Origin of the sequence: Nocardia sputorum (genome assembly GCF_027924405.1) — a bacterium.
In the GTDB taxonomy this organism is placed as follows: Bacteria; Actinomycetota; Actinomycetes; order Mycobacteriales; family Mycobacteriaceae; genus Nocardia; species Nocardia sputorum.
In genome coordinates, this window is record NZ_AP026978.1 from 2,963,533 (window position 1) to 3,078,875 (window position 115,343).

Here is a 115,343-nt window from a genome sequence, read left to right on the forward strand (position 1 = left end):
CGGCCGCTACCGGCCGCCGATGCGGATTCCGCTCGAACGATTCAGCAGATCGGAGCGATACGGTGCGCCGGCGCGGGCCAGGCCTCCGTACGCAGCCGGATGTAATACGCGCCGGCCGCGCACGCTCCGTTCATGCCAGGATTGCCACCCATGTCCGGCACCGTACGACAGGCGCGCAGCCGGGTGCCAGTTCTTTTCGGGCTCAGCGGGACGTCGGCTGATCCACCACGTCCGGATCCTGCAGCTCGGCGGCGAAGGTCCGCCAGGACTTGGCCTCCGCGTGCTTGCCGAGCTGGTCGAGCAGATCGGCGAGTTCGGCGATGGCGCGCGGCTCGCGGCGGTCGGCGGCGGTGCGCCACCAGGATTCGGCTCCGACCGGATCGCCGCGGCGCAGGCGCACCATGCCCAGCTCGTAGGCGGCGCCGGCGTGTCCGGCCTCGGAAGCCTGGGCCCACAATCCGCACGCCTGTTCTTCCTCGCCCCGGCGGTACATCGCGACACCCAGGTCGTAGAGCGCACCGCGAAACCCGGGATCGCCCGACTGACTGGACTTGCTCGGGCGCGGGGCATCGACCGTCGCGGATCGTTGGGCGCGCTGCGGAAAGCCGTCGGGAGCCGGTGCGGTGGAAACGTCGAGACTCGGCGGTGTCATCGGTGTACTCGCCGCGGGGCGGGTGTTCGCGACGGCCGGACCGGGTTCACGCGCGGGTGCGTCCGCTGCGGGTGGGTGCGAAACCTGTCCGCCGAGGGCGGACGCCGCAGGGGCGAGGTGCTGCTCCACCGGCGCGGCACGGGAATCGGGAGGCGAAGTCTCGGCTCGGGGTTGCGGGTGTGTGCCGGTGGGGTCGAATGCGTGATACGCGTCGGCCGCGGTCCAGGAATCCGTGACCAGCGGACTGGAATCGGTGCCCGGCTGCTCTGCCGGGGGTGGGGTAGCGGCAGACCCCGGGATAGCTTGCATGCCGTGCGGGTCTGCCGGTCCAGGCCTGGAATGCGAGGGCGAAGTCTCCGCCTGGGGTTGCGGGTGTCTGCCGGTGGGGTCGAGTGCGTGATACGCGTCCGCTGCGGTCCAGGGGTTTGCTGATAGCGGGTTGGATTCGGTGCGACCGGCATTCGGCACGGGCCGAGGCGGTGGCGAAAAGTCGGGGCCAGGCGGTGCGTCGCTGATCGATAGGGCGGTGATGGAGCGTGCTGGGTCTTCGGGCGGATGCGTGTGCGCGACCGGCGGTCCGAACGTGCCGTACGAGTCCGCCGTCGATCTCTCGTGCGCGGTCCGGGGATGGTGATCGAATCTTCGGGAAGGTACTTCGGCCTGTGCGGACGGGACAAGCGGGGCCGGCGGAGGCGCGACGCGCTCCGCTTCGACCGGGGCGCCGGTGGCGAATGGGTCGGGCACATCGTGCGCGGCGTCCGTTGCGGAGTGTCCGGCGAACGGGCTCGGCGCTGCGAGTGTGTCGTTCGGAGCCCGGTCTCCGAGAACTGTGCGCGGAGTTTCCGGAACGGGCCGTGCTGCCCGAGACGACTGCACGTTCACGAAAAGGTTGCCGGAGTGTCGAGGCTGCGGGCTCTGGCTCAGTCGGCCGTTCACCGCACCCGCGGACGCGGACGGTTCGGCGGCAGGCCGCTCCGTCGGTGCCGCGGATGCGGTCACAGGCGAGCCGGCGTCGATTCGCGGAACCGGCATGGTCGGCGCGGTGGGTGGACCCGCGGAAGCGGAGGAACGCGGGCCGAGCGGGCTCATGCCGATCGGAGCCCTCGCGGGCGCGGCGGGGGCCGGCGCCTCCGGCGGAAGGGGTGTGGGAGCGGTGGACAGCTCCACGACCAAGTTCGCGAAGTTCGGCGGTCCCTCGCCGATGCTGCACCACAGCACGACGCGACCGTTGGGCTGGTGCTCGACGACGATGCCGTAGTTGCCCGCCCAGGACTTCTGTGTGCCGAATTCGTCCACCCAGACCGGGGTCAGGGTCACCAGGGTCACCGGCGCGGTGGGCGTGACGGCGAAGCTGACGCCCGCGGCCAGCGCGTCGCTCCACGCGTCGACTCCGGCGAGCGAACGTCCGTGCAGGTCGAGATAGCCGTCGACGACCGACAGCCCCATCCCGAGCCCGCGCAGCCCGGCAGGCGGCGCCGCCGAGATCATCGTCAAGGCGACGGTGGTGGGGGCTGGGCCGACCTGCTCGGTGTACATCGGGTAGACCATGCTGCCGTGCCAGAGAATCGGATCCGCGCTCTGGTAACGCGCGGCCAGCGGCAGCTCTTCGGGCGTATTCCGGGCAGCCCACGACGAATACCGCTCGTTCACTGTCGCGCGCCTGCCTTTCCACCCGATCCCTGCCGCCGCCCCCGCGCCGGGCAGCGGGGTATACCGTACTCGCCGCGAACCGGAACTGCGCCGCAATCCCCTGGCGGTAGGTAACGCCCCGAGCGCCAACGCTACCGGGGGGTTCGTCCCATTTCCCAATGCTGCACAGTGGCGTGTCCGGCCGCGCGGCCGGTACGTCAGCGACCGGCGCCGCTCCGGGCTACCGATGTCCGGCGGCGAGGCGTCCCAGTGCGGCCAAATCCTTTTCCAGCGTCCGGAACAGCCAGTACACGCCGACGAACGCCGCCGCGCTACCGGCGCAGAGCACGCGCAGCGGCACGATGACGGCGGGGATGTCCTCCGGTGGGATGAACGTCGCCCCCACGACGCCCAGCAGCGGCACAGCGGCCGCGACGGCGAGGAAGTACGTGCTGTCGGCGTCGAGCTGCCGCAGGCGACGCGCGTCCTCGGCGCCGAGCCCGCCATGGGGAAGGAACATCGGGTACAGCGACCGCAACGCGTAGAAGGTCACCAAGAAATAGGGATACGCCATCGCGATGGCGCCGCAGACGATCTGGGTGAGGAAGAAGTGCACGTAGGACGCCGCGGTGATCTGATTGCCGGACACCCGCACCGACACCGGGACAGCCACGCCCGCGATGGCCCAGAGCGCGAAGCACGTGAGGACGTTGCGTCTGCCCAGCCGCAGGGTGTCGGCCCTGGCCCGCGCCAGGGTCGCCGAGTCGTACGAGCGCCCCTCGCGCAGCCCGCGCGCGATCGACCAGAGCCCCGCCAGAAGCAGGTTGGTCGCCACGAAGCCGATCAGGAAGCACACGGCGTAGGTCGCCAGCGCGATCTGGTCGAAACGGTGCTGGGCCTGCGCGTCGAGTTTGTCGATGATCAGGGTGCGATTGTGGTTGTAGCTGTAGAGGATCGCGAGCGCATTGGGCACGCCGACGGCCAGGGCCATGATCGGGTGTCTCAGCGTGCGAGCGCGCAACCGCCAGCTGCCGGGCGGCGGATCGACGAGGTCGCGGGCGCGGGCGTCGAGACAGACCGCCAGCTGCTGGGCCATGTCGGCGCCGGACGACCACCGTTCGGCGGGGTTCGGATGGAGCGCACGGACGAGGGCACGCTGCAACGCCTCGGGGCAGTCCGGGGGCAGATCCGAGTAGGGCAGGGCGCGGGGGCTGTGGGATCGGCGCCGGAGCATGGCGTCCAGGGCGGTGCGGTCGCCCCCGGCGGCCGCGTCGTCGTCGAACGGTTTGCGGCCGGTGAGCAGTTCCCAGAGCACGACCGCGAGGGCGAAAAGATCGCTGCGAGTGTCCAGATCCTCGGCGGTGGCGGGCAAATCCGGATGCACCGCGGCGAGCTGCTCGGGCGACATGTACGCCAGCGAGCCGCCGAAGTAGGCCAGCGGGCTGTCCCCGGCGACGTTGCCGCTGAAACTGATATTGAAATCGGCCAGCTTGGGCACGCCGTCGGCGGTGAGCAGCACGTTGGCGGGCTTGACGTCGCGGTGCAGCACACCGGCCCGCCCCGCGTAATCGAGCGCTTCGGCCAAGCGCCGCCCCAGCCATGCCACGGTCTCCGGCCACGTCAGCCCGGCCAGCTCGGCCCGCTGCGGCGATTCACTGGGTTGGATCTCACCTTTCGCGGCGAGTACGCCGTCGATGACGTCGAGCAGCATGGCTCCGCCGCGCTGGGCCTGCGGTGTCGCGCGGACGCGTTCGAGCACCGTGAACAGCGTCCCTCCCGGCACGTACTGCATGTACAGCAGGCGCAGTTTCCGGTCCGCCAGCACGCGCTGGTCGAACACCCGCACGATGTAGTCGTGGTCGAGCTGAGCCAGGGTCTGGGGCTCGGCGCCTTTGTCGCGCGAGATCTTCACCGCGACCAACCGCTGCATCGACCGCTGCCGCGCCAGGAAGACCCGGGCGAACGCGCCGCGGCCGAGGCCGGTCATCAGGTCGAAGTCGTCGATCCGCTGGCCGGCCGCGAGGTCGTCCAGGTTCGCCGGTTCGGGGGCGACCGTCATCAGCGTGCTGTGGTAGTCGTCGGTCGCGAGCATTTCCGACAGCTGGTCGGCCTGGTCGGGGTAGGCGGCGGTGTACTCGGCGACGTCGACCGTGCCGCCCGCCTGCCTGCGGACGTGGAACTCCTCGTAGATCAGATCCGGCGGGAGCGGCCAGGTGCGCAGTTCCGGCAGTTCGGCGGCGTAGTCGGCCAGCCGTTTGGGAGCGGCTCCACGGCCCCACCGGTTGGCCAGATCGACCTTGATCAGTTCGATCAGCGACACTCGGCGGATGGCGGGGGAGTCCGGAAGATAGTCGGCCAGATCCGGGGGAGTCGCCGCCGTCCGCCAGGCGTCGGCGAAGCGCTCGACCACGTCGGCGATTCCGGTGCCCCGCGCTTCGATCGGCGATCGGTCCGCTGCGACCGTCGCCCCCGGAACCGGCGGGGCGGGGTGCGCCATGGGGGCATCGTATCGACCGGAGGCCCTTCCGCGGAACGGCGCCCAGTCGACCAAGCGCTTGCTACGCTCGATCGATGATCTCCACGGTGGTCTGGGGCACCGGCAATGTCGGCCGGGCGGCCATCCGGGCCGTCGACGCCCACCCGGCGCTGCGTTTGGCCGGGGTGCTCGTGCACGATCCGGCGAAGGTCGGCCGTGACGCGGGTGAACTCGCCGGGCTCGACCGCGAACTCGGCGTCGCCGCCACCGACGACGTAGGCGGGATTCTCGACGCCCGCCCGGAAGCGATCGTCTACGCGGCCTCCGGTGATATCCGGCCCGACGACGCCCTCGCCGACATCGTGCGGGCGCTACGCGCGGGCGCGGTGGTCGTCACGCCGGCGCTCTACGCGCTCTACGACCCGCGCAACGCACCGCCCGAGATCCGCGACCCGGTGCTGGCCGCGATCGCCGAGGGCGGCGGCTCGTTGTTCGTCTCCGGCATCGACCCCGGATGGGGCAACGACGTGCTGCCCCTCCTGATCAGCGGGCTCGGCAGCACGGTGGAGTCGATCCGCTGCCAGGAGATCTTCGACTACTCCACCTACGACCAGCCGGACTCGGTGCGCTACCTGGTCGGCATGGGGCAGCCGATGGACTATCCGCCGCCGATGCTCGCGCCGTCGGTGCCGACCATGGTGTGGGGCGGGCAGATCCGGCTCATGGCGCGGGCGCTCGGTGTGGAACTCGACGAGATCCGCGAGACGCTGGACCGGCGCGCCTTGGAGGTCGCCGTCACCACGACGTCCATGGGCGAGTTCGCGGCGGGTACCCAGGGCGCCGTGCGCTTCGAAGTCCAGGGCATCGTCGACGGACAACCGCGTCTGGTCATCGAGCACGTCACGCGCATCCATCCGTCGTGCGCACCTGATTGGCCCGCGCCGGCCGACGGCGGCGCGGGCGCGCACCGCGTGATCATCGAAGGTCACCCGCGCATCGAGGTGACCGTCGAGGCGACCGACGAACACGGCAACCGCTCCGCGGGCGGCAACGCCACGGCCGTCGGCCGCCTGGTCGGCGCCATCGACTGGCTGGTAGCGGCGAAACCCGGACTCTACGACGCACTGGACGTCCCGCTGCGTCCCGCGGTCGGCAAACTCGGAAGGAAGCACCCATGATCATCGACGTTCCCGAGGGCAAGGATCCGATCGGCTACGTCTGGGGCGAAATGGTGCCCGGCATCGGCGTCGCCGCCTCGAACTTCTCACTGTCGGTCTACTCGCACAGCACGCTCGGCCTGCGCGAGTTCGAGGCGGCCCGGCTGCGCATCGCGCAGATCAACGGTTGCCTGTTCTGCATGGACTGGCGCACCGAACGTGACGGGGCGAAGGTCGAACCGGAATTCGCCGAGGCAGTCACCGAGTGGCGCACCACCGACGCCTTCGATGAACGCACCCGGCTCGCCGCCGAATACGCCGAACGCTACGCCACCGACCACCACAATCTCGACGACGAATTCTGGAGCCGGATGTTCGCCCACTACAGCCAGGCGGAAGTGGTCGAACTGAGCATGAGCATCGGCTCCTGGCTGGCGTTCGGCCGACTGAATCACGTCCTCGGATTGGATTCGGTCTGCGTGCTGCCCGGCCATTCCGCCGGTTGACGAATCGCGGGAGTTACCTCGGAATTCTCGAAACCCACGCGGGCTGCCCGTCGACCAAGCCCAGTTCGAACTCGTCGGGAGCGTCGAGCACGGCGCCGAGTTGGCGAAGCGCTCGATCGGCGGAGATCTCCGCGGGGAAACGGATGTATTCGAGGGTGGCGCCGGATATCCGAGCCCGGAATCGGTACCGGAATTCGCCCTGCCCCGCGTAGGTCAGCGCGATGCGGCCCTGCCAGTCGATGTCGTGCCTGCCGTCGGGGCGGCGGGTGAAGAACACTTCCTGGTCGGCGACCGAGTCGTGCCCGAGCAGATAGATGTTGAACGCCAGGCATTCGACGTCGTCGGCGTGCGCGAGGGGCAGCGGATCGACCGTGAGACGTTGCGGTTGTTCGGATTTCAGCAGGAAGGGACGGCCGGGTGCGGCGGCGCGCAGCCCGGTGGCGTCGTCCTCACCCCAGTACGTGGACGACAGCGTGCAGCTGTGATAGTTCTGCCAGACGATCGGCGACAGCCAGTCCTCGCAGGTCTCCTCGCCGCCGGCGGGATCGCGTTCGGCGTCGTACGCCGCGGAACGCAGGTGCAGATCGAACCACAGGCCGCCGGCCTGGTCCATGCGGCCGGTCCACGCGAACTCTTCGATCGCGTGCCCTTCCGGCCACGGATTGCCCGGGAACACAATTCTCCCGGCGGGCGAGAAACGCACCAGGTCGGTCCTTTCCATCCGACACACCCTAGCGACCGAGGCCGACAAACTCGACATGCCAGAACCGGGAAGCCGCGCCCGGCCGCGTTCGCGCTTCAGGCTTCGGCCGGTGCCTGTTCTTCCGGCTGGTCGGCGGGTGGCTCGTCCACCGTCCGCTTCGGCCCGGTGAACCAGGTCCGGGCCGAGACCAGCCACCAGATGCCGATCGCGCCCACCACGCCGACCAGCGTGATCGGCGCGTAATTCACGGTGGTCCAGGTGAATTCGCTGTGCCACGGGTATCCGCGGGCGTCGGTGGGCAGAATGAACAGCACGCTGATCAGCGCGATCCACAGGAGCGCGATGACCCCGATCGGGCGGTACCACGCACCCAGTCGCCACGGGCCGGTGCGGAAGCGAGCCCCGTGCCGCTGCCGCAGCAGAATCGGAATGCCATAGGCGATATAGAGCCCGATGGTCGCGATCGAGGTGGCCGCGGCGTAGGCGGTCGGTGCGTTCGCCGGGGGCACCAGCATCGACGGAATCAGCAACACGAACGCGAAGAACGAGATGAACAGCACGGCGTGCACCGGCACCTTCCGCGCGGAAAGCCGCGACCAGAATCTCGATCCGGGCACCGCGCCGTCGCGCGCGAAGGCGAACAGCATCCGCGAGGCGGAGGTCACCGAGGCATACCCGCAGAACAATTGCGCGACCGCCGCGATGATCAGCAGCAGCCCCGACCAGAACCCGTTCAACGAGTTCTCCAGGATATAGATCACGGGGTAACCGCTGTTCTTGCCGGGATCCAGCGCGTCGTCCAGATCCGGAATGGCGAACGTCACCGCCATGATGAGCAGATAACCGGCGATCGCCGACACGACGATCGTGTTGATGATGCCTTTGGCCGCCATCCGCGATGCGTCGTGCGTTTCCTCCGACATGTGCGCGGACGCGTCGTAGCCGGTGAACGTGTATTGCGCGTGCAGCAGGCCGAGCAGGAAACTGAACGCGACCCCGCCGAATCCGATCGCGCTGTTGTCGACCGTCTCGGTGAAGACGAATTCGGCACTCTGGTGGTGTCGCGCGCCGAACCCGAGGACCAGCACGAAGATCGCCACGCCGCCGACGTGCCACCACGCGGAAACGTTGTTGATCACCGCCGACAGATGGGGACCGAGCACGTTCAGGACGGCGTGCAGCACGAGTACGGCGGCGAAGACCAGGAAGATCGCGGTGCGGTCGGTGCCGATGTCGATCCCGACGACGTTCAGCACGACGGTGGTGAAGATGGCCGCGCCGTAATCGATCGCCGCGGTGACGGCGATCTGTCCGATCAAGTTGAACCATCCGGTGAACCAGCCCCACACCGGACCGCCCAGCTCGGCGGCCCACCAGTACAGCCCGCCGGAGGTCGGATAAGCGGAGGCCAACTCGGCCATGGCGAGTCCCACGAACAGCACCATGACCGAGACCAGCGGCCACCCCCAGGCCATCGTGATCGGGCCGCCATTGGCCAAACCTATGCCGTAACTGGCCAATCCGCCGGTCAAGATGGACACGATGGTGAAACTGATGGCGAAATTGGAGAAACCCGACCAGGACCTGGCCAGTTCTTGTTTGTAGCCCAGTTCGGCGAGCCGACGTTCGTCGTCGGAAGGGGTTCGGGTGTCGGTCATGTCGTGCTCCCGGGTGAAAACGCTGCCCTCATACCGCGTTTGCCAGAAGATCAGTGTGAAGTACCGATCGGTCAACCGCAGCCCAACCAGCAAATCCATGGAACGACGGGTCCCGCCCCCGGGCAGGGGACGCCGAACGTAGCGTGGGGACCATGAGCGAGCGACTGGTGGTCATCGGCGGTGACGCGACGGGCATGTCGGCGGCGTCGCAGGCGCGCCGGATGAAGGACGCGAGCGCGCTGGAGATCGTCGTGTTCGAGCGCGGCGGGTTCGCCTCCTACTCGGCCTGCGGCATCCCGTACTGGGTCGGCGGCCATGTCGACGAGCGGGACGCCCTGATCGCCCGCACCCCGGCAGAACACCGCTCCCGCGACATCGACCTGCGACTGCACACCGAGGTGACCGCGATCGACGTCGACGGCGCCCGCGTGCGGCACCGCGACCAGGAAACCGGCGCGTCGGCCTGGCTGCCCTACGACCACCTGGTGATCGCCACCGGCGCCCGCCCGGTGCGGCCACCGCTGCCCGGCATCGACGCCGATGGCGTGCACGGCGTGCAGACCCTCGACGACGGGCAAGCCTTGCTCCAGACGCTGGAGCGGGCCCGCGGCAACCGCGCCGTCGTGGTCGGCGCAGGCTACATCGGCGTGGAGATGGCGGAGGCGCTCATCCGGCGCGGCTACGACGTCACGATGGTCAACCGCGGCCCGGAACCGATGTCCACGCTCGACCCCGATATGGGCGCCCTGGTGCGCGACGCCATGTGCGGCATGGGCATCAAGGTGGTCGGCGACGCGGAGGTGGCCGAGCTGCGGACCGGCGCCGACGGCCGGGTGTCCGCGGTCGTCACCGACACCGCGGAGTACCCGGCGGACGTCGTGGTGCTCGGCATCGGCGTGCGCCCGGAGACCGAACTCGCCCGCGCCGCCGGGCTGCCGCTGGGGCAGTACGGCGGGCTGCGGACCGACCTCGCCATGCGGGTGCGCGGTTACGAGAACATCTGGGCGGGCGGTGATTGCGTCGAGGTGCTGGATCTGGTCTCCGGCCGCGCACGCCACATTCCGCTGGGCACCCATGCCAACAAGCACGGTCAGATCATCGGCGCGAACATCGGCGGGGGATACGCGGTCTTTCCCGGCGTCGTGGGCACCGCGGTCAGCAAGGTATGCGAGCTGGAGGTAGCCCGGACGGGACTCCGCGAGAAGGACGCTCACGCGGCGGGCCTGCAATACGTGAGTGTCACGGTGGAATCCACCAACCGCGCCGGCTACTACCCGGACGCCCAGACGATGACGGTGAAGATGCTCGCCGAACGTTTCACCGGCCGCTTGCTCGGCGCACAGATCGTGGGCCGCGAGGGCGCGGGCAAACGCGTGGACATCGCGGCGGTCGCACTGACCGCCCGGATGACGGTGGAGCAGATGACGATGCTCGACCTCGGCTACGCCCCGCCGTTCTCCCCGGTGTGGGACCCGGTTCTGGTCGCCGCGCGCAAGGCCGTCACCGCCGTTCGCCGACGTGGGTAGGGCGCTCAGGCGCCGAACAGTTCGAGCAACTCGCTCTTGCCGAACATGACCGCGGCGTCGCGGGCAGACGGGGTGCCCGCGTCGGGGTCGGCTCCCGCCGCGGCGAGCAGGCGCACGATCTCGGTCTCGCCCTTGAACACCGCTCCGGCCAGGGGAGTCCGGCCCTTGTCGTTCGCCCGGTTCGGATCGGCGGACCGCTGCAGCAGCGCTGCCACGGCGTCGGGGTGCCCGTGGTAGGCGGCGAGCATGAGCAGCGTGTCACCGGCATCGTTGGTGAGATCGACCGGCACGCCGGCGTCCACGTAGGCGGCCAACCTCGCGGCATCTCCGTGCCGGGCGAAGTCGAACACCTTGGTGGCCAGTTCGAGCAGTTCCGGGTCGATTTCGCCGGCGTTCATCCGCTCACTCCTGTCGTGGGCCGCGCGCGAGTCAGCGCGTCGCCGCGGATTTTCCCAGTTGCTCCCGCACGATGCGTAGATCGGCGACGAACCCGTCATAGGCGGCGGTCCGATCGGGCGCGCGCAGTACCGACGACGGGTGCACCGTCGCGATCGCGCGGAAGTCCGCGGTCTCGACGACCTCACCGCGGCGTTCGCTGACCTTGAACGAAGGGCCGAGCAGCGCCTGCGCGGCGATCGCGCCGAGGCACACCACCAACCGTGGGCGCAGGAGGTCGAGCTCGGCGTCGAGCCACGCCGAACAGGCGACCACCTCGGTGCGGCCGGGCTGCTTGTGAATCCGGCGCTTGCCGCGCTCCACGAACTTGAAATGCTTCACCGCGTTGGTCACATAGACGGCGTCGCGATCGATGCCGACGTCCGCCAGCGCCCGGTCCAGCAGCCGCCCCGCCGGGCCGACGAACGGCTGCCCCGTCACGTCCTCCTGATCGCCGGGTTGCTCGCCGATCAGCACCACGTCCGCGTCCGGAGGACCGGCGCCGAAGACCGTCTGCGTGGCGTGGCGGTAGAGATCGCACCCGCGACAGTCGCAGGCCGCTTGCCGCAGCCCCGTCAGATCCGCGTTCTCGGGTACGAACATCGCGGCGCCGGGCGCCTTCGTCACTGTCCGCCTCCTGCCTTCGGCGGGGCCGCGACGGCCGTCGCCGAACTCCGCTGCCGCTCGTGCTGGTGGCGGCTTACCCGTTTCGGCGGCCCTCACGCGCGCGTCGCGAATCTCCCTCCCACGTGCTGAACGAGGTGACATGGGTCGGTATAGTCGCCGCGGATGAGTAGTGTCACCGCCACCGCCGGAACGCCGATGTCCCAGAACCGTCGACTCGGGCGTGTGCTGCGGGCGGCGCCGGTCCTGTCGCTCGCGTTCTCCGCGTTCTGTCTCCTGACACCGGTCTGGCCGTTCCACAAGATCACCGGCGGGTTCATCGACCTGCAGGTGTATCGACTGGGCGTGGATGCCATGCGGCACGGCGCCGACATGTACGGGCAACTACCGCAGACCACCATCGGGGCGGGCCTGCCGTTCATCTATCCGCCGTTCGCCGCGCTCGCGCTGGGTCCCTTCGCGATGCTGCCGTGGGATGTCGCCGCCCTGAGCTTCTTCGTCTCCTCGGTGGCCGCATTGGCTCTCACGCTCTATCTGGTGGCACGGCGGGTCTGGCCGGACGAGTCGCAGCGGCGGCTGGCGGCGTGGGCCACCGCGTGCGCGACTCCGTTGGGGCTGCTGCTGGAGCCGATCCACTCCACGCTGGATTTCGGTCAGGTCAATCTACTGCTGATGGCTCTGGTCGCCGCCGACTGTCTCACGCACAAGCCGCGCTGGCCCCGGGGCATGCTGATCGGCATCGCGGCCGCGATCAAGCTGACGCCCGCGGCGTTCGTGCTCTATTTCCTGGTCCGCCGGGACTACCGCGCGGCCGCGACCGCCGCCGTCACCGGTGCGGCGGCGACGGCGCTCGGTTTCGCGATTCTCCCCAAGGAATCCGTCAAGTATTGGTTCGGTGGTCTCGGCAACGTGTCCGGACTGAGCGGCTCGGCCTTCCACACCAATCAGTCGATTCAGGCGGTGTTCTCGCGGTTCGAAGTGCCGGAGCCCGCGTTCACCGTGATCTGGCTGGTCCTCGGCGCGCTGCTGCTCGCCCTGGTCGTCGCCGCCATGCGCCGGGCCGCCGACCTGCCCGCGCTCGCGCTGGCCCTCAATGCCGTCTTCACACTGCTCGTCTCGCCGATCTCCTGGTCGCACCACTGGGTGTGGATCGCACCCGCCCTGTTCGCCGTGGTCGGCTATGCGAGCCGACTGCCTGTCCGGCGCGCGATCGGGTGGTGGGTGACGTTCGTGGTCACCGCGGCGGTGTTCGTCATCGGACCGCACAACTGGCTGCCCGACGGCGAACACCGGGAAACCGCGTGGACGCCCTGGCAGCACTTCATCGGCAACACCTACGTCTGGTTCAGTGTGGTGCTGGTCGTGCTGTTCCTGCTCGCCGGGAAGCGCTCCGTCACCCGGGGCGGGAACCCGTCATCCGGCGAGCCGGTCCGGACGTCCGACGACACGCCCTCGGCGCTGACCACACGCTGAGGGGCGGCCGGGCGGCGACCCGCCGCCACGTCACCCCATGCCGGGTGCGGAGGGCGCGACGAAGAGGAAGCTCTTCTCTTCGACGCGCTGCTTGATCCGCCAACGTCCGTCTACGCGGACGAACGTGTCGAGGTACCAGAGCCCGCACAGCATCATCGTCGGCGGCCCGTCACCGCCGGACACCACCATCGGGTTGTGGCACATCGTCCGCCCGGTGGCCGTGTCGCCGTCGACTTCGATGGACGAGTTGCTGATCAGGTGCTGGAAGGCGGGAAAGTTCGGCAGAACGGAGGCGAGGAACTCCTTCGTCGCCGCCAGATCGCCCACCGAGCCGCCCATGGCGGAGTAATCGATGTGGGCGTCGGGTGTGAACACGTCGTCCAGCAGGTCCCACTGCCGGGTGTCGACCGCGTGCGAATATCGCACCATCAGGTCTTCGATCTCGAGTCGATCCGAAATCTCCTGCAACGACAGCATGCCCGCCTCCGATTGACGTCGATACCCCGGCTATGCCACCAGGATTCGGCGGGTGAGGCAAGGTCCGTGCGGTTACGCCTTGTGCGGCAGGATGTTCAGTACCAGCGTGAGCCCCGCCACAATGCTCACGCACGCCACCAGGGTGGCGAACGCCGATTGGGTAAGCGTCGCGATGCCGATCGAAAAGGCAAGGCACGTGGTCAAAGCGAGCGCGCCGGTTCCCGGTTCCACACCGGCGATCCGGGTTGGTCGGTGATCCGTCATAGCTATGTAATACCCACGCTGCCTCGTTACGAAACCGTGATAGACAGTCGGCCTTCCGCCTCGGCCTCGATCGCAGGTCGGTGACCCCGCGGACACAGCTCTGGATGCACGGCAGGCGTACAGTACGTACGTACGGTTTGGTAGAGCCTCTCGGAGTGGCCTGTGTGGAATCCTCAGCAATACCTCGCGTTCGACGACCATCGCTCCCGCCCCTTCTTCGACCTGCTGTCCCGGGTGACGGCGGACGAACCGCGGGTGGTGGTGGACCTGGGCTGCGGCCCTGGGCACCTCACGGCGGTCCTCGCCCAGCGCTGGCCCGGCGCGATCGTGCGAGCGCTCGACTCGTCGCCGGAAATGGTCGCGGCCGCGCGTGCGCGCGGGATCGACGCCGCGCTCGGGGCGGTGCAGGACTGGCAGCCGAGTCCGGAGACCGATGTCGTCGTCTGTAATGCCGTCCTCCACTGGGTGCCCGGACACCCCGATCTGCTGGCCCGATGGATGCGTCAGCTCCCCTCGGGTGCATTTCTGGCGGTTCAAGTACCCGCGAACTTCGACGCCGCCACGCATCGGGCGATCCGCCAGGTGGCCGCCCGCGACGAGTGGCGCGACAGCCTCGACCGAGCGGGCATCCTCGAGCCGCGGGCGGTACTCGATCCTGGCGCGTACGCCGACCTGCTCGACCTGGCCGGCGGGGCGGTCGACGCCTGGGAAACGACCTACTTGCAGCGCTTGACCGGTGACGATCCCGTGCTCGCGTGGGTGACCGGCACGGCGCTGCGACCGGTGCGCGGCGCGCTCGACGACGCGCAGTGGCAGGAGTTCACCGCACAACTCGCGCCGCTGCTGCGTAGCGCCTACCCTCGGCGAGCCGACGGCACGACCTGGCTGCCGTTCCGGCGCGTCTTCGCGGTTGCCCAGAGGCGGTAGCGCGGGGGCAGGCGAGCGCGGACAAGACCCGGACAATCGTATGTCCGCACACGGTGTTCGGCCGGGGCGCCGTGGTGACCCCGCACCTGGCGGCGGCGGTGTCTCGATTCGGTGCGCGGCTGGTCACCGAGCCTGCTCGTGTGCCGTCGACAGCAGCCGGTCGACCCGGCTGCGCAGTTCGCCGGTCACGGCGGGCAGGCCGATCGACGGAAGCTCGGCCACCACGTTGGCCGCGAGAACCCGCAGCTTGGTGTTGGTTTCCTGGGATCGGACGCGCAGGATGGCGAACGCCTGCTCGGCGTCGAGGCCGTAGACGAGCATCACCGCGCCCTTGGCTTGTTCGATCACCGCCCGCGCGGCTACCGGATCGATGTCACCGGCCGCTGTGCCGTCAGCGTCATAACTCACACGCACGCACTACCCGTCCGAGGCCGTCTGACACCGGCTCGCGGCGGAGAAACGATGGCGCGGCGGATGTCCTCGGCCACAGGGGAGGGTTGACGCGAGCCCCGCGGATCGCGATACTTCGAACGTCATAGCGATTGCGTATAACTCGTCCTGTGGAAACGCTACGGAGACAGATCAATGATGATCCATACGGCAGTCGAAACATTTCTTCTGGCTCAGGTGGACGACCCGGTCCCCGAGGCTCCCCCGAACTCGGAGAAAATCCTCCAGCTCTTCCGATATTTCACGTGGTTCGTGATTCTCTCGGGAGTCGCCGGAATCACCTATGCCGGGGGCAAATTCGCTTGGGAGAAGTGGAACGGTGGTCCACTGGCTTCCGCGAAAATGGTCGCCGGCGGCATGCTCGGCGGGGTCATCGCCACCAGTGCGGGGACGATTATGAACGCGCTGATCGGCTGAGGCGGTCGTCCGCGTGCCGTGCCTCCCACCGCCGTCAGTCGTCGACCTCCAGTTCGACCAATTGCGCTGGTGTGAAAGATTTCTCGCGCCGGTTGGTTTCCACGCCGAAAACGGCGACCACGAGGTCGCCGCCCGGCTGGACCACTCCCGCCTGTGTGAGGGTGCCGTACCCGACGACGGATTCGCCCACGTGATCGGCGAGTTCCGCGGCGGGCACACGAATTGTCCTGCTCATGGGGCACCTCTATCGGGTCGAAGTGTCACTGGTTGCGGTGTCACTGTTCGCAAGAATCGATCCTAATCCGCGGTGACATCCGCCGAACCCCCCTGTTTCCGTCGAATCGCATCGCGGCGCGCGGACCGCGGCAAACTCCGCCGTCAAGACGGAATTCCCTGTGCCGTAACGATTCACCCTCGCGATCTTGACCGGTTCGTGACCAGTGCGAGCGCGTCGGCGACCTTCGCCTGGAAGTGCGGGCACTCGCGGAAGTCCTCGGCCGCGCAGTCGAGAGCGTGTGAGATGGTCTCCAGCGCGGCGGTGGCCTGCGCGATCCGATGAACGAGCTGATCTCGGTGCGCACGCAGCAGGTCGCGGCGCGCGGTCCGGTCGGACGCCGCGGCGAATAGTGCGACGAGTTCGTCCAGCGCCAGACCCGACCGCTTCCCGAGCAATATCATCGCGACGGTCTCCGCGTCGTCGTCGTGATACCGGCGCCGACCGGCGCCGTCCCGCCGCGGCGCGAGCAATCCGACGTCCTCCCAGTGTCGCAGCACATGGGTGGCCAGGCCGAAACGCGCTGCCAGCTCACCGATCGAGATGTCGCCGCCCGCCATAGCCGCACTCTAGGCGACGCGAGCGGTGAGCCGCGCGTACAGCCCGATCGGATGACGCCGCGGACGCACCGTCTCCCGCCGTACCGTCGCCGCGTCGAAAAAGCGCCGTAATGCGCTGAGCCCAGCCGCCGCCCGCACGAATCGGAAGTCGTAGATGGCCACGGCGCCGCCGGGGCGCAGTACCCGTGCCAGCTCCGCGACCGCGCGGTCCAGATCCGGCCACTCGTGCATGCTCAAACTCGAGACGACCAGGTCGAAGCTGTCGTCGGGATAGGGCAGCGCGGCCACGTCACCGACCGCCAACTCGGTCGCGCTGCCGGAGAGCGTCGTCTCGGCGAGATCGATCATGTGCGGGGACAGGTCCACGCCGTGCAGCCGCAGGTCCGGCCGACGAGAACGCAGCCGTGCCAGCATTTTTCCCGGACCTGTCCCCACGTCCAGCACCCACGCGCCGGGCCGCGCGGACGCGTCGATGTCGGCGGCGATCCGGCGGTAGAGGCCCCCGAGCAGGCGAGATGCCCGCTGGTCGTATCCCCGGCTCTGTTTTTCTCCGAACGTTGTCATGATCAACCTCTCCTCGTGGTGCGCTCAGCTTGCGAGTTGAGGTCGACCTGAAGTCAAGAGAAGTACGGTGTGGGTCGAGCGGTCACGGCTGTGCCGGGTACTTCCGCGTGAGCCATTGCTGGAAGGTCGGCCCGGCGAGGATGGCGCCCGGTCCGGGCAAAAGGGCACCGTCGGCCTGCAGTTCGTGATCCGGGTCGTCGAGGTCGACGATCTCCTCGACTCGCGCCGGTTCACCTCGTCGAGCCGCGACGTCGGCCGCGGCCGCGGCGAGGTTCAGCTCCTCCGGTCCGGCGATTTCGACCGATTCGGGTGCCGTCTCGGCGACGGCGAGATGCGCCAACTGCTCTGCGACGGTGCGGGCGGCCACGAGCTGGGCGCGATACTTCGGGACGTAGGCGGTGTCGCCGCGAGTAGTCCAGTCGAGCATCATCTCGGTGAATTCGTGGAACTGGGCCGCGCGCAGGATCCGCACCGGCACGGGACCTTCCCGGTAGGCGTTCTCCTGGGCGAGTTTCCCGGCGTAGTGGCCCGCGGTGAACCGATCGATCCCGATGATCGAGACCAGCACGATCCGCCGCACACCGGCTGCGGCCGCGGCACGCTGGATATTCCGGGCGACGGTGCGGAAGAACTCGGTCACCGCCTCGGTTTCGGTGGTCGCCGCGTTGATCGCGTCCACCACCACGTCCACCCCGGCCAAGGCATCCGCCAAGCCGGCTCCGGTTCGGACATCCACCCCCACTGTTCGGCTGATCTCCACGACCTCGTGGCCCTGGGTCCGCAGCACGTCGGTCACATCCCGGCCGATCCGCCCGCTTGCGCCGGCAACCGCTACTCGCATCGCAATCTCCTTCGACTCACGTTCGGTGAGTGGACGAAACGACGACGGCGGGTGTGACATGACGAAGGCAGTCGTGACAGTGCCGCCGCGACGGTCGATCCACGTGCGGCGGCAACTACTGTCGCGCTGCCTCCTTGCGTCTGTTCGCGCGAGACTCGGCGGGATGCCCCCGCACACCGCCGAGTACCTGGACTGAAACTATTTCCGACCGAAAAGTGCGACGCACCTCGCCTAGGCGCGGCCGCACAGCTTCCGCATCAGATGCAGAAGACAACGCTGCCGAGCGGAACGCAGAGTACAACCGAGCCCCATACCGGCGTCGCGACGTCCGATGGCGTCGTTTCGGCAGAAGCGGCGGGAGCCGCGATGACGCCCAAGGAGACGGCCATTGTGGTCGCGGCCAGGATCTTCGTGATTTTGGTGGACATTGTGCATCCTTCGACTCGAGTGAAACTTATCTCTGACTCACGATTTTCATGCTTCACCTATAGAGCAGTGAACACCAGGCAAAGAAATGTCAAGTTCCCCGCCGGCGCGTAACGGGAAGATCACCGAGGGTGCTTTTTCCGGGGTGGCGGCTCCGTTGTCGCGGCGAAAACAAACCTGGAGACTCTTTACTCCCCGCACCTTGCCCGAATTGTGCTCTTCCAAAGGAATCGGAAATATTCGGCCGCGGGGGACCAACTCTATACGGCGACGGCGCTGCGTCGCGGTATACGACTCGCCGCCGCTATCGCGGCTCCACCGGCGAATTGATTCGGGCGTTGAAGGTAGCGCCGGTCGGTAACGGTGATCGTTACGTCGCTGCCGCGATCGCGCACGGGCCGTAGAGGTTACGCCGGCCTGCGCTCGAAGACCCGGTGGCATAGTGCACCGTGCACTTCCCACCGGCGGTGAGTCCGCTCCGAATTCGGACACCGACACGACCTTAAACTGAGGCAATGGTGCAGCCAACGCCGTGGCAGTCGGACGAAGCTCGAGACGGCCGATCCGACCAGCCCGACGAGGCGAAGAGCGGCGCCGTACCGGCAAAGGCGATTCTGGCCGCGCTGCGCGGGCATTGGGGTTACGTGTGGGCCGCGGTCGGCAGCCTGGTGACGCTGGTGCTGCTGTTCCAGCCGTGGCTCACCGCCGCCGGCGCCGACGGCAAGGTCAGCACCAACGCGTTCGGCCGGATGGAGATCACGACGCGATTCCTCAACGTCTGGTCGCGGTCGGCCCCGCCCGGTGCGCGGGTCACCGGCTTCTGGGCACTGCTCGCCAGCGCCGCGATCATCGTCGTCGTTTTCTCGGTCGTGGTGAACCTGCGTCTGCGCATCGAGGCGCTCGATCGGCTGGCCACGCTGGCGACGTTGGCGGGGGCGGTGCTCGTGGTGATCACCGTGCTCTACATCAACAGCAAGGGCCCCGAGCTGAAGGCGATGGTCGGACGCAAGTCGGATCTCGGCGGACAGATCGGGTCGTTGATGAACTGGGCGTTCGGCAACGGCAGACTCGTCGTGCCCGGCATCGGTCAGGTCGCGTACACGTCCGCGACGCTCACGCCGTGGTCGCTGCTGGCGGGCGTGACATCGCTGGGCTCCGCGGTTGCCGCCCTCACCCAGTGGATCCGCAACCGATCCAGCGGTCTGTTCCGTCTACCGGGGGGCATCCGGATCGTGACGACGAAACGGTCTGGCGAATCCGAAGACGCCGACTGACCGTTCGGCGATGCCCGGTGTCCGCTGCTGCCGCCCGGCATGCGGGCCGGGCCGTCGTGCGAACCCCCTTGCGCATGACCGGTCTGATCGGGTACCCCGGATATCAGGAGGTGTTCGATGCCGTCCGCACACCGGTCCCCGACGCGGACAGAAGAGGTCATCGTGCCGTCGGAATACGCCCGGCTGGCCGGGGTACTGGCTGTCCCACCGGACCGCACCGCGCTGATCGCCTTCGCACACGGCAGTGGTAGCGGCAGGCACAGTCCACGCAACCGGTTCGTCGCCGAGGTCCTCAATCGGGCGGGGTTCGCGACGATGCTGGTCGACCTGCTGACCGCCGAGGAGGAGGGCGACCGCGCTCGCGTGTTCGACATTCCGCTGCTCGCTCATCGCCTTGTGGAGGTCACCCACTGGCTGCGGACGCGACCGGAGCTCGACGGCGTGCCGACCGGATATTTCGGGGCGAGCACCGGCGCGGGCGCCGCGCTGTGGGCGGCGACCGAACCCGGCACCGAGATCGCTGCGGTCGTCTCCCGGGGCGGGCGGCCGGACCTGGCCGGTGCGCGATTGGGTTCGGTGCGCGCCCCGACGCTGCTCATCGTGGGTGGGAACGACCGATGGGTGCTGGAGGTCAACCGTCAGGCCCAGCTACGGATGCCATGTCCGAGCGAATTGGACATCGTCCCTGGAGCGACCCATCTGTTCGAGGAAGCCGGTGCGCTCGAGCAGGTCGCCGACCTGGCGGTCCAATGGTTCCACCGCCATCTCACCGTCGTGCTGCACTGAATACCACCGGCAGATCGCCGGGCCGAGGCGCGACGAGAGTGCCGAAGCCGCGGCTGATGTCCTGGATCTTCTCGCACAGCCAGCGGGATTCGCTGCGCGGAGCCCATTCCAGCCGCATGTGCCGCACGCGCAGCGGGATCAGCCGGACCTCCGCCGAGCCGGGCTCCAGCGAGACCAGGTACAGCGGATGCAGGTCGGCGTGGTACCGCTCGTGGCCGCGGATGCCTTCGTAGTCGTCGATGACGTCGCCGCATCCGTACAGGATCGGTTTTCCGCGGTAGATCTCGATCGGACGCGGATGATGCGCGGAATGCCCGTGCACCACGTCGACGCCGGCCTCGATCAATCGATGCGCGAACCGCGTTTCGGTTCGTGCGACCTCATAGCCCCAGTTGGGCCCCCAATGCACGGAAACGATGCCGATGTCGTTGTCGCGTTTGTGCGCGGCCACCTCCGCCGCGACGTCCTCGGCCGCCGCCGCGTCGGGGGAGTAACCCACTCGCCACAGTCCGGGCCGTTTGCGCCGGGCCGACCAGGATTCCGGAACGCCGCTCGAGCCCGCGGCGACCGAGACGATCACCACCCGGCGCCCGTCGGCGAGTTCTACGGTGGCGGGAGCGCGGGCAGCCGCCAGATCGCTCCCGGCGCCGGCGCGATCGATGTGTGCGGCGTCGAGCGCCGCGAGCGTGTCCGCCAAACCGGCGATCCCGAAATCGAGGACGTGATTGTTGGCCAGTGCGCAGACGACCGGCGCTATCGCGGTCAACGCGGGCACGTTGTCCGGATGCATCCGGTAATGGATGCCTTTCGCGGGAGCGAATACACCGCCTGCGGTGATCGACGTCTCCAAGTTGAGCAACCGCACCTCGGGGGCGATCTGGGCCAGGATCGGCAGGACGTCACCCCACAGGTGCCGGTAGCCGACCGGATGGGTGAACTCGCCGTACGTCCGTTCGGCCAGCTCGACGTAGGTTCGCGCGTCGTTGACATATCGTTCGCGCAGCCTCGGATCGCCGGGGTGCGGCAAAATCTGGTCCACACCCCGCCCCAGCATGACGTCGCCGCCCAGCAGCACCGTCGGCATACCACCATTGTCGGCCATCGCGGGGCCGATGGGAACGCGCTGTTCGTCGAGTTCTACGGCCGGGCGCGGGCGCACGGTCGGTCGGTCGGCGAGGACCCGCGGGCCCGTCCCGCTCACCTGCTGGACATCGAAAGCAGCTGTTGCGGGTCGTCGGCGTAGACGGTGGCGATGATGTTCGCCCGTGCGGCCAGATCCTTCGCGAGGTCGCGGATCTCGTCCGACGCGGTCGGGTCGGCGTCGATCCCGGCCAGCAGATCGCGGGTGTGGATCGCCGTTGCCTGCGCACAGCGCCGTAGGCGGGCTTTCGCCACGGTATCGAGCGCGGCGGGACTGAGGTAGCGCTGAATGTGCTCGCCGCGATCGGTGACCCGGTTGACGATCGATTCGGTCGCCGCATCGGTGAGCCAGCGTTCCGCGTCGGCCGTGATCTCGAAGACGAGATCGTGGTCTCGGATATCGGTGGGATTCGCGGAAGTGGTCAGCAGGGCCATGCTGGCCCGCCCGATCGCGAGGAACCCGCTCATCGCGTGGGCGAGCAGAACGTTCGGGTTTGCTGTGGGCAACTGGTGAAGCCGTTGCCCGACGACGGTGACCCAGCAGGCGAGGTGTTCGGCTCCGGTATCGATCGACGTCGCTGTCGTCATAGCGCGACCATACGCCGTTATCCGGGTGAGACATACGAAGAAACGCTGAAAGTTCGCCAGATGTCGTGGAGCACAGTCGTGCGAGCGTTCGGGATCCGGCTGCACCGCCGCCGCCGGGGTCCGGAGTGAGAGTCTGGATCGTCCCCTTCGTTCGGTACCCGGACGACGGTCCAGCAGCTTCCCTGGTGTGGAAGCTCTTTCCGGAGTTCGCCAGCTCGGCAGCAGCGTCGCACCAGAATCGCCACAGTGCCGCACCGGCGGCGTTAGCTGCGGTTGTGCCCGCATCCTCCTGCTGAAAAAGTCTGCGGCGGTGCCGAAAACACGTGTGCATGTGCACTCGAAAACGAGAACGAGTGTCGCCCTATGGCAGTCGGGGAGGGGCCTGTGGCGGCGACCGTGCCGCTATTCATTCGGCGTGCGGCGCGGCGCTCCGGCGGCCAGACGGGCCTGGTAGACGTTCGCGAGGTCACGCAGGGCCGTGGCGCCGTCGCCCACGAAGCTCGAGCCGTGCATGATCGCCAACGTGGTGGGCGCCAGTCCGGCGAGCCGATTCAGGGCAGCCGGTACGGCGGGGCCCAGTGACGTGGGATGGAAGACATCCTCCGCGACTTCCGCCTGCTCCACCAGATCCGCGGAGGTGAGCGCCGGACCATTGCCGAGCTGGGTCATCAGATCGCCGCAGAACAGGACGCCGGTCGTCTCCTCGTAGAGCACCCGCGCCTCCCAGTTGTGTGGCGCGTGCGGCGTGTCCAGGTGCCGCACCCGGCGGCCGCCGAGGTCCATCACCTCGCCATCGGTCAACCGGCGTGGCAGCCGGTCGGCCAGATCATCGATCGAGACCAGGCATCCGACCAGACCGTGGGCGACCTGCGCCTGCGGTGCGGCGGCGAGGAAGAGGTTCATCGCGCCGCACTCGTCCGCTTCCACATGCCCGAACGTGATCCACCGCAACCGCTCGACCGGCATGATCCGCGCGATCTCCGCGGATACGACAGGGAAGAGCGCGCGCATGCCGGCGTGGAAGAGCAACGGCTCCTCGGCGTCGACGAGGAACTGGTTGAACGTGAAGCCGGTTGGTCCCACCTCCGGAACGAATGTGGAGATGCGGTAGATCTTCTCAGCTATCTCGTCGGTGTGGGTTTCCATGAGAAGTCCCTGACAGATGCGGTTTTCCCTATTGTCGCCAATCGCTCGCGCACCGGCAGCGAATTCGCAGTTATCCAGCGTCGATCCTGTCCAGCGCGCTGGTTTCGTCGCGGACCGCGCGGGTCGCGGGCGAGACGTCATGGGCGGCCGCGTTGCGCATCCTCTCCTGCCGGTGCGCTGAGGGCATCGGCGCACCGGGGGTGCGAGAGGGAAGCCAGCTGCTAGCTGTTGACGCGCGACACTTCCGAAGACGGTCGCGCCGACCGAAGGGCGTGCGTTTCACTTCAGGGACAGCGCATTTCCCGCTACTCGAGACTCATCCTATGATTTTAAACAGGATAGTAGTACTCTAAATTATCTACCTGCAGTTTCACTATGTGAGATTCGGTCGCCGTCCGATCGACACGCCGAATCTATCCAGCGAGGGAGTGTCGCGTGCTGGAAATCGACCATTTCAGCCACGGGTGGCTCACACCCATCGTCGCCTATGTCATGTCGTTCACCGGTTCATTGCTAGGACTGCGGTGCATGGCCAGATCCCGTACCGGTTCCGCGCGCGACGGGTGGCTGCTGGCCGCGGCGGTCGCGATCGGCGGCACCGGCATCTGGGTCATGCACTTCATAGCGATGCTCGGGTTCGCGATCGAGGGCGCATCGATCCGCTACGACGTTCCGCTCACCCTGATCAGCGCGCTGATCGCCATCGCGGTGGTGTGGGTCGGACTGCGGATCGCCCACCAGCGGGCGCTGGGTCCGGTGGGCCTCTTCGCGGGGGGCGGGATCACCGGTCTCGGCGTCGGTGCCATGCACTACGCGGGCATGTACGCCATGAAATCCGATGCGTCGATCAGCTACGACGGACGGATCGTCGCGCTGTCCATGGCGATCGCCGTCGTGGCGGCGACCGCCGCGTTGTGGTTCACGCTGCACGTCCGCGGCACGCTCGTCACCGTCGCGGCGGCGCTGGTCATGGGCGTCGCGGTGTCGGGCATGCACTACACGGGCATGTTCGCGATGCGCGTGCACGAAGCCGAGCACATGCACGCACCCTCCGGGGCCGGCGCGACGCAGTTGCTGACTCCGCTGATCGTGAGCATCAGCCTGGTGACCGTGATGCTCTTGCTCCACCTCGGCGTCACGGAGGTCGATGACGAGAACACCTATGTTCCGCAGGGCCGCCACGCCGCCAGCTATTGGCCGACTCGCGAGTGAAGCGACTACGCGGCACCTGGTCCGCGGCGCGCGTCCGGTCGACCCGCCGCGCCGGGGCAGCTGTGCCGCGGTCGACGCGGAGTTTTCGCCGCCGGATGCCGGGTACGCGCGCCAAGAGCCGGTTCGCGAGGTGACCGGCCCTCCAGCCGAACCAGGAGGTGGCGATGCGCATCGGGTACAAACTGGCGGCCGAGGCATTCGGTCCGAACGAGCTTGTCCGTCAAGCGATTCGAGCGGAGGAGGCCGGATTCGACTTCGTCGAGATCAGCGATCACTTCCATCCCTGGCTGGACAATCAGGGCCATTCGCCGTTCGCCTGGACCGTGCTCGGAGCCATCGCGGCGAAGACCGATCGGATCGCACTCGCGACCGGAGTGACCTGCCCTATCCTGCGCTACCACCCCGCGATCATCGCGCAGGCGGCGGCGACGCTCGCGATCTTGTCCGGCAATCGTTTCACCCTGGGTGTCGGTTCGGGCGAGCGTCTCAACGAGCATGTCGTCGGCCGCGAATTCCCGCCGGTGCGGATCCGGCAACGGATGCTGCGTGAAGCGCTCGAGATCATCCGCTTGCTCTGGAGCGGCGGCTACCACTCCTACGACGGTGAGTTCCTGACCATCTCCGAGGCGCGCGTTTTCGATCTGCCCGAGCGGCTCCCGCCGATCGCCGTCGCCGGGGGTGGGCCGGAGGCGGCCCGCATCGCCGCCGAGCTCGGTGACGGCCTGTTCGCCACCGAACCGAACTCCGAGATCGTCGAGCGCTACCGCGTGGCGGGCGGCACGGGCCCGCGCTATGCGGAGGTCGGGATGGCGTGGGCGCCGGACGAGGAGACGGCCGCGAAGGCGGTGCTCGATACGACGCGCTGGGCCGTCACGGGATGGAAGGTGATGAGCGAGTTGCCGAATCCGGTCAATTTCGCCGCGGCGACCACCACCGTCCGCCTGGAGGACATCCTCGACAATTTCGCTTGCGGTCCGGACCCGGCCCGCTACCTCGACGCCGCCAAGCAGTACGCCGACGCGGGCTTCGATCATCTCGTGATGCAGAACGCGGGCCCGGACCCGGACGGCTTCATCGACTTCTACCGGCGGGAACTCGACGAGCCATTGCGCGCTCTGGCGCCGAGCGCATAAGCGAGGACGGCCCGCGGCGGACGGCCCTTCGCGAGAACGCGGGGGCAACCGGTGACTGTCGAGGCGACGCTCAGCTCACGGTGAGGAGTTTGCCGAGCAATGCCGTGAGCTGTCGGCGTTCGTCCGGCTCGAGCGCGGTGAACGCGCGGTCGAGGAATTCGGGGACCGCCTGTTCGGCGTTCGACAGCGCCCGGTTCCCCTTTTCGGTGATCGTCACGGCGTAGGCCCGGCGGTCGGCGGGGTCACGTTCACGCCGGACGTAGCCCGAGCCCTCGAGATCGTCGGCGATGCCGACCATCACGCTGCGGTCGATGCGCAGTTCCTCGCTGAGCACGCGCTGCGAGCACGGACCGATATCGGCCAGCATTTTCAGCACCAGATGCTGACCCACGCCCAAGCCCTGCTGCTGAGCATGGGCCTCTGCCGCGCGGGCGATCGCGGACGACACGCGGCACAAGGCGATATCCGGGCGCTGCGCGGCGAGCCGCGAAAGGTATTCCACTCGCGCTCGGTCGGTCGTGGTCGGCATCGATGCAGTGTATCAGACCATCTGTGCGCAGATCATTTGACGTCAGATGATTATGAACCGTACTGTCACAGATGATCTGTTCACCAATAATCTGTAGAGAGATGGATCCGGCGCCATGTCGTTGAACTTGTCCGCGGACGAAGTCCTGTCCACCACGCGAGCCGTGCGCAAACGGCTCGACTTCACCAGGCCCGTACCGCGCGGGCTGATCGAGGAATGCGTCGACCTGGCAACGCAAGCGCCGACCGGACGCAACCGGCAACGGTGGCACTTCGTGGTCGTCACGGACCGGGCGCGGCGTGCAGTCGTCGCCGACATCTTCCGACGCGCGGTGCACAGTGCGGGCGGACAACCACTCACGCCCGCCGACGTACGTCGCATGTCCGCTCATCCGGCGTCTCTGCGCCGGATCGGCGAGGGGTTCCAGCACCTCTACGACAACATCCACCGGGTGCCGGCGTTCGTGATCCCAGCCATCGAAGGCCGCACCGACCACGCGGGCGTTCTCGAGCAATCCATGGCCTGGGGCTCGATCCTCCCCGCGGTCTGGAGTTTCATGCTCGCCGCCCGCGCGCGGGGGCTCGGCACGGTCTGGACCACGGCGCACGCACCACTAGAGCGGGAACTCTCCACCGTGCTCGGCGTGCCTTACGAGAAGGTCATGCTGGCGGCGTTCATCCCGCTCGCGTTCACCCTCGGCACCGACTTCCGGCCCGCCGAACGCATCGATCGAGCCGAGGTTATGCACTGGGACACGTGGTGATCACCGCTCGGCGTGTCAGACGGTCGTCGCGCGGATCGTGGTGAACAGCCGCAGGCAGCGTGCGGTCATCTGGTCGGGTGTATGGCCGGGATGGTCGCTCCACCAGGAAATGGTGGTGGACACGATGCTGAACCACAGCGCCAGCAACAAGGAGTGATCGTCGTCGTCGGAGATGCCGGCATCGGCCAGCACCTGCGACACGCCTGCCGAGCCCATGCCGTTGAGGGCATCCTGATACTCCCGGGCCACCGAGTAGGCCGCACTCGGCCGTGGCAGAGTGGCGTCGTAGATGATCTTCCAGTTCTGCGTGCGCCCGTCGAGTGCGTGGAAGATTCCGGTCAGTGTCTTCAGCGCCCGGTCGTGCGCGCCCTGCGCGAACTGAGCCGCTGCCACCGCAGCGATCAGACTCTTCCCGGCGCGGTGCACGCAAGCCGCGTGCAGTCCGTCGCGGGAACCGAAGTAGGCGTACACGAGCGGCTTGGAAACGCCTGCGGCCGTGGCGATCTCGGCTACGGAAGCCTTGGCGTAGCCGCGCTCGCCGAACTCGGTGGTGGCGATGTCGAGAATTTGTTCCTCGCGCCGCTCCCGCGGCACACCCTTGGTGCCGGGTCTGCTCATCGGGCGTCCTGCGCGGGCGGCTGGACGATCGGGTCGAGCAGCACCCCGGGATTGAGGACTCCGGCCGGATCGAGCGCCGCTTTGGCCGCCCGCAGCGCCGTGGCGAACGGTTCGGGTCGCTGGCGGTCGTACCAGGGGCGGTGGTCGCGGCCGACGGCATGATGGTGCGTGATGGTCGCGCCGTTGCCGTGCAGCGCCTCGGATACGGCGGTCTTGATCTCGTCCCACTGCTCGACCGTTCGTCCCCAGCGGCCCGCGGCGTAGATGCCGAAGTAGGGCGCGGGACCGTCCGGATAGACATGGGTGAACCGGCAGGTCAGCACCCCGGTGACACCGGCGGATCGGAACGCGGCCGTGGTCGCCGCCCGCACGGCCGCGCGCAGGGCGTCGAAACGATCCCAGGTGCAGGCGGTTTCGAAGGTTTCCACGATCATGGACTGGGCCGCGAGCGCGTCCCGTTGATACGGCATACGCAGGAACGACGAGCGCCACGTGTCCGCCGCGCCCGCGCGCGCCGGGTCTTCCGCCGAGTCGGTGGTGCGAATGCCGTCCGGGATCGTGCCGCCGTGCTCGCGGCAGATCTGCGCCGCCCGGCGCATCGGCTCGTCCACGGGATGGTCCGCGGACTCGAATCCGAGGACCAGCACTCCGCCCGGCGCGCTCGTGCCCGCGTTGAGGAACGCCTCCACCGGATCGAGCAACCGGCAGTTGGCCGGAAACAAGGCCGACTGGGCGACGGCGCGGGTGGCGGCGACCGCCGCGTCGTAGTCGTCGAACAGCACCGATGCGCCGGCCCGCCAGCGCGGCCGGTCCTGCAAGCGCATCCACGCCTCGGTGATGACGCCGAGTATGCCTTCCGACCCGAGGAACATCCGATCCGGCGAGGGTCCCGCGCCCGACGCGGGCAGCCTGCGGGATTCGCTGAGGCCGGCGGGAGTGACCACTCGTAGCGATTCGGCCATGTCGTCGATATGGGTGTAGACGGTCGCGTAGTGGCCGCCCGCCCGGGTGGCCAGCCAGCCACCGAGCGTCGAGAATTCGAACGACTGCGGAAAGTGCCGCAGTGTCAAGCCCTCCGGCCGCAACGCGGCTTCCAGTGCCGGGCCGAGGATGCCCGCTTGAATTCGTGCCGCCCGGCTGGTGCGGTCGAGTTCGAGAATCCGGTTCAGGCGGCTCGTGTCCAGCGACACGGCTCCGGCGTAGGCGTCGGCGCACCGCGGTTCCACCCCACCCACCACCGACGTTCCGCCGCCGAACGGCACCGCGGCGACCCCCGCGCTCGCGCACCAGTCCAGGATGTCGACCACATCTTGCTCGGTACGCGGCCGCAGCACGTGGTCGGGAATGTGGTCGAGACGTCCCAGCAGCGCCCTCGCCACGTCGCGGAAAGCCTGCCCGTGGCCGTGTGCGACGCGGTCGCCGAGGTCGTCGGAGGCCAGTTCAGCCAGCGCATCGGGTACCTGGACGCGCGGCGGGGGCACGCGCAACGAGGTCAGGTCCGGCGCTTCGTGCACCGTCAACTCGGCGTCCGGGAGCAGGGCCGCTACGCGTTTCGTCAGGGCGGCTCGCTCGTGGCCGGTCACCGCGTCTTCCCGGTTGCCCCATCCCCACCAGGACCTCGTCGCCATCACACGGCTCCATTCCCACGATCTAATTGACTTGCGAGTAAATTACCTCATGTTCAATTGGGGGTGCAGGGGAGGTCGATGCTGCTGGCGCGATCGGGGGCATGCACTGTTTCCTCGTGGCGATCAATGGTTGGGCCGTCCACGCTGGGGCGGTTGGCGAGTTGTCCGGTCGTATCGGTAAGGGTCGGAGCGCCGCCGTCGACGGGCGGCTCCCGACTTCCGACGTCCATCGGCTTTGCCGCGCCCGGGTCGGCGTCGGTGCGGTTGATCTTCGCTCGCGCGCAGAGGATCGGCTGGTCGATCACCTCGATCTCAGTGCACTACGCCCGCCCGAGAACCGGTTTGCGGAAGCGTCATACGAGGGGAGATGGAGTGATTTTAATCACATCGATTCCTGTGACGAGATGACTGTTCTTCACATCACACCATGTCGTAGCCCAATCCTGGCCGGGGTACTCCTATGAACTCTCCTAGCCTCGCCGCGCCGATCGATGCGGCGTTCGCTAAGGTCCGTCTGCACGCTCGGGTCATGGTTCACGCATTTGAGGCACTGCTTCTGGCTCCATCGCCAGGGCGGACGATGATCGACCAGAGAGTGAACCCGCCGCCGCATGACCCCGACACGCCGTTCCGCACGTCGCACCCAGCATTCACGGGCACGCAATCTCCTGTTCCCTCAACTGCTCACGGCCGCGGTCGACGCGGCGTTCGACTCCACGGCGGTCCGGTATAATCCCACCGGCGATCCAGCGGATCAGCGGGAGCTCAGCTACCGGGAACTGGACGAGGCGTCCTCGCGGTGGGCGCGCTATCTGATCGGGTTCGGGGTGGGGCCGGGGGACTACGTCGCGGTGGCCATCACCCGTTCGATCGAGTCGGTGCTGGCGGTGTGGGCGGTCGCGAAGACCGGCGCCGTCTACGTGCCCGTCGATCCTTCCTATCCGGCAGATCGAATCGCGCACATGATCGCGGATACCGGCGCGGTCGTCGGGCTCACCACCTCGGCGCACGTGGGCGCGCTCGCCCCGCTCGGAGTGCGGTGGATCGAACTCGACGCCGCGGCACACCGGGAGAAGGTCGCCGCCGAGCCGGGCCATGCGGTCTGCTATCTGGACCGGCTACGTCCGCTCACCGAACAGCACCTCGCCTACGTGATCTACACGTCCGGCTCGACGGGCAAGCCGAAAGGCGTCGCGGTGACGCACGCCGGTCTCGCGAGCTTGGTGGAGCACGAGATCGCCGCCCGGGCGGTGCGGCGGGAGTCGCGCGTCTCGCATCTGTGCACACCGAGCTTCGACTTCTCGGTGATCGAGATGCTGCTCGCCTTCTCGGCGGGCGCGACGCTGGTCGTCGCGCCGCCCACGGTGTTCGGCGGCGTCGAACTCGCCGATCTGCTGCGCCGTGAGCGGGTGACGCATCTGTGCATCACACCCGGGGCGCTGGAATCGCTCGAGCCGGCCGGTCTCGGCGAACTGCGGGCCATCCTGTGCGGCGGTGAACGGGTGGGCCGCGAACTGGCCGCACGATGGGCGACCGGCGACCGCAGCTTCTACATCGTCTACGGCCCCACCGAGACCACCATCTTCGCCACCGGCACCGAGGCGTTGTGCGCGGGCGGCGCGACCCATATCGGCACCCCGGTACCGGCGCTGGGCGTCCACGTGCTCGATGCCCGGTTGCGGATGGTGCCCACGGGCGTGATCGGGGAGCTGTATCTGTCCGGACCGGCGCTGGCTCAGGGCTACCTCGGGCGCCCCGGGGCGACCGCGGACAGGTTCGTGGCCAATCCCTTCGCGGCGGTGCCCGGCGCCCGCATGTACCGCACCGGAGACCTGGTACGGCGCACCTCGGCAGGCGTGCTCGAACACCACGGGCGGGTGGACTTCCAGGTCAAGATCCGCGGGCTGCGGATCGAGCTCGGCGAGATCGACAACGCGCTGACCAGCCACCCCGACGTCGACTACGCCGCGACCCTCGGCACGACACTGCCCTCCGGTGGCGCCGCGCTGGTCTCCTATGTGCTGCCACGAACGGCATCCACCACCGGCGGCCGCGTCCGGGTGGCGCTGGACACCGCGGAGCTCACCGATTTTCTCGCGAAATCTCTTCCGGCATACATGATTCCGGCCGCGATCACGGTGCTCGACAATCTGCCGCTGACGCCGGTCGGCAAGCTGGATCGCGCCGCGTTACCGGAGCCGGTGCTCACCACCCGGCAGTTCCGGCCCCCCGCCACACCGACCGAGCAGGTGGTCGCCGACATCTTCGCCGCGCTGCTCCTGCCGCCGGGCGGCGCGGGCCGGGTGGGTGCGAACGACGACTTCTTCGAGCTCGGCGGCAATTCGCTGATAGCGACGCGGGCGGCCGCGCGGCTGGGCGCCGCCCTGGGCGTGCGGGTTCCGGTCGCGCTGCTGTTCGAGGCGTCGGTGGTGGCGAAACTGGCCGAACGCTTGCACGAGCAGGCACGCCTCGGCCATCCCGCACCGCGACCGATGGCGCGACCGGAGCGGGTGCCGCTGTCGTTCGCGCAGCGGCGGATGTGGTTCTTGAACCGATTCGATCCGGCCGGAGCGAGCAACAACATCCCGCTGGCGGTGCGGCTGAGCGGACAGCTGGACATGGACGCGCTGCGGGCCGCGATCCGGGATCTCGTCGAGCGGCACGAGGTGCTGCGGACCAGCTATCCGGAGCACGAGGGGTCAGGCAGCCAGCGGGTGCACGCCCTGTCGGAGCCCGGGGCGGTCCCGGAACTGCCGGTGCTCGACGTCACCGAAGCCGAAATCCTCGAGCGCACGGTGGCCACTGTGGTCGAGGGTTTCGACGTTACGGCGGCGCCGCCGGTCCGGTTGCGTCTGCTGCGCTCGAGCGAGACCGAGCACGTGCTGGTGGGCGTGGTCCAGCACATCGCCGCGGACGGCTCCTCCATGGGCCCGCTGACCGCAGACCTGATGACGGCATACGCGGCCAGGGTCGCAGGCCGCGCGCCCGCCTGGAAACCCCTGCCCTTCCAGTACGCGGACTACACGCTGTGGCAGCGCGACATGCTCGGAGCGGAGGACGATCCGGACTCGATCTTCGGGCGACAACTCGAATTCTGGCGCGAGCGGCTGGCCGACCTGCCGGAGAGACTGGATCTACCGGCCGACCGGCCGCGCCCCGCGGTGTTCTCCGGTCGCGGCGCCGTCCACGAGTTCAAGATCGACGCGACGGTGCACGCGGCGCTGAACCGGCTGGCGCACCGAACCGACGCGACGCTGTTCATGGTCGCGCACGCCGCGTACGCCGTCTTGCTGGCGCGGTTGTCCAACACCCGCGACATCACCGTGGGCGCACCGGTGGCCCGACGTGGCGAGGCCGCGGTGGACGGCCTGATCGGCATGTTCGTCAACACCCTCGCGCTGCGGACCGACGTCGACCCCGCCCACAGTTTCGCCGAACTGCTCGCGCAGGTGCGCGGCCGGGACATCGAAGCGTTCGGTCATGCCGACGTGCCGTTCGAACGTCTGGTGGAACTACTGGACCCGGTGCGTTCGAGTGCGCATCACCCGCTGTTCCAGACCATGCTGACGTTCCAGAACTTCGCGCCCGCGATACTGGAATTGCCCGCGCTGCGCGTCTCCGCGCTGGATTTCGCCCTGCCGCTGGCGAAATTCGATCTCGAGCTGACCATGGTGCCGCACGAGGACGAGCGGACGCCGCTGGGCATCTCGGCGGCGTTCACCTACTCCACCGACCTGTTCGACGAGGCCACGGTGGCGGGTTTCGCCCGGCGGCTGTGCGGGATCCTCGCGACCGTCGCCGATGCGGCGGATCGCGCGGTAGGGGAGATCGACCTGTTGGACGCCGCGGAGCGCACCGCGATCCTGGTTCATTGGAACGACACCCGGCGCCCGGTCCCGGCGGGTCTGGTGCTCGACGGATACCGGCGTGCGGTGGCGCGTCATCCGGACGATGTCGCGGTCGTCTTCCTGGACCGGCAGCTGACCTACCGTGAGTTCGACGAGCGGGTCAACCGGCTCGCCCGGGTGCTCATCGATCACGGCGTCGGCGCGGAAACGCTGGTGGGACTGGCGATCCGGCGTTCGCTGGATCTGGTGGTCGGCATGTACGCGATTCTCGCCGCCGGTGGCGCGTACGTACCGCTGGACCCCGAACATCCCGCCGAACGAATCGCGCACGTGCTCGCCGCCGCCCGGCCCCTCTGCGTGCTCACCACCTCCGCCGACGAAGTACCGGTGCCCGACGACGTCACCGTCCTGCACGTGGAGGCGCTCGGTGCCGATCGGCGCTCGGGCGCGCCGATCCGCACGGAAGAACTGTTGCGGACGGTGCGCCCCGAACACCCGGCGTATGTGATCTTCACGTCGGGTTCGACCGGACGCCCGAAGGGCGTGATGGTCTCGCACAAGGCGATCGACAACCAGATCGGGTGGATGCTCGCCCGGTACCCCATGGGGCCGGGGGATGCCTACCTGCAGAAGACCGCGACCACCTTCGACGTCTCGTTGTGGGGCTATCTGATGCCGCTGCGGGCGGGTGCGAAACTGGTCGTCGCCGAACCCGACGGGCATCGTGACGCGGGCTACCTCGCGTCGGCCATCGCCGCGCACGGTGTCACGGTCACCGATTTCGTGCCCTCGATGTTGACGGCGTTCGCCGCGCACGCGCCGGCCGAAAGCCTTGCGACACTGCGCGATCTGTTCGTCATCGGGGAGGCGCTGCCACCGGAGACCGTGCGCGCGGTCCGTGCGGTCACCGGCGCACACGTGCACAACCTCTACGGACCCACCGAAGCCGCGGTATCGGTCACCTACTGGCCCGCTGGAACAGGTGACGGGATGACGGTGCCCATCGGTCAGCCGCAATGGAACACCCAGGTCTACGTCCTGGATTCGCGGCTGCAACCGGTCGCGGCCGGCGTGCCAGGCGAGTTGTATCTGGCCGGAGACCAACTCGCCCGTGGATACGTGCGGCAGGCCGCATCGACCGCCGGTCGTTTCGTCGCCAACCCGTTCGACAGCGGCGCAAGGATGTACCGCACCGGCGACCTGGCCATGTGGCGCGCGCCCGGCGGCGGCCGGCCCCAACGACTGGAATATCTCGGGCGCACCGATTTCCAGGTGAAGTTCCGTGGCCAGCGCATCGAACCAGGGGAGATCGAGACCGCGCTGCTCGCGCAGTCCTCGGTGAGCCAAGCGGTCGCCGCGGTGGTGCCCTCGCCATCGGGAGATCGGCTGGTGGCCTATGTGGTCCCGCAGCCCGGCCAGGCCGTCGACCGCGCGGAACTCATGGCCGGGATCTCGGCGGTGCTGCCCCCCTACATGATCCCGTCCGCCCTGGTGGAGCTCCCGGAGCTGCCGTTGAACGCGAGCGGCAAACTCGATCGCAGAGCACTGCCCGAGCCGGCGATCGAGGCCAGGACGTTCCGGGCTGCTCGCAACCCCGTCGAACAGGCCGTCGCGCAGGTGTTCGCCGAGCTGCTCGGCGCCGAGCGAGTCGGGATCGATGACGATTTCTTCGCCCTCGGCGGCAATTCGCTGCTCGCCACCCGAACCGTCGCGCGGGTGAACGAGGCGCTGGGATCTCAGGTCGGCGTGCGCGACCTCTTCGAGGCGCCGCTCGTCTCCGCGCTCGCCACGCGGGTTGCCGCCGGTGGGGCGGGTACCACTCGTCCGCCGTTGACGCGGACGCGACGGCCGGACCGCATTCCGCTATCGCTCGCACAGCAGCGCATGTGGTTGCTCAACCGCATCGAGCCGGACTCACCTGCCTACAACATGCCTTTCGCCATCCGGCTGACCGGTGTCCTGGACCTGCCCGCGCTGCGCCACGCGGTCGCCGACGTGATCGAACGCCACGAGGTGCTGCGCACCCGGTACCCGGTCGACGCCGAGGGACAGCCCTATCAGGAGATCCTTCCGGCGGACGCGGTTCTTCCCGACGGCATCGCGGTCGAGCACCGCGTCGCCGACGTCGCGCACATGGTCGACGGGCTGATGTCCGCGGGCTTCGACGTGACCGCGGCCGCGCCCATCCGGGTCCGGCTGTTCACCTCGGATCGCGATCATCTGCTCGTCATCGTGACCCACCACATCGCGGCGGACGGATCGTCGCTCGCGCCGCTGGCGCGCGACCTGGTGACCGCCTACACGGCGCGTCTCGGCGGTGGCGCGCCGGACCGGGCGCCGCTGCCGGTGCAGTACGCCGACTTCGCCCTCTGGCAGCACGCCGCCATCGGACTCGGTGATAATTCCGATTCGATTGCGGCGCAACAGCTTGCATACTGGCGCAACCAGCTGGCCGGGCTGCCGGGACCATTGGAACTGCCGACCGATCGACCGCGACCGTCGGCCGTCTCCTCCCGTGGCGCGTCGATCGGCCATTCGATCCCGGCGCGGATCCACGAGCGGCTGAGCCGGATCGCGCGCGACCACAACGCGACGCTGTTCATGGTCGTGCACGCGGCGCTCGCGACACTGATCGGGCGCCTGTGCGGCGCGACGGATGTCGTGATCGGCACCCCGGTCGCCGGGCGCGGCGAACGCGCGCTGGACGACCTGGTCGGGATGTTCGTCAACACGTTGGCTCTGCGCGTCGAGGTGGACCCCTCCGCTACGTTCCGCGACCTCGTCGGCCGGACCAGGGAAGCGGCCCTCTCGGCGTTCGGCAACGGCGACGTGCCGTTCGAGCGGGTGGTCGAGGAGGCCGCCCCCGCACGCACCGGGGCGCGCAACCCGCTCTTCCCGGTGCTGCTGTCGTTCCAGAACATCGAGCAGCCCACCCTGGAACTGCCCGACCTGACGGTCACCGCGGTCGACAACGGCTCGACCGCGGCCAAATTCGATCTGCAAGTGGTCGTCGAGCCCCGGCTCGGTGACGACGGCCGGACCGAGATGGCAGTGACCTTCACCTACGCCACCGAACTCTTCGACGAATCGACCGTCCGCGCCTTCGCTCGCCGGTTCGAGCGCGTCGTGTCCGCGGTCGCGGAGGATCCCTCGGTGCGGGTCTGGGACATTGATGTCCTCGACGAAGGCGAAAGCTGCCCGGCGGTCACGCGATCGTGCGAGGCACCGGACGTGATCGCGCCGACGCTACCCGAGCTGATCGGCGAGCAGGCGCGCCGCAGGCCCGAGGCGACGGCCGTGCGGTCCGGCGCCGCCACCCTGAGCTTCGGCGCGTTGCAGCGGCGCGCGAATCGCATCGCCCGCGCTCTGATCGCGGCCGGGGCGGGGCCGGAAACCGTTGTGGCCGTCGCGGTGCCACGCACCGAAGAACTGCCCGCCGCGCTGCTCGGCGTGCTCACGGCCGGCGCCGCGTACTTGCCGATCGACCTCACCTATCCGGCGCAGCGGCTGGCCTTCGTTCTCGCCGACGCGGCACCGGTGTGTGTGCTGACCACAACCGACGAACAGTCCGCTCTCCCGGACTCGGGCCTGACCGCCGTTTTGCTGGAGCAGACGGCGGAATACACCGACGATCCGCTCACCGATGCCGACCGCGTGACGCCTCTGCACCCGGACAACCTCGCCTATGTCATCTACACCTCTGGCTCCACCGGCGTGCCCAAGGGTGTCGGCGTCACGCACCGCAATGCGGTGGAGTTGTTCACCAGGGCGCAGCCGCTGTTCGAATTCGGCGAGCGGGACGTCTGGACGTTGTTCCACTCCTTCGCCTTCGACTTCTCGGTGTGGGAGCTGTGGTGCGCGCTCGTGACCGGCGGTGCCGTCGTCGTGGTCGACTACGAGACCTCGCGATCACCGGAGCAGTTCCGCCAGTTGCTGATTCGCGAGCGGGTGACGGTGCTGAACCAGACGCCGTCGGCGTTCTGCCAACTCGTCGACGCCGACCGGGACGCTTCGGCCGCGCCCGGGGAGCTCGCGCTCCGGTACGTGATATTCGGCGGTGAGGCGCTGGATCTGCGGCACCTGCGACGCTGGTACGAGCGTCATCCGGCGCACACGCCACGCCTGGTCAACATGTACGGCATCACGGAGACCACCGTGCACGTGTCCTTCCTGGAGGTCGGCGCGGATCTGGCGGACAGTCCGCTCAGCCTGATCGGCCGTGCGCTGCCCGGGCTGGACACGCACGTGCTGGACATCCGCCTGCGACCGGCGCCGTTCGGTACCCCCGGGGAGATCTATGTCGCGGGTGGTCAGCTGTCGCGCGGCTACGCGGGACGCCCCGGGCTCACCGCGACGCGGTTCGTCGCGAATCCTTTCGGGCCGCCCGGGTCCCGGATGTACCGTTCGGGTGACCTCGCGCGCTGGAGCCGCTTCGGCGGTGACGCCGGTCTCGCCTATACGGGTCGCGGCGACCAGCAGGTGCAGCTGCGGGGCTTCCGGATCGAGCTGGGGGAGATCGAATCGGCGCTGGTGCGTTGTCCGGGCGTGCGCCAGGCAGTCGCGCTGGTGCGGACCGATGCCGCTCTCGGCGATCAGCTCGTGGGTTACGTGCTACCGGAGCCCGGTGCGCGGCCCGACCCGGCCGGATTGCGCGAGCAGGTTGCCGCGTATCTGACCGGCTACATGGTTCCCGCCGCGATCGTCGTGCTCGACGCCTTCCCGTTGACGCCCAACGGCAAACTCGACCGTCGGGCGTTGCCCGCGCCGGCATTCGGCACACGGGAATTCCGCGCGCCCGCCACGCCCGTCGAGGCCACCGTCGCCGACGCATTCGCCGCGGTGCTCGGCGCCGAGCGCTTCGGCATGGACGACAACTTCTTCGAACACGGCGGGAACTCGCTGCTCGCCGCCAAGCTGACGCTCCGGCTGTCGTCCGCGCTCGGCACTCGTATCCCGGTGATGCGGGTGTTCACCGCGTCCACACCCGCGGAGCTGGTCGCCGACCTGGCCCGTCGTGCGAGCGGCGCGGTCGAGACCGAGGCGGCCTTCGACATGCTGTTGCCGCTGCGCCCCTCGGGTTCGGCCGCACCGCTGTTCTGCGTTCACCCGGTCTCGGGGATCTCCTGGTCGTACGCCGGCCTCGCCGCTTACCTCGACCCGGAGCGCCCGCTCTACGGTCTGCAAACGCCGGTACTGGCAACCGACGAAGTGATGCCGGGCTCGATCGAGGAATGGGCGCACCGTTACGTCGAGCTGATCCGTTCGAAGCAACCGGCCGGCCCCTATCATCTGCTCGGCTGGTCCTTCGGTGGCGTCATCGCGCACGAGATAGCCGTCCAACTGCAACGTCGAGGCGAGCGAGTCGCGTTGCTCGCGGTGATGGACAGTTACATGGCGGATCCGCCGGGCACACCGCCCGGCGACGCGGGCCAGGTGCCGGTGGCCGAACTCATGGGTGGTCTGCTCGGTGAGCAAGCCGGCGACCTCGGCAACGTCGCGGAAGTGGACTGGGCCGCGCTGCCCCAGAGGATGACCGAATTCCCCGAGCCTTTCGCTTCGTTCGGATCCGACCGCGTCACTCGCATCCTCGACGCGGCAGTGCACTCGGTCGCGCTGCGCGGAGCCTACGACCCGCCCGTGTACCGCGGCGACGTCGTCTATTTCACCGCCGCTCTCGACGACCCGACCGGCTGTGTGGGCGCGTCGCTGTGGCGTGAGGTCGTCGAGGGCCGCGTGCACAACCACGCCGTGTCCACCACGCATTGGCGGATGACCACGGCGGCCGGCCTGGCGGAGATAGCCGACGTGCTCACCCGAGCGTGGCGTGCGGGCGAGACGGGCGAGGAGCGGCCGGTCAGCCGGTGAACCAGCGCCGCAGCCTGGCCTCGGCGGCCGCGGCCTTCTCCCGGGCCAGTTCCGCCGACGGCGGGGAGAACGGCGCGGCCGGCGCGGGACCGGAGAGGAAATCGGCCTCCACCTTGCCGACCAGCCCGTCGCCGAACTCGATATGGCAGGTGCCCCGGCCGCGGTACCGCTCCGACGGGGCCGCTCCGCGCAGCTCGGCCTCGATACACGCGGCGACGGTGCGGGCGGCGTCCTCGGCGAAGACGCCCGCACGCGGGACCGGAGCATCGGCGCAGTCGCCGAGGGCGTAGACGCCGGGATACGGCGTTGCGAGGGTCTGCGGGTCGACGGCGACCCAGCCGTCGGTCCCGCCTTCGGTGAGCCCCGATGCCTCGACGACCGCGGGGACGCGGTGCTTCGGGATTCCGATGAACAGGTCGTAGGACAGATCGCCGCCGCGGGTGACCGCCACATGACGGCTCGGGTCGAGCGCCTGGACCGGCAGCCCGGGGGAGTAGTCGATCCCACGCCGGGCCAGCGCTTCGACGATCGCGGCGGAGGTCTCCGGGGACACCGGGATCGGTGACTCCATCGGGCTGGCGAACCGGATCTCGGCGCGGTCGCGGACCCCACGCCGATCCAGCTGCTCGTGCAGGAGCATCGTGCCTTCATACGGCGCGGGCGGGCATTTGAACGGGACGCCCAGCACCGCGATGAGCACCGAACCGCCGTCGAAGCCGGTCAGGCGTTCGCGCAATCGGCGGGCGCCGTCGATGGAGTAGTACTCGTACCCGTCTTCGAGGAATCCGGGGGTGGCGCCGGGGTCGTAATCGGCGCCGAGTGCGATGACGAGAATGTCCGGGTCGTACACGTCGTGATCGGTGCGGACCCGTCGGGCGCTCGGGTCGATCTCGGTGACCTCCTCCTGCCGGAATTCGACGCGCGGATGTGCGAAACGGGTGTACGGCACGCGCACGGCCTCCGGCGGCACGTCTCGGAACAGGATGTCCAGCTTGGCGAAGCCGAAGGTGAAAGAGTCGTTTCGGTCGATGACGACGACACGGAGATCACCGGCGAGCGAACCCGACAGACGGGTGGCCAGCTCCAGTCCTCCGAACCCCGCACCGAGAATGAGTACGGTTCGCATACGGTGATTCTTCACCCTGCGGCGCCGACGAGTCGAGCACGTCTTCACCTCCGTCCGCAGGCGTGACGAAGGCCCCCCGTGCCTGCCGGTGCCGATGCTCGTGCCGCGTGGCCGGAGGGCCCTGCAATCGGTGACCTTCGGCCATCAACTCCGGCGACACTTCGCGCGATGCTGGAAAGACGAACCGAGGAGTCCCTGTCCCAGCCGCGCGCGCCGGTCGTCGAGGACGCACTGGAACGGCGGGTTCCGACGAACAAGTGATCGAGGTGCCGCGATGTATCTCGCCGGGCCGTGTGGCCGGAGCGCTGGGCATCGACCACCGGAATGAGCGTGCCCATGACAGAACTACGGCCCCTCGATTCGGGCTTCATGGAACTGGAGGACGCTGACCGGCACATCAGCCTCGGGATCGGCGCGGTGGCGATCATCGCCGGCGCTCCGCCGGGCAGGCCCGAGTTCAGCGACATGGTCGCCAGGAGCGCGGAGCGGAACCCACGCCTGCGCCAGAAGGTGCGGCGCGCGCCGCTGGACCTGGCTACGCCGGTCTGGGAGGACGACTCGGATTTCGATGTCACGCACCACATTCGGTGGACCGCGCTGCCCACGCCGGGTGACGACCCCGCATTGTGCGAACTGGTGGCGGCGGAACTGGAGGAGCGGCTCGATCGCGACCATCCGCTGTGGCAGTGCGTCGTCGTCGAACATCTCGCGGGAGACCGGTGGGCACTGTTCGTCAAAGCGCATCACAGCTTGGTGGACGGCGTGTCCGGGATATCCGTGTTCCGGAGTTTCTGCGATCCCGTGCCGGGGGAGCCGGATCACCCCAGGTCCGACACGCAGGGCCGCCGCGCCGGGATGCGGTGGCTCGATGCGGTCCGCGGAGTGACGCGGCTCCCCGTCGTCGCGCCACGGTCGGTGCTCGCGGTGACGCGCGGTCTGGCTCCGGTGGTGTCCGCCGTAGTGTCGCCGGCCGCCGAGTCCTCGCTCAACGGCCCCATCGGACGGCAACGCCGGTACGCGATGGCACGGGCCGCCCTGTCGGACGTGCACGACATCGGTGCCGCGTTCGGCGTCACGGTGAACGATGTCGTCCTGGCATCCGTCGCCGGCGCTTATCGCGACCTGCTGGCCGGCCGGAACGAGCGGACAGCTCCGGACAAACTGCGTATCCTCGTCCCGATCTCCATGCGGTCCGACAAGGCGAAATACCTGATGGACAATCGGGTTACGGCGGTGCTGCCGTTCCTGCCGATCGATATGGCCGATCCGGTGGAGCGGCTGAACACGATCGGTGAGCGGATGTCCAGGCACAAGTCGGGCGGTGCGGCGCAAGCCGAGAACTCGGTGCTCGCACTGGCCGGCCTGCTGCCGTTCGCGCCCCTGGCGTGGAGTCTCCGTCTGCTGGCGCGGTTCCCGCAACGAACCGTCGGCGCGCTGGTGACGAACGTGCCCGGCCCGCGTGACCAGCTGACCATCCGGGGGCGCACGGTATCGGAGATCCTGCCCGCCGTGCCGATCGCCATGCGAGTGCGCACCGCCGTCGCGGTGCTCAGCTACGCGGACCAGTTGACGTTCGGCATCACGGGAGATTACGACAGCGCCCCCGATATCGCGGTGCTCGCGGAGGGTATCGAGCGGGATTTCCGGCGGCTACGGGAGCGTGCCGGCCTCCGGCGACCGTCCCGGCCGGAGGTGAGCGGACCATGACGATCACTCGGCCGGGAGTCCCGGCTCCGCAGGTGGCAGGGACCGATCGGGGACTTTCTGCTCTGTCCAGCAGGAGAACTCGGTGATGGTATGGGAAGCCGTGGTATCGAGTGCAGACCGGAAAGCGAGGTCGTCCCCAGTGGATGCGCGCGTGATGTGCCGCGGTGCGAGATCATGATCGCATCGAACGGCCGTGTCGCGGACAACGGCGTCCCGGCCCGCACGATGGTCGAGATCGACCGCGAGGAGGCGTTGCGTCTGCTGGCCGGCGTCGCCTACGGCCGCGTCGTCTTCACCCGGGACGCATTGCCCGCGATCCGTCCGGTCAACCATTTCGTGGACGCCGGGCTGGTCATCGTGCGTACCCGGGTCACCTCGCGGCTCACCGGCACCGTCCGCGCCGATCCCTCCGTCGTCGTCGCCTACGAGGCCGACGACATCGATGCGGTGACCCACGTGGGCTGGTCGGTCGTGGTGACCGGCCTCGCCCGTACGGTCACCGACCCCGAACGGGTGGAGCGCTATACCCGACTGCTGCGGCCGTGGGCCGATGCGGTCATGGACACGGTCATCGCCATCGAACCCACGATCGTGACCGGTGTCCGGCTGCTCGGCGAGCAGGATCAGGCGGCGCGCTGACCCCGGCAGGCCCGAAGGATCCGATGGACCCCGAAGGATCCCATGGACACGGAAAGCATCTCGCGCGTAGCAGATCTGGACTCTCGAATCCTGGCCGCGGTCGACGGCTCGGCCGGCTCGTGTCAGGTGGACGCCTGAGCGGCAGTCGAAGCCGCGCTGCCTGGCTGTGCGTTGCACATCGTCACTTCGATGGCGATCCGGACCGGCTCCGGGCCCGGGATCTCGCTGGGCGAGGCCGATCTGGAGTGGTTGCGCAGCGACGGCGAGCGTATCGGTTCAGCGGCGGTAGGTGTGAGATATCGGAGAATCGAGGACTTTCGGGTGCGGAAAGCGACCGGTGGACCTCTCCGCATCCCCTCGACCGGGAGATTTGTCCCCCCGGTACGCCGCGTGAGCCATCGACCGAATTTGCCGAACCATCGTCCCGAGAATTCTTTGCGACGCTTCCGGTGCGATCGTTCGCGTGTCCGTTAGACGTGCGAGATCCGCTGCGGAATAACACACTCCATGGTGACTCGAGCATGCTCGAGGAGGGTCGGCGCCGGTCTCCGGCGAACCGGTTGGCGGGGCGGATCCGTGGTTTGACCGGCCGGACGCCATTCGCCGGGCTCGTCTCGACGGCTGCGCGCCTTCGGCTGACCGGCGAATCGGGATGATGGCGAGCGCGGAAAGGTGCGCGGCCCGGCGGAATCGTTCTGGATAAGACAACGGCGCCCGACGGGAAAGCGAGACATACGTGCATGATTCCGCCCGGAAGTGTATACCGGAGAATTCGGATGACACATAAATATGTGTATGCCGGTGGTGTTGCGTCGAAATCTGACTTCAAGCCGAGCTGAGGCAATTGGTTAGATGCGAGAAGGTTGGACACAATGCAATTGCCAATGTATTGCCCTGTTGTCAATCAATTTCTTCTAGGGGAATAGCAGATTCGGAGCATCGGCGGTCGAGGTTTGCTTCCTGCTCGCTTCCGCGGCGTTGGCCATCCCGGCTTGATTCCGGCCGCGACCCGGCATGTACGATGCCCGATCGCGGGTGTCTCCTAGCGGGGCGACCCCTCGGAACCAGGCACTTCGGTGTCGGATACCTGCGCACTGCGGTCGCATCGCCCGGGCTGTGTCACGGCCCGCATTGCGCGCACCGAGATTCGAAACGCCCGGCTTCCGTGCGGAGCTGGGAGCTTTGATATGACTAGACTGAGCCGAGCTGCTGTCAGATAGCTTGTCCCGCCAGAGTGTCGATGCTTCACCACAGGTTCAAAAGTTCTGTTTTCAGATTTTGAGACGACTGGAATGCCGACAAACAGGAGGTGTGGGAGTCGCCGTAGGCAGGCCGATCGGAGGTCGGGCACCGGCGGATCGAGCTACACGCGGAACCTGAACGGAGCGGCGAAGCGCAGGGGTAGCGCCGCTTCCCAGTACACGAAGTGCATATACAAGCCAGATTTCGGACGCGGAGAGCGGGCGTGCTTCCGTCATGCCTTCGCGCGTCCGGGTATGAATAAGGGGACATGCGATGAATCTGAAGTCAGACGGAACCGCCGACGGCGATCTGGGGCTGATCCCGCTCTCGAGTGCGCAGTACGGCATGTGGCTCGCGGACCATGTGCCCGGCGGACCGGCTGTGAACATCGCACATTGTGTCGAGATCGAGGGCCCGGTGGATTACGACGCGTTCACCCAGGCGGTGAACGACGGCGGTCACGAAACCGAGTCATTGGTGGTGCGCGTGGTCGAATCCGACGGCCGCCCCTATCAATTCGTCGACCGCGGCATCATCTATGACGAGCCGGTGCTGGATTTCAGCGATGCGGAGGATCCGGTCGCGACGGCGATGGAGTGGATGCGCCGCGACTACAACACGAAGGCGGTCGATCTGAGCCGCGACCGGCTCACCGAGACGAGGCTCATCCGGGTCGGCGAAGACCACTACTTCTGGTACGGCCGCGCGCACCATTTGGTGATCGATGGGTACGGCGCCTTCAACAGCTTGACCCGGATGGCCGAGCATTACAACGCCCTGCTGGAGGGCAGGCCGCCGACGCGACTGGACGCGGCGAGCCTGCACGACATCGTCGAGGCGGAGCACGCCTATCGCGCCAGCTCGCGATACGAGGCGGACAAAGCGTATTGGATGAACAAGGTTTCCGACCTGCCGAAGCCGGTCAGTCTGTCCGGCCGCACAGCCCGTTCCGGCAAGGTCGACCGCGTGGCCGGGTTGCAGCTGCCCGCACGCCTGTCCGACCGGCTCGACCGCTACGCCGAGGAGGTGAACGCGTCCGCCGCGCAGGTGGTCATCGCGGCGTTCGCCGCGTTCCTCGCCAGGATGACCGGCACCGAGGATGTCGTGCTGTCGCTGCCGGTGACCGCCCGGGTGACCAAGCGCCTGCGCAATGCCGCCGCGATGCTGGCGAACATGGTGCCGATCCGCTTCGCCGTACACCACTCGACCACCGTGGAGGAGCTGGTCCGCGCGTCGGTGTCCGAACTGGTCGCGGCCATGCGTCACCAGCTGTACCGGTTCGAGGATCTGCGCCGCGAGTCGGCCGCGATCGACTCCTCCGCGAATTCGTACGGCCCGATCGTGAACATCCTGTTCTTCGATTCGGAGATTCGGCTCGGCTCGGCCGTCGGCCGCTATCGCGCCCTGACCTCCGGCGCGCTCGACGATCTGCAGCTGAACCTGTACCGCTCGGGCGCGGACGCGCCGCTGCTCATCGAACTGCACGGCAACCCGAACCTCTACGGGCAGGACGAACTCGAGTCGCACGCCGACCGGTTCCTCGATTTCCTGCACCGGATGATGGATGCGCCCCTGGACGCCCGCATCGGCGACATCCCGCTCGTCGCCCCCGCCGAGGAACTGCGCATCGTCCAGGAACTCGCGGGCCGCGACGGCGAATCGCCCTCGGCCACACTGGTGGATCTGCTGACCCGACAGGCGGCCGCCACGCCGTCCGCAGTCGCCGTGACATTCGACGACACCACTCTCACCTACCGCGAACTCGACGAACGCTCCAACCGGTTCGCGCGCAGGCTCATCGCGCTCGGCGCGGGGCCGGAAGCGCTGGTGGCCATAGCACTGCCACGGGATGCCGATCTGATCGTCGCGGTACTCGGCGTACTGAAATCAGGCGCCGGGTACCTTCCGCTGGACACGGCCCATCCGGCCGAGCGGCTCGAATACGTGCTGAGTGACGCGAACCCGATCGCGGTGGTGACCAAGCGGGACATGCGTGAGCACGTGCCGGGTGATCCCGGCCGCGTCGTGCTGTTCGAGGACGTCCTCGCCGCCGAGGAAGCCGCGGACCCGATCACCGATGCCGATCGGCTCGGCTTGCTGCGTCCCGACCACCTCGCCTATGTCATCTACACGTCCGGATCGACCGGCCGGCCGAAAGGCGTCTCGATCAGCCACCGCGCCGTGGCCACCTATCTGGTGAACTCGTGCGCCGAGATCGGCATCCGATCCGGCGACGTCTGGACGTTGTTCCACTCCTTCGCCTTCGACTACTCGGTCTGGGAGATTTTCGGTGCGCTGGTCAGCGGCGGCCGGATCGTCGTGGTGGACGGCCTCACCAGCCGCTCGCCGGACGACATGGTGCGGCTCGCGGCACGCGAGCGGGTCACGGTCTTCAGCCAGACCCCTTCGGCGTTCTACCAGTTCGCGGCCGCCCGACAGCGGTACACGCACGCCGGTGAGCCGGAAGGCGAGCTGTCGCTGCGTCTGGTCGTCCTGTCGGGTGAGGCCCTCGATCCCGCCGGGCTGTCCGACTGGTACGAGCACAACCCGGATCTGCCGGTGCTGGCCAACAGCTACGGGATCACCGAAACCACCGTCTTCGTCACCTACACCGGTCTCACCGCGGACGTCGCCGTTCCAGGCGCACCGAGCACGGTGGGCCCGGCCTTGCCGGGCTTGCGCACGTATGTCCTCGACGAGCGCTTGCGCCCGTGCCCGCTCGGCGCCTGGGGCGAAATCTACGTCGCCGGAACACAACTCGCTCGTGGCTACCTCAACCGGCCCGCGCTGAGCGCCGCACGTTTCGTCGCCGATCCGTTCGGGCGGCCGGGGGAGCGCCTCTACCGCAGCGGTGACGTGGCGCGCTGGAACCACCGAGGCGAGTTGGAATATCGCGGCCGCGCCGACCAGCAGGTGCAGTTGCGCGGGTTCCGGATCGAGCTGGACGAGATCCGCAACGCGCTGCTGTCGCACGGTGCCGTCGCCGCGGCGGTCGTCGTCGTGCACCTGCCCGGCACGGAGGCCGCCCGGCTGGTCGGATACGTCGTGCCCGCCGTCGGCGCCGACGTGGATCCGGACGCCTTGCGCGCCCACGTCGGCGGGCGACTGCCGGAGTACATGGTGCCGTCGAGCGTCGTCGTGATCGACGCCGTGCCGCTGACCGTGAACGGCAAAGTGGACTACCGCGCACTTCCCGAACCGGTCTTCGATTCGGCCGCGGCATACGTCGCGCCCCGCACGGTCGTCGAGGAGTCGATCGCGGATGTCTTCGCGGAAGTCCTCGGCATCGACCGGGTGGGCGTTTTCGACAGCTTCTTCGAACTCGGCGGCAACTCGATCACCGCGACCAGCGCTGCCGTGCGCATCGCGGAGGTGACCCGGTGCGATATGTCGGTGCGCGACCTGTTCGTCAAGCAGACCGTCGCGGAACTGGCCGCGCATCTCGAGGCCGGACGCAGTTCCGGCAGGCCCGTGCTGCGGGCCGCGGCGCCCCGGCCCGAGCCCATTCCGCTGGCGCCGGCGCAGAACAGGATGTGGCTGGTCAACCAGACCGACCCCACCTCGGCCGCCTACAACATTCCGCTGATCGTGCAGCTGACCGGGCGTCTCGACGCCGCGGCGCTGCGTGCCGCGCTCACCGACGTGATCGATCGGCACGAATCGCTGCGCACCGTCTACCCCGCCGTGAACGGCGAGGGCACCCAGGTCGTTCTGCCTGCCGACGAGGTCGTCGCCGGTCTCGACCTGACTCCGCGACCGACCGACCCGGACGAGATCGAACATCGAATTCGCGAGCTGGCTTCCGTCGGAACGGATTTGCGCGAACGCGCCCCGATCCGGGTGGCGCTGCTGGCGACCGCGGACCGCGGCCGGCATGTGCTGGCCGTCATCCTGCACCACATCTGCTGCGACGGGTCCTCGCTCCGGCCGCTCGCGGCCGACGTCGCGGTCGCCTACGAGGCCCGAGTGCAGGGGAAGACCCCCGATTGGGAGCCGTTGAGCGTTCAGTACGCGGACTACAGCGTCTGGCATCGCAGTCTGCTCGGCGACCTGGACGACCCGGATTCGCGCGCCGCCCGCCAATTGCGCTACTGGTCGCAGCGACTGGCGGGCATGCCGCCGGTCCTCGAGCTGCCCGCGGACCGGCCGCGTCCGGCCCGCCAATCCATGCGCGGCGACGTCGCGGACACGGTGATCCCGGCCGAGACCTTCGCCGGGATCGAGCGGCTGGCACGCGCGGCCAACGTCACGACGTTCATGGTCGTCCACGCGGCGCTGGCCGTGCTGCTGGCGCGGATGTCGGGTTCGGCGGACATCACCATCGGCACGCCGGTCGCCGGTCGCGGCGAACGGGCGCTGGAGCCGCTCATCGGCATGTTCGTCAACACCGTGCCGCTGCGTACCGAGGTGTCCGCCGAGGAGTCGTTCACCGAGTTCCTGACGCGCGTCAAGGGCATCGATGTCGACGCCTTCGCCAACAGTGACCTGCCCTACGAGCGCGTCGTGGACGAACTGCATCCGAAGCGGTCCCTGGCGTACGCGCCGCTGTGCCAGGTATATCTCGCGTTCGAGAACATGGGCCGGGCGAGCTTGGAGCTGTCCGAACTCACCGTCGAGCTGCTGGATCCCGGCGCCGAGCCGGCGAAGGTGGACATCATCGTCACCGTCGCCGAGAACACCGCCGCGGGTGGCGATGTGGCGCTGCGGATCAACTACGCGACGGATCTGTTCGACCGGGAGACCGTCGAAGAGCTCGCCGATCGGCTGAACCGCACGCTCGACGCGTTCGTGGCGAATCCGCGGGCGCGCGTCGGCGACGTGGACCTGTTGTCCGGAGTCGAGCGCCTGGAATTGGTCCCGGCATCCGGCGGTCGTGCCGAGCAGCCCCGCGTGCTCGCGGATGTGCTGCTGGTCGGTGAGCGCACCGCGCCGGCCGTGGTGGCGGGGGATCGTGTGCTCACCTACGGGGAGCTCGACGAGTGGTCGAATCGTCTTGCCCGCGTGTTGATCGACTGGGGCGTGGGGCCGGGCGACCAGGTCGCGCTGGCCATGGGGCGGTCGGTGGAGTTCGTGGTCGGCGTGTGGGCGGTGGCGCGGGCGGGTGCCGCGTTCGTGCCGGTCGACCCGCGCTACCCCGCCGAGCGGGTGGCGCACATGATCGCGGACTCGAATGTGGAGGTCGCGCTCAGTGTCGAGGCGTCGCATGCCCTGCTTCCCGGCCACGTGCGGCAGCTGGTCCTGGACCACCCGGCCACCGAGGCGTTCCTCGCTGCGCAATCGTCCGCGGCGGTGACCGACGCGGAGCGCCTGCGCGCCTGCCGGGTGGCCGACGCGGCCTACGTGGTGTACACCTCGGGCTCCACCGGCAAGCCGAAGGGCGTGGCGGTGACCCACGAGGGCTTGGCGAATTTCGCGATCGAGCAGCGGGAGCGCTATCGCGTCGATCGCCGGTCGCGCGTGCTGCAGGTGGCGGCGCCTGGCTTCGACGCGGTGATGTTGGAGTTGCTGATGGCACACGCGAACGGCGCGGTGCTGGTGGTGTCGCCGCCGGAGGTGTTCGCCGGTGCGCAGCTGGCGGAATTGATTCGCGCACAAGAGGTCTCGCACGCGTTCGTGACGCCGAGCGTGCTGGCGACGATGTCGCCCGCCGGACTCGATTCGCTGCAGGTGCTGGTGGCGGGCGGGGAAGCGGTGTCGGCCGAGACGGTGGCCGTGTGGGCGCCGGGACGACGGCTGCACAACGGGTACGGGCCCACCGAGACCACGATCATGGTCGCGATCAGCGACCCGCTGTGCGTCGGCGACCCGGTGACCATCGGCGGCCCGATCCGCGGCGTCGACGCGGTGGTCCTCGACGAGCGGTTGCGGCCCGTCCCGGTCGGCGTGACCGGGCAGCTGTACGTCTCGGGTGTGCAGCTTTCCCGCGGGTACCTCAACCGGCCCGCCTCCACGGCGGTGACGTTCGTCGCCAACCCCTACGGCCCTGCGGGCACCCGCATGTACGGCACCGGTGACCTGGCGCGCTGGACCGCCGAACACACGCTGGAATACCTGGGGCGCACGGATTTCCAGGTCAAGATCCGCGGGCAGCGCATCGAACTCGGCGAGATCGAAGCCGTGCTCGCCGGACATCCCGCCGTCGCGGCGGCAGTAGTGGTCGGCGTGCACGCCGAGAGCGGCTCGCGGCTGGCGGCGTACGTGGTGCCCGCCGACGGCGCGGTCGACACCGCCGAGCTGACCAAGTACGCGGCCCAACGCCTGCCGTCGCATATGGTGCCGGACACGGTCATGGTGCTCGACACCTTGCCGCTGTCGGCGGTGGGCAAGGTCGACCGCGCCGCGCTGCCGGAACCGGAGTTCGCTCCCGGCGTGGAGTTCGTCGCGCCACGCAATGCCACCGAGCAGATCGTCGCCGACATCTGCGCGGGCGTGCTGGGCATCGACCGCGTCGGCGTCCTCGACAGCTTCTTCGACCTCGGCGGCAACTCGCTGTCGGCCACGCGCGCCGCGGCGCAGCTCAGCGGCGCGTTCGGCGTCGAGGTGCCGTTGCGCGCGATTTTCGAGACGCCGACCATCGGTGCGCTGGCCGAGCGGCTGCGCAGCGCCGACGCGGCGACCCGGGCGCCGCTGGTCCCGCAGGAGCGCCCGGATCGGATCCCGCTGTCACCGGCGCAGGCCCGCATGTGGTTCCTCAACCAGTTCGACACGAGCTCACCGGTGTACAACATCCCGCTGGTCGTGCGGATGTCCGGAGACCTCGACGTGACCGCGATGCACGCGGCGATCGCGGACGTGCTCGAACGGCACGAAGCGCTGCGGACTGTCTACCCCGACAGCGACAGCGGACCGCACCAGGTGATCGTGCCGGTGGAGACGGCGCTGCGCCCGCTGACTCCGGTGACCGTCGCGGCCGAGGAAATCGAGGCGCGTGTCGCCGCCGAGGTAACGGTGGGCTTCGACGTCACCGCCGAGGTTCCGTTCCGGGTCGCGCTGCTGCGCAGCGCACCCGACGACCACTCCCTGGTGCTCGTCGTCCATCACATCAGCTTCGACGGGTCCTCGCTCGCGCCGATGGCCGCGGACCTGATGACCGCCTACCGGGCCCGGGTCCGGCGCGAAGCGCCGCAGTGGGCGCCGCTGCCGGTGCAGTACGCGGATTACGCGCTGTGGCAGCGGAAGCTGCTCGGCAGCGAGGACGATCCGCACAGCCCGACCGTCGCGCAGACCCGCTATTGGCTCGCGGCCCTCGCCGGCCTGCCCGAAGTGCTGGACCTGCCCACCGACCGTCCGCGGCCGGCGAAGCAGTCGTTCCGCGGCGCGACGGTCTCGGCCACCCTGCCCGCGGATCTGCACCGGGAAGTGGTCGCGCTGGCCCGCCGCCACGACGCGACGGTCTTCATGGTGATGCACGCGGCCTACGCGGCGTTGCTGGCGCGGCTGTCCGGCACCGGGGACATCGCGGTCGGCACCCCGATCGCCGGTCGCGGCGAGCCGGGGCTGGACGGCTTGGTCGGCATGTTCGTCAACACGCTGGTGTTGCGCACGCACATCGCGCCCGGAGCGTCCTTCGTCCGGATCCTGGATCAGGTCCGGGCCACCGACCTGGCCGCTTTCGAGAACGCCGACATCCCGTTCGAGCGTCTGGTGGAGGTGCTGAACCCGCCGCGCTCGACGGCACACGCCCCGCTGACGCAGGTCGGCTTCTCGTTCCAGAACATCGAGATCCCGACGGTGCGATTCGAGGGCTTGACGGTCTCGGCGCAGATGGCCGATCCGAGCGTGGCGAAATACGACCTGCACCTGAATCTGGTCGACGCCTTGGCGCCGGACGGCGAGCCGGGCGACATGGCCGTCGAGTTCGGCTACGCCACAGACCTTTTCGACGAGTCGACGATCACGGCGATGTTCGATCGCTACCTGCTGTTGCTGCGCGCGATCGTCCTCGACCCCACCCGCGCGATCGGCGACATCGATCTGCTGACCGATCAGGAAGCGCGGCGGATCGCGCAGCGGTCCAGCGGTGTGATCACACAGGCGCCGGCGGCGACGATCGCGGACCTGTTCGCCGTGCAGGCCGAGGCGACGCCGGAGCGCACGGCGGTGGTGGACGCCGACGGCGGCGCCCGGCTCGACTACCGGGAATTCGCGGCCCGGGTGAACGCGCTGGCGCGTGCGCTGATCCAGCGCGGAATCGGCCCGGAGACCGTCGTGGCGGTGGCGATGCGCCGCTCGGTGGACCTGCTGACCACGCTGTACGCCATCCACGCGGCAGGTGCGGCCTACCTGCCGCTGGATCCGGATCACCCCGTCGACCGGGTGCGGGCCGTTCTGTCCGACGCACGGCCCACCGCGATCCTCACCCGTCCGGACGATCGGGCGAGTCTGCCCGGCGACGTGCCGGTCTGGGCGCTCGGGGACCTCGCCGCCGAGCGGCTGGACGCCTCCGCGGTGACCGATGCCGACCGGACGCGCCCGCTGCGCCCGGACGACCTGGCCTACGTCATCTACACCTCCGGCTCGACGGGTGTGCCCAAGGGCGTGGCGGTTCCGCACGCCGCGGTGGTGAACCAGTTGCGCTGGATGCGCGAGCACTACCGGCTCGGCGGCAGCGACGTCATGCTGCTGCGCACGCCGGTGACCTTCGACCTCTCGGTCTGGGAGTTGTTCTCCGCGTTGACCTGCGGTGCGGCCCTGGTCGTCGCCGGTCCCGACGCGCAGAGCGATCCGCGGGAAGTGGCCCGGCTGATCGCCGAGTATCGGGTGACCACGGTGGACTTCGTGCCGTCACTGCTCTCGGCGTTCCTCGAGGTGGCCACTCCGCGCGAGTTCCCCGACCTGCGGCGGGTGCTGTGCATCGGTGAGGCGCTGTCTGCCGAGATCGTGCGCCGCTTCCGGGATTTCAGCGACGCGCGGATCGACAATCTGTACGGCCCGACGGAAGCGGCGGTCAGCGTCACCGCGCACCGGATCGATTCGGTCGAGGGCGTGGCGGTGCCGATCGGCGTGCCCGAGGCGAACGTGACCGTGCATGTACTGGACGCGCGGTTGCATCCGGTGCCGGTCGGGGTGACCGGTGAGCTGTACCTCGGTGGCGTCCAGCTGGCTCGCGGCTACCAGGACCGCCGGGGGCTGACGGCGGCGACGTTCGTCGCCGATCCGTTCGCCGGCGCGCCCGGCGCTCGGCTCTACCGCACCGGCGACCTGGTGCGCTGGGACGAGGACGGCAACCTGCGTTACGTCGGCCGCGCCGATACCCAGGTGAAGCTGCGCGGCCTGCGGATCGAACTCGGCGACATCGAAGCGGCGCTGATCGCGCACGAGCAGGTGCATGCGGCCGTCGCGCAGGTACGGGTCGACGGCGGCGAGCAGCGGCTGGTCGCCTACGTGGTCGCGGACGCGGCGCTCGACGTCCGGCAGGTCCGGGCCGTGCTGCTGGACCGGCTGCCTGCCTACATGGTGCCCTCCTCGGTGACCCGGATCGACTCGATTCCGCTCAACGCCAACGGCAAGGTGGACTATCGGGCGCTGCCCGAACCGGACCCGAGCGTCCAGGAGTCCGAGTTCCGGCCGCCACGTGGCCTGGTCGAACAGGCGATCGCCGCGGTCTTCGCGGAACTGTTCGACCGGCCCGAGGTCGGCGCGGACGATGACTTCTTCGAACTCGGCGGCAACTCGCTTGTCGCGACGCGCGCGCTGAGCCGGATCGGCGACGTCGTCGACGTGACCATCCCGGTGCGCGCGATCTTCGAGGCTCCGACCGTGTCCGCTCTGGCCGAGCGTATCGCCCAGTTGCGCGCGATTCCCGGTCTTCCCGCGCCGACCCCGATCCCGCGGCCGGACCGCATTCCGCTGTCGCACGCGCAGACCCGGATGTGGTTCCTGAATCAGTTCGACCCGGCGGCGCCCGGATACGTGGTGCCACTGGCGATCCGGCTGGAGGGCGAGCTCGATCTGGCGGCGCTGACCGCCGCCGTGGGCGATGTCGTCGAGCGGCACGAGAGCCTGCGCACGATGTACCCGGCGGTCGACGGCACGCCCACCCAGGTGGTGCTGAACGCCGAGGACGTGCTGGCGACGTGCGATCTGACCCCGCAGGCGGTCGGCGAGCGGGAGCTGCCGCACCGGCTGGCCGAATTCTGCGGCACCGGATTCGACGTCGCCGCGGGCGTGCCGCTGCGCGTGGCGCTGTACCAGTTGTCGGACGAGGCGTGGACGCTCGCGCTGGCCGCGCACCACATCAGTTGCGACGGCTTCTCGGTGGCTCCGCTCGCCGCCGATCTGGTGACGGCGTATCGGGCGCGTTCCGGCGGCGCCGCGCCGGACTGGGCGCCGCTGGCGGTGCAATTCGCCGACTACGCCCTGTGGCAACGAGCGGTCCTCGGTTCCGTCGACGACCCGGATTCCTTCGTAGGCCGCGACATCGCCTACTGGCGAACGCAACTCGCGGGCGTGCCCGACCTGCTCGAGTTGCCGACCGACCGTCCGAGGCCGGTGGAACAGTCCCAGCGTGGCGCGGTGATCCAGGTGACCATCCCCGGTGAGTTGCAAGGCCGGGTGGAATCGCTGGCGCGGCGAGCCGGGGCCACGACGTTCATGGTGGTGCACGCGGCTCTGGCGGTGCTGCTGTCGCGGCTGTCCGGCAGCGACGACGTCACGGTCGGCGTTCCGCACGCGGGACGGGGCGACCGGTCGCTGGACCACCTGGTCGGAATGTTCGTCAACACCTTGGTGATGCGGACGCGGATCTCCCTGGATCAGACCTTCGCGAGCCTGCTCGACGACGTGCGGCGCACCGACATCGAGGCGTTCGATCACGCCACGGTGCCGTTCGAGCAGTTGGTCGACGCGCTGAACCCGGTGCGCTCGACGGCGCACACGCCGTTGTTCCAGGTACTGCTCGCCTACCAGAACATGACCCGCGCTCGCGTCGAGCTTCCTGGCCTCACCGTCGAGAACGTGGACCCGGGCGACAGCGCGGCGATCTACGACCTGCTGCTCATGATCAGCGAGGGCCACGGCACGCACAACGAGCCCACCGGCATGACGCTGCGCCTGACCTACGCCACGGACCTCTTCGACGAGGACACGGTGCGGCGCTTCGCCGACCGATTCGTTCGCGTTCTCGATGCCGCGGCCCGCGACGCCGAGGCCACTGTCGGGGCGCTCGGGTTGCTCGACGAGGCGGAGCGGTCGCAGGTGCTGGAGCAGTGGAACGACACCGGTGGCTCCGCCGCGGCGGGCCGGACACTGGTCGACGTCTTCGACGAACAGGTCGCCCGCACCCCCGACGGTACGGCGCTTCGCCTGCCGGACGGCAGCACCTCGACCTACCGGGACTTCGATGCGAGCGTGAACCGGCTGGCCCGGTGGCTCATCGCGCGCGGTGCAGGCCCGGAGACGGTGGTGGCGGTGGCGATCCGTCGATCGGCCGAGCTCGTCACGGCTCTCTACGCGGTGGTGAAGGCAGGCGCGGCGTTCCTGCCGATCGACCCGGACCACCCGAGCGCGCGGATCGCGCACGTGCTGGGCGCGGCCGGACCGCTGCTGGTGCTCACGACCGAGAACGACGGCGACGGTCTGCCGGACGGATTCGAGTACGCGCCGATCGACCGGCTGGACGTGAGCGGCCTGTCCGGCGCCCGGATCACGGACACCGAGCGGCGCACACCGCTGCGGCCGAACCACCTGGCCTACGTGCTGTTCACCTCCGGGTCGACCGGCGTCCCCAAGGGCGTGGCCCTGACCCATGCCGCCACCGTGAGCCAGTTGGCCTGGGCCCAGCAGCAGTGGCCGCACGGCGCCTCCGACGCGGTGCTGCACAAGACGCCGATCACCTTCGACATCGCCGTGTGGGAGTTGTTCTGGCCGTTGCAGACCGGCGCGCACATCGTGGTCGCCGAACCCGGCGGTCATCGCGACCCGGCCTATCTCGCGGAGATCATCGCGCGCGACGAGATCACGACCGTGCACTTCGTGCCGTCGATGCTCGACGTCCTGCTGGAATCCGCCGGTGTCGCGGCACTGCCGTCGATCCGGAGGGTGTTCGTCGCGGGCGAGGCGTTGGCACAACGCACGGTCGACGCGGCGGAGCGCGTCTTCGCGCACGCGGAACTGGTGAACTGGTACGGGCCTGCGGAAGCGGAGGTGGTGACCGCGCAACGGTGCGCACCGCACGCGACGACCGCCGCGACGGTGCCGATCGGGGCGCCCGCCGCGGGCATGAAGGTCTACGTGCTGGATGCGCGGTTGCGGCCGGTGCCGGTCGGCGTCGTCGGTGAGCTGTACGTCTCCGGTGTCCAGTTGGCGCGCGGCTACCACGCGCGCGCCGACCTCACCTGCGGCGCGTTCGTCGCGAACCCGTTCGGTGCGGCGGGGGAGCGGCTGTACCGGACCGGTGACCTGGTCCGCTGGCGCAAGACCGGGGAGCTCGAGTACCTGGGCCGCAGCGACTTCCAGGTGAAGGTGCGCGGCCAGCGGGTGGAGCCGGGTGACATCGAGTCCGCCCTGCGCGCTGTCGCGCAGGTGGCGCGTGCGGTGGCCGTCGTGACGACCGAACGCATCATCGGATACGTCACCCTGGCACCGGGCGCGGTGACCGACGGCCGTGCGATCCGCGAGCAGCTGACCCGCACCCTGCCGTCCTACCTGGTGCCGGACGCCGTGCAGGTGCTCGACGCGATGCCGCTCACCGCGAACGGCAAACTCGACCGATCGGCGCTGCCCCGGCCGGTGTTCGACGCCGGCGACGCCTTCGTCTCGCCGCGCACCGACGCCGAGGCGATGCTGGCGCGGCTGGTCGCCGACCTGACCGGCGCGGACCGGGTGAGCGTGACGGCGAACGTCTTCGAGATCGGGATCAACTCGCTGTCGGCTGCCCAGCTCGCCGCGCGGGCGCAGGCGGCCGTGGGTGTCGACGTCGGTATCCGGGACGTGTTCGACGCGCCGACGATCGCCGCTCTGGCCGAACGGATTTCGGCGCGGACCCGGTCCACCGCGATTCCGCTGACCGCACGGCAACGCGCGGGTGCGGTCCCGTTGGCGGCGGCGCAACGGCGCATCTGGTTCCTCAACCAGTTCGACACCGCCTCCTCTGCCTACAACATCTGCTTCGCGGCCCGCCTGACCGGCGCGCTGGACGTAGATGCGCTGCGGGCGGCGTTCTTGGACGTGGTGACCAGGCATGAGCCGTTGCGGACGGTGTATCCGCTGATCGACGGTGAGCCCCGCCAAGTGGTGCGCGACGTCGCGGCGATCGACGCGGAAGTGACACTCGCAGCGGAGCCGGTCAGCGGCGAAACGGAACTGGCCGAGCGGATCCGGGACGCGGTCGAGGCGGGATTCGACGTCGCGGAATCGGCGCCCGTGCGGGCGCGGCTGTATCGCACCGCGCCGGATACGCATGTGCTGGTGGTCGTGGTCCATCACATCGCGGCCGACGGAGCGTCGATGGCTCCGCTCGCGCGCGACGTGTTCGCCGCGTACCGGGCGCGGGTGAACGGCCACACGCCGCAGTGGGAACCGCTGGCCGTCCAATACGCCGACTACGCGATGTGGCAGCAGGAGTCGCTCGGCGCCGAGGACGATCCGAGCTCACCGATCGCCCGGCAGATCGAGTACTGGACCGACGTTCTCGACGGTTCCCCGGAGTTGCTGGCCTTGCCGACAGACCGGCCGCGGCCCGCCACTTTGTCCACAGACGGAGGCAACGTCCGGTTCCGGATGCCGGCAACGCTGCACGACGCCGTGGTGCGGCTGGCCCACCGGGAGGGCGTCACCGTGTTCGTCGTCCTGCACGCGGCGCTGGCGATCCTGCTGGCGCGCACCGCACACAGCGACGACATCACCGTCGGCACGCCGGTCGCCGGTCGCGGCAGGCCGGAACTCGACGATCTGGTCGGCATGTTCGTGAACACGGTGGTGCTGCGCACGCGGATCGACGAGGCCCGCTCTTTCCGCGACCTGCTCACCGAGGTGCGCGACGTCGACCTCGAAGCGCTCGCCAACGCCGACCTGCCCTACGAACGGCTCGTCGATGTCATCGGACGTCCGCGCTCGACGGCGTATTCGCCCCTGTTCCAGGTGATGTTCGGGTTGCAGAACACCCGAGCGGCCCGATTCGAGCTGCCCGGCATCGGCGTCGAAGTCCTCGACCCCGGCCTCGCGCAGGCCAAGGCCGACCTCACGGTGCTGGTCACCGAACGCCGCGAGGGCGATCAGCCCGCCGGGATCGACGGCGAGATCATCTACGCCACCGATCTTTTCGTCGAGTCGACCGCCCAAGCGCTGTGCGAGAGATTCGTTCGTGTCCTCGAGGCGGTCGTCAGCGATCCCGCGCGGCCGATCGGCCGCATCGGCCTGCTGAGCGCGGCCGAGTTCGAACGGTTGGTGCCCGTGCGGGGCATCGAGGGCACCCAGCCGTGCCTGCTTCCGGATGTGCTGGCCACCGCCGTGGCCGTGGCCCCGGCGGCGACGGCGCTGATCGGGAACACCGAAACCCTCACCTACGCCGAACTCGACAGCAGGGCCAACCGCCTCGCCCGTGTGCTGCTCGCCCGCGGCGCCGGGCCGGGCATGTTCGTCGCGCTGGCCGTACCACGGTCGGTCGACTATCACGTCGCCATGTGGGCGATCGCGAAGACCGGCGCCACGTTCGTCCCGGTGGATCTGCGCTACCCCGTCGAGCGGATCGCCCACATGCTGAGCGATTCCGGCGCCGCGATCGGCATCACGCTCGCGACCACCCACGCGGCGCTGCCGGACAGTGTGGATTCGCTGATGCTCGACGAGGCACGGACGGCGGCCGAGATCGCCGCGCAGTCGGACCGGCCGGTGACGGACACCGAACGCGGACGTGTCCTGCGGGTGGAGGACGCCGCCTACCTGATCTACACGTCCGGTTCGACGGGAACGCCCAAGGGCGTCGTGGTCACCCATGCCGGATTGGCCAATTTCGCCGCGGAGCAGCGCGATCGGTACCTGGTCGACGGCACGTCCCGCGTGCTGCAAGTGGCGGCGCCCGCGTTCGACGCGGTGCTGCTGGAAGCGTTGATGGCGCACGCGGCCTGCGCGGCGCTGGTCGTGTCGCCGCCGGAGGTGTTCGGCGGCCCGGATCTGGCCGCGCTGATCCGGACGCATCAGGTGTCGCACGCCTTCCTGACGCCGAGCGTGCTGGCCACCATGTCGCCCGCCGGCCTCGAGTCGGTACGGATGCTCGCGGTCGGCGGTGAGATGGTGCCCGCGGAACTGATCGCCACCTGGGCGCCCGGCCGCCGGTTGCACAACATCTACGGCCCGACCGAGACGACGATCGTGATCACGATGAGCGCCCCGGTGCGCCCGGGCGATCCGATCGCCATCGGCGGCCCGATTCGTGGCGCGGAGGCAGTGGTGCTGGACGCGCGTTTGCGTCCGGTCCCGGTCGGTGTCGCGGGGGAGCTGTACCTCGCGGGAGCCCAGCTGGCGCGCGGTTACCTCAACCGGCGCGCGGTGACGGCCGGTGCGTTCGTCGCGAATCCCTACGGCGGAGCGGGTGCGCGGATGTACCGCACCGGCGACATCGTCCGCTGGACCGCGCAGCGCACGTTGGAATACGTCGGCCGCAGCGATTTCCAGATCAAGATCCGCGGCCAGCGCATCGAGCTCGGGGAGATCGACGCGGCGCTGCTCACGCACCCGAAGGTGGCCGCCGCGGTGACCGTCAGCCGCACCGGGCCGGGAGGACAGCCGCTGCTGGCCGCGTACATCGTGACCGACGCCGGTGCGGACGTGGACCCGGACACCGTGCTCGAGCACGTCGCATCGGCGTTGCCCGCGCACATGGTGCCGTCGGTCGTCACCGTGCTCGACCGCATGCCGATCACCTCGACCGGCAAGGTGGACCGGAAAGCGTTGCCGGAACCCGTGTTCCGAGTCACCGACGACGACGGGCAGACAGCGGCGACTGAGCTGGAGCGGACCGTCGCGGCGGCGTTCGCGGACGTGCTCGGCATCGAGTCGGTGGGTGTCGCCACCTCCTTCTTCTCTCTCGGTGGCGATTCCATCCTGTCGATCCAGCTGGCTTCCCGGTTGAAGTCGGCCGGTGTCGTCGTGACGGCGCGCGACATCTTCGAGCAGAAGACCGTCCGGGGCCTGGCGCGGGTCGCCGCGGCCGCCGAACGGGTCTCGCTCGCGGAGTTGCCCGGTGGTGGCGTGGGCCGGGTCCCGTTCACCCCGGTGGTCTCCTGGTTCACCGAGCGCCTCGGCGCCGCCCCCCGGTTCGCTCAATCGATGCTGGTGCGCTTGCCGCGCGACGCGCGGGTCGAGGACGTCACCGCGACCGTGCGGGCGGTGCTCCAGCAGCACGACATGCTGCGTGCGCGGCTGCGCGAACAGTGGCTGGAGGTGCCGCCGGACAGCGCCGCCGACGTCGCGGACGTGGTGTTCACCCGCACTTTCCGCGCACACGAGACGCCGGGGAGCGAAGGGTTCACCGCGGTGGTGGAAGCGGCGTTGGCCGAGGCCTCCGACCGTCTCGACCCGGCGGCGGGCCGGATGGTGCAGGTCATGTGCCTGCTGCCGGAATCGGGTGTCGAGGCCGAAGCCCGCGCTCTCGTGGTCGTTCATCACCTGGCGGTCGACGGTGTGTCGTGGCGGATCCTGATCCCCGACTTCGCGACGGCATGGCAGCAGATCACCCAGGGGCGCGCGGTGGAACTGCCCGCACAGGGCACGTCCATGCGCCGGTGGGCGCACGCGGTGGCCGACGCCGCCGCGGCCCGCGCCGGAGAGTTCGAGCTGTGGCACCGGATGGGCGCTGCCCCCGACCCACTGCTCGGCAGCGCGGTGCTGGATCCCGCCGTCGACATCCAGTCGACCGTCCGGCATCTGACGGTGTCCCTCCCTGCCGATGTCACGTCGACGTTGCTCGACGCGGTCCCGAAGGCCGCGCACGGCAGCGTGGACGACGCGTTGCTGGCCGCTCTGGCCGTGGCGACAACACGCTGGCGCCACCGGCGCGGCGTCGCGCACGCGGGTGTCAAGGTCCTGCTGGAGGGGCATGGCCGGGCGGAGCAGATCGCCGAGGGCGCGGATGTCTCCCGCACGGTGGGGTGGTTCACCAACACCTATCCGGTGGCGCTCGACCTGAACGGTGTGGAGACGGACGATCCGCGTGCCGCGGTGAAGGCCGTCAAGGAGCAGTTGCGCGGCATTCCGGACAAGGGAATCGGCTACGGCCTGCTGCGCTACCTGCACGCGGGCACGGCCGACCGGCTCGCCGCGCTGCCGGAGCCGCAGATCAGTTTCAACAATCTCGGCCGCGTCGGCGTCGACCTCACCGCACTGTCGGACCTCGCGTGGATTCCGACCGACGAGACGTTCGACCGGCGTGGCGCCTTCGACCCGGACATGCCCGCGGCCGCGGCCCTCACCATCGACGTCAACATCGTGGACACCGAGGCGGGACCGCGTTTGTCGGCGCATGTCGGATACGCGTCGCGGTTGCTCGAGCACGACGACGTGACCGAACTCGTCGACGCGTGGGTCGAGGCGCTGACCGCGATCGCGGCGGCGGCCAGGGCCGACGCGGACTGGGGCTTCTCACCCACCGACGTTCCGCTCGTCGCGGTCACGCAGTCCGACCTGGACGCGTTCGCGGACCGCTACGGTGCCCTCGGGGATGTCTGGTCGCTGGCGCCGCTGCAGGCCGGCCTGCTGTTCCACGCCGAACTCGCGGCGGGTGATCTCGACGTCTACACGGCGCAATCGACCCTCGCCCTCGCCGGTGTGCTCGACGAGGATCGGCTCGAGCGGTCCGCGGCGGCCTTGCTGCAGCGTCATCCCAACCTGCGCGCGGCGTTCGTCCGCACCGTCGAAGGCGTTCCGGCGCAGGTGATTCCGGCGTCCGCGGTCGTGCGCTGGCGGCGAGTCGATCTGCGCGGCAGCACGACGACGCCGGAGGAGCTGATCGCGGCCGAGCGGGCGATCCCGTTCGATCCGGCCGATCCTCCACTGCTGCGTTTCCTGCTCATCGAGGTGGGGCCGCAGGACTACCGGCTGGTGCTGACGGCTCACCACCTGCTGCTGGACGGCTGGTCGCTGCCTTTGCTGTGGCGCGAGCTGATCGGCCTGTACGCGGTGAGCGCACGCGCCGAGCTGTTGCCCGCCGCGGCGTCCTACCGCGGCTACCTGGAATGGCTGGATCGGCGCGAGCCGTCCACCGGCCTCGAGGTGTGGCGCGACACCCTGCGCGACTTCACCGAACCCACGGTGGTCGCCGACGCGCGGACGCACACCACGGTCGGCATCCCGGTCGACCTCGCGGTCGAGCTGGATCGCGCCGTCACCGCCGAGCTCGTGGAATTCGCTCGGGCACGGGCGGTCACCATGGCGACGATCGTGCAGTTCGCCTGGGCGGTGGTCCTGGGCAACCTGCTCGGCGTCGAGCGCGTCGTGTTCGGCGGCACGGTCTCGGGACGTCCCGCCGACCTGCCGGGCGTGGAATCGATGATCGGCTTGTTCATCAACACGATCCCGGTGGCCGTGCACGTCCCGCGGGACGCGACCGTGGCGGACGCGCTGCGGCGGTTGCAGGCCGACAACACCCGCTTGCTCGATCACCACGACGTCGAACTGTCCCGGATCCTGTCCGAGGCGGACGCCGGCCCGCTGTTCGACACGCTGGTCGTCTTCGAGTCCTACCCGGTCGACAGCAGTGGCCTGGGCGACGCGGACATCGACGGCATGCGGGTGGTCGCGGCGGACGGAAGCGACGCCGCGCACTACCCGATCACGGTGCAGGCCCACCAGACCGACCGACTGCACGTGCGGATCCGCTACCAGCAGGCCCGCGTGGACGACCGGACGGCCGCCGGTCTGGCCGCTCGGATGGAGACCGTGCTGCGGGGTATCACGACCGATCCGGAAGCGCGGCTGGGCGCGGTCGACCTGTTGACCGCGGCGGAGCGCCGTGCGCTGGTACCCGCCACCGGCGGACCGGCCGAAGCGCCCCGTGTGCTGGCGGAGTTGCTGGCGGCCGGTGCCGCGATGAATTCGGATGCGGCAGCGGTGGTTTCGGCTGAGCGCGCGCTGTCGTACGCCGAGTTGGACGCCTGGTCGAACCGTGTGGCGCGCGAACTGATCGATTGGGGCGTCGGCCCGGGCGACCAGGTGGCGTTGGCGATGGCGCGGTCGGTGGAACTCGTGGTCGGCATGTGGGCGGTGGCCAAGACCGGCGCCGCGTTCCTGCCGGTGGATCCGCGGAATCCGGCAGAGCGCGTCGCGCATATGGTCGCCGACTCCGAGGTTCGCGTCGCGGTCACGGTCGCGGCGTCGCGAGGGCTGGTTCCCGACGCTGTCCGGCGGCTGGTGCTCGACGATCCGGAAATCGGCAAGGCGATCGAGGCGCGGTCCTCGGCCGCGGTGACCGACCGGGATCGACGGCGGACGCCACACGTTCGCGACGCGGCCTATGTGCTGTACACCTCGGGCTCGACCGGAACGCCGAAGGGCGTTGCCGTCACGCACGAGGGACTGGCGAATTTCGCCGCCGTGCAACGGGTTCGCTTCGGCGTGGACGACCGGTCGCGGGTGCTGAACGCGTCCGCTCCCGGTTTCGACGTGGTGGTCCTCGAGCTGCTGCTGGCCCACACCAACGGCGCGGTGCTCGTGGTGCCGCCGCCGGAGGTGTTCGGCGGGCCCGACTTGGCGGAGTTCATTCGCGCGCAGCGGGTGTCGCACTCGTTCATGACGCCGAGCGTGCTGTCGACGATGTCGCCAGAAGGCCTGGATTCGCTGCGGGTGCTGATGGCCGGTGGCGAGGCGGTGACACCGGAGATCGTGACGCAGTGGGCGCCGGGCCGGCGGCTGTTGAACGGATACGGTCCGACCGAGACGACGATTCTGGCCGGCATCAGCGATCCGCTGCATCCCGGCGAGACCGTCACGATCGGTGGTCCGATCGGCGGTGTCGAGGCCGTCGTGCTGGACGCGTGGCTGCGACCGGTGCCGGTCGGCGTGGTCGGCGAGTTGTATCTCGCCGGTGTGCAACTGGCCCGCGGATACGTCAACCGGCCGGTGGCGACGTCGGGTGCGTTCGTGGCGAATCCGTTCGGCGCGCCGGGGTCGCGCATGTACCGCACCGGTGACCTGGCTCGCTGGACGCCCGAACACACCGTGGAATACCTCGGCCGCAGCGATTTCCAGGTCAAGATCCGCGGCCAGCGTATCGAGCTCGGTGAGATCGAGGCCGTGCTCGCCGCACAGCCCGGCGTGGAGCACGCGGTGGTCGTGCTGCGCAAGGACGAGCGCGGCATCGGCAGGCTCGCCGGCTATCTGGTCGGCTCCGATGGCTTGGATCCGGAGGAGGTCAGGGCCGCCGCGCGGCTGCGGCTGCCCGCGCACATGGTGCCCGATGTGTGCACGGTGCTCCCCGAATTCCCGCTCACCAGAACCGGCAAGCTCGACCGCTTGGCGCTTCCCGCACCGGAATTCACGGCGGCACGGGCCTGGACGGCTCCACGTACGGAGACCGAACGCCACGTCGCGGAAGTCTTCGCACACGTCCTGGGCGTCGACCGGGTCGGGGCCACCGACAGCTTCTTCGACCTCGGCGGCAATTCGCTGTCGGCGACGCGGGTGACCGCCCAGTTGAGCACCGCGCTCGGCGTGCGCGTCGGTGTTCGCGACCTGTTCGAAGCGCCGACGGTCGCCGAGCTCGCCGCCCGGCTGGACACCTCCGAGCTGGCAGTCCGGGTGCCCCTGGTAGCGCGCACCCGCCCCGCACTCGTCCCGCTGTCGCTGGCCCAGCAACGAATGTGGTTCCTCAATCAGCTCGACACCTCGATGGGTGCCTACAACATCCCGCTGGTGCTCCGGCTGAAGGGCGAACTCGACCTCGACGCACTGCGACGCGCGTGCGCGCTGGTCATCGATCGGCACGAGTCGCTGCGCACCAAATTCCCGATAACCGACGGAACACCGCATCAGGTCGTCGTGCCCGTCGAGGAGGTCCCGACCGGACTCGACGCGGTCGAGGTCGACGCGGAACGGCTGATGGAGCTCGTGCTCGCCACGGTTTCGGCGAGCTTCGACGTGACGCAGGCGCCCCCGGTGCGCGCGGAGTTGTTCCGGCTCGGTGCGGACGAGCACGTCCTGGTCATCGCAGTTCACCACATCTGCGCCGACGGGCAGTCCATGCTGCCGCTCGCCCGGGACGTGGCGATGGCCTACCAGGCGAGCAAGCAAGGGACGCCGCCGCCGTGGCCCGCGCTCGCGGTCCAGTACGCGGACTACACCCTGTGGCAGCGCGACGTGCTCGGCGACGAGCACGACCCGGGCTCGGTCATGTCCCAGCAGTTGCGTTTCTGGAAGGACACCCTCGGCGGGCTGCCCGAGCTGCTCGAATTGCCGACCGATCTGCCGCGCCCGCCGGTGGCGTCCATGCGCGGCCGCACGGTGGACTTCGCGATCTCCGCCGCGTTGCAGGAACGGATCGGCGCGGTCGCACGTGCGGCGAACGCGACGGTGTTCATGGTCATGCACGCCGCGCTGGCAGTCCTGCTCTCGCGGCTGGCCGGGATCGGCGACGTCGCGGTGGGCACCCCGGTGGCCGGCCGCGGCGAGCGCGAGCTGGACGATCTGATCGGCATGTTCGTCAACACCCTCGTGCTGCGGTCACGGGTGTCGTCGCGCCAGTCGTTCGCCGAGCTGCTCGCGGCGACCCGGGAAACGGACCTGGCCGCGTTCGCGCATGCCGACGTGCCGTTCGAGCAAGTGGTGGAGGCGCTGAACCCGCCGCGGTCCACCGCGCATCTGCCGCTGTACCAGGTCACGCTCGATGTCCAGAACCTGAGCAAGGCCGCGCTGGAACTGCCCGGACTGATCGTCGAGCCGGTCGAGAACGGATTCGAACCGGCGCAGGCCGACCTGAACCTGAACCTGGTCGAACGGTCGGGCGCCCAGGGGGAGCCGGATGGCATCCGGGGACGCCTGACCTACGCCACCGATCTCTTCGTCGAGGAGACGATGACCCGGTTCGCGCAGGCATATGTGCGGATTCTGGAAGAGGTGACCGCCGACCCGGCGGTCGCGGTCGGCGACATCGACCTCGTGGGCGCGGGGGAACGTCGTGCGGTGCTCGACGCGGCCGGTGACGCGGGGGTCGCGGTGCCCGAGACCACCCTCGCCGAGCTGTTCGCCGCTCAGGCCGCCGCACGGCCGGACGCGGTCGCGGTGACCGACGGCCAGGCGCGGCTGACCTACGCGGAGCTGGACCGCCGCGCCGCCGCGGTGGCGGCACGGCTGACCGAACTCGGCGTGGGACCGGAATCGCTGGTCGCCGTGGCGTTGCCGCGCTCGACCGACCTGGTGGTTGGCCTGCTCGGCGTCGTGCGCGCGGGTGCGGGATATCTGCCGCTGGACGTGGCGTATCCCGCGGAGCGGTTGCGCTTCATGCTCGACGACGCGGGTCCGTCCGCGGTGCTGACCACGGCGGGCATGTCCGCGGCGGTGCCGGAGTGCGCCGCGCCGGTCCTGCTCCTCGAGGATTGCGATGACGCGTCCGATCCGGTGGTTTCCGCTGCGCGACCGGGCAACGTCGCCTATGTGATCTACACGTCGGGATCGACGGGCCGTCCCAAGGGCGTGACGGTCGGCCACCGCGAAGCGGTCACCCTGTTCACCAACGCGGCCGAGCGCTTCGACCTCGGACCCGACGACGTGTGGACGATGTTCCATTCCTACGCCTTCGATTTCGCGGTGTGGGAAATCTGGGGTGCGTTGCTGTCCGGCGGCAAGGTCGTCGTGGTCGACTACGACACCTCCAGGTCGCCGGAGACCTTCGTCGAGGTCGTGGCCCGCGAAGGGGTGACGGTGTTGAGCCAGACACCCTCGGCGTTCTACGGCTTCGCCGACGCCGAGCGCCGCTACCGGGAAGCGGGCTGCCCCGCAGGCGATCTGGCGCTTCGTTATGTCGTCTTCGGTGGTGAGGCGCTGGACGCGTCCCGGTTGGACGGCTGGTTCGCCGCGCACGCGCCGGGATCGCCGCGGCTGGTCAACATGTACGGCATCACCGAGACGACCGTGCACGTGACGTTCTCCGAGGTCACGCCGGCTCAGACAGGTGCGGCCGGGATCGGTGCGCCGCTCCCCGGATTGCGGGTGTACGTCCTCGACGACCGCTTGCGGCCGGTGCCGATCGGCGTCGCCGGTGAGATCTACGTGGCCGGTGGCCAGCTCTCGCGAGGGTATCTGGGAGCCCCGGCACTGACCGCGGGCCGATTCGTGGCCAACCCGTTCGACCGCGACGGCTCCCGGCTGTACCGATCCGGGGACGTGGGCCGCTGGCGGAGGTCGGCGAGCGGGCTGGAGTTGGCCTACGCGGGCCGGGCCGACGCGCAGGTGCAGTTGCGTGGTTTCCGCATCGAACTCGGCGAGGTGGAGTCGGCGCTGCTGCGGCACCCGCTGGTCACCCAGGCCGCGGCGGCGGTGCACCGGCACGATCGCGGGGTGGACCAGTTGATCGGCTACGTCGTCGGCGTCGGCGGGGAGCGGATCGATCCGGCGGAGGTCCGCGAGACCGCCGCCGAGGTCCTGACGAGTTACATGGTGCCCGCCACGATCATGGTGCTGCCCGCACTGCCGTTGACGGTCAACGGCAAGCTCGATCGAAAAGCGCTGCCTGCGCCCGAGTTCGAGGAATCGACGGCCGCGTTCGCGGAGCCGCGGACGCACACGGAGAAAGTGATCAGCGACGTCTACGCGCAGGTTCTGGGTGTCCGGCGCGTCGGGGCGACGGACGGGTTCTTCGATCTCGGCGGCAACTCGCTGCTGGCCACGATGGTGGTGACCGAATTGCGCGGTCGCGGTGTGACCATCCAGTTGCCGTGGATGTTCGACGACGCGACGCCGCGAGCGCTGGCGGCCAGGGCCGACGGCGCGGAGGGCGGCTCGGGCCTGCAAGTGTTGCTGCCGCTGCGGGCGCAGGGCGCGAAACCCGCGGTGTTCGCGGTGCACCCCGCGGGCGGTCTGGCGTGGTTCTACGGCGGCGTGGTCGAGCATCTGCACAAGGACCGGCCGGTCTACGGCTTGCAGGATCCCCACGTCGTGGCGGGCGAACCGGGTGCGCGTTCCGTCGACGAACTGGCCGAACGCTATGCGGCCGAGATTCGCCGACTGCAGCCCAGCGGCCCGTACCACCTGCTCGGGTGGTCGCTCGGCGGTGCGATCGCCCATGCCGTCGCCGTCCGGCTTCAGCGGGAAGGGCAGCACGTCGGCATGCTGGCGATGATGGACAGCGCCGTCGGCGACTCCCAGGCGCTGGCCGCGTCGATGGGATCCACCGCCGGCGAGCCCGCGCCCGGCGAACTGATGGCCGATCTGCTCGGCGGCTGGCGTGAACTGTTCGATCTGGGCGCGGAGGTGACCGCGGATACCCACGAACAGGCATGGGCGGTGATCCGCGCGCAGGTGACCGCCAGCGGCATGTTCACCGCCGAACAGGTCGACCGGGTGATGGAGAGCTTCCAGACCGCCACCGCCATCGCCGAGGAGTACCAGCCGGGCGTCTTCGACGGCGACCTGGTCTTCTTCACCGCGGGGAAAGACCGCGCGGACGGCGACGCCGTCCTGCGGACGTGGCGGCCCTTCATCACCGGCGACCTGCACAACACGGTCGTCGACGCACGGCATCTCGAATTGACCCACCCGCACGCATTGGCCGTCATCGGCCCGATCCTCGAAAGGTTCTTGAACGAATGCTGAAGACTCTCGATCAACTCCAGCAACTCCGGCTCGAGGACGGCAGGACGGTCGCCTGCACCAGTCCGGCCGAGGCGCGGATGTTGTGGGGCGAGATGTCGACCGACGGTTTCTACCGGCTAGCCGCCGCGCTCCTGCGACCGGGGGACATCGCACTCGATATCGGCGCGAACATCGGGCTGAGCGCGATGATGTTCGCCGACACCTGCCCCGGGGTGCGAGTGATCGCCGCCGAGCCGGCCCCGGCGACCTTCGACTGTCTACAGCGCAACATGGGCATGCACGTGCCGGACGGGGTGGCACTGCAAGTCGCGGTCGGCGCCGCGCCCGGCAGTGCGCCGTTCACCTGGTACCCGCGAGCCTCCGCGAATTCCGGGCTCTACGCCGACCGCGCGGCGGACGACGAAGCCACCGAGATCTATCTGCGCAACAGCGGCCTCGACGACGAGGCGATCGCGCTCATCACCGCCGGGCTGCACGAGGGTGAGCGCATGGACGTCGAGGTCACCACCGTTTCGGCGATCCTGCGCGAGCACGGTCCGAACGCGGAGGTCGGCTTGCTCAAGGTCGATGTCGAGCGAGCGGAACTCGACGTACTGCTCGGGGTGGCCGACACGGACTGGCCGCGCATCCGCGCCGTGGTGGCCGAGGTGCACGACCGGGACGATCGTTTGGCGCAGTGCTGCGAGTTACTGCGCAGGCACGGCCTGCTCGCGCGAACCCGCCAGGACCCGAGCCTGACGGGGACCGAACTGCACGAGATCTACGGCGTGCGGCCGGAGACCGTCTGACAGACTCCGTCGTACAACGTCCCACCGGTACGGGAACAGCCCGAGTAGTCGAGGCTGTTCCCGTACCGGATTGCTTCCGGTCGACGCATCACTCTGTGCGTAGGCAGGTCCGGTCAGAACGCGGCTTCGTCGAGATCCATGACGCTGATGTCGACATCGGAGATCACCGACCATTCCGCGCTGAGGTGCGGCAGGACCGTCTTGGCGAAGAACGACGCGACGGCGACCTTGCCTTGGTAGAAGGCGCGGTCCTGGTCGCCGGGATCGGCATCCAATGCCGTGATGGCGATTTCGGCGGCGACGATCAGCCGCCAGGCGACGAGGAGGTCGCCGACGGCGAGCAGGAACCGGACGGAGTTCAGTCCGATCTTGTACAACTCGGCAGGTTGCTGCTGGGCCGCGAGCAGATGCTGGGTGAACCGGCCCGTCATGTCCTGGACATCCTCGAGCGCGGTCGCGAGCAGAACCTTCTCGGCCTTGAGCCGGCCGTTGCCCGTGGCGGAGTGCGCCGTGTCCCGGATCCGGCTCGCGAGGTGGGCCAGCGCGACGCCGCGGTCACGGGCGATCTTGCGGAAGAAGAAGTCCTGCGCCTGGATGGCGGTGGTGCCCTCGTAGAGCGAGTCGATCTTCGCGTCGCGGATGTACTGCTCGATCGGGTAGTCCTGCAGGAAGCCGGAACCGCCCAGGGTCTGCAGCGACTCGGTCAGGTACTGGTAGGCCCGCTCGGAGCCGACGCCCTTGACGATCGGCAGGAGCAGGTCGTTGACCCGCGCGGCGAGTTCCGCGTCCGCGCCCGAGATGTGCTGTGCCACCACGTCGTTCTGGTGCCCGGCGGTGTAGAGGTAGATAGCGCGAAGACCTTCGGCGTAGGCCTTCTGCATCATCAGCGACCGGCGCACGTCGGCGTGCCGGGTGATCGGTACCTTCGGCGCGGTCTTGTCGGCCATGCGGGTCAGATCGCTGCCCTGCACGCGGTTCTTCGCGTATTCGAGGGCGTTGAGGTAACCGGTGGACAAGGTGGCGATGGCCTTGGTGCCCACCATCATGCGGGCTTCCTCGATGACCTGGAACATCTGCGCGATGCCGTTGTGCACCTCGCCGACCAGCCAGCCCTTGGCCGGGATGCCGTGGCCGCCGAAGGTCAGCTCGCAGGTGGCGGAGGCTTTCAGGCCCATCTTGTGCTCGACGTTGGTGACGAAGACGCCGTTGCGCTCGCCCAGCTCACCGGTCTCGTGGTCGAAGTGGAACTTCGGCACGAAGAACAGCGACAGGCCCTTGGTGCCCGGCCCGGCGCCCTCGGGGCGGGCCAGCACCAGGTGCATGATGTTCGGGAACAGGTCGTCGGAATCGGCGGAGGTGATGAACCGCTTGACGCCCTCGATGTGCCAGGAACCGTCTTCCTGCTCGATCGCCTTGGTGCGGCCGGCGCCCACATCGGAACCGGCGTCGGGCTCGGTCAGCACCATCGTGGCACCCCAGTTGCGCTCGGTGATGAACTGTGCCCAGCGCTGCTGCTGCTCGGTGCCGACGCCGTGCATGATGTGGGCCATCATCGGCCCCGTCAGGTACATGTAGGCCGCGGGCTGCGCCCCCAGAACGAATTCGCTGATGGCCCAGCTGACCATCGAGGGAGCGGGCACCCCGCCGACCGCCTCCGCCTTGCCGACGCGCCACCAGTCGGCGTCGTACCAGGCGCGCACCGCCTTCTTGAACGGCTCGGGCAGGCTGACGGAGTGCGTGGCCGGATCGAAAACGGGCGGGGTGCGGTCGGTTTCGGCGTACGGTTCGGCGACCGGTCCCTCGGCCAGGCGCGCCGCCTCCGCCAGCATCGATCGCACGGTGTCTCCGTCCAGATCCCCGAACGCTCCGGTCCGCAGGATGTCGTCGAGTCCGTACACCTCGAAAAGGTTGAACTCGAGGTCGCGCACGTTGCTCTTGTAATGGCTCACGGGCCAGTGCCTTTCGAGAAACGGGCCGGTGTACCGGCGAGGATTCGGCGGGCGCACGGAGAGGTGATCACCCACGGCACACTGTGCGGCACCGACAACTCGAAAGCAATCTCATGTTAATGACTGCTAAGTAAAGTCTCAGAGGAGCGGCAATATTCAATCCGCTGCTAGCGCATAATCGGCGCGCATAAGTTAATAGCCACTAAGTGGCACAAATCACTGCCGACCAACTCGGCCATGGCTACCGGCCGCTCCGATGCCCTCCCCGATGGCGACGAGAATCTCGACGAGATCGGCGCGCCGCCGGAAGCGGGGATTGCGTACGGCATCGATGACGACAGTGGTGACGGCGCGGCTGAGCACCCGTGCGCTGGGCGCGGACAGGTCCGGTCGCACGGCCTGCAGCATGCGAGCCCACTGGGCGATGCCGTCGAGGCGCACCCGTCGGTAGCGCCGCACCCCGTCGCCCGGCAGATGCCGGATCTCGCTGACGGTGATCGCCAAGAGATCGGGCTCGTCGACGCCCAGTTGGGCGAAGCTGCGCATGAGCGAGCGCATGGACTCCTCGGCGCTGCGGCCCTCGGCGATGGCCCGGGCGAGCAGCAGCCGGAGCCACTCGTCCTGGCGCCGGACGATCTGGTCCAGCAGATCCGCCTTGCTCGAGAAGTGGTGGTAGAGCGCGGGTCCGGTGACGCCGACCGCCGCACCGATGTCCTCGATGCCCACGGCGGCATAACCGCGGGCGCTGAACAGGCGCGCCGCCTCGGCGAGCATCCGCTCCGACCGCAGCGCTCGATCGAGCGCGGCGTTGCCGGTCTCCATGCGCGGTGGCCGGTGCGGCGCGTAGCCTGCCGGACACGCGGGCATCCGGGTCGTGATCACGGCCGCGACGGCGGCGTCGAGCACCTGCGCGGCGGCCGGTGCGGGCAACTCGGCGCGATGATAGGAGGGGCTGACCGCGATCGAGAGCACGCACCAGCTGAGCAGTTCGACGTCAGCGGCGCTCAGCTCCGGGCGGCGCAGGCGGATCGCGCGCCGCAGGTAGCGGGTCAGCCGCGCGACGCGGACGAGCACCGCGGTCTTGTCGGCGGCGGTCAAGTTGCGGAACTCCAGTTGCCACAGGCGCGGCAGGCCGCGCAGCTCGAGCGCGACCCGGACCAATTCGGCCAGTACCGCGCCACCGGAATCGTCGGCGCGATACGCGGCGTCGAGCCGGTGGAGCGTGTCGTCGAGCCCGACCATCAGGCACTGCCCCAAAAGTTGCTGCTTGTTGCGGAAGTGCCGATACAACGCCGTCGCCGAGATGTCGACCGCTGCCGCGATGTCGGCCATCGTCGTGCCGTAATAGCCGCCGTGCGTGAAGGCGTCGACCGCGGCGTCGAGGATCATCTCGCGCCGATGCGGTGGTCTTCGTCGTGGCTGTCCGCCGTGCGCCTGTGTGCCCATCGCGGTCAGTGTCGCGTATCGGATCGTCCTCGGTGGGGTCGGGCCGCCTCCGCGTGCGAGCCGTTCGCTGGTAGGCGCGGTGGGGATCCGGCGCGACGACCATCCGTATGACGATTTCGTCATAGTCGACGCCGCGGTTCTACTGTCGAGTAGGCTTCCCGCAGCTATCACCAGCCCGGGGATCGTTCATCGATCAGGTAAGCAGAGGGAGCCCGCCCGTGAGCGCTGACACCGCGGACGCCACAGCACTGTCCAGCATGGCGGCTCGCCTGCGCATCGCGTCGACCGTCATCCTGCGGCGCGCCCGGCGGGATCCCGAGGAACGGCGGCTGTCCGCGACGCAGTGGGCGGTTCTGGGTCGTCTGCATCGGCACGGCGCCATGGCCGCGGTCGACTTGGCGCGGCTGGAGATGCTCCGGCCGCAAACGATGCGCAACGTGGTCGACGGATTGCGTGATCAGGGCCTGATCGTCGGTGTGCGCGACTCGAACGACGGACGCCGGGTGAATCTGACCCTCACCGACGAAGGCCGCGCGTGGGTGTGCGGTCACCAGGCCTCCGCGAACGCCGCGCTCGCGCAGGTGTTGTCGGAAAGCCTGCGGACCGGTGAGTTGCACAAGGTCGGCGAGGCGCTGGATCTGCTGGAGCGCATCGCCTATGGGTGATCGCGGCGCGGCTTCATGGAGCGCAGGCTGCCTCGAAGCCGAGTCACCTTGCCCGGCAACCGCACGATGACATGGCAGCCGGTCCGCCGGGAGACGGGGTGAGCGCCCCGGTCCACAGATCGATGATCGCCCGGCCGCACTCGTCCGCGGTGCGACCGGCCGGTGGGTCCAGGACCGCGCCGTGGATCTGTGCCTCCACCGCCTGCACGAGCAACACGGCCGTCAATGCCGGGTCGGCGCCGCCGACGTCGAGGCGGCGCAGATGGAACTCCACTTCGCCCGCGAGAACCTGTTCGAGTTGGCGCAGGCGCTCGACGCCATCGGGCGTGCGCGGCGCCTGATCGAAGAGCAGCCGGTGCATCTCCGGCTGCGCGGTATGCAACCGCGTCACCGCGTCGACCAACTGCTCGATGGTTTCGCGCAGCGGTGGCTGCTCGGCACGGAGGCGTTCGGCCGCAACGAGGAGCGTCAGCGAGGCCTCGCGGAGGTGACGTTCGGCGAGCGAGTACAGCAGCGCGTCCTTGTTCGGGACGTAGTGGTAGAGGGTTCCGATGGAGACGCCGGCGAGCTCGGCGATCTTGTTCGTCGTGGTGGCCGCGTATCCATGCTGCTGGAAAAGTCGAGCAGCGGCGTCGAGGATCGCTTCGAAAGTGAACTCCGAGCGCTGCTGGCGCGGGGTTTTCCGGGGTGTCGACATGGGGTCCTGAAATCGAGTTGGCAAAACCGAGGATTGCTCGAATTATTGTGGCATGCACACCTCCTACCTCGCATTTCTTCCTGCCGACCTGCGCGCGGACCCGGAGCTACGGCCGCAGTCGGCCGCCTGGTCGTGGCGCGGGCACCGGGTGCACGTCGAACGTGTCCGCCGACCGGAGGCGGAGGTGCAAATGATCTTGATCCACGGCGCCGGTGGGCATGCCGCGGCCATGTGGCCGTTCGCGGCGCTGGCGGCGGCGCGGGGTTTCGACGTTCAGGTGCCCGACCTGCCCGGCTACGGCCACACCGGGGTCCCGTCGCCTCGCGGGATCCGGTACTCGGACTGGGTGGACTGCGTCGCCGATCTGGTCCGGGCGGCGAAGTCGGCCGACCCGAGGCCGCTGGTGCTGGTCGGCGCGAGTATGGGCGGCATGCTGGCGTACGCCGCGGCGGCGCGCACCGGCATGGCCGACGCGCTGGCGGCCACTTGTCTGCTGGACCCGCGGCTGCCGCCGGTTCGGGCAGCCATCGCCCGGCACCGGTGGCTGGGCCGGTACGGAATTCGGCTGCTGATTCCCGTTCTCGACGGTCTGCGGGTTCCGGTGCGGTTGCTCGCCAACATGTCCGCGATGTCCAGCGACCCCGGGTTGACCCGTGTCGTCGCGACCGATCCCCACGGCGGCGGCTCCCGGATACCGCTGGGATTCCTGCGCACCTATCTGCGGTCCGCTCCCGATGTCGAACCGGAGGAATTCACCGCCTGCCCCGTGTGGCTGGTGCACCCTGGGGCCGATCGTTGGACTCCGCTGTCGCTGAGCCAGGCGTTCTTCGATCGGATCGCCGCGCCCAAGCGTCTGATCGTGCTGGACGCGGCGGCGCACTATCCCGTGGAGAGGCCGGGCATCTACCAACTGGCCGACGCGTTCACCGAGATTCGCGACCAGTTGGTCGCCGGCCCGTCGGCCGATCGATGAATCGCTCGGTTGTGGTCACCTCGAGCGCTCGCGATGCCGTCCGGATCCGCACCGATGCGGTAGGTAAGGTCTGAAGCGTCGTGGAACGGACTCCACGATGCAGCCGCCGAAGTCCTTCGCGCGGACGCGCCGCCCTGTCGAACGAAGAGAGCTGATTGATGCCGACCTCCACAGCGCGTGCACAGATCGGGGTCACCGGTCTGGCGGTCATGGGTAGCAACATCGCACGGAACTTCGCCAGGAACGGCTATACCGTTGCGCTGCACAACCGTACCGTCGCCAAGACCGACGCACTGCTCGAGGCCCACGGCGACGACGGCGACTTCGTGCGCACCGAGACCGTCGAGGAGTTCGTCGCCGCGCTCGAGAAGCCGCGCCGCGTGCTGATCATGGTGAAGGCGGGCGCGGCCACCGACGCGGTGATCGAGGAACTGGCGGACGCGATGGAGCCGGGCGACATCATCATCGACGGCGGAAATGCCCTCTACACCGATACCATCCGGCGCGAGGCCGCGATGCGTGAGCGCGGGCTGAACTTCGTCGGAGCGGGCATCTCCGGTGGAGAGGAGGGCGCTCTCAACGGCCCCGCGATCATGCCGGGCGGTCCCAAGGAGTCCTACGACTCGCTGGGGCCGCTGCTGGAGTCGATCGCCGCCAAGGTCGACGGAACGCCTTGCTGCACCCATATCGGTCCCGACGGTTCCGGACATTTCGTCAAGATGGTGCACAACGGCATCGAGTACGCCGACATGCAGTTGATCGGGGAGGCCTACCACCTGTTCCGCGACGCGCTCGGTTTCGATGCCAAGCAGATCGCCGACGTGTTCACCCAGTGGAACTCCGGCGACCTGGAGAGCTACCTCGTCGAGATCACCGCCGAGGTGCTGAATCAGGTCGACGCCAAGACGGGCAAGCCGCTCGTCGACGTGATCGTCGACGCGGCGGAACAGAAGGGCACCGGGCGCTGGACGGTGAAGTCCGCGCTCGATCTCGGTGTGCCGGTCACCGGCATCGCCGAAGCGGTGTTCGCGCGGGCGCTGTCCGGTTCCCGCGAGCAGCGCAAAGCCGCGCGCGGCTTGGCCTCGGGCCGGCTGGCCGACAAGCCCACCGACGTGGAGCAGTTCACCGAGGACATCCGGCAGGCGCTCTACGCCTCCAAGGTGGTCGCCTACGCGCAGGGCTTCGACCAGATCGCGGCGGGCAGTGCCGAATACGACTGGGACCTGCGCCCCGGCGATCTCGCGACGATCTGGCGTGGCGGCTGCATCATCCGCGCCCGATTCCTCAACCGGATCAAGGAAGCCTACGACGAGAACCCCGCGCTGCCGAGCTTGATCCTGGCGCCGTACTTCCGCGAGGCGATCGAGACGGCCATCGACAGCTGGCGCCGGGTCGTGGCCACCGCGACCCTGCTGGGCATCCCGGTGCCCGCGTTCGCCTCGTCCCTGTCCTACTACGACGCCCTGCGCGCCGAGCGTCTTCCGGCCGCGCTCACCCAGGGGCAGCGGGACTTCTTCGGCGCGCACACCTACGAGCGCGTGGACGCCGATGGGAAGTTCCACACGCTCTGGAGCGGTGACCGCAGCGAGGTCCGCGCCGACTAGCCGGGCGCAAGCGCAGTGCGGGGTTCGTTCCCGCACTGCGCATCCGGTTCCGGTCAGTCGCGTATTCCGGCAGCTCGCTCCCACGCCGCCCGGCGCAGCAGGCGCAGTCCGTTGAGCCCGACGATCACGGTGGAACCCTCGTGCCCGGCGACGCCGAGCGGAAGCGGTAGCGTTCCGGCGAGATCCCAGACGGCCAGCACGCCGATGAAGGTGGCGGCGATGGCGAGGTTCGCCAGCACTACCCGCCGCGCCTGCCGCGACAGCGCGATCACCGCCGGGATAGCGGTCAGATCGTCGCGCACGACGACGGCGTCGGCGGTCTGCAAGGTCAGGTCGGAGCCGGCGCCCCCCATGGCGATGCCGACCTCAGCCGTGGCGAGGGCCGGGGCGTCGTTGATGCCGTCGCCGACCACGGTCACTTTCCGTCCGTCCTTCTGCAGTTCCCGCACGGCGGTCACCTTGTCGTCGGGCAGGAGTTCGGCCCGCACATCGGTGATGCCCAACTCGGCGGCGAGCCGGTCGGCGGCGGCGCGGTTGTCGCCGGTCAGCAGCACCGGCGCGGTGCCGGTCACCGCGCTGCTCGCGCGCACGGCGGCCTCCGCTTCGGGGCGGAGCCGGTCGGTCAGGGCCAGCACTCCGATCGGCCGATGCTCACAGGTGACGACCACGGCGGTGTAGCCGTCGGCGTGGAATGCGTCGACGGCGGTGTGCGGGGAGTGGCTTTGATCAGCGGGACGCGACGCCGTGGGGGAGACGACACCGACGAGGCGATCGCCCACGCGAGCGGTCACGCCGCGACCGGGGTATGCCGTGAACTCGGTGGCCTCGGACAGTCGCAGATCCCGGCGCCGGGCCGCGCGCACGATCGCCGCCGCCAGCGGGTGTTCACTCGGGCGCTCGGCCGACGCGGCGAGCGCGAGCAACTCGTCGTCGGTGAATCGTTCGTCGAGGCGGCGTATTTCGGCGAGCTCGGGGATGCCGCGGGTCAGGGTGCCGGTCTTGTCGAAGGCGATGTGTGTGGTGGCGCCGAGCTTCTCCATGACGACCGCGGATTTGACCAGGACGCCGTGGCGACCGGCATTGGCGATCGCCGCCAGCAGCGGCGGCATGGTGGCCAGCACGACCGCGCAGGGGGAGGCGACGATCATGAATGTCATCGCGCGCAAGAGCGCTTGCCGCACGGTGTCGCCGAACAGCAGGGGAACGATGAAGACCGCGAGGGTGACCGCGACCATGCCTATCGAGTAGCGCTGTTCTATCTTCTCGATGAAAAGCTGGGTGCGCGCCTTGGTTTGGGCCGCCTGCTCGACCAGGGCCGCGATCCGGGCGACCACGGAGTCCTCTGCACGGCGCTCGACGCGGACTCGCAGCGCGCCGGTGCCGTTGAGTGTGCCCGCGAACACCTCGTCGCCCGCGGTCTTGTCGACCGGCAGAGGTTCACCGGTGATGGTGGCTTGATCGACCTCGCTGCCGCCGGAGAGCACCGTCGAGTCCGCGGCGATCCGCTCACCGGGGCGCACCACCACGACATCCCCGACGCGCAGGTCCGCGGCGTGCACCGTCTCCTCGGCGCCGTCGGCGGCGACCCGGGTCGCGGTGTCCGGCGTGAGGTCGAGCAATCCGCGTACCGAGTCCTCGGTTCTGGCGGTGGCCAGCGCTTCGAGGGCGCCGGAAGTCGCGAAGATGACGATCAGCAACGCGCCGTCGGTGATCTGGCCGATGGCGGCCGCGCCGATCGCCGCCGCGACCATGAGCAGGTCGACATCGAGCGTCTTGTCCCGCAACGCCTGTAAGCCGGCCCATCCCGGTTCCCATCCGCCCGCGGCGTAGCAGGCGAGGTAGAGGCCCCACCACAGCCATTGCGGACCATCGGCCAGCTGCATCGCGAGACCGGCGAGGAAGAACGCCACCGCCAGGGCGGCCCACCGTACTTCCGGCAGGGCGAACAGCCGAGTCCGGCGCGTGAGCACGCGATCGGACGGCGGAGTCGGACGGGTCGGCGCGAGTGTCGGCGCGGCCACGGGTCACCTCCAGGAGAGCAGTCGAACGATCGCGCCGACCATATCAGAAAACATGAACATGTCTTCATTTGTTCTTGGAGTATGCTTCTCAGTCATGGGACACGGCGTGGAGGGCAGGGATCGCCCTGCCGCGCGCCTGGACCCCGAATCGGCCGGCCATGTGGCGACCACGTTGCAGGCACTGGCCACGCCGAGCCGGTTGATGATCCTCACCGAACTGCGTCAGGGCCCGCTGCCGGTGAGCGCGCTCGCCGACGCCATCGGGATGGAACAGTCCGCCGTCTCCCATCAGCTGCGGCTGCTGCGCAATCTCGGGCTGGTCACGGGCACTCGCACCGGCCGCAGCATCGTCTACAGCCTCTACGACAACCACGTCGCTCAACTGCTGGACGAGGCGATCTACCACAGCGAGCATCTGCGGCTAGGGCTGGCCGACCGCCCCGAGACCGCAGGCCGACTGTCGGAAATCGATCGGTAAATCCACCGCTTGACCTGGAGCGCACTCCAGCACTTAGTGTGCGGTCGTACAGGATTGTCCACCGGAAGGGATCGGTTCATGGAACTCGGTTTTCACGTCCCCATCTTCGACATCGACGGCGGTACGACCGCCATCGCCGGTGAGCTGGCGCGAGTGGGCGCGGCCGCCGAGGCGTCCGGAGCGACCTGGTTGTCGTTCATGGACCACTACTTCCAGATCGAGCCGACCGGGCTGCCCGCGGAGGCGAACATGCTGGAGGGTTACACCACCCTCGGGTACTTGGCCGCGCACACCTCGCGCGTCGACCTCGGCCTGCTCGTCACCGGCGTGACCTATCGCCACCCCGGCCTGCTCGCCAAGATCGTCACCACTCTCGACGTGCTGTCGGGTGGCCGGGCCGTGCTCGGGATCGGCGCCGCGTGGTTCGAACGCGAACACCACGGGCTGGGCGTGCCGTACCCGTCGACCGCCGAGCGGTTCGAGCGGCTGGAGGAGGCGTTGCGCATCTGCCGTCAGATGTGGGACCCGCAGGACAACGGGCCGTTCGAGGGGAAGCACTACCAACTGGCCGAGACGCTGTGCTCGCCGCAGCCCATCAATCGGCCCAAAGTGCTCATCGGCGGCGGGGGAGAGCGCAAGACGCTGCGGTTGGTCGCGCAATACGGCGACGCCTGCAACTTGTTCGGCTCCTCGCCCGCGGACGTCGAGCACAAGCTCGAGGTGCTGCGCCGGCATTGCGACGACGTCGGCCGGAATTACGACGATATTCGCAAAACGATCATCGCCAACAATCCGCGGCCGAACCCGGATAACCGGGACGAATTCGTCCGGCAGATGGCGGACTACGCGAAACTCGGCATCGAAACCGCCATCGTCACGCCGACTACCGGCTCCCCGGCGGCGTGGATCGATGGCATGTCGCCCGCCGTCCAGCAGTTGGCCGAACTCGGCTGACGCAACGCAGTCCGCCATCGAGGCCGGCGCGGCGGAGGTATCGCGGTATGGGCCCGGATCGCTTCACCGGATGCCGGGCCCGGTCGGCGATTTCGCGGAAACGACCTCTGCGGAAGCCGGAGCGGCGCTCTGTCAGAGTTTGTAACCGATCTGGCGCAGCAGCTGTTTACGGGCGGCCTGGTCGTCGGCGGTCTCCACGCCGAGCGGCGCCGAACCGTCGATCACTCCGACGATTCCTCTGCCGAGTTCCGTTTCGGCGATCAGTACCTCCACGGGATTGGCTGTGGCGCAGAATATTCCGCAGACTTCCGGAACCTGCTGGATCGCGTTGAGCACGTTGACGGGGTAGCCTTCCCGCAGAAAGACGATGAACGAGTGCCCCGCCCCGAGGGCGGCCGCGTTCTTGGTGGCGAGTTCGACGAGGGAGTCGTCGTTGCCGGAGTGGCGGACGAGGCGAGGCCCGGAGGCCTCGCAGAACGCCAGCCCGAAGCGCAGATGGGGACCGACCCCGACCAGCGCTTCGTGCAGGTCTTCCACGGTCTTGATGAAATGGGACTGTCCGATGACGACGTTGAGATCGTCCGGCTTGTCGATGCGCACGGCTGTCAGATCCACAGCGACATACTGCGCGCCGACGCTGCCGATTCATAGCATTTACGAATTAATTTTGCTCGCGTCGCGAAGGGTGGGGCTCGCCCCGCTCCCGAGGGCGCGGGCAGCGGCTCAACCGGTGCGGGAAGGCAGGTCCACGACCAGCGCTGTGGCGTTGTCTCTTCCTCCGGCCAGGAGCGCGGCGTCCACCAGCGAGTTGGCGATCACGGAAGCCGCCTCGCCCTCGGCGAGGATCGCCTTGACGGCCGCGATGCCCAGCGGCTTGTGCACTCCGTCGGTGCTCAGCAGCAGCCTGCCCGTGCTCGAGCCGGTGGCGGCATACCCGATGTGGTCCGGCCGGACGGTGCGGGCCGAGGTGGTGACCAGATGACCCATCCGCGCCGTGGGGACGCGCCCCCGGGCGCGGTAGAACTCGGCGACGGTGTGATCGGAAGTGATCTGATGCAGCACCCGGCCATTCCAGCGATACGCGCGACAGTCGCCGACCCACGCCACCTCGCAGGGGCCATCCGGATGACCGGCCGAGGGCAGCACCGCGACTACGAGCACGGCGTCGGCCGAGGGTTCCGGGACCTCCCGCAGCAGCTCGTCCTGTGCTGCCAGGATCCCCGCTCGCGCGCCGTCGCGGGCTCCGGCACGTGCCGCCGCGGCGGCCGCCGTGCGCGCCGCCCGGGCGCCGAGCAGATGGTCTCCGACACCGTCGGCGACGACGAATGCCGTCGCTCCGGTCAGCGCGTCGGTCTCGATCGCGACCGCGTCGGCGTTGATGGACCGTGACGCACGCCGACTGGCGGAAGCTCCCATGGACCCGCCCAGCCAGGATGTCTCGATCCGCGGCATGCTCGCGGTGGTACCGGTGTGCATCAAGCTGGTCTCCTCGGAGTGGGCTGGGGAGTGCTGCCGACCAGCACACGTCAAGGACACCGCATCAGTATTTGGGCTTGGCGAGAGCCGGTTGTGGGAACGCTGAGAATTCGCTCTCGATCAGGTCACGGCCGGTGTCGACCGTCCTCTCGTGGAGCCTCGGCTTCCTTCGCGTCTGGTCGACAGCGAAGGGCCGGTGTCGTGGAGCGGAGTGCTGTGCGCGGTGGCCGCGGGTGCCGGACTGCTCCTGCTCGGCGAGGACATGCGGGCGACGCAGTGGCTCGGAATCGGTTTGGTGATCCTGGCGTGCGCCGGATCGGCGCGTGGCTCGCGGAACGACGGCGCTGTGGGAGGTGCCGAAATGGCGGTGTCCAGCGCGGTAGACAAAGTCACCCAGTTTTTCCGATGTCGCTATGGCGCACTTGTTTCCGTCGCCACTGCCGACAGGCATCATGACTAGGCAGAACGCATTCCGGCCATAGCGATTTCGGTAGACCGTGAAGTTGTCGGTGACGTAGACAACATCCGAAACTCGGTGGAATTCACCGCCTTACCGGCGGGTACGTGATCGAATGCTCTGCAACTGACATTCAGAACCCGTTGTGAGGCGTCACGGGTTCGCCGAATCCGGGAGGTTGTGGCGGTGGTCGACGCAAGCGTGCCCACGCTGCGTCCGTCCGAGCTGAAGAGGTTGGCTCAGCTCGACGAACACAACGAACTCTCCGCCGACCAGGTGAGAAAGAGTTCGGAGCGGCTGGGCGTGCCGGAGGAAGACCTGTGGCGGTGGCTGGCGGACCGCCGCGGCGCGTCCGCGGCCACCGACCGCGTGGCTGACCCCGCTCCGGTCACGACGGGCGTCGACGACCCTGATCCGGTCGCCACGGGCGATGCCCCCGAGCCGGCCACCACGCGTATCGATGCCCCCGATCCGCCGACCACGCGTATCGGTGCTCCCGAGCCGGCCACCACCCGCATCGGTGTTCCTGACCCGGCCACTACGCGGATCGGTGTCCCCGAGCCGCGGACCACGCGCATCAATGTGCCGGAGCCGCCGACCAAGTACGTCGGGTACGGCCAGGTCAACCAGCGGCCGTCCCGCATCATCACGCTCGCCGACGCGGCGGGCGACGGACTGTTGCCGCAGATCTCCGACGGTGACGTCACCAATTTCCGGGCCGACGCCTACCGGAGCCTGCCACCGGAGGAGTTCGCCCGCATCGACGCCGTCTACACCGACGGGATCCAGACGGCCTGCCGGTGGCTCGCCGAACATACCGGACGGCCGTGCAGACACGACCTGAACCAGAACGGCGTCGGAAGCTGGCTGGGTCCTCGCGGGGCGGGCTTGGCCGAATACATGCTCTCGGTGCTGCAACCTCGCCTTTCCGCGCCGGATCGCTTCCCGCAGAGTCGAAGCGCCGGTTTGGTGGACGAGTGGAACGACATCCTGAGCCTGTACCGGTTCCTCGGCAGTCTGGTCGCCGACAGCCCGGGCCGCGGGCACACCATCACGCGCCTGCGTGGCGCGCAGGCCGCGTTCCTGCTGCACGGTCTGCGGTTGGACCTGCCGCCGGACCTGGCCTACTCGGTCGGGCCGGGGCTGACGACGGTCCCGACCGATGACGACCTCATCGCCCGAATTCGTGCCCGCACATCCGATCCGGTGGACGCGGCGGCGCTGGCCACCGCGTTGTTCACCGGCGCCACCGCGATGGAACTCAACGCGATCCCCACGGTCGCGCTCGCCGCCGACGCACTGATCTTCAACGGTCCGATCGGCTACACCCACGCGCCCGACCTGTACGTGTGGGTGATTCCGCCCGCGGCGCGTCCGCTGCTCTACGACGCCCGCGTCCAGCAGGAAGCACGCCCCGCGTCCAATGGCAAACTTTTCGCCGGAGCCATCGGCGGCGCGGGTTTCCGCCTCCGCAGGCTCGCCGCGGCGTGCGAGGTGACCCTGCCGGACCTGTACCACTGGCACCACAGCTGGATCCGCCAGGCCGGACTCCTGCGGGGGTCCGAACAACCGACACCGGCCCGCAATACCGATCTGCTCTTCGGGCTGAAACTCGCGCCCCGGCCGCGCCGCCGCCGCGCACGCTGACGCAGGCGGCGTCGCGGAGGTCACCCGGCGTCGTCGAGAAGACGCCTGGGCGCGGCCTGCCGCCAGGAGTCGAGCACGATGGCTTCCAGTTCGTCCTGGTCGTCGAGGGCGGTCAGACGCGCGCGAACCCAGGCGTTGTTGGCTTCGTGGGCGGCGATCCAGAATTTGCCCGGTTCGGCGACAACGAGTTCGTCTCGGTCGGCGACGGGGCAGCGGACCGCCATCGAGGTCTCCGCCTCCGGAAGCGTGAGAAACAGTTTGCCCGCGACGCGGAAGATCGGCATCCCCCAAGCGAACTGTTCGGATGTCTCCGGCAGCGACAGCGCGAAGGCCCGGACATCGTCCCCGGTGAAACTCATGCACCGAATCCTTCCAGGCCGCAAGGAAACCTCCGTGCGCGGTCGATCCATAGGGCGCTGTGCCGACGTCACCACTGCTCGATCCCGGAACGTTCGTCGAGATCGGCGCACTCGCACGCCAGGAGCCCCGGACGCGAAGTGCAAGCAGCTCGGCGCGCCGATATCAGCCTGGCCTGGTCCACCGCCCACATCGCCGTGATCGGCGCGGAGAGCGCGGTCGACATCGCCGGGCGACGCCAGCTGATGCAGGTTCCCGAAGACCAGCGCGCGGCGGCGCGGGAGTTCATGATCGACCAGTACAACGCCACGGTCGCCACGCCGTGGATCGCGGCGGAACGCGGCGGAACGCGGCTACATCGACGCCGTCATCGAGCCTTCGCGCACGCGGCTGGAGATTCGGCATGCGCTCCAGCTCCTGCGGGACAAGGAAGCGGCCGCCGAACACAACCGCGCAAGCACAGCGTGTACCCGATGTAGCGACGGGTTTTCCCGCTCCCGGGGTGGGTATGCGGCCGGGTGGGACGAAGGTCCGCGGTCGGAGGAGTTGCGGGCATGGACTGGTTCACCGCATCCGAATACTGGCTCAGCAGGCAAGTGCTGACCCGCGGTGTCGCGGCCGTCTATCTGATCGCCTTCGTGGTCGCCGCCCGGCAATTCCGGGCGCTGATCGGGGAGCACGGCATGCTGCCGGTGCCGCGGTGGCTGGAACGGCGGTCGTTCCGGCGGACGCCGAGCATTTTCCATATCCACTATTCCGATCGCTTCTTCGCCGCCGTCTGCTGGTTCGGTGCGGCGCTGTCCGCGGCGATGGTCGCCGGCGCGGCCGACGCGGTGCCGCTGTGGGCGGCGATGCTGCTGTGGGCGACGTTGTGGGCGCTCTACCTGTCGATCGTGAACGTGGGACAGGAGTGGTACGCCTTCGGCTGGGAGTCACTGCTGCTGGAATGCGGCTTCCTGGTGATCTTCCTGGGCAACGACCACACGGCGCCGCCGGTGCTGGTGCTGTGGCTGTCCCGCTGGTTGCTGTTCCGGGTGGAGTTCGGCGCCGGGCTGATCAAAATGCGCGGTGACCGGTGCTGGCGCGATCTGACCTGCCTGTACTACCACCACGAGACCCAGCCGATGCCCGGACCGCTGAGCTGGTTCTTCCACCACCTGCCCAAGCCGCTGCACCGCGCCGAGGTGCTGGGCAACCATTTCGCGCAGCTCGTCGTGCCCTTCGGGCTGTTCGCCCCGCAACCGGTGGCGAGCATCGCCGCTGCCGTCATCGTGATCACCCAGCTGTGGCTGGTGCTGTCGGGCAATTTCGCCTGGCTGAACTGGATCACGATCGTCCTCGCGTGCGGCGCCGTCAGCGGGCCCGCGGCCGCGGCGGTGCTACCGGTGCCCGCCCCGCCCGCGCTGCCGGGGCCGCCGCCGTGGTTCACGGCCCTGGTCGTCGCGTTCACCGCGCAGGTGGTCTTCCTGAGCTACCGGCCCGCCCGCAACCTGGTCTCCAGTCACCAGGCGATGAACCGATCGTTCGACCCGTACCACCTGGTCAACACCTACGGAGCGTTCGGCAGCATCGGCCGCACCCGCTACGAAGTAGTCGTCGAAGGCACCGACGAGCCGACCGTCACCGACCGGACGCAGTGGAAGGAATACGAGTTCAAAGGCAAGCCCGGCGATCCGCGCCGGCTTCCCCGTCAATGGGCTCCCTACCATCTGCGCCTGGATTGGCTCATGTGGTTCGCAGCGGCCTCGCCGGGGTATGCGGAGTCGTGGCTGGGCCCGTTCCTGGCACGGCTGCTGCAAAACGACCGGGCCACGCTGCGGCTGCTACGACACAATCCGTTTCCCGATGCCGCGCCGCGTTTCATCCGGGCACAGCTGTATCTATACCGCTTCACGACACCGCGCGAGTTGGCCGACACCAAGGCGTGGTGGCACCGCACGCTCGTGAGCCGCTACGTTCCGCCTCTTTCGTTGGACGATTTTCGCTACCGCAGCCGCTCCGGCAGGCGATGACATCTCGAGAAGCCCTGATCGGCAACGTATCGCGCTCGCGGGCAGGCCGGTTGGGTGGGATTCGCCACAGTGATGTGGCGACGATCGACGGCTCGAGCGGGTATGCGCTGAATGACGCAACCGACCGAAGGAGGATGTCATGTCCGTTTCGGCCTCGCGCTCGCAGTATCGCGCCGCCCGACGCAACCACAGCGGTTGTTCCGGCTCCGAAGGGCCCATCGAATGGACCGTCGCGGCATGGGTCTTGATCGTGACCGTGCTGAGCATCGCACTGGCACTGCTGTAGGAACACCGCCTTGGCCGGGTGACGGCTCGGCAGCAAACGACCGCGGCTGAACGCCGCTGCGCCGAAGCCGGCACCGAAGCACCACGCACCCGTACACAAGCCGAGCCGCATTGCTCGGAGATCTCATCGCGCTGCCCGGACGGCGAGAGTCCGCGGCAGCGCCAGAGACCGGGTGGATGAGGAGAAGGAGTTCGCTCTGTTGGAGGAAGTACTACGGCCGCTCATCGTCGTGTTCGGCACGGTGGCGCTCACCGTGACGGCGGGTCTGCTGATCGATCGATTATTACGTTTCTCTGCTCGCAGACGTCCGGGCAACCAACTCCCCACACTGTTGCGCCGGGTCCAATTGCCCCTGCAAGTCCTGCTGGGCGCGTTGGCGTTGCATGCCACCTATCCGCTGGCGCACCTGGATCTGCGCCAGGACGCGATGATCCGCACCGTGCTGGCCACGGCGGCGATCATGTCGGCGGCATGGGTGGTCATCCGCGCCGCCGACGCGGTCGCGGAGAATACGTTGCGTTCCTATGCTCGGCGCACCCAGGACATCACGCGAGTGCGGCAATTGCGTACCCAGCTCGGCCTGGTACGCCGGATCATCACCTCGGTCCTGGTGGTGACGACCGCTGCCGTGGTCATCCTGCTGCTCGTTCCGAGTCTGCGCACGCTGGGCACCTCCCTGCTGGCCTCGGCGGGCGTGATCGGCATCATCGCCGGTGTCGCGGCGCAGTCGACCTTGAGCAACCTGATCGCCGGTTTGCAGATCGCGTTCGGCGACTCGGTGAAGATCGGGGACACCGTCGTGGTGGAGGGGGAGTGGGGCATCGTCGAAGAGATCACCCTCGCCTTCCTCACCGTGCGGATCTGGGACGACCGGAGGCTGACCATGCCGGTCTCCTACTTCAACAACAAGCCGTATGAGAACTGGTCGCGCGGTGGCCCTCAGATCACCGGCACCGTCTACCTTTACCTCGATCACAGCACGCCGGTGCCGCTGCTGCGCGAGCATTTGCAGGAGTACCTGCGCACGCGCGCGGACTGGGACGGTCGCGACTGGGGTCTGCAAGTCACCGACAGCACGCCGACAAACATCGTGGTGCGCGCGACGATGTCGGCCGCCAATGCCGACGACGTGTGGAACCTGCGCTGCGCGGTCCGAGAGGAGATGCTCGACTGGCTCGGCCGCAACCATCCGCACGCCCTGCCGAAGATCTCCACCGCGATCACCGACTCCGCCATCGGCGACCACCGCTTGGCGCTGGCGGGCGATCGCGGCGACTGACCGGCGGCGCAGGCGGCCGGGGCGGCGCTGCCTTCGACAGCGGTTGTGGCCGGTTCGGGAGGTGCGAGGGCAGCTCGCCTCGCCGCCGGACGGCTACGATCGCCGCTGCTGGAAGCATTCCGGGATTCGAAGTGGGGCGACCATGCCGGATGCGCCGGGTGACCTGTTCGCAGGCACCGTGCTCGGCATCGGCCCCGGCGGATGCTTCGTCGAACCGGTCACCCTCGGAGTGCTGACCGCTACCCGGCACTAGGGGCCCGGTGCGGCCCGGCGATCCGCGTCGCCCCTGGAAGAGGAGCGTGCCGACGGCGGTCATTCTTTCGGAACGGCATGCAGAGTCACCCGGCTCAAACGACCCGACTCGATCCGCGCCGTGAGATAGGTGTGCTCCGGCTGTCGGCGTCGATCTGTCGGCGAGCCGGGATTGAGCAGGCGCAATCCGCTGTCGGTGACGCTGTCCCAAGGGATGTGACTGTGCCCGAAGACGAGCAGATCGGTGTCCGGGAAATCTCGGGCGCAGCGCTGCTCCCGCCCCTTTGCGGGCCCGGTCTCGTGCACCACCGCCAGCCTGAGCCCGTCGAGTTCGGCATGGGCCACCTCGGGCAGCCGGGCCCGTAGTTCTGGACCGTCGTTGTTGCCGTAGACGCCGATGAGGCGCGCGCTGCGCGCTTCGAGCCGGTCCAGCAGCGCGGCCTCCACCCAGTCGCCCGCGTGCACGACCACGTCGGCCTCGTCGACCTCGCGCCACAGCGGCTCCGGGAGATCACGCGCACGTTTGGGCACGTGCGTATCGGAGATGATGAGCAACCGCATGGTGACCGGTGTACCACCTCGGAGGCGACCTCGGTCGAGCTGCCGCGCCAGCGGCGGATTATCCCGCGCGACCCTAGCGCGGCGTGGCTCGATTCGAGAGTGAGATCAATCACATCGGCTCGCCGGTGCGGGCGAGATTGGACCTCCGGTCGTGGGTATGCCGGGCGTGACGGTGACGCAGCGCGGCGCACCGGTGCGACAGTTTCCATCGCGTTGTCCGGGAGGGCTTTCCATGCTGTCTTTTCTCATGCTCATGCTGATGCTGCCGGGGATGGCGACCGTCGCCGCGTATGCGACGGTGGCGGTCAGTGTGTGGCTCGAGGATCGGCGCGACGCCGGCGACTCCGCGATGCCTGTCGAAGCGCGCCGCCCCTGAGCCGACGTCCAGGTTCGGCGTTCAGCGAGCGCCGCGGCCTGCGGCACGATGTCGGCGGAACAAGCGGCTGACTGCCCATCGGCGCGGCGTGGCGTTCCAGTCGATACCTTCGGCGGCCGCGAAAGCTGCCGCGTCAGCGGAGGTCGTCGTCTTGGGATGCTCGCGGGCCCACGTCGTGAAGCGTGCGGTGAAATCGCCGTCGCAGGCGTGCACCAGCAGCGGGAAGCGACGCGCCACCTCATGGGCACGCTTGTGCAGCAATGCCTCGGCCGCGGCAGCGACGGCGTCCACATCGAAACCCACGGGTGTGGCGGCTCCAGCGACCAGCGCTCGCACCAGTGCTGCCTGTCGCTCGGCCAGGGTGGCGTGGGGCGCCGGTCCGGATCCGGCGCTCACGCCACTACCGCCCTGGCGCCGGTGGTGATCGGCGGCCGGCCCGCGGCCGCCGCGATGGCATCCAGCTCGTCGAGCAGTTCGGCCGCGGGCGGATAGTTGCCGTCCCGTTCGAGCATCATCGGCGCGCGGTGCCGCGCGGCGAACTCCGCGACCAGAGTCAGCAGCTCCGCGGGAAGCGGATCGGTGTGCGTGTCGTGGTAGCGGCCACCGGACTCGTGACCGCCCGCGACATGACAGTAGGCGACGTGTTCGGCGGGCAGGCGCAGCAGCTCGGCGAGGGGATCGCGACCTCGGTTGCGAGCGTTCGCGTAGACATTGGCGAGATCGAGCAGGAGCAAGACACCGGTGCGCTCGACGAGTTCGGACAGGAATTCCGCTTCGGTGTATTCGTCGTCGGGCCAGTCGAACAGCGTCGCGATGTTCTCCACAGCGAGGGGGACGTCCAGCGCCGCGCGTGTTCGGGTGATATTGCGGGTCAGCGCGTCCAGCGCTTCGCGGGTGCGCGGGACCGGAAGCAGGTGGCCTGCTTCCAGGCCGCCCGCGCGGACGAAAGCGACGTGCTCACTCACCAGCGGAGCCGCGACGGCCACCGCGCACGCCGCCAAGTGCTCGACGCGCTGATCTGCGACCGGCTCCGCGCCGCCGAGCGACAGCGCGATGCCGTGCGGCACCACGGCGACGCCTCGCGCACGCAGAGCTGTCAATTCTTCGGGGACGATCAGTTGTCCGGCACGGCGGGGATCCTTGGGCAACGACTCGGCGATGACCTCGCAGAACTCGAGTCCATCCAAAGCCGCTATCACCCCGCAGATCTCCGGTCGCCAGCCTATTCCGAGCGCACCCTCGGGCAGCGGCCCGAACGGTTCAGCCGCCGCAACCACCACAGCCTCCACAGCCGCCGCCGCAGCCGCCGCCCCCGCTGTCGCCGCCGCCGTCACCGCCGCCGCTCGACGCGCTCGGCGGTACGACCGCTTGGGCGAGGCCGGGATCCAGCGCGCTCAGCGCGCCGATGCCGAACACGGCGGCCGCGATCGCCGCGCTCTCGGCGCCGTAGGTGGCGAAAGAAGGGGAATTGCTCGGGCGCAGATGGCGATTGCGCTCGTTCGCGGCGTCGCGCGCGCGGACGCCAAGCGCGGTGAGCCGCGGCTTGCGCACCACCAGCCAGTAGGCGAACGCCTGCGCGATCACCACCAGCACCAGCAGGCCGACCGGGTTTCCGTGCGAGGCGCCCGCGATGATGCGCACCACGCCGAGCGCGCCGGTGACCAGCAGCGGCATGCCCGCGTCGCGCAATCCGTGGCGCACCGTGGGTCCGGGGAAGTACCCGAGGTCGATCATTCTGGTACGCAGTGCCTCGAGCGCGGCGGACGATCCGCCGACAACGGTCTTGCGCTGACCCGCCGACAGCCGGTCGTACACCGACACGGTGAACGGATCCAGCTGTCCGCGCTCCTGCGCCGTGAGGGTGCGAACCGGCGCGGCCCCCGAATCGATCGCGTCGACAGCGCGCAGCCGCGCCATCGCCGCCAGTTCGGCGTTCTGGTCGCCGAAAAGCATTCCTACTTCGGGCGACGTCAGTTCCGCGCCCGGCGCCGCAACCGCGTCTGCCTCCGGATCAGCACCCGTGACACGTACTCGCAGCCAGATCCCGGCGACCGCCGCCACCAGCACGAGCGGCAGGTATATCGCCAGGAATTCCGGCCCGGAGATGCCCCAGGTCTCACCGGCCGCGACAAGCCCGTCCGAGCCCACCCCGATCACATTCATCTTCCACCTCGGAATCGGTCCAACCTGCCCTCAGTATCGGGCCGCGGGGCTTCGCACGCCATGACGAATCGCCGTGCTGTGCAGATGTCCCCGCGTGTCACCTCTCCGCTCGCCGGAAACCGCCGGCCGGATGCGGTCATCGCCGCCGGGCGGGGTTCACTCCATCCGGTCGAGGCCCAGCTGTTCGGAGACCATCAGGGCGACTTCGGTCTCCAGCCGGTTCACCGTCAACGGGTGGCCGAGCACCTCCTCGGCTCTGCGAATCCGGTAGTGGACGGTGTTCTTGTGCACGTGCATGCGCGCCGCGGCGTCGGTGAGGCTGCCGCGGGCTTCGAGATAGGTCTGCACCGTCTCACGAAGACGCGCGGTGGTCTCGTCGTCGCGCATGAGGTCGCCGAGCACCCGGCGTACCCATGCTTTCGTGTCGGGCAGATGGTCGACGAGCAGGCTCGCCAATGCCACGCGGGAGTACAAGGTCAGCGCGCGGGTCGGGTCGGCGGTCAACGCCAGGTTGCGAGCGCGCTGGGCATCGCGGAAGGTCTGCCGGAAGCCGGCCAGTCCGGCGCCGGGATCGCCGATCGCGACGCGGAGTTCCGGTCGGCGGGCCAGGTCTCGCTCCAAGCGATCGGCATCGAGCGACGGTCGGCCGATGGAGGAGATCCAGGCCCAGCAATTCTGCTCGTCCACCAGCACCGTCAGCGGATGCTTCCCGGTCGCGGCCTGCAGCATCGAGACTCCCGCTCGCACCGAGTCGATCGATGACGTGACGGGTTCGCGCACCCAGACGATCGCGGCCACGTGCCATCCCCGCAACGAGGCGGCCAGCATCTGCTCCGCCGAGGCCAGGTCGAGGTTTTCGGTGTCCAGCACCGCGCGGATCTGGGCCGCGCGGGTGTTGTCCGTGCGCGCGTCCCAGCGCCGGCGTTCGCTCTCGTAGATGTCGATGACACCCTCGATGACCTGGTCGATGTAGCTGTTGACCAGCAGGCCGACCCGGCTGGTGGTCTCCAGGGCCAGGTCGGCGGAGGCCTCCGAGTGCCGGAGTACGGCGATGGTCCGTTGCATGAACATGTGCTCGCCGAGGCGGTACGCGCGCAGGAGGGCCTCCAGCGACATTCCGTGCTGGGCGAAGCGTCGAGCGTATTCGGCGGCGGCGGGCGGCACGGTGATGTCGTCGCGGGAGATGCTCAGTGTGAGCATGTCGAGGATCGCGGTGAGGTTGGACGCGGTGCTGGCGACCATCAGCCGCCGCACTTCGTCGTCGTGGCGGAACTCCGGGATGACCTCCACGAACATCGCGGTCATCTCGGGGATCAGTCGGTCCAGATCGGCTTCGACGCGTCCGGCGACATCGCGGATGGTTCTGTCCACGTCAACGCTCATGTCCGGACCGTACCGGAATCGGTGCGACGGCTCGGACGCATTCCCCATCCTTTTGTGCCGGCGGTACAAAGCCGCACGGAAACTCTGGGATGCGGGCCCGTAGCTGTGGCCTGGCGCCGAATCTACCTTGGTATGTAATTCCAGTCACCCCGAAGCAGTCGAGGCTATGAATGCAGCACGTTGTAGAAATTCCGGAGGTCCGCGCCGCATGGAATCCGTCCGACCCCTGCATCGCGGACGACCGCGAGCAGCTCGATAATCAGGATTTCGCGAGAAGAGTGCGCAGGGCCACGGCCGTCCTTTACGTCAATGGAGTCCGCGAGGGCGATGTCGTCGCTCTCGTATTGCGGAATCGACTCGAATTCATCGTCATTCTTTTCGCGGCGTGGCGGCTCGGCGCCGCGGTCACTCCCGTAAAGCCGGATTCGACCTCCCAGGAGGTGCGTTATCAGATCGATGACTGCCGGGCGAAGGTGGTCGTGACCGAAGACGGACGCGGAGCGGGAACGCTGGATGTCACCGAAGTGGCCGGGCCCGGCCCCGAAACCGGCGGGCCCGAACCGGTGCCGGTGGATCCCGGCGCCGCGGCGCTGATCATCTACACCAGTGGCACCACCGGGCAGCCGAAGGGGGTGGTTCTCGACCACGCCAACATCGCCGCGATGTGCGAGATGCTCGTCGAAGCTCTGAGCTTGGACGACACCGACCACAGCCTGCTGGTCCTGCCGCTGTTCCACGTCAACGGGATCGTGGTCGGCATCCTGTCGCCGTTGCTCGCCGGTGGCCGGGCCACGATCGCGGGCCGATTCTCGGCTTCGGCGTTCTTCGGCATCGTGGAACGCGTTCGGCCGACCTACTTTTCGGCTGTGCCCGCGATCTACGCGATGCTCGTCGCGCAGCCCGAGAATGCGGTGCCGGACACCTCGTCGCTACGCCGCGCGATCTGTGGGGCCGCGCCTATGCCCGCGGAACTGATCGCGCGATTCGAAGCGCGTTTCGGGGTACCGATCGTGGAAGGTTACGGATTGTCGGAAGGCACCTGCGCCTCGACGCTCAATCCGCCGGACGGACCACGGAAGCCGGGCACGGTCGGGCGGCCGCTGCCAGGGCAAGCCGTAGCGATCGTGGATGCCGACGGCCGAGTCGTGGCCACCGGGACGCGCGGGGAAGTGGTCATCCGGGGCGCCAACGTCATGCGCGGGTATCTCGGCCGGCCCGAGGCGACCGCGCGAACGGTGCGAGACGGCTGGCTGCACACCGGCGATGTCGGCTACTTCGATTCGGACGGATACCTGGTCCTGGTCGATCGGATCAAAGACATGATCCTGCGCGGCGGGGAGAACATCTACCCCAAGGAGATCGAGAACGTCCTGCACGCCCATCCCGCCGTCTTGGAGGCCGCGGTGGTCGGCGCTCCCGATCCGGTTCTCGGTGAGGTCCCCGTCGCCCAAGTGGTGACCATGCCCGGGACGCGAGTCGATGCCGTGGATCTCGTGGAGCACTGCCGGAAATCCCTGTCCCGCGGGAAGGTGCCGGTGTCGATCGGACTCACCGCCGCGCTGCCACGGAATGCGGTCGGCAAGATCGACAAACGAAAGCTCCGCGCGCTGGCCGCCGACGCGGTCACCACGGCATACACGGCATAGGAACAATCCGCTCGGCGGAGAGCGGAATTCAACGATCCGAACCGAATTCGGCCGGGTCCTCGCATGCGCTCGGTTCATCGGATGAGAAAGGTCCGAACAATGGGATTCAAAACAGCGGATTTTCCGCCCGTCGACGTGACGACATTCCTCGACCAGCCGTTGCGGGAGCGGATGAAAACACTCGCTCTGCACTGGGCCGAATACGGCTTCGGCTCGCCGAGGATGATCCACACGATTTATCTGCTCAAGGTTCTGCTGGTCTCGGTGCTGGCCGGGGTCGCGTTGGCGACCTGGAGTTCCGGCGTCGGCCCGTTCTGGGACGTGACGGCGTGGTGGGACGAGCCGATCGTCTATCAGAAGCTGGTGTTGTGGACGGTCTTCATCGAGGCACTCGGGATCGCCGGGTCGTGGGGGCCGCTCGCGGGCAAGTTCAAGCCGATGACCGGCGGAATCCTGTTCTACGCACGCCCCGGCACGATCCGCCTGCGCCCTTGGCGGCGGGTCCCGTTCACGGGCGGCGACACGCGCACGGTCTTCGACGTGCTGCTGTATCTGGCGTTCCTGGCGACGTTGCTGGTGGCGATCGTGCTGCCCGGTGTGCCGAGCGCCTCGCTCAGCGCGGTGTTGCCGGACAATACCTCCGGCCTGGTGAATCCTGCGCTGTTGATCGCCCCGATCGTGCTGTACGTCCTATGCGGCCTGCGGGACAAGACGATCTTCCTCACCGCGCGCGGCGAGCAGTACCTGCCCGCACTGGTGTTCTTCGCGGTGTTGCCGTTCGTGGACATGATCGTCGCCGCCAAGCTGCTGATCTGCGTGGTGTGGATCGGAGCGGGTGTGTCGAAGTTCGGGCGGCACTTCACCAATGTGGTTCCGCCGATGGTCTCCAACAGCCCGGGCGTGCCCGCCAAGTGGATCAAGCGGCTGCACTACCGTGACTTCCCCCGGGACCTCCGTCCGTCGAAGGTCGCGTCGTTCCTGGCCCATGTCGGGGGCACCACCGTCGAGATCGTCACGCCGCTGGTGCTGCTGTTCTCCACCAACCACTGGCTGACGCTGGCGGGCGTGGTGCTGATGGTGATCTTCCACGCGTTCATCACCTCGACGTTCCCGCTCGCGGTGCCGTTGGAGTGGAATGTCCTGTTCGCCTACCTGACCGTCTTCCTGTTCCTGGGCTTTCCCAACGAAGCCGGCTATGGCCTCGGTGACATCTCCTCGCCGTGGCTGGCTGTGGTGATCGTCGCGGCGCTGATGTTCTTCCCGGTCCTCGGGAACCTGCGCCCGGATCTGGTGTCCTTCCTGCCGTCGATGCGCCAGTACGCCGGTAACTGGGCGTCGGCCCTGTGGGCCTTCGCCCCTGGTGCGGAGGAGAAGCTCAACACCATCGAGCACCGGCCCACGACGAACCAGATCGACCAGTTGAAGGCCATGGGCTATCCGCCCGCGATCGCGGAGATCACCATGCAGCAGACGATCGCGTGGCGCTCGATGCACAGCCAGGGACGCGGACTGTTCTCGTTGCTGTACAAGCTCCTTCCCGACATCGATCGATGGACCGTGCGGGAAGCGGAATTCGGCTGCAACTCGCTGATCGGCTTCAACTTCGGCGACGGTCACCTGCACAACCTGGACCTCGTGAACGCTGTGCAGTCCCGGGTCGGGTTCGCGCCGGGCGAGTGGATCGTGGTGTGGGTGGAGTCGCAGCCCATCCACCGCGGCGTCCAGCAGTATCAGGTGATCGACGCGGCGCTCGGCGTCGTCGAACGCGGCACCTGGCGTGTGCGCGACGCCGTCGAGACGCAACCGTGGCTGCCCGACGGCCCCATCCCGCACGAGGTGACGTGGCGGCGCGCGGGCTACACGGTGCCGATGCTGCCGGACGCATCGACGCGGGTTCTGGCCCCACAGACCGTCGGCTGAGGCATACCGTAGGGACAGGAGAGCGACATGAGTACCGCAGTGGTGGTCGGCAGCGGCCCCAACGGCTTGGCCGCGGCCATCATCTTGGCCCGAGCCGGATCGGACGTCACCGTGCTGGAGGCCGCCGACGAGATCGGCGGCGGCACCCGCACCGGCGAGGCGATCGTGCCCGGCCTATTGCACGACCACTGCTCGGCCATCCACCCGATGGCGGTCGGCTCTCCGTTCCTGCGCGAACTCGACCTGACGCGTTACGGATTGTCCTGGGCGTGGCCGGAGATCGACTGCGCCCATCCGCTCGACGACGGCACCGCGGGCGTGCTGCTGCGCTCGGTCGGGGAGACCGCCGCCGGTCTCGGCAGCGACGGCCGAGCGTGGCGGCTGCTGTTCGAGCGTACGGCCGCGGGTTACGAGCGGATGAGCGGTGACATCATGCGGCCGCTGCTGCGCCTGCCACGCCATCCGATCTCGCTGGCCCGGTTCGGGATACCCGCCCTCGCCCCGGCCGCGCTGCTGGCCGGACTGTTTCGGACCGAGCAGGCCAGGGGGCTGTTCGGCGGCGTCGCGGCTCATGCGTTTCATCCGTTGCATCGACCGCTCAGCGCTGGTATCGGCCTGGGCATCCTCACCGCCGGCCACACCTACGGTTGGGCGGTCGCCGCCGGTGGATCGCGACGAATCACCGAAGCCATGGCGGCGGCCCTCGGTGACCTGGGCGGGAAGATCGAAACGGGCGTTCGCGTGCGGTCGGTGTCCGATCTGCCGACGGCGGATGTGACGATGTGGGACTTGGCGCCCACCGCGGTCGCGGAGATCATGGGCGAGCGCCTGCCGCCGCGAATCAGGAAGTCCTACAGCCGTTTCCGTTACGGTCCTGGCGCCTGCAAAGTCGACTTCGCCGTGCACGGCGGAGTGCCGTGGACGGCGGAGGCGGCCCGCCGGGCGGGGACGGTGCATCTGGGCGGTACGTTCGCCGAGATCGCCGCGACCGAACGTGAGATTCACCGCGGCCGTATGCCGGAACGCCCCTTCGTGCTGGTCGGGCAGCAGTACCTCGCCGATGCGCAACGGTCGGTCGGCGACATCCATCCGATCTGGGCGTACGCCCACGTCCCGCACGGATATCGCGGCGATGCGACAGCGGCGATCACCGCCCAGATCGAACGCTTCGCCCCGGGATTCCGCGACCGCATAGTCGGGACGAGCGCGCGCAGCGCGGCGGGGTTCGCCGAATACAACCCCAACTACGTCGGCGGCAACATCATGACCGGTGCGAAAGACATCCCCCAGCTGCTGTTCGGCCCTCGAATGACCCTGCAGCCCTACGACATCGGCGTACCGGGCCACTACCTCTGTTCCGCCGCAACACCGCCGGGCCCGGGAGCGCACGGCATGTGCGGCGCGAACGCCGCGCAGCGAGCCCTGCGGCGGTCGCGTATCGGATAGGCGTCTCGGTGTTGCCTTTGCCCCGGGCCTCTTGTTGCGGCACTGTTCCCGCGTGGGCATCTACGCGCCGCATGGCCGAAGGGCCTTTGGGCAGGCGCTCCAGTGTTGCCTATACGCGCGGTATCGCCGCCCACCGCAGCACCACGTATCCCCAGTGCGGGCAAAAGCTCTGCGCGATGACGTCCGGCATGCACCACAGCTAGTCCGGAGCATTCGCTCCGCTTCCCGATGGTGACCGCTTGCGTCGGGTGCGGCAGGTCTTCGGCACGGTGATCGTGTCGACCCGGTCCGACGAGCGTTTTCACATCACGTCTTGCGCACGCCGGTCGGTCCCGGAGAGGTGCTCCGGGACCGTCTCAGGTGCTGTGATGCTCGTTCCGGCTGCCGGGCACCTCAGCTGCCGCGGCGCGGCCGGGGCCTCCAAGCCGTGTCGGCTGAGTCGGGCGGCCGAACCTTTGGATCAACCGATGGAACTCACATTGACTTGGTTCGGATGCAAGGGCCCATCTTTGTGGTACCAGTAGGCTCCGTTGGACCACTGGTAGACGGGCCAGTTGCTGTTCAAATACAGCACGGCTGCCCAGCTGCCGTCGCTGAACGAGTCGCTGGTGCCGCCCGGGATCAATGCGATGAGGTTCAGGGGATTGCCATTCTGGCCGTCCATGATCAAGACCGTAACGGGAATATCGATGTCGTTGTAGATGGTGTACGTGCCGACCGAGCTCCGCTCGGCTGACTCTTGGGCCGTGGACGAAGACACGGTCGCTTGCTTGAGTGGCATATCGGTTCTGGTCATTGGCCTCTCCTGCGGTTCGTTGCGCTGGAGCGCGCAGGGAATCGGTGACGCGAGTTCGGCCACACCGGGGGCACTCCACCGTCCTGTGCCGCAGCCACGACAGGTCGAATCACCCGAGAGCAGCGGCCGGCGCGGCGGCTCGCGGAAAGCTTTCGCACAGTGCAGCGTACGAGCTGCTGAGCAGGCCCCAACTCACCCGAGACGGATGAATCCTGCAAAGCTCACTTCCGGAGGGCGCAGCGCGGTGACATCCGACCGGGCGCGCTCACTGCGGTCATACGTGGTCCGGCTGGTTTCCCGTGGATTCGCCAGGGCAATCGATCCCCATGGACGCTGAAAAGACGAGCGGGTCGGCAGACGCCACGCCGAGCGGCACCCAGGGTTCCGGTCGAGTCACGCAGGACGACTTGCGCCGGTTGCTGGCGACCGACGAGCCGGACGCGCGCTTGGTGCTGGAAGAGGGACACATCAAGATCGAACCCGGTGCCGGGTCCGAGCCGCGCGGGATGCTCATCCTGTCGCGAGCCGACCTGGCCGACCGGCTCGGAGCCGATCCCGACGCCGCCGCGCTGGCCGAAGCGGCCGCCGAGCTGGACGCCGAGGTCCGCCTCCGAGGCGCTTGATCACCACCGCTGAACAGCGCCGATGCGGAGCGGCAAAGCGCAGGCGCCGGATATATCCGTTGCCCGGCCAAGCGCAGGGCCACCACCATATCGGTATGGACATCGAATCGTGCTCCGCGCTGGCGCCGGGTGTAGGACCACCGCAACGAATCGAGGTGGACGACGTGCTGTTGCGGCGGTGGCTTCCGGAGGATGTGCGGCCGCGGCTCGAGGCGATCAACGCGTCGTACGACCTCATCCACCCCTGGATGGATTGGCTGCCCGAACCCGCCACCCTGGACAGCCAGTGCGCCTTCGGCCGGGAGACGGACGAGAGCTGGCCCAGCGCCGCCGGAGCCTTCAACTACGGCATCTTCGATGCCGCGGGCAATGTGCTCGGCGCGATCGGCCTGCACGACCGGCTCGGTCCGGGTGCGGTGGAGATCGGCTACTGGTGTCACGCCGCGCACACCGGCCGGGGTGTGATCACCCGGAGCGCAGCCGCCTTGACCCGGATCGCGTTGGACTTGCCCGGCGTGGACCGGGTCGAGATCCACTGTGACGAGGCCAATGTCCGCAGTGCCGCGGTCGCCCGGCGGCTCGGCTATCGGCTGGATCGGATCGAGCCGCGGGAGAAACGCGCGCCCGCGGAGTCCGGTCGCGGAATGTTCTGGGTCAAGCAGCGCTGAGCGCGCGTTCAGCGCGCTGTCACGACTGCATCCGCCGGGGTGGCGGCGGGTTCGTGGACACCCGCGGGGCGCTCGGGCTCGTAGAGTTCGGCGATTTCGGTGGCGTACTTCTCGGCGATCACCCGGCGCTTGAGTTTCATGGTGAGGGTGACTTCGTCGCCACCCGCCTCCCAGAAGGTGGGCAGGAGACGGAACCGCTTGACCTGCTCAACCCGCGAGAGTCGAGCGTTACCCGCGGCGATGCCCGCCGCGATCTGGGCGATGACACCCGGATCGGTCGACAAGGCCGCCGCCGAGGCGTCGCCCAGGTCGTGGCGCGCGGCGTACGGTCCGGCGGATTCGGCGTCGAGGACGACCAGTGCGGTGTTGTAGGGACGGCCGTCGCCGAGCACGGCGATGGCCCCGATCAGCGGTGTCGCCGCCTTGATCGCGTTCTCGATGTTGGTCGGCGACATGTTCTTGCCCGCGGAGTTGATGATCAACTCCTTCTTCCGGTCGACGACCCGGAGATAGCCGTCGTCGTCGATGGTGACCACGTCGCCTGTGCTCAGCCAGCCCTCGGAGTCGACGGACTCGGCGGTCTTGCCCGGCTCACCGCGATAGCCTTTCATCACCAACGGGCCGTGGACGTGGAGTTCGCCGTCGTCGGCGAGCCGGGCCCGCATGCCGGGCAGCAGCTTGCCCACGGTGCCGAGCCTCGCGTCGGCGGGATGGCTGACGCTGCAGATGCAGGTGAGTTCGGACATGCCCCAGATCTCGGCGATCGGGATGCCGAGGCCGGCGAAGAAGCCGAGCGTTTCGGCCGGGATCGGCGCGGCGCCGGACATCGCCCAGCGGACACGGTCGAGCCCGAGTTTCGCTCGAAGCCCCGACAGCACCAGTTGGTCGGCGCGCGCCCACTCGGCCGCGACCGATTCGGGGACCGGCTCCCCGTTCAATTGATGCGCACTGCGCTGGGCGGCCACCGCCAGCGCCCACCGCAGCGCCGCCCTCCGGTCCTCGGCAGGTTCGTTCGCGACCGCGAATTCTATAGCGGCCTTGAGCTTCTCCCAGACGCGAGGGACGGCTCCCCAGATGGTGGGATGCAGGTCGGCCAAGGCGGCGCTGATCATGGTGGGGTCGGCGACGCAGGTCACCTGAGTGCCGAAGACCTCCTGGAAGTAGAGCGCGGTGAGCCGGTCGGCGATGTGCGCGGTGGGCATATAGGACGTGATGGTGTCCCCGAACCGGATTCCCAGCACTTGGTCCACGGCGTAGCACTCGAACATCAGGTTCGCGTGCGTCGTCTCCACTCCTTTGGGGTTGCCCGTGGTTCCCGAGGTGTAGATCAGCGTGGCGACGTCGTCGGGCCCGACCGCGCGCCACGCGGCGTCGAAGTCGAAGCTCTCTTCGCCCGCGGCGATCACGTCGGCGACCGACAAGGTTCCCTCGGGTGCGTCATCGACGCAGATGATGTGGTCGAGCCCGACTCCGCTCGCGCGGATCTGCTCGACGAATCGAGGTTCGCACATCACCACCCGCGCACCGGCGTTGCCGAGCACGTAGGCGATCTGCTCGGGCGCGGCGGTGTTGTACACCGAGAAGCTGGTGGCGCCGAGGTGCTGGGCACCGACTTCGAGCGGATAGAACTCGATGCGGTTGGACATCATCAAGGCCACCGTGTCGCCGCGGCGCACGCCCAGCCCCGCCAGGCCGGCGGCGATCCGCCGGACCTGCGCCTCGTATTCGCGCCAGGTGAGGGTGGCGGCGTCCCCGGGTGTCCGGAGTGCGACCGCGTCGGGATCGATGGTCGCGTTGTGCTGGAAAGCCGCCGGGAGGGTGTCGAAGCGTCGAGTGCTCACGGGAGGGAGTCCTTCGGATCAGGTGACGGGTGCTGTGGCCGGACCGGGCTGAGCGCGAACGTCACGATGTGGTCGTGCGTGCTTCGACCCTGCGCAGCAAGTCGTGCACGCGGCTGTCGCGAGCGAGTGCGCGGTCGAGCACTACGTTGACCGCGCCGCGCAGCAGCGCGTACGGCTCCCAGCCGGCCGGTGCGATGGTGCGCGCCGCGCGCCGTTCGATGCCGTCGGCGATGGTCCGTGCCGCCTGCTCGGCCGAGATCCGCACGTTCAGCGGCCACGGCAGCAGCTCGTCCAGCTCACGGCCGAGCTCATCGTGGTCGAGGGTGTCGTGGGTCATGCGGGTGTCGACGATGCCGAAATACGCGATCCCCGCCGACGCGCCGAACGGCGCCAGCTCCACGCGCAGGGCCCGGCCCAGTTGTTCGACCGCGGCTTTGCTGATCATGTACGGCGCGCCCGCCATGCCGGGTGCGAACGCCGCGCACGACGACACCACGACCACGTGACCGTGGGCGGCGACGACATGGTCGAGCGCGGGGCGCACAGTGTTGAACACACCGGTGAGGTTGATGTCCATGACGCGATCGAAGTCCCGCCCGTCGAGCGTGCGCACCGTCGCGGGGCGGGGCACCACGCCCGCGTTCGCCACCACCACGTCCAAGCGGCCGAAATGCTCGGCGGCCCGGTCGACGGCCGCCCGCATCGCCGAGCGGTCGGCGACGTCGGTGGCGATGGCCAGGGTCCGCGCGCCCAGCGCCGCGGCCGCCGCGTCGACCGCGTCCTGGTCGACGTCGACGAGAACCACCGAGGCCTGCTTCCGGTGCAACGCAGCGGCCAGCTCGCGCCCGATCCCGCGGCCCGCGCCCGTGATGAGCACAACCCGCCCCTCGACCGAATAGCCGCGGCGCCCTCGGCCGAAGGAGAGAATGTCGTTGATCATCGGCTGACCTCGTAGGCTGCGGTGTCGAATCGGCTGGTGCGCTGCCGGTATTCGAAGCTCCAGTTGGGGTAGAGACCGGCATTGAGCCCGTCCGGGGTCTGGTAGTAGCTCTGGCATCCGCCGGTGAGCCACACCGTCGACGAACTGCGCCGGGCCATCTCCGAGACGAAAGCCTCCTGCGCTTCCGGACGCACCTCCACGCGGCGAGCTCCGGATGAGCGCGCGGTGCGCAAAGCGTCGACGATGTAGGCGATCTGGGATTCGATCATGTAGATCGCGGACTGGTTCCCGGCGGCTCCGAAGGGGCCGAGCGTGCAGAAGAAGTTGGGGAACCCGGCCACCGCGACACCGAGGTAGCTTTGCGGTCGCCGACGGTAGAGCTGCGCCAGCGTTCGCCCGCCCCGTCCGGCGTAACGTTCGTAGGCGGTCGGGATAGAGGTGAAGCCGGTGCCGAAGATGATGGTGTCCACCGGGTGCTCGCTGCCGTCGCGCAGCAGGATGGAGTGCGGGCGGATCTCGGCGATGGGCTGGGTGACGACCTCGACGTTCGGCTGATCGAGCGCCGGGAGATAGGTGTCGGAGAAGATGGCGCGCTTGCAGCCGATGACGTAGTCGGGCGTGAGCTTCTTGCGCAGGTCGCGGTCACGCACCTGACGCAGCAACTGCAATCGGCCCAACGCTTCGTAGGGGTGCCGGAAGCGCTGGTCGACCAGCGAGATGAGCCCGAACGTCTCGATCGCCGCGTAGAACCCGCCGCGGATCGCGCGTTGCGCCAACGGAAGACGCCGCAGCAGCCGCCGCTCCAGTCCGAGGGTGCGACGATCCATGCGCGGGACGATCCACGGCGCCGATCGCTGGAACAGCGACAGTTTCGCCACCTTCGGCTGGATCTCCGGGACGAACTGCACCGCCGAGGCGCCGGTGCCGATCACCGCGACCCGCTCGCCGGTCAGATCGTGGTCGTGGTCCCAGTGCAGGGAGTGGAAGGACGTGCCCGCGAACGAGTCGATGCCGGGCAGTTGCGGGTATTTCGCCTCGGCGAACAGCCCGGTGGCCGAGAGCAGGAAATCCGCGGTGAGCGCACCCCGCGAAGTCTCGATCCGCCACAGCGAACGCTGCTCGTCCCACCGGGCATCCAGCAGTTCGGCGCCGAACCGGATATGCCGGACGACATCGTGTCGGGTGGCCACCGCGCGGAGGTAGTCGAGGATCTCGCGTTGCCGCCCGTAGGTGCGCGACCAGTCCGGATTGGGCGCGAAAGAGTAGCTGTAGAGGTGGGACGGCACATCGCAGGCGCACCCGGGATAGGTGTTGGCGTGCCAGGTGCCGCCGAGGTCGTCGGCTCGTTCGAGAACGACCAGGTCGTCGAACCCGGCCTCGCGCAGTTTGATCGCCAGGCCGATGCCGCCGAAGCCCGCGCCGACGATGGCTATGGGCGTGTGCTCCATCCGTTCGTCCGTCACTGCCGCTTCCTTCCGTGCAGAACCGAGATGAGCTGGTCGACGATCGCGTCCACACGGTGATCGCGCCGGAACGACGTCAAGGGCAACGGGGATGGAAACAGTTGCCGCGTGGTCGCTTTGGCGTAGGTGAACTCCTTCAGCCCGTCCGGCCCGTGGACACGGCCGAAGCCGGATGCGCCCACACCGCCGAGCGGCAGAGCGGGGATGGTGGCGTGCGCGACGAACGCGTTGATCGAGATGCCGCCCGCGCGGATGCGGTCGGCGATGTCGCGACCGTTACGGCGGGCGAAGACGGTGCCGCCCAGCCCGTACGCGCAGCGATTCACCAGCTCGACGGCCTCGTCCATGTCCCGGACCTTGGCGACCGTCAGGGTGGGGCCGAAGGTCTCCTCGGTCACCGCGGCCGCGTCCTCGGGGACGTCGACGAGGATGGTCGGTTGGACGAACTGGCGATCGATCGCCTCCGGCCCGCCGAGCACGGCGCGGGCGCCGCGCGCGACGGCGTCCTCGATGTGACGGCGTATGACGGAGAGCTGCTTGGGCATGGTGATCGGTCCGATCTTCGAGTCCGCGGCACCGGCCTGGATTCGGCTCGCCGCCGCCACCAGCTTCGCGAGAAACTCGTCGTAGACGTCGGCATGGACGTAGACGCGTTCCACGGCCAAACAGGTCTGCCCGGCGTTGGACAATCCGCCCCACACCGCCGCGTCGGCAGCGGCGTCGAGGTCGGCGTCCGCGTCGACGATCAGCGCGTCCTTGCCGCCGCACTCCATCAGCACCGGTGTGAGGTTCTCCGCGCACGCGGCCAGGACGAGCTTGCCGGTGGCGGTCGACCCGGTGAAGCCGATCTTGCCGACGCCGCTGCGGCACAGCGCGTTCCCCGTTTCGCCGAGACCGGTGATCACCTGCAGCACCGGCTCGGCGGGTGCGGTGCGGGTGAACGCTTCGGCGAGCCAGAGCCCGACGCCGGGGGTGTACTCGCTGGGTTTGAACACCACCGCGTTCCCGGCGGCCAGCGCGAACGAGATGGAGCCCAGCGGAGTGAACACCGGATAGTTCCACGGTCCGATGACGCCGACCACCCCGAGAGGAAGGTATTCGACCGTGGCCACGTGGTTCACCGTGAGCAGGCTCGACGGGACGGTGCGGCGGCCGAGCACCTTCTCGGCATTGCGTGCCGCCCACCGCAAGTGTTCGAGCGCCATGGCGATCTCGAGTTTCGCGTCGGATACTGGTTTGCCCATCTCCCGGTGGATGATGTGGGCCAGTTCGTCACGGCCGGCGGCGATCTCGGCACGCCACGCGTCCAGATGCCGGGCGCGACCGGCGAAGCCGAGATCGCGCCACCAGGTCGCGGCCTCGTGCGCGGCGGCGACGGCGGTGTCGACGGCGTGGCGATCGTGCACCGGGTAGGTGCCGACCACCGCGCCGGTGGCCGGATCGTGCACGTCGAAAGTCGACACGACGGACTGTGCGGGGTGGTTGGTGGAGACGCTCATAGGGTGGGCTCGCTCGTTCGGCGGCGGATAGACAACGCTGTCCCTTTCGTGTGTCGGTCTCAGAGGTCGACCACGAGGTGCTCGCTCGCGGCACGGGAGACACAGACCAGCATCTGGTTCTCGCGTTCGGCGGCGGTGAGCACGCGGTCGCGGTGGTCGACGGCGCCGGAGACGACCGCGACTTTGCAGGTGCCGCAGAAACCCTGTCGGCAGGAGTAGGCGACGTCCGGCAATTCGCGGTGGATCGCGGTGAGCGCCGTTTCGTCGGCCGCGACCCGGATCGTGGTCCCGGCGCGGGCCAGGGTGAGATCGAACTCCGCGCCGTCGACGACCGGAAGGGCGGAGAACCGTTCGGTGTGCAACGAGGCGGTCGGGTTGAGTGCGAACAGGCACTGCTGCGCCGCCTCCAGCATCGGCGGTGGCCCGCACACGTACACCGCCGCGCCGGGTTCGGCGCGAGCCAGCAGCGCGGCGACATCCGGCGGCCCGAATTCATCGTCCGGCCTGACGTCGGCGTCCGGCAGGTCGGCGAGGAACGGCATGGTCTCGCGTGAGCGGCCGACATACACCAGACGTCCCCGTGTGCCCGCCGCCTTGACCATCGGGAGGATCGGCGTGATGCCGATCCCACCGGCCAGGAACAAGTACGACGGCGCGTCGACGAAAGTGAACGCGTTGCGCGGCCCGCGAATCCGCAACCGGTCGCCGATCCGCAGCGATTGATGGATCTCGCGCGATCCGCCGCCTCCTTCGGGAATGAGCCGCACCGCGATGCGATACCGGAACCGGTTGCTCGGGTCGCCGCACAGCGAGTACTGGCGCTGACGGCCCGACGGCAAGAAGACGTCCACGTGCGCGCCCGGCCGCCACGTGGGCAGCGGGCCGCCGGCGGCCGCGCGCAGCGTCAGGCTTACCACGTCGGCGGCTTCGCGATCGATCGCGGTGATCGTGGTGTCCAAGTCGAACCCGGTGCGCCGCACCACGTTCGGACGGGACAGGAGCGAAGCGGCTCGCCCGGTGACGAACACCTTCCGGTAGATGTCCATGACATCGCCGATCAGCCGCAGTCCCGAGGGCGCCGAGCGGTCTTCGAGGGCAGACGATCCGGTCATCGGTGCGCCGCCCGTGCCGCCGGTGAGTGCGCGAGATAGCGCAGGGCCTTGTCCATCGGTCCCAACTGGGACGGATGGAAGCCAGGACGCAGATACCGCGGCATCTCGGTGAAGAAGACCGTCCATTTCGGGATGACGCCGCGCCGGGTCGCGCTCCAGAACTGCAGTGCCCAGAACCGGCCCTTCTCCGAAGACGGATCCTTCCGGTAGAGATAGGCGGTCGAGACGATGAACAGCGGCAGCAACGTCGCGCTGGCCAGGATCGCCGTCCGGGTTTTCCGCGCGTAGCTGCCATCGAGATGCATGAACGCGTCGTAGACGACGCTGCGGTGCTCCACCTCTTCGGCGCCGTGCCAGCGGACCAGGTCCAGCATCGCCGGGTGCATGCCCTTTTCCTCGAGGATGTCGGCGTTGAGCAGCCATTCCCCGAGTACCGCGGTGTAGTGCTCCATGCCCGCGAACAGGCCGAGCCGTTCCTTGAGCCATTCCTCCCGCGCACGACCGGTCAAGCCGTGGTCGCCGAGGATGCGGTCGACGAGCCAGGCGACCTTCGAGACATACGAGTCGACGTCCAAGCCGATCGACTGGAGATGCCTGCGCGCGGCTTCGTGACTGTTCGCGTGCATGGTCTCCTGCCCGATGAACCCCGTCACCTCCTCGCGCAACCGTTCGTCATCGATGTAGGGCAGCGCTTCGGTCAACGCCTGCGCCATCGCCCGTTCCCCTTCGGGCAGCACCAGGTGCATCACGTTGACGATGTGGGTGGCCAAGGCCTCGCCCGGTATGTAGTGCATGGGCACGGAATCGAAGTCGAAATGGACGTCGCGCGCATGGATGGCATGCGCTTCGTCGCGATACCGGCGCTGCGTCGCGCCCTCCTGCTCAGCCATGATCCGACCATACATAGCTACAAATCGTATTGCAATGTTGCAGCAACAACACCGGAAGAATGTTGCAGGAGGGCTGGATTTTGCTAGCGTTGGCCTATGCCCACCGCCTCGAAGGCCGCCACGAGCAGCGAGAACGTCCCCGGGACCCTGGTCACCCGGATCCTGGACGCGGCTCTGGTGCTGTTCGAGCAGGTCGGCGTCAAGAAGACGACGATCGAGGAGGTCGCCCGGAAAGCGGGCGTCGACCGGGTGACGGTCTATCGCCACGTCGGCGGCCGCGACGACTTGGTGCAAGCCGTGATCAGTCGCGAGGTGGCCGCGGTGCTCGCCGAGATCACCGAGATCGCCGACCGCCACGACGACCTCGGTGAGCTGGTCGCGGACATCTTCGTCACCGTCATCACCCGCTGGCGCACGAATCCGCTCGTGGCACGCATGCTGACGCTGGAACCGGCGCGCGTGGTCCTCAAACTCACCGTCGACGGCGCGGCTCCGTTCGCGATGTCCGTCCACGCCACCGCCGCCGCCCTCCAGCGCGCCGTCGAGCGCGGAATCCTGCCTCCCGCAACGGATCTGACCACCCGCGCGGAGATCGTGTGCCGGATCGTCCACTCCCTGATCCTCGCGCCCCACGGGCTCACCGAACTCGAAACCGACGAGCAGCTAGACGAATTCGCGCGCACGTACCTGGTTCCGGTAGTGGCCGGACCGACCGCCGTGGCCGGCTGATCCCGACGCGTCGGGCCGGTCGGTGGGATGCCGCGTGCGCGGCAGGTGAACGCTCAGTTCCGCGCGCCGCAACGACATTCGGTGGCTTGTAGGGTGTGCTCGGAGCCGGAGGCACGTCCGGCGCGGTCGCTAGGGAAGGGACAGCAGGGATGTCGGACGCTTCGGTCGAGGTGCTCCTGGACGACTTCGAGAGCAAGGACAGGTGGGAACTCGCCGGAACCGGGGCCGACCGGACCCATCTCACGACCTTCGCCGAAGGCGCGCCGAGCAAACGGCCGGGCGTATACGCCGACGGCGTCGCGGGCGCCGACTACCGCGCGCTCGTCCTGCTCGTCCGGTCGGCGACCGACGACCTCGAAGTCGACCTCGTGGCCAAGCCCGGCCGCGCATTGTCGATCCCCGGGCGGTTGGCCGCCCTCAACCTGTGGGTGCGTTCGCCGCACGCGTCGATCCGGGTGTCCGCGCGACTCCGTGGCGCCGGAGGGGGCGAGCGCGAGCTGGTGCTGGGAAGCGTCCCCGCGACCGGCGAATGGCGGCGTCTCGAACAGGAACCGGCGGATCCCGTGGACGACGGCGAAATCGTCGCTGTGACGATCCGGCTCACCCAGGTGGTGAAGCAGGAAGGGGAGGTCATGATTCTGCTCGACGACCTGACCGCCCGCGCCACGGCCTGAGCGAACGACCGGGACCTGATGGGCTGAATTCCGGCAGCCCGCATCCACTTCCAGCGGATTCCGGATCGGTGTGCCGTTGGCGAGCGCCCCGGTGAACCGTTCCCACGCTTACGCCCTCGTCGAGGAAACGCTTCGGCGGGCTTGCGGCGCACGGTATCTCGGTGGTTCTCGCCTGGGATCCTGCCCGTGTGGACATCCGGTCCACGCGGGTAAGGCACGGGCCCGTCACGCGTTGAATAGCGAAAGGTGTGCTGTTCGCATCGTTCGCGGTCGGGCGAGCGGGGTGACCGGTGTGCTCCGAACGGGTCGCCGGACAATGTCCCGCTGATCACGTCATGAGTGTAGTGCCGTGTGGCACCGAACTTCTGGATGTCGATGACGTCGAGCAAGTGCCTCGATGATCTTGCCATCCGAAACGCTCCAGCCAACGAAGAGTTCAGGTAGCTGAACGTTGACTGTGTGCTGAGCGTGAAGGAGGAGGGGTGGCGAACGCGATGACCTGCAAGGTGGCTGTCGTCGGCGCGGGCTTCGGCGGCATCGGGATGGGGGTCGAGCTGCGACGAGCCGGCATCACCGATTTCGTGATCTTCGACCGGGGCGGTGACGTGGGCGGCGTCTGGCGGGACAACACCTATCCAGGGTGCTCCTGTGACGTACCGTCGCATCTGTATTCGTTCTCCTTCGCGCCCTACCGCAGCCGGCGCATTCGGTTTCCGCGCCAGGCGGAGATCCTGGACTACCTGCGCGGGGTGGTGGCCGACCACGGTTTGGCGCCGCATCTGCGATTGGGTACCGCGATCAGCGAGGCCACCTATCTGGAAACCCGCGGCGGTTGGGAACTGGTCACCTCCGAGGGACAGCGCGTGCACGCGGAAGTGGTGGTTTTCGCCGTGGGGCAGCTGCACCGGCCGAACATTCCCGATCTTCCCGGCCGGGCAGACTTCGCAGGACCGTCCTTCCATTCCGCGCGCTGGGACCACGGACAAGACCTACGCGGGCTGGAGGTGGCTGTGATCGGCACCGGTTCGAGCGCGGCCCAGATGCTGCCGGCGCTGGCCGCGACCGCCCGCCGCGTCCGCGTCTTCCAGCGCACGCCGCACTGGGTGCTGCCCAAACCACCGGCCGATTTCGGGCCGCTCGCCCGAGCGGCGCTGCGGCTGCCCGGCGCGCACTGTCTGTATCGCCGAGCGCTGTACTACGGCGCCGATGCGGTGCTCGCGCCGATCATGCACCGGGGCTGGTCGGCGCGCCCCGCCGAATGGGCTGCCCGAGGGTATCTGCGTAGCCGGATCGCGGACCCGGAACTGCGCGCGAAACTCACTCCCGACTACCCGATCGGGGGGAAACGCATCATCTTCGACAGCCACTACTACTCGACGTTGACCCGCGAGAACGTCGAGCTGGTCACCGCTCCCATCAGCCGGATCACCCGGGACGGACTGCGCACCGCCGACGGCGCATTCCATCGGGCCGACGTGATCGTCTACGCCACCGGCTTCCGCGCTCCGGAATTCCTGGTCCCGATCACCGTGCGCGGGCGCGGGGGAGCGCTGCTGCACGACGAATGGCGCGCAGGCGCGGCGGCTCTCCTTGGTGTGGCGGTTCCGGGGTATCCGAACGCGTTCCTGATCGCCGGACCGAACAGCTTCAATCCCGCGGGTAGCAACCCGGGAATGAAGGAATGCCAGATCGACTACATCATCCGTTGTCTGCGCTGGCGGGACCGGATCGGCGCGTCCGCCGTCGAAGTCCGGGCAGGCGCGATGCGGGCACACCGGCAGTGGATCGAGGCGGCCCTCGCGAAGACGGTGTGGCCTGCCGTGGGGCCGAGCTGGTACAAGCACGAGAGCGGACGCGTCACCAATCCGTGGCCGTCGTCGGCTCGCGCGTTCGACCGCGCGTTACGGCGACCGCCGTCCGAATCGTTCCGCGTTGTCTTGCCCGATCCGGCGACTCCGGACGGGAAGCTCCCGAAGCGAGCGAAGCGGAGGAGGAATCGTGCCGGGCCGATGCCATCCGCGCCGGAGCCGACCGCGGGCATCGGCACCGAATGAGCGGGCTCGATCCCGCGCGGCTCCCTTGGTTCGGTCACGTCGAAGCTGCGATGACCGGTTCGTAGAGCGCGACGTGCCAGACCGCGCCGGGCGTCGGCCGTATGACGGCTCGGCGTTCGTGCGGTCCGGTGACCGGCTGCGCTGCCTCGAATCCTTCGGCGCGCAGCCGGTCGAGTTCGGCGTCCAAGTCGGCGACCTTGATCGCGAGGAACGGGGTGTCGTCGTCGCGGTCGGTGCCCGCGAGCATGACGCGGACTCCGTTGCTGTCGAACTGGGCCCATCGGTCGCCGTCGACCGCCGTGGGTCCGGCGCCGAAGATCGCGGTCAGCAGGGCCACGGTCGTGGCCAGATCGTCGGTGGGGTAGGCGGGCCCGATTCGCTGGATGGTCATCAGTCTCCGTAACAGTGGGCTTGTTCAGGAACGCGGCACGGCGTGCGCGGTACGAACGGCCGAGTAGGTGGCGGCGTTCGCGCGCAGCGCCTCGGGCAGGTGGTCGGCCATGCTCAGGAATCCGTGGAACATGCCGTCGTATCAATGGATTTCGGCCGCGACACCGGCTTGCCGCAACCGCCGCCCGTAATCTTCGCCCTCGTCGCGCAACGGATCGAATTCGGCGGTGACGATGTGTGCGGGCGGAAGTCCGGACAGCTCGGCGCGCAGCGGGTTGGCGTAGGGGTCGGCGCCGTCGTGCGCCTGCGCTTCGGGTGTCAGCGGCATCCGGCTCGCTCCCTCGCCTACTGCTACGCGTCCGGCGGCAAGAATTTGCCCGCCGCCAAGCCGCCATCGATCGTGACCTCGGCGCCCGTGACGTAGGCCGAAGCGTCGGAGGCCAGGAACGCCACCAGTTCGGCGACCTCCTCGGGCTCCCCGGTGCGTTGCAGCGGCAAGGACGGGAAGCTGCCCGGACCGGTGGTCAGATATGGGACCATCGGCGTCGCGATCGGGCCCGGGTGCACCGAGTTGACCCGGATTCCGGCGGGGCCCAGCTCGAGTGCCGCGGTCTTGGACAAACCACGCAGCCCCCATTTCGACGAGCCGTAAGCGGAATGGCCCATCAGCCCCTCGAGGCCCGCCTGCGAGGAGATGTTGACGATGGAGCCGCCGCCCGCCCGCGTCATCGGCCCGACCGCAGCCTGGATGCCGCGAAACGCGCCGAGCAGATTGACGTGCAGAATGCGTTCGAATTCCTCCGGCGATGTCTCGGTCAGCGGCTTCGCGGTGTAGATGGCGGCGTTGTTCACCAGGACGTCCAGCTTGCCGAACGCCGAAACCGCCTCGCCCACAGCTGTTTCCCAGTCCGCTCCGCTGCCGACGTCGTGCCGGACGAAACGGGCCGCCGCGCCGAGCGACCCGGCCAGCTGTGTTCCTTCGGCTTCCAGAACGTCGGTGATCACCACGCGGGCGCCGCGCTCCACGAACAGCCGCGCCTCGGCGGCGCCCTGTCCCCGCGCGGCGCCGGTGATCAGGGCGACCTTCCCATTCAGGTCAACCATGTCGAACTCCTCTTGTTCTCGGCGATCGCCGTGGGTCAGCTGTTGCGGAAGTGGGGGATGACCTTCTCGCCCCAATGCCGGATGGTCTCCAGGCAGGCCTCCTGCGGCACGGTGCCCATCTGGATGAGGCAGAGGATCTCGTCGGCGCCCGCGGCCTGCAGGCGCTCGACGTACGCGATGGCGTCCTCGGGGCTGCCGTAGGCGTGCTCGACATTGAAGACCGAGGTGGCGCCGGTCTTCACCGGGATCTTGGCCTCGTGCAGGTAGGCCACGTGGTCGTCGGCGGCCTGCTTGATCGCGGCGACCTCGTCCGCGTTCGGGTCGACGGCCTCGTCGGGGGCCGGGCCCGCGCCGTAGTAGTGCTTGATGGATTGCGCGAAGAAGCGCTGGCCGCGAGCGCCGATCTGCTGGGCCTTCTCCCGGTCGTCGAGGACGATGGTGGGGCACAGCGCCGCGAAATGATCGTTCACGACGGTCGACACGAAACGCTCGCCCGTGCGCGCGGCGATCGCCTCGTCGTAGGTGCGCCGCAGTTCGGCGATCTCCTCCACACCCGCGAATCCCAGGACCAGTGCGCCGATTCCGTAGTCGGCGGCCATCTTCAGCGTGTCCTTCTTGGTGCAGGCCATGAACAGCGGCGGATGCGGCAACTGCTCCGGTCGCGGCAGCAGCGAATGCGGCGAGACCTGCAAAAGCTCACCGTTGTACTCGAATTCGGCTTCGGGATCCTGCCACGCCTTGCCGATCATCCGCAGCGATTCCTCCACCTCCTGGTACGTGCGCTCGGGGTCGACACCGCACATGGAGGTCTCCACCGGGGTCGCGCCGCGGCCCGCGCCCAGGTTGAGCCTGCCGCCGGACAGCACGTCGAGCATCGCGGCGCGTTCGGCGGCGCGCACGGGGTGGTTGAAGTTGAACGGCATGCACACCACGCCGTGCCCGATCCGGATCCGCTCGGTCTTGGCGGCCACCCAGGTCAGAAAGACCTCCGGGGCGCTCATGTGCGCGTACCACTTCAGTCCGTGGTGTTCGACCGCCCAGACGGTGTCGAATCCCATCTGGTCGGCGAGCACGGCCTGCTCGACACAGTCGCGCAGCACTTGGTGCTCGTGCTCGCGCGACGGGTCGGCCATCTGGGCCTCGAAGATCATCGAGAACTTCATCCGGTCTCCTTCTCGATCGCCCGATCGGGCGATCAGCGGTTTCGTCGGTGTGGCTCGTCCCAGGGCCGGAACGGCCGGAGCGGTATGCCTAATCGAAATATGACCGGTGGAACTTCTCAGGTCAGGCGCAAGTCCCGGTGGCCGGGACGGTCCGGTGCCGCGCCCCGATGGGCGTCCTAGCGTCGGTGCGAAGCGACGGTCAGAGAGGACGGGAATCGGTGGGACAACTCGACGGCAAGGTGGCGCTGGTCACCGGCGGGGCGCGGGGGATGGGCGCCGAGCACGTGCGGCAGTTCGTGGCCGAAGGAGCGCGCGTGGTGTTCGGTGACGTGCTCGACCACGAGGGAATGGCGTTGGCCGCCGAGCTGGGCGACGCCGCGCGATTCGTGCACCACGACGTGACCAGTGAAGCCGATTGGTCCGCCGCGGTGTCCGAGGCGGTCTCCCATTACGGGCGGCTCGACGCGCTGGTGAACAACGCGGGCATTCTGCGGTTCGTCCCGATCACCGAGATGGCCCTGGCGGACTTCACCGCGATCATGACGGTCAACGTGACCGGCACCTGGCTGGGCATCAAGGCCGCAGCACCCGCGCTGGCCGAGACCGGCGGCGGCTCGGTCGTGAACGTCTCCTCGGTGGAAGGGTTCGTCGGCGCGGCGGGCCTGTCCGCCTACAGTGCGAGCAAGTTCGCCATCCGCGGCATCACCAAGTCGGCCGCTCGCGAGCTGGGCCACCTGGGCATCCGGGTCAACTCGCTGCACCCGGGTGGCATCGCCACGCCCATGACGGCGGCGGTGGCCGGGGCGTCCGGCGTGGACGGCGAGGGCTTCTTCGCGAGCCTGCCGATTCCGCGCTGGGGGCAGCCGGTCGAGGTCTCCCATGTGGCGGTGTTCCTGGCGTCGGACGCGGCCGGTTACTGCACCGGCGGCGAATTCGTCGTCGACGGCGGCATGCTGACCGGTTGCGGCTACTGACGGAAGCGATGCGATGACTCAGGAATTCGAATTCGACGTGGTGGTAGTCGGCTCCGGGGCCGCGGGCATGACCGCCGCGCTGACGGCCGCCTACCGCGGGCTGTCGGTCACGGTGATCGAGAAGAGCCGCTCCTTCGGCGGGTCCACCGCGCGGTCCGGCGGTGGCATCTGGATCCCGAACAACCCGGTGCTGCAGCGCGAAGGCGTGCCCGACAGCCCGGAACTGGCCCGCACCTATCTGAAGGCGGTGGTCGGCGATCGGGTGCCGGACGCCAAGCAGCGCGCCTTCCTCGATCGCGGACCCGAGATGATGCGCTATCTCGGCGCTCGCAGCAAATACTGGGAATTCGTCTACGACCGCGGCTATTCCGACTACCACCCGGAATTCCCCGGTGGCCTGGCCCAAGGGCGCAGCATCGAGCCCGCGCCGCTGGACGGACGACTGCTCGGCGGCGATCTGCACAAGATCAATCAGCCGACCATGTCCGGACCGAAGGGCATCGCGTTCACGGTCAGCGACTTCCACGATCTGAACATGATCGCCCGCACCTGGGCCGGCAAGCGCACCGCGATCAAGGTCGGGATGCAAGCGGTCGGGAACAAGCTGCGGGGGCGGTTGCCGCTGAGCCTGGGCAAGGCGCTGGCGGCCCGGTTGTGGCTGTCGCTGCGGGACGCCGGGGTCCCGGTGTGGCTGAACACGCCGCTGACCGAGCTGGTCACGGAGGGTGACGCGGTGGTCGGCGTGCGCGCCGAGCACGACGGGACGCCGGTGGTGATCAAGGCGCGCCGCGGGGTGGTGCTGGCGGCGGGTGGCTTCGAGCACAACCTGGCGATGCGCGAGCAGTACATGAGCGGTCCGCAGTCCACCGAGTGGACGGTGGGCGCCACCGAGAACGTCGGAGAGGGCATAGTCGCGGGCCAGAAGGCCGGTGGCGCAGTGGATCTCATGGGTGACGCCTGGTGGGGTCCGTCCGTGCGCAACCCCGATGGGCCGCCGTTCTTCTGTCTGGCCGAGCGTTCCCAGCCCGGCGGCATCATGGTCAATCACGCGGGCGAGCGATTCGTCAACGAATCGGCCCCGTACGTGAACGTGGTGCACAAGATGTACGAGCAGGAAGCGACGGGCGTCGGGCACATTCCGGCGTACTTCATCATGGACCAGCGTTTCCGGGACCGATACCTGTTCCTCGGGAACTTCCCCAAACGTCCTCTCCCGCAGAAATACCTGGATGCCGGGATCATCAAGCAGGCCGAGACGCTGGCCGACCTCGCCGCCCAGATCGGCGTGCCGCCCGCGGCGCTTTCCGCGACGGTCGAGCGTTTCAACCGCTTCGCGCTGGCCGGTCGCGACGAGGACTTCCGGCGCGGTGATTCGGCGTACGACCGCTACTACGGCGATCCCACCGTGCGGCCGAATCCGTGTCTGGCTCCCGTCGAACAGGGCCCGTTCTACGCCGTCGAGATGGTGCCGGGCGATCTGGGCACCAAGGGCGGATTGGTCACCGACGAGCACGCTCGCGTCCTCGACAGCGGCGACCGGCCGATCCCCGGCCTGTACGCGGCGGG

General features: G+C 68.8%; 80 protein-coding genes and 2 pseudogenes (1 of these 82 running past the window's edge). 37 read left to right on the top strand and 45 right to left on the bottom strand.

Translation table 11 applies throughout. The features are described from left to right. Positions 1-202 precede the first annotated feature (202 nt). Together QMG86_RS13695 and QMG86_RS13700 are read right to left on the bottom strand one after the other, a co-directional pair. Positions 203-2,302, bottom strand: a complete 2,100-nt coding sequence (locus QMG86_RS13695) for a tetratricopeptide repeat protein (protein ID WP_281879910.1) — start codon at positions 2,300-2,302, stop codon at positions 203-205. A 220-nt stretch (positions 2,303-2,522) separates the two neighbouring features. Continuing rightward, entirely contained in the window at positions 2,523-4,778 is a 2,256-nt protein-coding gene (locus tag QMG86_RS13700) for a serine/threonine-protein kinase (RefSeq protein ID WP_281879911.1), read from the bottom strand. Between the two features lie 74 nt (positions 4,779-4,852). On the opposite strand from QMG86_RS13700, the gene QMG86_RS13705 reads away from it, so the two are divergent. Together QMG86_RS13705 and QMG86_RS13710 are read left to right on the top strand one after the other, a co-directional pair. Beyond that, entirely contained in the window at positions 4,853-5,935 is a 1,083-nt protein-coding gene (locus tag QMG86_RS13705; protein ID WP_281879912.1) for an NAD(P)H-dependent amine dehydrogenase family protein, read from the top strand. After that, entirely contained in the window at positions 5,932-6,420 is a 489-nt protein-coding gene (locus QMG86_RS13710) for a carboxymuconolactone decarboxylase family protein (protein WP_281879913.1), read from the top strand. The genes QMG86_RS13705 and QMG86_RS13710 overlap by 4 nt, the downstream gene beginning before the upstream one ends. A 13-nt stretch (positions 6,421-6,433) precedes the next feature. Here the strand turns inward: QMG86_RS13710 and QMG86_RS13715 are convergent, their stop codons facing one another. Both QMG86_RS13715 and QMG86_RS13720 read right to left on the bottom strand, forming a co-directional pair. Beyond that, a complete protein-coding gene (locus QMG86_RS13715) occupies positions 6,434-7,141 on the bottom strand; it encodes a hypothetical protein (RefSeq protein WP_281879914.1) in 708 nt (235 codons plus the stop codon). Between the two features lie 77 nt (positions 7,142-7,218). After that, positions 7,219-8,880 carry an amino acid permease gene (locus QMG86_RS13720; protein ID WP_281879915.1) on the bottom strand — a complete coding sequence of 554 codons (1,662 nt, stop codon included), beginning with the start codon at positions 8,878-8,880 and terminating at the stop codon, positions 7,219-7,221. Between the two features lie 53 nt (positions 8,881-8,933). Between QMG86_RS13720 and QMG86_RS13725 the strand changes: the two genes are divergently transcribed. Further along, positions 8,934-10,307 carry an FAD-dependent oxidoreductase gene (locus QMG86_RS13725; RefSeq protein WP_281879916.1) on the top strand — a complete coding sequence of 458 codons (1,374 nt, stop codon included), beginning with the start codon at positions 8,934-8,936 and terminating at the stop codon, positions 10,305-10,307. A 5-nt stretch (positions 10,308-10,312) separates the two neighbouring features. On the opposite strand, the gene QMG86_RS13730 is transcribed toward QMG86_RS13725, so the two are convergent. Further along, complete coding sequence (locus tag QMG86_RS13730) at positions 10,313-10,705, bottom strand: ankyrin repeat domain-containing protein (RefSeq protein WP_281879917.1); 393 nt, start codon at positions 10,703-10,705, stop codon at positions 10,313-10,315. Between the two features lie 31 nt (positions 10,706-10,736). Further along, positions 10,737-11,345 (bottom strand): UdgX family uracil-DNA binding protein, encoded by a 609-nt coding sequence (locus QMG86_RS13735; RefSeq protein WP_350356407.1) that lies wholly within the window; start codon positions 11,343-11,345, stop codon positions 10,737-10,739. Positions 11,346-11,531: 186 nt separating this feature from the next. On the opposite strand from QMG86_RS13735, the gene QMG86_RS13740 reads away from it, so the two are divergent. After that, positions 11,532-12,839, top strand: a complete 1,308-nt coding sequence (locus QMG86_RS13740; protein ID WP_281879919.1) for a glycosyltransferase 87 family protein — start codon at positions 11,532-11,534, stop codon at positions 12,837-12,839. 30 nt (positions 12,840-12,869) lie between these two features. On the opposite strand, the gene QMG86_RS13745 is transcribed toward QMG86_RS13740, so the two are convergent. Together QMG86_RS13745 and QMG86_RS13750 are read right to left on the bottom strand one after the other, a co-directional pair. After that, positions 12,870-13,316, bottom strand: a complete 447-nt coding sequence (locus QMG86_RS13745; RefSeq protein ID WP_281879921.1) for a nuclear transport factor 2 family protein — start codon at positions 13,314-13,316, stop codon at positions 12,870-12,872. A 72-nt stretch (positions 13,317-13,388) separates the two neighbouring features. After that, entirely contained in the window at positions 13,389-13,580 is a 192-nt protein-coding gene (locus tag QMG86_RS13750) for a hypothetical protein (protein WP_228829632.1), read from the bottom strand. A gap of 162 nt (positions 13,581-13,742) precedes the next feature. Between QMG86_RS13750 and QMG86_RS13755 the strand changes: the two genes are divergently transcribed. Further along, positions 13,743-14,507: a trans-aconitate 2-methyltransferase gene (locus QMG86_RS13755; RefSeq protein ID WP_281879922.1), complete on the top strand. Its 765-nt coding sequence runs from the start codon at positions 13,743-13,745 to the stop codon at positions 14,505-14,507. 123 nt (positions 14,508-14,630) lie between these two features. Here QMG86_RS13755 and QMG86_RS13760 read toward each other — a convergent pair whose 3' ends face one another. Continuing rightward, on the bottom strand, positions 14,631-14,915 hold the full coding sequence (locus tag QMG86_RS13760) for an ANTAR domain-containing protein (protein ID WP_350356387.1): 285 nt from the start codon (positions 14,913-14,915) through the stop codon (positions 14,631-14,633). Between the two features lie 180 nt (positions 14,916-15,095). Between QMG86_RS13760 and QMG86_RS13765 the strand changes: the two genes are divergently transcribed. Then, positions 15,096-15,374, top strand: coding sequence for a hypothetical protein (locus QMG86_RS13765; protein WP_434085683.1), 279 nt, complete (start codon positions 15,096-15,098; stop codon positions 15,372-15,374). 34 nt (positions 15,375-15,408) lie between these two features. Here QMG86_RS13765 and QMG86_RS13770 read toward each other — a convergent pair whose 3' ends face one another. The 5 genes from QMG86_RS13770 to QMG86_RS13790 form a co-directional block, all read right to left on the bottom strand. Further along, positions 15,409-15,609, bottom strand: coding sequence for a hypothetical protein (locus QMG86_RS13770; protein WP_159840543.1), 201 nt, complete (start codon positions 15,607-15,609; stop codon positions 15,409-15,411). Positions 15,610-15,782: 173 nt separating this feature from the next. Continuing rightward, positions 15,783-16,208, bottom strand: a complete 426-nt coding sequence (locus tag QMG86_RS13775; protein ID WP_281879925.1) for a MerR family transcriptional regulator — start codon at positions 16,206-16,208, stop codon at positions 15,783-15,785. A gap of 9 nt (positions 16,209-16,217) precedes the next feature. After that, positions 16,218-16,772 (bottom strand): class I SAM-dependent methyltransferase, encoded by a 555-nt coding sequence (locus QMG86_RS13780; protein WP_281879926.1) that lies wholly within the window; start codon positions 16,770-16,772, stop codon positions 16,218-16,220. Between the two features lie 82 nt (positions 16,773-16,854). Then, positions 16,855-17,613: an SDR family oxidoreductase gene (locus QMG86_RS13785; RefSeq protein ID WP_281879927.1), complete on the bottom strand. Its 759-nt coding sequence runs from the start codon at positions 17,611-17,613 to the stop codon at positions 16,855-16,857. Positions 17,614-17,870: 257 nt separating this feature from the next. Next, the gene (locus tag QMG86_RS13790; RefSeq protein ID WP_159840539.1) at positions 17,871-18,041 is read right to left on the bottom strand and encodes a hypothetical protein; all 171 of its coding nucleotides are present in this window, start codon (positions 18,039-18,041) and stop codon (positions 17,871-17,873) included. Between the two features lie 513 nt (positions 18,042-18,554). On the opposite strand from QMG86_RS13790, the gene QMG86_RS13795 reads away from it, so the two are divergent. Beyond that, positions 18,555-19,313: a hypothetical protein gene (locus QMG86_RS13795; protein WP_281879929.1), complete on the top strand. Its 759-nt coding sequence runs from the start codon at positions 18,555-18,557 to the stop codon at positions 19,311-19,313. 114 nt (positions 19,314-19,427) lie between these two features. Further along, a pseudogene (locus QMG86_RS13800) lies at positions 19,428-20,099 on the top strand (dienelactone hydrolase family protein); the annotation flags it as partial. On the opposite strand, the gene QMG86_RS13805 reads toward QMG86_RS13800, so the two are convergent. The 3 genes from QMG86_RS13805 to QMG86_RS13815 form a co-directional block, all read right to left on the bottom strand. Continuing rightward, on the bottom strand, positions 20,080-21,201 hold the full coding sequence (locus QMG86_RS13805; RefSeq protein WP_281880951.1) for a CapA family protein: 1,122 nt from the start codon (positions 21,199-21,201) through the stop codon (positions 20,080-20,082). The pseudogene QMG86_RS13800 and the gene QMG86_RS13805 sit on opposite strands and share 20 nt — an antisense overlap. Positions 21,202-21,296: 95 nt before the next feature. Next, a complete protein-coding gene (locus QMG86_RS13810) occupies positions 21,297-21,827 on the bottom strand; it encodes a hypothetical protein (protein ID WP_281879931.1) in 531 nt (176 codons plus the stop codon). A 402-nt stretch (positions 21,828-22,229) separates the two neighbouring features. Then, positions 22,230-22,973, bottom strand: a complete 744-nt coding sequence (locus tag QMG86_RS13815) for an oxygen-binding di-iron domain-containing protein (protein ID WP_281879932.1) — start codon at positions 22,971-22,973, stop codon at positions 22,230-22,232. A gap of 435 nt (positions 22,974-23,408) precedes the next feature. Between QMG86_RS13815 and QMG86_RS13820 the strand changes: the two genes are divergently transcribed. Then, positions 23,409-24,185: an MHYT domain-containing protein gene (locus QMG86_RS13820; RefSeq protein ID WP_281879934.1), complete on the top strand. Its 777-nt coding sequence runs from the start codon at positions 23,409-23,411 to the stop codon at positions 24,183-24,185. A gap of 164 nt (positions 24,186-24,349) precedes the next feature. After that, positions 24,350-25,318: a TIGR03557 family F420-dependent LLM class oxidoreductase gene (locus tag QMG86_RS13825; protein ID WP_281879936.1), complete on the top strand. Its 969-nt coding sequence runs from the start codon at positions 24,350-24,352 to the stop codon at positions 25,316-25,318. A gap of 70 nt (positions 25,319-25,388) precedes the next feature. Here QMG86_RS13825 and QMG86_RS13830 read toward each other — a convergent pair whose 3' ends face one another. Then, positions 25,389-25,847 (bottom strand): MarR family winged helix-turn-helix transcriptional regulator, encoded by a 459-nt coding sequence (locus QMG86_RS13830; protein WP_281879937.1) that lies wholly within the window; start codon positions 25,845-25,847, stop codon positions 25,389-25,391. Between the two features lie 115 nt (positions 25,848-25,962). Between QMG86_RS13830 and QMG86_RS13835 the strand changes: the two genes are divergently transcribed. Beyond that, complete coding sequence (locus QMG86_RS13835; RefSeq protein WP_281879938.1) at positions 25,963-26,610, top strand: nitroreductase family protein; 648 nt, start codon at positions 25,963-25,965, stop codon at positions 26,608-26,610. 15 nt (positions 26,611-26,625) lie between these two features. Here the strand turns inward: QMG86_RS13835 and QMG86_RS13840 are convergent, their stop codons facing one another. Genes QMG86_RS13840 through QMG86_RS13850 form a run of 3 tightly spaced genes read right to left on the bottom strand, consistent with a single transcriptional unit; the run spans position 26,626 to position 29,161 of the window. Next, positions 26,626-27,228, bottom strand: a complete 603-nt coding sequence (locus QMG86_RS13840) for a TetR/AcrR family transcriptional regulator (RefSeq protein ID WP_281879939.1) — start codon at positions 27,226-27,228, stop codon at positions 26,626-26,628. Continuing rightward, positions 27,225-28,856, bottom strand: a complete 1,632-nt coding sequence (locus QMG86_RS13845) for an FAD-binding oxidoreductase (protein ID WP_281879940.1) — start codon at positions 28,854-28,856, stop codon at positions 27,225-27,227. Before QMG86_RS13845 ends, QMG86_RS13840 begins: the two co-directional genes overlap by 4 nt. A gap of 53 nt (positions 28,857-28,909) precedes the next feature. After that, complete coding sequence (locus tag QMG86_RS13850; RefSeq protein WP_281879942.1) at positions 28,910-29,161, bottom strand: hypothetical protein; 252 nt, start codon at positions 29,159-29,161, stop codon at positions 28,910-28,912. A gap of 306 nt (positions 29,162-29,467) precedes the next feature. On the opposite strand from QMG86_RS13850, the gene QMG86_RS13855 reads away from it, so the two are divergent. Next, complete coding sequence (locus tag QMG86_RS13855; protein ID WP_281879943.1) at positions 29,468-38,569, top strand: non-ribosomal peptide synthetase; 9,102 nt, start codon at positions 29,468-29,470, stop codon at positions 38,567-38,569. Here QMG86_RS13855 and QMG86_RS13860 read toward each other — a convergent pair. Beyond that, a complete protein-coding gene (locus QMG86_RS13860; protein WP_281879944.1) occupies positions 38,559-39,695 on the bottom strand; it encodes an NAD(P)/FAD-dependent oxidoreductase in 1,137 nt (378 codons plus the stop codon). The genes QMG86_RS13855 and QMG86_RS13860 overlap by 11 nt on opposite strands. 336 nt (positions 39,696-40,031) lie before the next feature. On the opposite strand from QMG86_RS13860, the gene QMG86_RS13865 reads away from it, so the two are divergent. The 4 genes from QMG86_RS13865 to QMG86_RS13880 all read left to right on the top strand — a co-directional run bounded on the left by QMG86_RS13865 (position 40,032) and on the right by QMG86_RS13880 (position 68,809). After that, positions 40,032-41,402, top strand: a complete 1,371-nt coding sequence (locus QMG86_RS13865) for a wax ester/triacylglycerol synthase family O-acyltransferase (protein WP_281879946.1) — start codon at positions 40,032-40,034, stop codon at positions 41,400-41,402. 174 nt (positions 41,403-41,576) lie between these two features. Further along, positions 41,577-42,041 (top strand): pyridoxamine 5'-phosphate oxidase family protein, encoded by a 465-nt coding sequence (locus QMG86_RS13870; protein WP_159840527.1) that lies wholly within the window; start codon positions 41,577-41,579, stop codon positions 42,039-42,041. A 1,515-nt stretch (positions 42,042-43,556) separates the two neighbouring features. Further along, positions 43,557-68,021 (top strand): non-ribosomal peptide synthetase, encoded by a 24,465-nt coding sequence (locus QMG86_RS13875; protein ID WP_281879947.1) that lies wholly within the window; start codon positions 43,557-43,559, stop codon positions 68,019-68,021. Then, a complete protein-coding gene (locus QMG86_RS13880) occupies positions 68,015-68,809 on the top strand; it encodes an FkbM family methyltransferase (RefSeq protein WP_281879949.1) in 795 nt (264 codons plus the stop codon). Before QMG86_RS13875 ends, QMG86_RS13880 begins: the two co-directional genes overlap by 7 nt. Before the next feature lie 113 nt (positions 68,810-68,922). Here QMG86_RS13880 and QMG86_RS13885 read toward each other — a convergent pair whose 3' ends face one another. Together QMG86_RS13885 and QMG86_RS13890 are read right to left on the bottom strand one after the other, a co-directional pair. Then, positions 68,923-70,758 (bottom strand): acyl-CoA dehydrogenase, encoded by a 1,836-nt coding sequence (locus QMG86_RS13885; RefSeq protein ID WP_281879950.1) that lies wholly within the window; start codon positions 70,756-70,758, stop codon positions 68,923-68,925. Positions 70,759-70,974: 216 nt separating this feature from the next. After that, positions 70,975-72,204: a TetR/AcrR family transcriptional regulator gene (locus QMG86_RS13890; protein WP_281879952.1), complete on the bottom strand. Its 1,230-nt coding sequence runs from the start codon at positions 72,202-72,204 to the stop codon at positions 70,975-70,977. A 218-nt stretch (positions 72,205-72,422) separates the two neighbouring features. Between QMG86_RS13890 and QMG86_RS13895 the strand changes: the two genes are divergently transcribed. Next, entirely contained in the window at positions 72,423-72,869 is a 447-nt protein-coding gene (locus QMG86_RS13895) for a MarR family winged helix-turn-helix transcriptional regulator (RefSeq protein ID WP_281879953.1), read from the top strand. A gap of 43 nt (positions 72,870-72,912) precedes the next feature. On the opposite strand, the gene QMG86_RS13900 is transcribed toward QMG86_RS13895, so the two are convergent. Continuing rightward, complete coding sequence (locus QMG86_RS13900; protein WP_281879955.1) at positions 72,913-73,566, bottom strand: TetR/AcrR family transcriptional regulator; 654 nt, start codon at positions 73,564-73,566, stop codon at positions 72,913-72,915. A gap of 52 nt (positions 73,567-73,618) precedes the next feature. On the opposite strand from QMG86_RS13900, the gene QMG86_RS13905 reads away from it, so the two are divergent. Next, complete coding sequence (locus QMG86_RS13905; RefSeq protein WP_281879957.1) at positions 73,619-74,539, top strand: alpha/beta hydrolase; 921 nt, start codon at positions 73,619-73,621, stop codon at positions 74,537-74,539. A 158-nt stretch (positions 74,540-74,697) separates the two neighbouring features. Beyond that, on the top strand, positions 74,698-76,143 hold the full coding sequence (gene gnd / locus QMG86_RS13910) for an NADP-dependent phosphogluconate dehydrogenase (protein WP_281879959.1): 1,446 nt from the start codon (positions 74,698-74,700) through the stop codon (positions 76,141-76,143). 53 nt (positions 76,144-76,196) lie between these two features. Here gnd and QMG86_RS13915 read toward each other — a convergent pair whose 3' ends face one another. Next, a complete protein-coding gene (locus QMG86_RS13915; RefSeq protein ID WP_281879960.1) occupies positions 76,197-78,164 on the bottom strand; it encodes a heavy metal translocating P-type ATPase in 1,968 nt (655 codons plus the stop codon). A 94-nt stretch (positions 78,165-78,258) separates the two neighbouring features. Here QMG86_RS13915 and QMG86_RS13920 point away from each other — a divergent pair, with 94 nt between their 5' ends. Together QMG86_RS13920 and QMG86_RS13925 are read left to right on the top strand one after the other, a co-directional pair. Beyond that, positions 78,259-78,642, top strand: coding sequence for an ArsR/SmtB family transcription factor (locus QMG86_RS13920; protein ID WP_281879961.1), 384 nt, complete (start codon positions 78,259-78,261; stop codon positions 78,640-78,642). A 78-nt stretch (positions 78,643-78,720) separates the two neighbouring features. Then, a complete protein-coding gene (locus tag QMG86_RS13925; RefSeq protein ID WP_281879962.1) occupies positions 78,721-79,596 on the top strand; it encodes an LLM class F420-dependent oxidoreductase in 876 nt (291 codons plus the stop codon). 132 nt (positions 79,597-79,728) lie between these two features. Here QMG86_RS13925 and QMG86_RS13930 read toward each other — a convergent pair whose 3' ends face one another. Both QMG86_RS13930 and QMG86_RS13935 read right to left on the bottom strand, forming a co-directional pair. Next, on the bottom strand, positions 79,729-80,211 hold the full coding sequence (locus tag QMG86_RS13930) for an adenosine-specific kinase (RefSeq protein WP_281879963.1): 483 nt from the start codon (positions 80,209-80,211) through the stop codon (positions 79,729-79,731). Positions 80,212-80,319: 108 nt separating this feature from the next. Further along, the gene (locus QMG86_RS13935) at positions 80,320-81,072 is read right to left on the bottom strand and encodes a PP2C family protein-serine/threonine phosphatase (protein ID WP_281879965.1); all 753 of its coding nucleotides are present in this window, start codon (positions 81,070-81,072) and stop codon (positions 80,320-80,322) included. Positions 81,073-81,715: 643 nt separating this feature from the next. On the opposite strand from QMG86_RS13935, the gene QMG86_RS13940 reads away from it, so the two are divergent. Next, on the top strand, positions 81,716-83,176 hold the full coding sequence (locus tag QMG86_RS13940) for a hypothetical protein (RefSeq protein ID WP_281879966.1): 1,461 nt from the start codon (positions 81,716-81,718) through the stop codon (positions 83,174-83,176). A 20-nt stretch (positions 83,177-83,196) separates the two neighbouring features. Here QMG86_RS13940 and QMG86_RS13945 read toward each other — a convergent pair whose 3' ends face one another. Then, positions 83,197-83,535, bottom strand: coding sequence for an MmcQ/YjbR family DNA-binding protein (locus tag QMG86_RS13945; protein WP_281879967.1), 339 nt, complete (start codon positions 83,533-83,535; stop codon positions 83,197-83,199). A gap of 156 nt (positions 83,536-83,691) precedes the next feature. Between QMG86_RS13945 and QMG86_RS13950 the strand changes: the two are divergent. From QMG86_RS13950 to QMG86_RS13965, 4 genes and pseudogenes are all read left to right on the top strand, one after another. Then, positions 83,692-84,012, top strand: a pseudogene (locus QMG86_RS13950) (carboxyl transferase domain-containing protein); the annotation flags it as partial. 75 nt (positions 84,013-84,087) lie between these two features. Then, entirely contained in the window at positions 84,088-85,545 is a 1,458-nt protein-coding gene (locus tag QMG86_RS13955) for a lipase maturation factor family protein (RefSeq protein WP_281879974.1), read from the top strand. Between the two features lie 139 nt (positions 85,546-85,684). Further along, complete coding sequence (locus QMG86_RS13960) at positions 85,685-85,831, top strand: hypothetical protein (protein ID WP_281879975.1); 147 nt, start codon at positions 85,685-85,687, stop codon at positions 85,829-85,831. Positions 85,832-86,030: 199 nt separating this feature from the next. Beyond that, positions 86,031-87,110: a mechanosensitive ion channel family protein gene (locus QMG86_RS13965; protein ID WP_281879977.1), complete on the top strand. Its 1,080-nt coding sequence runs from the start codon at positions 86,031-86,033 to the stop codon at positions 87,108-87,110. Between the two features lie 312 nt (positions 87,111-87,422). Here QMG86_RS13965 and QMG86_RS13970 read toward each other — a convergent pair whose 3' ends face one another. Further along, complete coding sequence (locus QMG86_RS13970) at positions 87,423-87,923, bottom strand: metallophosphoesterase family protein (protein ID WP_281879979.1); 501 nt, start codon at positions 87,921-87,923, stop codon at positions 87,423-87,425. Between the two features lie 157 nt (positions 87,924-88,080). Here QMG86_RS13970 and QMG86_RS13975 point away from each other — a divergent pair, with 157 nt between their 5' ends. Next, positions 88,081-88,299, top strand: a complete 219-nt coding sequence (locus QMG86_RS13975) for a hypothetical protein (protein WP_281879980.1) — start codon at positions 88,081-88,083, stop codon at positions 88,297-88,299. 21 nt (positions 88,300-88,320) lie between these two features. Here the strand turns inward: QMG86_RS13975 and QMG86_RS13980 are convergent, their stop codons facing one another. The 4 genes from QMG86_RS13980 to QMG86_RS13995 form a co-directional block, all read right to left on the bottom strand. Next, a complete protein-coding gene (locus tag QMG86_RS13980; RefSeq protein ID WP_281879981.1) occupies positions 88,321-88,695 on the bottom strand; it encodes an SCO6045 C-terminal-like domain-containing protein in 375 nt (124 codons plus the stop codon). Continuing rightward, positions 88,692-89,576, bottom strand: a complete 885-nt coding sequence (locus tag QMG86_RS13985) for an MbnB/TglH/ChrH family RiPP precursor modification enzyme (protein ID WP_281879983.1) — start codon at positions 89,574-89,576, stop codon at positions 88,692-88,694. The genes QMG86_RS13980 and QMG86_RS13985 overlap by 4 nt, the downstream gene beginning before the upstream one ends. After that, positions 89,560-90,462: a TIGR04222 domain-containing membrane protein gene (locus QMG86_RS13990; RefSeq protein WP_281879984.1), complete on the bottom strand. Its 903-nt coding sequence runs from the start codon at positions 90,460-90,462 to the stop codon at positions 89,560-89,562. The genes QMG86_RS13985 and QMG86_RS13990 overlap by 17 nt, the downstream gene beginning before the upstream one ends. A gap of 156 nt (positions 90,463-90,618) precedes the next feature. After that, positions 90,619-91,845, bottom strand: coding sequence for a PucR family transcriptional regulator (locus QMG86_RS13995; protein ID WP_281879985.1), 1,227 nt, complete (start codon positions 91,843-91,845; stop codon positions 90,619-90,621). 170 nt (positions 91,846-92,015) lie between these two features. On the opposite strand from QMG86_RS13995, the gene QMG86_RS14000 reads away from it, so the two are divergent. The 3 genes from QMG86_RS14000 to QMG86_RS14010 all read left to right on the top strand — a co-directional run bounded on the left by QMG86_RS14000 (position 92,016) and on the right by QMG86_RS14010 (position 96,857). Then, on the top strand, positions 92,016-93,491 hold the full coding sequence (locus QMG86_RS14000; protein WP_281879986.1) for a class I adenylate-forming enzyme family protein: 1,476 nt from the start codon (positions 92,016-92,018) through the stop codon (positions 93,489-93,491). Positions 93,492-93,590: 99 nt separating this feature from the next. Beyond that, on the top strand, positions 93,591-95,411 hold the full coding sequence (locus QMG86_RS14005) for a DUF3556 domain-containing protein (RefSeq protein WP_281879987.1): 1,821 nt from the start codon (positions 93,591-93,593) through the stop codon (positions 95,409-95,411). Positions 95,412-95,438: 27 nt separating this feature from the next. After that, a complete protein-coding gene (locus QMG86_RS14010) occupies positions 95,439-96,857 on the top strand; it encodes a phytoene desaturase family protein (RefSeq protein ID WP_281879988.1) in 1,419 nt (472 codons plus the stop codon). A gap of 460 nt (positions 96,858-97,317) precedes the next feature. Here the strand turns inward: QMG86_RS14010 and QMG86_RS14015 are convergent, their stop codons facing one another. Then, a complete protein-coding gene (locus tag QMG86_RS14015) occupies positions 97,318-97,653 on the bottom strand; it encodes a hypothetical protein (protein ID WP_281879989.1) in 336 nt (111 codons plus the stop codon). Between the two features lie 326 nt (positions 97,654-97,979). Between QMG86_RS14015 and QMG86_RS14020 the strand changes: the two genes are divergently transcribed. After that, on the top strand, positions 97,980-98,276 hold the full coding sequence (locus QMG86_RS14020) for a hypothetical protein (RefSeq protein ID WP_281879990.1): 297 nt from the start codon (positions 97,980-97,982) through the stop codon (positions 98,274-98,276). A 95-nt stretch (positions 98,277-98,371) separates the two neighbouring features. Then, the gene (locus tag QMG86_RS14025; RefSeq protein ID WP_281879991.1) at positions 98,372-98,944 is read left to right on the top strand and encodes a GNAT family N-acetyltransferase; all 573 of its coding nucleotides are present in this window, start codon (positions 98,372-98,374) and stop codon (positions 98,942-98,944) included. An 8-nt stretch (positions 98,945-98,952) separates the two neighbouring features. Here the strand turns inward: QMG86_RS14025 and fadD11 are convergent, their stop codons facing one another. The 6 genes from fadD11 to QMG86_RS14055 form a co-directional block, all read right to left on the bottom strand. After that, complete coding sequence (gene fadD11, locus QMG86_RS14030) at positions 98,953-100,785, bottom strand: fatty acid--CoA ligase FadD11 (RefSeq protein WP_281879993.1); 1,833 nt, start codon at positions 100,783-100,785, stop codon at positions 98,953-98,955. 61 nt (positions 100,786-100,846) lie between these two features. Further along, the gene (locus QMG86_RS14035; protein WP_281879994.1) at positions 100,847-101,725 is read right to left on the bottom strand and encodes a short-chain dehydrogenase/reductase; all 879 of its coding nucleotides are present in this window, start codon (positions 101,723-101,725) and stop codon (positions 100,847-100,849) included. Then, positions 101,722-103,173 (bottom strand): flavin-containing monooxygenase, encoded by a 1,452-nt coding sequence (locus QMG86_RS14040; RefSeq protein ID WP_281880952.1) that lies wholly within the window; start codon positions 103,171-103,173, stop codon positions 101,722-101,724. Before QMG86_RS14040 ends, QMG86_RS14035 begins: the two co-directional genes overlap by 4 nt. An 11-nt stretch (positions 103,174-103,184) precedes the next feature. Further along, a complete protein-coding gene (locus QMG86_RS14045; protein WP_281879996.1) occupies positions 103,185-104,687 on the bottom strand; it encodes an aldehyde dehydrogenase family protein in 1,503 nt (500 codons plus the stop codon). 59 nt (positions 104,688-104,746) lie between these two features. Then, positions 104,747-105,799, bottom strand: a complete 1,053-nt coding sequence (locus QMG86_RS14050) for a PDR/VanB family oxidoreductase (protein ID WP_434086179.1) — start codon at positions 105,797-105,799, stop codon at positions 104,747-104,749. After that, positions 105,796-106,689, bottom strand: coding sequence for a metal-dependent hydrolase (locus QMG86_RS14055; RefSeq protein WP_281879999.1), 894 nt, complete (start codon positions 106,687-106,689; stop codon positions 105,796-105,798). Before QMG86_RS14055 ends, QMG86_RS14050 begins: the two co-directional genes overlap by 4 nt. A 96-nt stretch (positions 106,690-106,785) precedes the next feature. Here QMG86_RS14055 and QMG86_RS14060 point away from each other — a divergent pair, with 96 nt between their 5' ends. The 3 genes from QMG86_RS14060 to QMG86_RS14070 all read left to right on the top strand — a co-directional run bounded on the left by QMG86_RS14060 (position 106,786) and on the right by QMG86_RS14070 (position 110,146). Beyond that, positions 106,786-107,418 carry a TetR/AcrR family transcriptional regulator gene (locus QMG86_RS14060; protein WP_281880000.1) on the top strand — a complete coding sequence of 211 codons (633 nt, stop codon included), beginning with the start codon at positions 106,786-106,788 and terminating at the stop codon, positions 107,416-107,418. A 149-nt stretch (positions 107,419-107,567) separates the two neighbouring features. Beyond that, a complete protein-coding gene (locus tag QMG86_RS14065; RefSeq protein WP_281880001.1) occupies positions 107,568-108,092 on the top strand; it encodes a hypothetical protein in 525 nt (174 codons plus the stop codon). A 482-nt stretch (positions 108,093-108,574) separates the two neighbouring features. After that, positions 108,575-110,146, top strand: a complete 1,572-nt coding sequence (locus QMG86_RS14070; RefSeq protein WP_281880002.1) for a flavin-containing monooxygenase — start codon at positions 108,575-108,577, stop codon at positions 110,144-110,146. 34 nt (positions 110,147-110,180) lie between these two features. On the opposite strand, the gene QMG86_RS14075 is transcribed toward QMG86_RS14070, so the two are convergent. The 4 genes from QMG86_RS14075 to QMG86_RS14090 all read right to left on the bottom strand — a co-directional run bounded on the left by QMG86_RS14075 (position 110,181) and on the right by QMG86_RS14090 (position 112,803). Continuing rightward, entirely contained in the window at positions 110,181-110,537 is a 357-nt protein-coding gene (locus tag QMG86_RS14075; RefSeq protein ID WP_281880003.1) for a VOC family protein, read from the bottom strand. A 141-nt stretch (positions 110,538-110,678) separates the two neighbouring features. Then, positions 110,679-110,864 carry an alpha/beta hydrolase fold domain-containing protein gene (locus QMG86_RS14080; protein WP_434086180.1) on the bottom strand — a complete coding sequence of 62 codons (186 nt, stop codon included), beginning with the start codon at positions 110,862-110,864 and terminating at the stop codon, positions 110,679-110,681. A 23-nt stretch (positions 110,865-110,887) separates the two neighbouring features. Further along, positions 110,888-111,640 carry a glucose 1-dehydrogenase gene (locus QMG86_RS14085; RefSeq protein ID WP_281880004.1) on the bottom strand — a complete coding sequence of 251 codons (753 nt, stop codon included), beginning with the start codon at positions 111,638-111,640 and terminating at the stop codon, positions 110,888-110,890. Between the two features lie 35 nt (positions 111,641-111,675). Continuing rightward, on the bottom strand, positions 111,676-112,803 hold the full coding sequence (locus tag QMG86_RS14090) for an LLM class flavin-dependent oxidoreductase (RefSeq protein WP_159840495.1): 1,128 nt from the start codon (positions 112,801-112,803) through the stop codon (positions 111,676-111,678). A 167-nt stretch (positions 112,804-112,970) separates the two neighbouring features. Between QMG86_RS14090 and QMG86_RS14095 the strand changes: the two genes are divergently transcribed. Both QMG86_RS14095 and kstD read left to right on the top strand, forming a co-directional pair. Next, a complete protein-coding gene (locus QMG86_RS14095; protein ID WP_281880005.1) occupies positions 112,971-113,777 on the top strand; it encodes a glucose 1-dehydrogenase in 807 nt (268 codons plus the stop codon). 13 nt (positions 113,778-113,790) lie between these two features. Further along, positions 113,791-115,343: the 5' portion of a 3-oxosteroid 1-dehydrogenase gene (gene kstD / locus QMG86_RS14100; RefSeq protein WP_281880007.1), read on the top strand. Its footprint extends 148 nt past the window's final position; only the first 1,553 of its 1,701 coding nucleotides appear in the window; it begins with the start codon at positions 113,791-113,793; the stop codon falls past the right edge of the window.

Coding starts and splice junctions, on each gene's coding strand:
- QMG86_RS13840 (WP_281879939.1), bottom strand. CDS start 27,228: ATGAGCAGACCCGGCACCAAGGGTGTGCCGCGGGAGCGGCGCGAGGAA.
- QMG86_RS13705 (WP_281879912.1), top strand. CDS start 4,853: ATGATCTCCACGGTGGTCTGGGGCACCGGCAATGTCGGCCGGGCGGCC.
- QMG86_RS14010 (WP_281879988.1), top strand. CDS start 95,439: ATGAGTACCGCAGTGGTGGTCGGCAGCGGCCCCAACGGCTTGGCCGCG.
- QMG86_RS13935 (WP_281879965.1), bottom strand. CDS start 81,072: ATGCACACCGGTACCACCGCGAGCATGCCGCGGATCGAGACATCCTGG.
- QMG86_RS14085 (WP_281880004.1), bottom strand. CDS start 111,640: ATGGTTGACCTGAATGGGAAGGTCGCCCTGATCACCGGCGCCGCGCGG.
- QMG86_RS13730 (WP_281879917.1), bottom strand. CDS start 10,705: ATGAACGCCGGCGAAATCGACCCGGAACTGCTCGAACTGGCCACCAAG.
- QMG86_RS13710 (WP_281879913.1), top strand. CDS start 5,932: ATGATCATCGACGTTCCCGAGGGCAAGGATCCGATCGGCTACGTCTGG.
- QMG86_RS13700 (WP_281879911.1), bottom strand. CDS start 4,778: ATGGCGCACCCCGCCCCGCCGGTTCCGGGGGCGACGGTCGCAGCGGAC.
- QMG86_RS13765 (WP_434085683.1), top strand. CDS start 15,096: ATGATCCATACGGCAGTCGAAACATTTCTTCTGGCTCAGGTGGACGAC.
- QMG86_RS13855 (WP_281879943.1), top strand. CDS start 29,468: ATGACCCCGACACGCCGTTCCGCACGTCGCACCCAGCATTCACGGGCA.
- QMG86_RS14025 (WP_281879991.1), top strand. CDS start 98,372: ATGGACATCGAATCGTGCTCCGCGCTGGCGCCGGGTGTAGGACCACCG.
- QMG86_RS14020 (WP_281879990.1), top strand. CDS start 97,980: ATGGACGCTGAAAAGACGAGCGGGTCGGCAGACGCCACGCCGAGCGGC.
- QMG86_RS13825 (WP_281879936.1), top strand. CDS start 24,350: ATGCGCATCGGGTACAAACTGGCGGCCGAGGCATTCGGTCCGAACGAG.
- QMG86_RS13725 (WP_281879916.1), top strand. CDS start 8,934: ATGAGCGAGCGACTGGTGGTCATCGGCGGTGACGCGACGGGCATGTCG.
- QMG86_RS13870 (WP_159840527.1), top strand. CDS start 41,577: ATGATCGCATCGAACGGCCGTGTCGCGGACAACGGCGTCCCGGCCCGC.
- QMG86_RS13720 (WP_281879915.1), bottom strand. CDS start 8,880: ATGGATTTGCTGGTTGGGCTGCGGTTGACCGATCGGTACTTCACACTG.
- QMG86_RS13770 (WP_159840543.1), bottom strand. CDS start 15,609: ATGAGCAGGACAATTCGTGTGCCCGCCGCGGAACTCGCCGATCACGTG.
- QMG86_RS13995 (WP_281879985.1), bottom strand. CDS start 91,845: ATGAGCGTTGACGTGGACAGAACCATCCGCGATGTCGCCGGACGCGTC.
- QMG86_RS13955 (WP_281879974.1), top strand. CDS start 84,088: ATGGACTGGTTCACCGCATCCGAATACTGGCTCAGCAGGCAAGTGCTG.
- QMG86_RS14065 (WP_281880001.1), top strand. CDS start 107,568: ATGTCGGACGCTTCGGTCGAGGTGCTCCTGGACGACTTCGAGAGCAAG.
- QMG86_RS13960 (WP_281879975.1), top strand. CDS start 85,685: ATGTCCGTTTCGGCCTCGCGCTCGCAGTATCGCGCCGCCCGACGCAAC.
- QMG86_RS14000 (WP_281879986.1), top strand. CDS start 92,016: ATGCAGCACGTTGTAGAAATTCCGGAGGTCCGCGCCGCATGGAATCCG.
- QMG86_RS14060 (WP_281880000.1), top strand. CDS start 106,786: ATGCCCACCGCCTCGAAGGCCGCCACGAGCAGCGAGAACGTCCCCGGG.
- QMG86_RS13740 (WP_281879919.1), top strand. CDS start 11,532: ATGAGTAGTGTCACCGCCACCGCCGGAACGCCGATGTCCCAGAACCGT.
- QMG86_RS13925 (WP_281879962.1), top strand. CDS start 78,721: ATGGAACTCGGTTTTCACGTCCCCATCTTCGACATCGACGGCGGTACG.
- QMG86_RS14040 (WP_281880952.1), bottom strand. CDS start 103,173: ATGGAGCACACGCCCATAGCCATCGTCGGCGCGGGCTTCGGCGGCATC.
- QMG86_RS14080 (WP_434086180.1), bottom strand. CDS start 110,864: ATGCCGCTGACACCCGAAGCGCAGGCGCACGACGGCGCCGACCCCTAC.
- QMG86_RS13835 (WP_281879938.1), top strand. CDS start 25,963: ATGTCGTTGAACTTGTCCGCGGACGAAGTCCTGTCCACCACGCGAGCC.
- gnd (WP_281879959.1), top strand. CDS start 74,698: ATGCCGACCTCCACAGCGCGTGCACAGATCGGGGTCACCGGTCTGGCG.
- QMG86_RS13810 (WP_281879931.1), bottom strand. CDS start 21,827: ATGACGACAGCGACGTCGATCGATACCGGAGCCGAACACCTCGCCTGC.
- QMG86_RS13865 (WP_281879946.1), top strand. CDS start 40,032: ATGACAGAACTACGGCCCCTCGATTCGGGCTTCATGGAACTGGAGGAC.
- QMG86_RS14090 (WP_159840495.1), bottom strand. CDS start 112,803: ATGAAGTTCTCGATGATCTTCGAGGCCCAGATGGCCGACCCGTCGCGC.
- QMG86_RS13905 (WP_281879957.1), top strand. CDS start 73,619: ATGCACACCTCCTACCTCGCATTTCTTCCTGCCGACCTGCGCGCGGAC.
- QMG86_RS14045 (WP_281879996.1), bottom strand. CDS start 104,687: ATGAGCGTCTCCACCAACCACCCCGCACAGTCCGTCGTGTCGACTTTC.
- QMG86_RS13750 (WP_228829632.1), bottom strand. CDS start 13,580: ATGACGGATCACCGACCAACCCGGATCGCCGGTGTGGAACCGGGAACC.
- QMG86_RS14015 (WP_281879989.1), bottom strand. CDS start 97,653: ATGACCAGAACCGATATGCCACTCAAGCAAGCGACCGTGTCTTCGTCC.
- QMG86_RS13735 (WP_350356407.1), bottom strand. CDS start 11,345: ATGTTCGTACCCGAGAACGCGGATCTGACGGGGCTGCGGCAAGCGGCC.
- QMG86_RS13775 (WP_281879925.1), bottom strand. CDS start 16,208: ATGGCGGGCGGCGACATCTCGATCGGTGAGCTGGCAGCGCGTTTCGGC.
- QMG86_RS13990 (WP_281879984.1), bottom strand. CDS start 90,462: ATGAATGTGATCGGGGTGGGCTCGGACGGGCTTGTCGCGGCCGGTGAG.
- QMG86_RS14055 (WP_281879999.1), bottom strand. CDS start 106,689: ATGGCTGAGCAGGAGGGCGCGACGCAGCGCCGGTATCGCGACGAAGCG.
- QMG86_RS13970 (WP_281879979.1), bottom strand. CDS start 87,923: ATGCGGTTGCTCATCATCTCCGATACGCACGTGCCCAAACGTGCGCGT.
- QMG86_RS13900 (WP_281879955.1), bottom strand. CDS start 73,566: ATGTCGACACCCCGGAAAACCCCGCGCCAGCAGCGCTCGGAGTTCACT.
- QMG86_RS13780 (WP_281879926.1), bottom strand. CDS start 16,772: ATGACAACGTTCGGAGAAAAACAGAGCCGGGGATACGACCAGCGGGCA.
- QMG86_RS14095 (WP_281880005.1), top strand. CDS start 112,971: ATGGGCGTCCTAGCGTCGGTGCGAAGCGACGGTCAGAGAGGACGGGAA.
- QMG86_RS13975 (WP_281879980.1), top strand. CDS start 88,081: ATGCCGGGCGTGACGGTGACGCAGCGCGGCGCACCGGTGCGACAGTTT.
- QMG86_RS14005 (WP_281879987.1), top strand. CDS start 93,591: ATGGGATTCAAAACAGCGGATTTTCCGCCCGTCGACGTGACGACATTC.
- QMG86_RS13805 (WP_281880951.1), bottom strand. CDS start 21,201: ATGGCCGACAATGGTGGTATGCCGACGGTGCTGCTGGGCGGCGACGTC.
- QMG86_RS13795 (WP_281879929.1), top strand. CDS start 18,555: ATGGTGCAGCCAACGCCGTGGCAGTCGGACGAAGCTCGAGACGGCCGA.
- QMG86_RS13790 (WP_159840539.1), bottom strand. CDS start 18,041: ATGTCCACCAAAATCACGAAGATCCTGGCCGCGACCACAATGGCCGTC.
- QMG86_RS13890 (WP_281879952.1), bottom strand. CDS start 72,204: ATGGGCACACAGGCGCACGGCGGACAGCCACGACGAAGACCACCGCAT.
- QMG86_RS13880 (WP_281879949.1), top strand. CDS start 68,015: ATGCTGAAGACTCTCGATCAACTCCAGCAACTCCGGCTCGAGGACGGC.
- QMG86_RS13745 (WP_281879921.1), bottom strand. CDS start 13,316: ATGCTGTCGTTGCAGGAGATTTCGGATCGACTCGAGATCGAAGACCTG.
- QMG86_RS13715 (WP_281879914.1), bottom strand. CDS start 7,141: ATGGAAAGGACCGACCTGGTGCGTTTCTCGCCCGCCGGGAGAATTGTG.
- QMG86_RS13815 (WP_281879932.1), bottom strand. CDS start 22,973: ATGGAAACCCACACCGACGAGATAGCTGAGAAGATCTACCGCATCTCC.
- QMG86_RS13860 (WP_281879944.1), bottom strand. CDS start 39,695: ATGCGAACCGTACTCATTCTCGGTGCGGGGTTCGGAGGACTGGAGCTG.
- QMG86_RS14050 (WP_434086179.1), bottom strand. CDS start 105,799: ATGACCGGATCGTCTGCCCTCGAAGACCGCTCGGCGCCCTCGGGACTG.
- QMG86_RS13830 (WP_281879937.1), bottom strand. CDS start 25,847: ATGCCGACCACGACCGACCGAGCGCGAGTGGAATACCTTTCGCGGCTC.
- QMG86_RS13945 (WP_281879967.1), bottom strand. CDS start 83,535: ATGAGTTTCACCGGGGACGATGTCCGGGCCTTCGCGCTGTCGCTGCCG.
- QMG86_RS14035 (WP_281879994.1), bottom strand. CDS start 101,725: ATGATCAACGACATTCTCTCCTTCGGCCGAGGGCGCCGCGGCTATTCG.
- QMG86_RS13875 (WP_281879947.1), top strand. CDS start 43,557: ATGAATCTGAAGTCAGACGGAACCGCCGACGGCGATCTGGGGCTGATC.
- QMG86_RS13785 (WP_281879927.1), bottom strand. CDS start 17,613: ATGCGAGTAGCGGTTGCCGGCGCAAGCGGGCGGATCGGCCGGGATGTG.
- QMG86_RS13845 (WP_281879940.1), bottom strand. CDS start 28,856: ATGGCGACGAGGTCCTGGTGGGGATGGGGCAACCGGGAAGACGCGGTG.
- QMG86_RS14075 (WP_281880003.1), bottom strand. CDS start 110,537: ATGACCATCCAGCGAATCGGGCCCGCCTACCCCACCGACGATCTGGCC.
- QMG86_RS13920 (WP_281879961.1), top strand. CDS start 78,259: ATGGGACACGGCGTGGAGGGCAGGGATCGCCCTGCCGCGCGCCTGGAC.